The sequence below is a fragment of the Streptomyces sp. R302 genome (assembly GCF_012927245.1).
Lineage (GTDB): Bacteria > Actinomycetota > Actinomycetes > Streptomycetales > Streptomycetaceae > Streptomyces.
This window is the reverse complement of record NZ_JABBGE010000004.1, coordinates 115,344-230,686: the sequence shown is the minus strand read 5'-3', so window position 1 is coordinate 230,686 and position 115,343 is coordinate 115,344. Positions and strand designations below refer to the sequence as shown.

The window sequence follows — 115,343 nt, the reverse complement described above, 5'->3', positions numbered from 1 at the left end:
GGCGCTCCTCGTCGGTGGGCTCGCCGACGTGGACGGTGCGGGTGGTGTCGGAGCCGTAGCCGTGCTGGAGCCCGCCGAAGTCGAGGACGACCATGTCGCCGCGTTCGATGACCCGCTCGCCGGCCTCGTGGTGCGGGTTGGCGCCGTTGGGGCCCGAGCCGACGACGGTGAAGTCGACCTGCGAGTGGCCGAACTCCAGGAGCAGCCGGGCGAGGTCGGCGGCGACCTCGGTCTCGCGGCGGCCCGCGAACCGCACCTTGAGGATCTCCCCGTACGCCCGGTCGGCGGCGGCCCCCGCGGCCGCGATCCGGTCCAGTTCGTGGGCGTCCTTCACGGCCCGCAGCATCGGCAGCGCCTCGGTGAGGGAGACGTACGAGGTGCCCGGGAGGGCCTGCTGGAGGCCGAGGAGGTGCATGGCCCAGGCGTTGTCGCTGACGCCGAAGCGGCCGTCGACATCGAGGAGCGGCGCGGTGACGGCGTACGGGTCCTTGCCGTCGGTCCAGTCGCGGAGGGTCAGCGCGGGCGCGCCGACGGCCTTCTCCGCGTCGGGCGCCTCCAGGGTGGGGACGACGAGCACCGGGTCCTGGCCGGCGGCGAGGACGAGGACGGTGAGCCGCTCGGTGATCGCGGTCGGCTGGTAGCCGGTGAGGTACACCAGGTCGGGCCCGGGGGCGACGAGCACCCCGGTGAGTCCGGCGTCGGCGGCGGAGGCGGCCGCGCGGTCCATCCGGGCCCGGTAGTCGTCGGCGGTGAACGGCGTGGGGGCGTCGGCGGGGGCGGCGCTCGGCATGGGGTCTCTCCTTCTCGGCGGCGGGCGGGCGGTCTCCCCCGGCATCCTCCCCGCCGGTCCCGGCCGCCGCGACCGGGCGGCGGCCCGTCAGCGCGGGCCCGGGCCCTGGGCGATGAGCCGTTCGAGGAGGTCCTGGAAGTCGTCGCCGACGACGATCCGCAGCTCTCCGTGCTCCTCGTCGTGTTCGCTGAGCTGGGTGAGCGTGCCGCCCCGCCACCAGAAGACGTACGGGCTGATGGCGCCGGGGGTGTCCTCGTACTCGGAGGCGGCGAAGGAGGCCATGGCGCCGAGCGCCGGGATGATCGAGGTGTCCCGGATGGGGTGGAAGGCGATCTGGTGCCGGAAGGGCACGGCGACGAGGGCGCCGTGTTCGCCGAGGGGCAGGCCGGTGACCCGCTGGGCGAGGGCGTCGAGGTCGAGGACGCGGCTCGCGGTGTAGAAGGAGTCGCCGACGACGACCTCGAAGGACATCCCGTCGGCGTCCCGGACGGTCTCGTGCTCCTCGACGGGCAGCCCGCGCAGGTTCTTCAGGGCGCGGGCGCGCAGCTGGGCGGGGTCGCCGAGCCGGTCGAGCGCCTCGTCGGTGAGCATCATGACGCTCTCGGGCAGGTCGAGCGCGAGGACCTCGTAGAGGCCGGGGGCGAGCGTCCTGGCGTAGCCGAAGGCGCCGGGGTCGATGCCCTCGCCGTTGACGACCCGGGGGTAGAGCTGGGCGCGGATCTGCTCGGGCGGCAGCGTGTCGAGGGCCGAGGGGCCGTCGAGGGTCCGCACGACGAGGGTGACGTGCCGGCGGATCAGGTCGGGCCAGACGCGGGGTCCCCTGCGGTCGCGGTGGCAGACGGCGGCGAGGTTGCCGAGGCCGAAGCGGCGCTGCTTGTCGTCCTGGACGGAGGAGGCGTAGACCGTGACCTCCAGGCCGAGTTCGGCGAAGGCCTCGCGGACGGTGGCGCGGAAGAGCGCGGCCTCCCGCTCGGAGAAGTAGGCGAACTCCGGGTCCCGGGGCGCGTCCTCGCCGTCCCGCTTCGGTCTCCTGCGCAGCCACCCCACGCCAGCCCGCCTTCCGTCGCCGTTGCGTTCAGCCTAGCGAGTGCGGAGGGGCCGTCACCGGCCGCCCGCCGAACTCACCGGTTCCGGAAGTCGTCGGGAGCCGTCGCGAGCCGTCAGGAGCCGTAGGGGGCCTTGAGGAGGTCGCGGGCGTAGTGGGCGAGGGAGCGGTTGTAGCGGGGCAGCAGGGGCGCGAGGGCGCAGAGGGCCAGCGAGGCGGCCTCCCGGTCGCGGCCGGTGTCGGCGAGGGCGAGCGCGAGGAAGGCGTCGACGGCCGGGCCGAGGGCGAGCTCGTCGGCGTCGAGCCGCTCGGCGGGAAGGGCCCGCTCCTCGGTGAGCAGCTCGACGCTGCGGTCGGGCCGGCCGAGGTTCCGCAGGCTGCTCGCGAGCTGGATGACGGCCCGGCGCCGCCGCAGGCCGGCCAGCCCGAGTTCCAGGGCGCGCGTGTAGTGCCGGACGGCTTCGACGGGCTGCCCGGTGGAGTCGTGGGCGGCGCCGACCTCGAACACGGCGGCGGCGTCCTCGTCGCCCCGCTCGGCGGCGAGCGCGGCGATCCGCTCCCGGAACTCCTCGCCGCCGAGGTCGTCGATCCGCTCCCAGAGGGCGGCGACCCGCCCCTCCCACCCACTGTCGTCGTTCATACGGCCACCCTACTCAGACGTCGTTTCGCTTGGTGAGTCGTCGGTCGTCGACGAGGCCGGCGGCGATGGCCGTGAAGCCGGGAAAGTTCTCCGGCTTGTTCGCCGTGGAGATGGCGACCGTCCATCCGTTCTTGCCGCGATCGGTCGGATTAGGTCCGATGAAAAGCCCTCTTAGACCATCCTCCTTCTCATTGCGTTAGCTTTCGTTAGTGCGACGTTAGCTGTGGGTGCAAAGCTGGTGGAGCCTCCGTCTGGAGGAAATGAACAGAATACGAAGAGGAAAGTCGACCCTGTTGAGAATGAGAAGTCGAAGCGCCAGGAAACCAGCGGCGACGCGGGGGGTGCGGGGGGCCCGGGGAATAGTACACCTGATCTGCGTGCTGATGGTCGCCACGTCGATCGTACTCCTGCAAAAATCGGCCGCGACCGCAGCGGTCCCGGCGCAGACGAGAGCCGTGACTTTCAATGCGGCGGGCGGAAGCCGATGGGGCCACATCAGGGATGACCTGCTCCGAGAGGCTGACGTCGTAGCCCTCCAGGAAGTCCAGACGCCCCCTTCGGATTTCCCCCTGGGCCAGTCCTTCTATAAGAATCTCCAGGACACGAGCACCACCAGGAGCGGGCTCCCCAGCCTGAAGTACCAGGTCTATCGGGGTCCGTGGGGAAAGTCCAGTCGCGAAGCGGGAGAACTCTTCTACCTGCAGATCCTGGACAAGCAGGACTGGGGAGCGACCACTAACGTTCCGGACGACGAAGACCTGGACACTCAGCGGAACAGCCAGAAATCCATGGCGATATGGGTGAGAAATACGACGTCGAATGGAATTCCTCCGGAGTTTCGGGTCATCACTCCTCAGGACGGCGTCGAGAACAAGTGGATCAGATCTCGCCCCGCCATCGGCGTGAAGGTCGAAGGCATCTGGTACTTCAACGTTCACGCGGCCTCGATCCGCAGCGGAGTCACATCCAACCCTCACTCCCAGGCCCTCGTCGAAGCCGTCCGGACGGAGATGGCAGGGCAGCCCTGGCGCATTCTGGGCGATTTCAACAACCTTGCCTCGTCCCCTCTTGGAGCAGGGGTTCACACCTATTACGCCACGACCAACGGCACTCCTGGTGGAATTCCAGCGACGACTCAGCTGAGTGGATACGCCCTCGATTACATGGTCTCAAGCGAAGAGATCACCGGTCTCGCGGTATCCATTTCCTCACTGAACGGCGGCTCCGACCACTGGCCCGTGAAAATCGCCCCTACCGCCGTCCGGAACTGCACCTGGTTCTGGGGCTCAAGGACGATCTACGAGACACCGTCGTTCCAGGCGCAGGCGCAGCCACAGACACAGACACAGACACAGACGCAGGCGCTCGTGGGCGACGACGCGTGCAAACCCGATGCCATCGTGTCCATGGGAGACAGCTACATCTCCGGTGAGGCCGGTCGATGGGCCGGCAATGCCAACAGCTACGCCGAAGGATCATCCTGGGGAACCGACCGGGCGATCGCCCACTGCAACACCGACGAGAGTGTCTGCGAGCACAGGACGGAGATCGTGTACGGCGACACGTCGTACGAGGAGAAGAAGGAGAACGCATGCCACCGCTCTGTCGCGGCCGAGATCAAGCTTGCCAAGCCGGCGCGTTTCCCCGATGCCACCCCTAAGAACATAGCCTGCTCCGGAGCGACGACCGCGGATATCCTGTCGCAGTCCTTCAAGGGGGAGCGTCCCCAGATCGAACAACTGCGGGACATAGCCGGCGACTACGAGGTCAAACTCGTCGTCGTCTCCATCGGCGGCAACGACCTGCGCTTCTCGGAGATTCTCACCGACTGCGCCAAGGCGTACCTGTATCCGGCCCTGAACAACCATGGCTGCCGCGCTTCCCAGGAGGAGGCTTTCTCGGGGCAGCTGGCCTCCACCAAGGAGAACGTCGTCCGGACCCTCGAAGCGGTCCGCACCACGCTGAGAACGGCCGGGCAGGCGGACGGCACCTACCAGATCGTGCTCCAGGGCTACCCCAACCCGCTGCCCCTGGCCAGTCAGTACCGCTACCCGGAAGACTCCTCCAACCCCTTCGAGAAGTACGGACGTTACTCGAAGGGCGGATGCCCCTTCCTCGACGCGGACAGTGAATGGGCGCGCCTTTCGGTCGTTCCCCGCATCACCGGCATGCTCGGAGAGGCTGCCGAACAGGCAGGGGTTTCCTTCCTCGACCTCCAGCACGCCTTCGCCGGACACGAACTGTGCGCGCAGACGGCCCAGCAGGCCGACGCGACCAACTCGCTGAATCGTCCCCTTGACGCGGCCCAGGCGGAGTGGGTGCGCTGGGTGCCCTACCTCACGGAGGAAACCAAGGACATCGGCTGGACCGCCCAGGGGCACAAGCAGGAGGCCATCCACCCGAACTACTACGGCCAGCAGGCCATGGCGGCCTGCCTGAACAAGATCGTCGCCGCGCTCGGACCGGCCCCCGTCACCTCGCGATGCGTGGGCCGGTCCGGTGCGAGCCCCGACGATCTGAACGACACCGGCCAACCGCTCGCCAAGGGCAACCGCCGACCTCCGGTCGAAGGCCTGCCCGACTGGAGCCGCGCCGGCTACCACGGAGGCGAGCCGTTGCCCAGCGACGCCTCGACCCGGTTCTCAGGGAACTCGTACTGCCGAATCAGCAAGTTCGTCATGGAGTCCTCGTTCCATGTGCGAGGCGACGACGAGGCGGACGACACCGCAGGCATCCAACAGGCCATCGACTCCATCCGCACGAAGTGTTCGCCCTACGCCAGCCGGAGCCGACTGTCCCTGATCGAGTTGCCTTCCGGCACCCTCAGGGTGAGCAAGCAGCTGTCCGTCGACGCCTCCTACCTCGTGCTGCGCGGGCAGGGCGACGGCCCTCGCGGTACGCACATCGTCTTCAGCCCGGACGAGGCCACGCGCTACGACACGCTGTACAAGGGCGAGCGCTGGGACCAGCAGGCGATGCGCCACGAATGTGCCGGCCGGATCGGCTCGATCATAGGCACCGGAGGATGGATCTGGCCCGGGCGGGGTCTCTTCCGCGTTCAGACCCGAGAGGTGTCCGCCAAGCACCAGCGTATGTGCGGAAACATCTCCGACCTGCCCGAGAACCGTCGTGACCTGTTCGAGGGCTCTGTCAACCAGCACTGGGAGTCGGGCGTCGCGGTCGCGGGGACGGCGGCCGACACCGCCTACGCGGCACACCAGGGTGACCGCACCATCCAGCTGAACCCGTCCGCCGTCATGTCGGCGTTCACGCCCGGCGGGTACCTCTGGGTAGGCGCCGCCAACAGCCTGAAGTTCTACCAGGAACAGCAGATCGACACGACCGCGAACGCGGGCTATCTGGATGACCTGCACATGCGCCAGCAGGTCTTCCGGATCTCATCGGTCGACGCCGACCAGCGGACCGTGACCATCGACAAGCCACTGGAGTTCGACCTGCCGGTCGACTCGCTTTCCGACGGATCGGCACCGATCGACGGCCAGACCCGCTACCCCAGCAAGGTCACCCCGCTGAAGATGATCACAGACGTGGGCTTCGAGGACTTCTCCTTCACCCAGAAGCTCGACGGGATGCCGAAGCTCGGCGGGGGAACCTACAAGGCCGACCGCGAGTGCGCGACAGCGGAGACGGTCTGCCCCACCCACAACTACGGAAACATCGCCCCCGAATACGCGATGCATGGCATCGTCTTCAAGTGGGCCGCCGACTCCTGGGTCCGGGGCGTCCGGGGCGAGATGGTCGGATCGCACCCCGTCGTCACCGAAGTCGCCAAGAACATTCAGATCCAGGACAACTACTTCGACGGATCGTGGAACAAGGGCAAGGGAGGAAACGGGTACTTCCGGGGCTCCCGGGTATGGGATTCCCTCTATGCCTTCAACACCACCCGGAACCTGCGGCATTTCACCTTCCAGTGGTCGGCCTCGAACAACGTCGTGATCGGCAACGACTTCGACTCCGACCTGAACCTGCACGGCGGCTGGGAGCGCCGCAACCTCTTCGAGAACAACGCGGTTCGCGTTCCAGCCGCACACTCATCGGGCAGTTGCACCATCAACTGCGGCGGTGAGGGCGGAGGCGGCGACGCCGGGACGTGGTGGCCCATCTACTGGAGTGCGGGGAACAAGGCGGTGAAGTGGTCCGGATCAAGCGGCCCGCAGAACGTCTTCTTCCGCAACACTCTCGCCAAACAGGAAAAGGAGTTCGGGTCGTACACGAACTACCAGCCCTACTCGAACCCACAAACCGTCTTCCAGTTCGGATCCGATCAGTCCGGGCCCCCCGGTGCGTTCAAGCATCTGGCCTCCGGAGGAATGCCGATCCTCGACTGGGCGGGCATGGAGAAAGAGACATATACCGGAGGGAACGGAGTCGACGGTAGCCGTCACGACGCCTCGGAATCCCTCTTCCTTCGCTCTTTCCCGGAGGAACTGCGCCCCCAGTGAGCTCTTTACCAACCTCGCGCTGGCGCGTGGTGAAGGACGAGGACGGCCTTCACGATGTCGGTGATGCGGTTGGTGCTGCAGCGGAGTTTCCGGAGTAGTCGTACCGCTCCTCGTCGAAGGCCGGTGGCCGTCCGCCGCGTGAGCCCTTGCGCAGGCGGACGGCCCGGCTGCCGGACCTGATGCGCTATCTGGTGGCGGTGGACCGGCCGAGGCTCTGCCACGGCGTCTCGTCCTGGTGTTCCCCCGGGGCCAGCCCTCTTTGAGGCCAGAGCCGGCGGCGGGTTGGTGCGCGCCGGCCGCGTGCTGGTGGGCGCGCACGATCGTGGAGTCGACCGAGACGTCCCAGTCGATCTCGCCGGCCGCGTCCGCTTCGGCCTGGACCTGCTGGAGCAGGCGTTCCCACGTTCCGTCGGCCGACCACAGCCGGTGTCGCTCGCAGACCGTCTTCCATGGCCCGAACCAGTCGGGAAGATCGCGCCACTGCACACCCGTCCGCACGCGGTGCAGGATGCCGTCGTTCACCTGCCGGTGGTCCCACCACCGGCCACAACGCCTGGTGCTGACCGGCGGGAACGGCCGCAGCCGTTCCCACTCCTCATCCGTGAGATGTCCACGTACTTCCCGCCCCATGCTCGAAACCAACGACCAGAACCGGTTATAGCCACATGACCGGGCGGGCAAGTCCTAGCCGACCGGAAGCGCCATCACGATCTCCTCGTCCTCGAGGCCCCCGGTCGGCTGGAAGCCGAACGAGGTGTAGAGGCTGCCGGCGGAGGTGTTGTCCGGGTGGCAGGAGAGACGGATCTGCCGGCACTCCGGCAGCGCCGACAGGTGCTCGATCACGGCGCCCAGGGTGGCACGGCCCACCCCCTTGCCCTGTTCGGCCGCGCTCACCATCATGCCGCCGATCCAGTGGGTGCCGTCCTTGTCGTCGTACGCCCACATGACGTGGCCCACGATGTCGTGATCGGCGCGGACGCCGAGGGACGTCCACACCCCGCCGCGCTGGGAGAGCAGAAGGTAGCGTGCCGCGAGCGCGGCCACGTACCGGCGCTGCTCGTCGGCGGGTGCCACGTCGGCAACATCGCGCCAGTTGTCGTCCGTGATCTCTTCGAGCACCACGGCCCGGCCCTGGCGGTCGGTGAACTGCTGCGTCATACGTTCCCCACATCCGTGCTGGTCAGAGAGGGGCGAGCGTAGCCATTCACACAGGTGCCCGGGTAATGGTTTTCCGGTGTCTACTGGGGCGCCCGGGTGTCGAGGACCAAGGACCGGACCAGCTGGGTGAGTTCCCCACGGAAGAGCTTGTCGGGCGAGGGAGGCCTCACCTTCGACGACGACAGTCGGTACGACGCCGAGGACATCGCGCTCCTGCTGAAGAAGCCGGCAGAGGAGATCGACCAGTCCTGAACGTGGCGTGAGGCTTTGGCGACGCCCAGGCCGCATCGCGCAAGGCGCTCAGCCCTGTTCACACATGGCCGCGACCAGGACCAGAAGAATGACGATCCCTACCCAGGCAGCGCAGCCCAACCCTCCGCCGCCCGAAGACTCGGGCTCCACCGACGACGAGGCGTATCTGGCGCGCCCAGTGCCGCCGAGCACACAGCCAGGGTGCTCGGCGCGGTAGTGCGCCCCCAGGAGTTCGATCGCTTCGGACTCCCTCTTCCAGCCCGTCAGGTAGTCGCACTCACCGCACGCGTACTCGAACTGCGCCATGTCTCCCCCATCACAAGTGCGGGACTAGAACATTTTTCTAGTATCACATGCGCGGAGTCCCATGTCTTCAACTCCCTTGCCATGAGAGGACTCTGACGCCTTGACTCCTGAAGCCGCAACACCACCCACACCAAGATCCGTTGTGTCGGCGAACAGGCCATGGCCACCCTCAAGGGGCGGCGGCGACTTCGCCATCGTCGACGGCGCCCCGGGCCCCGGCGGGGCTCAGTCGCCACCGCCGCCACCGCCGCCGTCACCACCGCCGGAGTCCCCGCCCCCGCCGTCCCCTCCGCCGGAGTCCCCGGCGTCGCCGCCGTCGGAGCCCCAGCCGTCGCCGCCGCCGGGTTCGTTGTCGGCGCCGGAGGTGCCGAGGTTGCTGAACCAGGGGCGGAGCCAGTCGGCGTCGACGGCGGCGGGCTCGTACCCCTCCCGCATGCGCCACTGGGCGGGGAAGCGGGCGAGCCCGGTGGTGTCGCCGAGGCCGAAGGCGGTGGCGAAGGCGTGGGCCATGACCGCGTCCAGCGGGTCGGAGGTCTCGTGGGCGACCGGGGCGAGGGGCAGCAGGAGCGGCTCGGGGCCGGTGGGCGTCCGGCGGCGCGGCGGGCGGGCGAGGAGGGCGACGCGGGTACCGTCCCGGAGCAGCAAGGAGCTGGTGGAGCCGTGCCGGCGCAGCTCCCAGAGCCGCCCGATCGGTGCCGTGGCCCCGGCGAACTCGGCCTCCACCACGCTCTTCGACTTGCGCAGCTTCTTGTGCGTGAGGCGGAGCTCGGCCGGCGCGTCGCCGACGGTGAGGGTGAGTCCGCGGGACGGGTGGGGCTCGTCCGGGTGGAAGCCGTACGGCGCCCGGACGCGGACGACGGGGGCGTACGGGCCCCACACGTCGACGCGGACGAGCCGCCGGTCGACGGCGACGGTGACGTCGCCGTGCGGTCCGGGCGCGGTGCGGCGGGCCATCCACAGCGGTACGCCCTCCGCCTGCGCCCGCCGGGCCAGCTCGGCGACCCGCTCGGGCCCGCCGCAGAACCGTACGGCGAGCCGCCCCAGCTCGTGGGCGAACGCGGCGGTCCGCCGCACCTTGAGCGGAGTGCTGGTACCGGTGACGCGCACGACAGGGACGACGCCGGGCCCGTCGTCGAGCCGGTCGAGCGAGCGCTCGGACCCGCCCCCGCCGAGCCACTGCCCGCGCAGGTACGCCTCCGCCGTCGCGGCCAGGTTCAGCTCGCCGTGCGGGGTGAGGCGCCCGCCGCGCCGCAGCCCCTCCTCCGTCAGCTCGACCGTGCGGGCCAACGGGTTCCACGACTTCTCGCCGTACAGGACTTCGCTCACGTCTCCCCCTGCTCTGTTCCTCGGGGCCGTCACGGCCCCACCTTCACCACGCGGTCGGCCCGGTTCCGGTTGCGCGCGACCAGCCGCGCGTTCGCCTCGTCGGACCGCCCCACCCAGGCCTCGGCCTCGCCCCGGCTCCGCCCGAAGGCGACGTGCCGGTCGACGAGCCGGGGCACGCGGACGGCGTCGGGGACATCGACGTACCAGACCTCGTCGAGAAGCGGCCCGACACCGGCCCACCCCCCACGGTCATGAAGAAGATAGTTCCCTTCGGTGACGACGAGCGGAACCTCCGGCGGTACGGGGATCGCCCCGGCGACCGGCTCCTCCAGGGCCCGGTCGAAGGCGGGCGCGTAGACGACACCCCCCGGCCCGGGGTCACGCAGCCGACCGAGCAGCGCGACGTACCCGCCGACGTCGAACGTGTCGGGCGCCCCCTTCCGCTCCGCCCGCCCGAGCCGCACCAGCTCGGCCCCGGCGAGATGGAACCCGTCCATGGGCACGAGCACGGCAAGCCCGCCGAGCCGCTCCACGAGCCGCCCGGCGAGCGTCGACTTCCCGGCCCCGGGCGGCCCGGCGATCCCCAGCACCCGCCGCCGCCCCTCCCCGGCAAGCTCCCTCGCCCGCCCGACCAGCCCCTCGAAATCCCGCACGTGCATCTCCACCACTCCGGCTTCCCCACGATGATGGGCGCATGACGACCGAGCATCCGCCGAACACCATCTGGTTCCTGGAAGGATTCAGCAAGGAGGACGACTTCCTGCGCACGCAGCATCCCATCAGCGCGGAACAGATCATCACGCTGCGCGAGGTGATCGTCCCCGACGAGGACGACCCCTGGATGATCTACGGCTACAACGTGCCGCTGTCCGTGTGGCCGACCGTGGACGCGATCCTGCACTGCGGTCCTCCCGACCCGACCCTCGACTATCAGACCTGCGCTTACGCCGATGAGTAGGACGGTCGACTCTGTGGCGCATCACCAGGACGAGACCAAGGCGGCCTACGACGGAGTCGTCGAGCTGTACGCGTCGTTGTTCGCGAACAGGCTGGAGACACAGCCGTTCGCCCGGGCCATGATCGGCACCTTCGCCGAACTCGTCCGAGCGACCGGCAACCTGCGGGCGGCGGACGTCGGGTGCGGACCCGGACACCTGACGGCCATGCTGCACGAACTGGGCCTGGAGGCCGTCGGATACGACCTCTCCCCCGGCATGGTCGAGCACGCCAGGCGGGCCCATCCGGAACTGCGCTTCCAGGAGGCGCGGATGGAATCCCTGCCGATCGAGGACGGCTCGCTCGGCGGCGTACTGGCCCACTACTCGATGATCCACACCCCTCCGGCAGAGCTGCCGGCGCTGATCGCCGAGCAACGACGCGTCCTGGCGCCCGGCGGCCTGCTCCTCGTCTCCTTCTTCGGGACCGACGGACCGGAGCCGGTCCGGTTCGACCACAAGGTGACGCCCGCCTACAGCTGGCCGGTGGACCGCCTCGCCGAACTGCTGACGGACGCCGGACTCGTCCCCTTCGCCCGCCTGCTCCACGATCCGGCCTCCGAGCGCGGCTTCCTCGACGCCCACCTGCTGGCCCGCCGGCCGTAGCCCCTCAGTGGACGGAGAAGCCGCCGTCCACGAAGAGGGAGTGGCCCGTGACGTAGGCGGAGGCGGGGCTCGCCAGGAAGACGGCCGCGCCGGCGAAGTCGTCGGCGAGGCCGTTGCGGCCGGTCATCGTCCGGGCGGCCAGCGCCGCGACCTTCTCCGGGTCGGAGGAGAGACGCGCGTTCAGCGGGGTCATCACGAAGCCCGGGACCAGGGTGTTCGCGGTGACGCCGTACGGGGACCAGGCCTCGGCCTGCGAACGGGCCAGCGACTCCAGCGCGCCCTTGGACACCCCGTACGCCCCGCTCTGCACGAACGCGCGGTGCGCCTGCTGGGACGTGACGTGGATGATCCGCCCGTAGCCGCGCTCCGCCATCCCGGGCCCGAACCGCTGCCCGAGGAGGAACGGCGCGTCCAGGTTCACCGTCATCGTCGCGTCCCACACGTCCTCGCCCAGCTCCCCGAAGGGCGGACGCAGGTTGATCCCGGCCGAGTTGACCAGGATGTCCGGCTCCCCGAACACCTCCGCCGCCGCGTCGGCGCCCGCCTTGATCCCCTCCCGCGTACTCAGGTCCGCGCTCACCCACGCCGCCCGGCACCCGCCGCCCGTCAGCTCCTCGACCGTCGCGGCCAGCTCCGCCTCCTTGCGCGCCAGCACCACCACGCTCGCCCCGGCACGGGCCAGCGCCCCGGCGATCGCCCGCCCGATCCCGGAACTCCCGCCGGTCACGAGCGCGGTGCGGCCTTCGAGCGAGAAGAGGCCGGAGAGGTAGTCGGAAGCGGGTTCGTTGGTCATGCCACGCATCCTGGCACACGGCGAAGCCCGGCGTCGGGGCATCGACACCGGGCCTCGGGAGGGTGCGCGTGCGCGGTCAGGCGAGCTGGGCGACGAACTCCGTCCAGGCACCCGACGCCACCGCGAACTGCGGCCCGTCCGGGACCTTGGAGTCACGGACGTGGACGGTGGAGGGGCAGGTGGCCACCTCGACGCAGTCGTCCCCGCTGCCACCGCTGTAGCTGGACTTGTGCCAGGAGAGGGCGACTTCTACGCAGTCGTCGCCGCTGCCGCTGCTGTAGCTGCTCTTGAACCAGGCCAGTTCAGTCGTGCTCATAGTGCTCCTCGGATCTCCCGCAACAGGCCCACGGATGCCTCTACAGACAGAGCCTGTGCTCGCATCCTGGCATACCGCTGCTGGAGGATGCTGACCACTTTGGCTTCGGAGAACAGCTGGCCGGTCTCCTGTCCCTCGCAGTAGGCGTGCCAGGCGTTCTCGTGGGTTTCCAGGAGCCGAAGAGGGCCGTCGAGGCCCGAGTGATGTCCCCGCGACTGCGACATGACCTGGACGTCGATGTTGCGCCGCTCGCCGAGGGCGAGGATGTGGTCGATCTGCTTGCGCATGATCTCCGCTTCGGCCACCTGGCGGCGCAGGGCGTGCTCCTCGATGATGAAGCTGTAGATCGTCTCCGGGTGCCCCGTGAGGATGCTGGCCCGCTCCATGCGGGTGACCAGGTTCGACTCGATCTTGTCGTCACCCATCGCCGGGATCTGCCTCTCGAAGAGCGTCCGGGCGTAGGCTGGCGTCTGGAGCAGACCCGGCACCAGCCGACTCTCGAAGGTGTACAGGGTCACCGCCAGCGGCTCCAACTCCGCCCACTCCTCGAACCACTTCGCCAAGCCCGCCCGACGGGTCAGGTGCTTCGCCGCCGCCCGGATCACCCCGAACGCGTCCAGCACCTCCTCCGCCTTGTCCACGAACTTCTTCGACGGCACGCGCCGGCCCTGTTCGATCGAGGCGACCATGGGGAGCGAGTACCCCACCCTCGGCGCGAACTGCTCCTGTGTCAGGCCCGCCCGTTTGCGGAAGGCCTTGAGTACTTCCCCGAAGGCCTTCAGACTCTCTGACGTCTCCGGTTCGCTTCCCTTGGGAACGTCGTCGGCCACCCCGCCACCTCCCGCACCGTGTGCTCGCGTTGAACACACCCAGGTTCACGGACTGTCACCGGTACAGTCCAGCGAGTGGACCCGTACAAGCGCAGCGTACGAGTCGGGTAGCTGGTAACTCGCCATGATCGGCGCGAAATTGGCCACATGAAGACCCCATTGGCGTGCAAACGACCCGTCACCGTACGTATGTTCGCGCAACGCTTCAGCTCCACTCCGCGCGGTGCGCGGCTCGCTCGCAGGCTGGCCCTGCATCAACTGCACCAGTGGGGCGTCGCGTACGACTCCGAGCTGTCGGACACGGCCGGGCTGCTGGTCGCCGAGCTCGCGGCGAACGCGGTGACGCACGGGCGGGTGGCGGGGCGCGAGTGCGAGTTGGGGCTCCTGTACGCGCCGGGGCTGCATCTGCGGATCGACGTCACCGACGCCCGGGGTGAGCGGCGGCCGGGCCCCGCCGCGTCGCCGGGGCCGCTGGACGAGGGCGGGCGGGGGCTGCTGCTCGTCGGGGCGCTGGCGACGCGGTGGGAGGTGCTCGACCGCGTACCGGTCGGGAAGACGGTACGGGCCGAGCTGGACCTCTAGGCGGTGGCGGGCTCGTAGCCCGCCGGGCGGGTGGTGAAGGTGCCCCGGCCCTGGGTGCGGCCGCGCAGGCGGGTCGCGTAGCCGAAGAGCTCGGCCAGCGGGACCGTCGCCGTCACCACCGACGTACCGCCCCTGACCTGGGAGTCCGTGACCCGGCCCCGGCGGGACGCGAGGTCGCCGAGGACCGCGCCGACGGACTCGGCGGGGACGGTGACCGTCACTTCGGCCACCGGCTCCAGGACCGTCATCACGCTCGCGCGCAGCGCCTCCCGCAGGGCCGCTCGGCCCGCCGTGCGGAAGGCGAGCTCCGAGGAGTCCTTCGGGTGCGTGGCGCCGTCGGTGAGCGTGACGCGGACGCCGGTGACCTGGTGCCCGCCGAGGGGGCCCTCGACGAGCGCGTCACGGCAGCCGGCCTCGACCGCGCGGACGTACTCCTGCGGTACGCGGCCACCCGTCACTGCGGACGCGAAGGCGAACTCCTCATCCCCCTCCAGGGATTGGACGTCGATGACGACGTGGGCGAACTGGCCCGCGCCGCCGTCCTGTTTGACGTGCCGGTGGAGCAGCCCCGTCACACCCTTCACCACCGTCTCGCGGTACGCGACCTGCGGGCGGCCGACGGTGACCTCCAGGTCCCGGTCGCGCCGCAGCCGCTCCACCGCGACCTCCAGGTGGAGCTCGCCGAGGCCCGAGAGGACGGTCTGGCCCGTCTCCGGGTCGGTCCGCACCACCAGTGACGGGTCCTCCTCGGCGAGCCGGGCGAGCCCGGCGGCCAGGCGGCCGGTGTCGGTGCTCCGGCGGGCCTCCACGGCCATGGAGACCACCGGGGCGGCCGGGACGGGCGGTTCGAGGACGACCGGGACGTCCGGGGCGCACAGGGTGGCTCCGGCGCGGACGGCCTTCGGGCCGACGACGGCGACGATGTCACCGGCGACGGCGAGGGACACCTCGGCCGTGCGGTCGGCCTGCACGCGCAGCACGCGCGAGATCCGCTCCGTGCGTCCGGTGGCGGTGTCGAGCACGGTCGCTCCCTTCGCGAGGGCGCCCGCGTAGACCCTGACGTAGGTCATGCGGCCGGTGGGGGCGGCGTTCACCTTGAAGGCGAGCGCGACCAGCGGTGCGTGCGGGTCGGCCGCCCGCTCGCCGCCGCCGACCGGGGGCCGGTCGGTGGGGGCGGGCAGGTAGGCGACGACCGCGTCGAGGAGGGGTTCGACTCCCCGGTCGCGGTACGCCGAGCCGCACAGCACCACCACGGCCGTGCCGGCCAACGTGAGGGCCCGAAGGGCGCGTTCGAGGGTCGCGTCGGAGAGCGTCCCGTCCCCGCAGAACTCCTCCAGGGCCTCCGGGTGCAGCTCCGCCACGGCCTCCTCCAGGGCGCGTCGGCGGCGTACCGCCTCGTCCCTGAGCCCGGTCGGGACGTCGGTCTCCTCGCGACCGCCGCCGTCCCACACGCACGCCCTCATCCGGACGAGGTCCACGACGCCGCGGAAGCCGTCCTCGCGGCCGATGGGCAGCTGGACGGGGAGCGCGACCGCGCCGAGGCGGGAGCGGATCGAGGCCACGGCCGCGTCGAGGTCGGCGCCCGCCCGGTCCATCTTGTTGACGAACGCGATCCGGGGCACGCCGTGCCGGTCGGCCTGGCGCCACACCGTCTCGCTCTGCGGCTCGACGCCCGCGACGGCGTCGAAGACGGCGACGGCGCCGTCGAGGACGCGGAGCGCGCGCTCGACCTCGTCGGAGAAGTCGACGTGGCCGGGCGTGTCGATGAGGGCGAGCCGGTGGCCGTCCCAGGCGCAGCTGACGGCGGCGGCGGAGATGGTGATGCCGCGCTCCCGCTCCTGCGGGTCGAAGTCGGTGACGGTGGTGCCGTCGTGGACCTCGCCCTGCTTGTGGACGGCGCCGGTCAGGAAGAGGATCCGCTCGGTGACGGTCGTCTTGCCGGCGTCGACGTGGGCCAGGATGCCGAGGTTGCGGACGCGGGGGTTCGGGAAAGCGCGCACGGTGCCGTGCCTTTCGCTGCTGCGGGATCACAGGACAGCGCGATCACCGTCCGTACGGAGACGTCCGTACGGCACGGTCCTGCGGTGACGGGCGCGCAGCCGTCACCGGCAGGCGGAAGAGGCGAGGATCACGTCGAAGCGGCGGGCACGGGGCGCCGACGGGTGGCTGCGCACGGCCGGCTCCCCTCGGTCGACATGATCCGGCACGGCGCGCCGGGCGGCGGGCCGTGCCGCGAGTCTAGGGAGCAACGCCGCCCGGGCGACAGCGAATTAGGCGGCGGGCTGGAGGAGGTCCCAGCGGTTGCCGTACAGGTCCTCGAAGACGGCGACGGTGCCGTACGGCTCGTGGCGGGGCTCCTCCAGGAACTTCACCCCGGCGGCCGCCATCCGCTCGTGGTCGCGGGCGAAGTCGTCGGTGTGGAGGAAGAAGCCGACCCGGCCGCCGGTCTGGTTGCCGACGGAGGCCTCCTCCTCGTCGTTCTTGGCCCGGGCGAGGAGCAGCCCGGCGTTCCCCAGGCCGCCGACACCGCCGGCGCCGGCCGGGCGGACGACGACCCAGCGGGTGCCGTTGCCCCGGTCGGTGTCCTCGACCAGCTCGAAGCCGAGGGCGTCGGTGTAGAAGGCGATGGCCTCGTCGTAATCACGGACGACGAGGGTGACGAGTGCGATGGACGGCATTACCCCAACGTAATACGCGGAAAGCACAGCAACCCACCCGCACGGACCCGCGTCGCGGCCGCCCCGACCCTCGACCCGAGGAGGGTCCGTACGAGGGTCGGGGGAGGGACTCCCCCAGGGGTCCCCGGCTCCGGGGTGAGCGAGTCGCCGTCCGTCGCGCATGTCAGGGTCCGCTGGGCTTGCGGGCGGAAACCGGAGAAAAGGCCGAACCAAATAGTCTGCAACAAAACTATCTGCTACGGTCTTCTTCGTCGGGGTCTCCACCGACGCCACCCGGACCATCGAAAGGCCGACCACCGTGAGCGAGCCGACCACCCCCACCCGGAACGACGGTCCGGCCCCCCGCGCCCTCACCGAGCAGGAGCTCTCCCGGCTGCTGAGCGGGCAGCAGTTCGGCGTGCTCGCGAGCGTCCGGAAGACCGGCCACCCGCACCTGTCGACCGTCCTCTACGACTGGGACGCCGAGGAACGCGTCCTGCGGGTCTCCTCCACCGCCGACCGCCTCAAGGTCCGCCGGCTGCGCCGCGACCCGCACGCCTCGCTGCACGTCAGCGGGCCGGACGTCTGGTCGTTCGCCGTGGCGGAGGGAGAGGCGGAGATCGTGGACCCGGCCGACGGGGCGGCCCCCGGCGAGAAGCCGCTGCCCGACCGGCGCGTGACCATCCTGCTCCGGGTCTCGCGCCTGTACGGGACCGCCCTGGAGGTCCCCGCCCAGGACTGAGGAAGCCCACCCCCGGGCTCCCCCTCCGACTCACGCCGGCCGTGGTCACGACCGAGGCCGCTACGAGGGGACGCCCAGGTCACGGGGGACGGAGGCGCGGCGCAGCGGGCCGGCGTGCAGCATCACGCAGTCGTTGGACCCCGCCGTCACGGCCGCCTCGAAGTGCAGCACCGCATGGTCCGCCCTCCCCTGCGTGAGCTCCGGCATCCCGAGCGCCGCATGCCCCGTGGCGACGAGCCACGCCCCGTCCGGCCCGAGCGCCGCGCCCCCGGAGGGCCCCTCGCTGATCAACGCCACCAGCAGGTGGTGCGCGTGGGCGGCCGGCGAGTCGGCGGTGTCGGCCATGGAGCTCCTCGGAGCTCGATGCGGAAGAACCTCCACGGCATGACGGAACGGACGCGGCGGGCGGTTCCTTCCCGGCTCCCTCACCCGAAGTCGAGGCCGCCCGTGCGCTCGCGCTTCAACTCGAAGAAGTGGGGGTTGCGGGCCAGGACGCGGACCGCGTCGAAGAGTTCGGCCGCCTCCTCGCCGCGCGGGACCGCGTTCAGGACCGGGCCGAAGAAGGGGACGCCGTCGAGGTGGAGGGTGGGGGTGCCGACGTAGGCGCCGGTGGCCGGGTCCGTGCCGGCGTCGTGGCTGCGGCGGAGGGCCTCGTCGTACGCGTCGGAGTGCGCGGCCTCGGCCAGTTCGGCGGGGAGGCCGAGCATGGCGAGGGCCTCGGCGGTCACCTGGTCGAAGTCCTTGTTCCCGTCCTGGTGGATGCGGGTGCCGTACGCGGTGTACAGGTCGCGCAGGATCCCGTCGCCGCGCAGTTCCGAGGCGGCGGCCGCGACCCGCACCGGGCCGAGCGAGCGGTCGACCAGGTCCCGGTACCAGTCGGGCAGTTCGCTGCCCTCGTTGTGGAGGTACAGGCTCATCACGTGGAAGCGGACGTCGAGTCCCCGGAGCCGCTCCACCTCCAGGAGCCAGCGGGAGGTGATCCACGCGAAGGGGCAGGCGGGGTCGAACCAGAAGTCGACCCGGGTGCGGGTGTCCACGGAGGAGGAGGGGGAGGAGGGGGAGGAGGGAGTGACGAGGGGGCGCTGTGCGGCGTCGAGGGTCATGGTGACAGCTTCACCGAGAGGCGGCCCGTCCGCGTGGGCCATTGGCGAAACGTTCCGCTGGGCCAATCGCCCGCACCACGCCGCCCCCCGCACCCTCCGCAGCCACACCCGCACCGTGGGTGATCTGCGCAAAGGGCTGCGCGCGGGCGTATCTTCTGCTGAGATGAAGCCCTTGTGAACCGCACGAGCGCGAGGGACGGGGGATGCGACGGGGGTTCGGTGAAGAGCTGGGTCTGCCCGGCGCCCTTGGTCCCTTACCCCTCGCACCGCTCGCACCCGAATACGGAAAGCTGGCGGAGGGTCAGCGTGCGGCGGGGTTACGGTACGCCGGGGAAGCGCTGACGGATCCTCGGGAGCGGGACGACGGCAGCGTGTTCGTCTCCGTCCTGGACGGCGTCGCCCTGTGCACGCCCCGCCGGCGGAGGCTCGTCGACGACGACGCCCTGCTCGCCCGCGCCGACGCGCGGCCCGCGCACGCGCCCGTGCTGCGGCTGCTCGCCGCGATACGGCGGCAGGATCCGGCGCTGCTCCGCCGCGTCCTCCTCTACCAGCTCCTCCCCCTCGCCCGGCAGGGCGCCACCGGCCTCGGACTCGACCCCGCCGAACTCACCCTCCTCGCCAAGGCGTCCCGCGCCCTCCCCGACCTCGACGACCGGCAGCGGACCGCCGCCGAGGCCCTCGCCCCGCTCTGGTCGCGACGGCGGCTGCGGGCCTGCGCCCACGCCGTCACGGCCCTCGGGCCCGACGTCCTGCGCGCCGACCCGTGGCTCGGCTCCCTCGACGCGCGGCTGCGGCGGCGCCTCGACCGCTGCGACCGGGACCTCGCCGCGGCCGGGACCGCCGCCCCGGCCGATCCCGCCGGAGCCGAGGCCGGCTACCTGCGGGTCCTCGCCGTCGCCGCCGACGACGACGAGGCCGTGCGCGGCCTGATCCGGCTCGGAGCCGTACCCGCCACCGCCGACGCCCCGCTGACCGCCCGGCCCGTCGAGGGCGGCCGGGTGGCGCTCGCCTGGCCCGCCCGGCCCGGCGTCCGCTGGCGGGTGCTGCGCGACGCGCCCGGCCCGGACCGCGCGACGCCCGTACCCGGCGCCGGCGGCACCGCGTCCACGGCCGTCGACGCCGACCCGCCGGTGGGACTCCGCGTGCGGTACGCCGCCTTCCCCGTGGAGGACGGCAGGCCGACCGGCGTCCCGCTCGTCTCGCACCCGCTGCTCGTCGCGCCCGACGCCGAGGGGGCCGTCCTGGAGGACGGGCCCGCCCGGATCGCCGTCCGGTGGCGGCGCCCCCGCACCGCCACCGCCACCGTCCTGACCCTGACCGGACCCGACGCCCCCACCCTCCGGCACACCGTCGACCGCGCCGAGGAACACGTCTTCACCGACCTCGAACCAGGCGTCTACCAGCTCCTCCTGACGGCACGTCACTCCTCCCCCTCCGGCGAACCCGTGGACGCCCCGGGAGTCCGGCGGACCGTCACCGTCCACCCCTGGCCCCGGCCGCTCACCGCGCTCACCGCCGACGCCGGGCCCGAGGAAGGCGTGCGGTTCACCGGGCGGGGCGCGGAGGGCGCCGAGGTACGGCTCGTGGTCTGGCCCGAGGGGGCCGCGCCCGCGCCCGGCACCGAACTGCGCACCGACGCGCTGCCCGCCCCGCTGCCCTGGGCCCGCTACGGCGCGCCCGGCCACACCGTGCCGGACACCGCCTTCACCGGGCTCGTCAGCGCCGTCACCGTCCTCGGGGAGCGGGCGCTCGCCGGGCCCGGCGTACGGCTCGACGTGCCCGGACCGGTCGGCGCGCCCCGGGCCGCGCGGGAGCCCGGCGGGCAGGTGCGGCTCCTCTTCGACTGGCCGTCCGGGGCGGGCGCCGTGACCGCCGCCTGGCCCGGCGGCGACCTCCGGATCAGCCGCAGCGCGTACGTCCGCGAGGGGCTGCGCCTGCCCGTCGGACCCGGACCCTCACGCGTCACGCTCCGACCGCTGGTGCCCGAGGCGGGGGACGGATACGTCGGGGACGGTGACGCCCGGGGCGGGGGCCGCGACGCCGGAGCCCAGACCGGAGTCCAGACCGGGGCCGGGGCTGGTACCGGGGCCGACGGCACCGGGGGCCGCGCCGCCGGCACCGGGGCCCGGGGCCGTACCGACCGGACCGTCGTCGCCGTCCGCCGCGCGCCCGTCGGCGTCGACGTGCCCGGGGAGGCCGTCGTGCGGTACCGGCTGCTGACGCGGCGGCGCGGGCTCAGGGCACGGGTGCCGTACGCCGTCGAGGTGAGCGTCGACGGGTACGACCCGGCCGTGCCGCTGCCCGAGCTCGTCCTCGTCCACCAGGACGCCGTGCGGCCCCGGCACGCCGAGGACGGCACCGTGCTCCTCAGGATCGACGGCGCGGCGCTCGCCCGCGCCCCGCTCCAGACCCTCGAACTCCCGCCGGTCCCGGACCTGTCCCGCCCGCCGTACGCGCTCCGCGCGTTCCTGCTGGGCGACGGGGCCGGAGCCGTACGCCTCGAAGAACCCGCCCTCACGACCCTGGTGGTGCGCTGACATGACGACGGTGATCTGCCCCTACTGCTTTCACCGCACACAGGCCGCACGGCTGCCCTACCGCTGCCTGATGGCGCGGACCGGGCTGCGCGGCGGCACGCCCTGCGACCCCGAACGGGACGACGTGTGGGCGGGCTTCACCGGCTCGACCCGCGCCCCCGCCGCGTACATGCGGGGCCCCGTCTTCAGCCCGTCGCGCGGCCTCGGCGGGCTGCGCGCGCCCGGGCCGCGCGCCGAGTGCCCGCACTGCGGGGTGCCCACCCCCGTCCGGGTCTGCGCCAACTGCCACAGCGACCTGCCCAGCGACTACTGCGAGCAGGACAGCCGGATCATCGCCCTCGTCGGCGCCAAGGCCTCCGGCAAGAGCACCTACGTGTCCGTGCTCGTCAACGAACTGCGGCACCGCGTCGGGCACGCGTACGGCGCGGCGCTCGCCGCCATGGGCGACGAGAGCCAGCGGCGCGACCGCGAGATGGCCGAGGACCTGTACGACCGGATGCGGCTGCCGGACGCCACCATCCCCTCCGCCGCCGGCTTCAACGACCCGCTGCTGTACCGGCTGAGCCTCCCCCGCAAGGGCTTCGGCCGCGACGGCAGCCGGCACACCGCCCTCGTCTTCTTCGACGCGGCCGGCGAGGACCTCAAGTCGGCCGAGGCGATGAACCTCTACACCCAGTACCTGGGCGCCGCCGACGGGATCGTGCTGCTCGTCGACCCGCTCCAGCTCGGTGCCGTCCGCGACACCGTCGGCGACCGCGGCGGGCCGGTGCCCGCCCGGGACACGCCCGCCCTCCAGATCGCCGCCGAACTCGCCACCCAGCTCCGCTCGCACGGCCGGGCCGGCTCCCGGGGCCGGGTCGACACCCCGCTCGCCGTCGCCGTCACCAAGACCGACACCGTGCGCGGCCTGCTCGACCCGCACTCGCCGCTGCTCGGCAACGCCCCGCACACCGGGGGCCGTTACGACCCGGCCGACCGGCTCGCCGTCCACGAGGAGACCCGCTCGCTCCTGGAGGGCTGGGGCTCCGGCTCCCTGTGGCGGCAGCTCGAACGGGACTTCTCCGAGGTGTCGCTCTTCGGGATCTCCGCGCTCGGCGCGCCGCCGCCCGACGACTCCCCCGCCGACGCGCCCGCCACCGGCCCGCAGCCGGTGCGCGTCGAGGACCCGCTGCTCTGGCTGCTCGCCCGGCGCGGCCTCGTGCCCGTCGCCAAGCCGCCGCGGGAGAACGGCAGGGGGGTGCCGGTCGCATGAGCCTCCTCCAGATGCACTACACCTCGGCGCCGCCGGGACCCGACGGCTCCGGCTTCCGCTTCACCGCCGTCAGCCCCGGCGTGCCGCACGCCGTGCTGCGCGAGGCCGAACAGCTCGTCGGCTACGAGCCGCCCCGGGACGCCCCCGCCCGCCCGACCGAGGACGAACTCGGCGCGTTCCCCGAGATGTTCGGCTTCACCCGGCTGTCCGACGGCAGCGGACTGCTGAGCCGTACCGTCTACACCGGCGCCGACTACAGCGGCCGCTGGGGCAACTTCCACGCCCACGCGCTGCTCGTGCCCGCGGGCGAACCGCTCCCCGGCGACCGGCTGCCGATCGCGCTGTGGGGCGCCGCCGAGTGGGCGGACCGCTCGCCCGAGGGCGGCGCGCCGCCGCCCCTGGAGCGGCTCACCCCGGGCCTGCCCCGCAGCCTCGGGGCCACCCTCGCCGCGTTCGCCGCCGACGCCGGGCCGCGGCTCGCCGCCCTCCTCGCCGACCTGCGGCGCCTCGCCGAGGACCCGCAGGCCCCGCAGGTGGTCATCGCCGAGCAGGACACCCGGGACGTCGCCCACTGGCTGATCGTCGCCTGCGCCGCGCTCCCCCGGGACGTGGCCAGGAACCTCACCTTCACCACGTACACGCGGCGGCCCCAGCACGCCCGCCACCAGGTCGTCGGGGTCCGCCCCGAGGACGCGCGGGCCGTCACCGGGCAGCCCCACCGGTACGCCGTCCACGACCGCTCCGACCGGCGCGCCGCGCCGCCCGCCACCGACGACGTGTGGGCGCTGACCGCCGCCGCCGTCTGGGCCGCCGGGGCGAGCGCGCTCTTCGCGTCGGCCCGGGACCTGCCGGACGCCGGGCCCTTCGCCGCCGGGCCGCTCGCCGCGCTCGCCCTCGCCGCCGGCGTGCCCGTCCCGGCCGGCGCGGTCCCGGAGGCCGCCCGGTGGGCCGCCGCCCACCCCCGCGCCCTGGACGAGACCAGCCTGGAGGCCTTCCTGCGGGCCGTCTGCGAGGAGGGCCGGCCCGGCGCGCTCGCCCCCGACGCCCTCGGCGCGCTGCTCGCCGCCTTCCGCGGCACCGTCCCGCTCGCCGTCACCGCCCCGGTCACCGCCCGGCTCGTCGCCGCCGCCGTCCACGACCGGGCCGCCACGCCCCCGCCGCTGCCGCCGGGCGCGCTCCCGGAGCCGTACCGCACCCGGCTCACCGGCGAACTCGGCGAACCCGTCCGGGCCGGGATCGCCACCCCCACCACCCCGCTGCGGCGGGTGAGCGGACTCCTCGCCACCGCGCGGGCGCTCGGCGTCGAGCACGAGGACCTGCTGCCGGGGCTCGCCGAGCGGCTCTGCCGGCGGGTCCTGGACCGGGCCGGCGCCGGCCCCGACTCCGTACGGGACGTACCGGACGTCCTGGCCGGGTCCGAGCCGCTGCGGGTCCGCTTCCTCGACCTCCTCGACACCCGGGCCGCCGACGATCCGACGGCCGTGGCCCGCGCGCTGCGCGCCGTACCGCTGCCTCTCGACGGGCCCGCCCCCGCGCCGGGAGACCGGCCGCATCTGCGGCTGTGCGCGGCGGCCGTGGACCCCGAGCCCGGCACGAAGAACCGGACGGCGGTCCTGCGCGAACTGCTCCGGGCCGCAGGACTGGACGGCGGCCCGCCCACACCGATGGTGCTGCGCACCGCGCTGGCCCTCGTCTGGCCCGACCGCACCCAGACGGCCGCCGAGGCCGCCGCCCTCCTCGACGACGGCGCCGCCCTCCACCAGGCCGCCGGCACCTGGAACGACCTGGTGGCCGCCGCCATCGAGGCACCCGAGAGCGACACCCACGCCCCGCTGCTCGCCAAACGGCTTCTCGCCGAGGGCGTCGAGGCGCTCGGCCGGTCCGTCGTCGCCGACCTGAAGCTGCTCGCCCTCGTCCACGCCCTCCAGCACCCGGACGGCGACCCCAGCGTCCCCCACGGCGGCCTCGTCCACCGGGTCCTCGGCCTCTCCGACAACGCCCGGACCGCCGTCCAGAAACGGGCCGCGCACGCCCTGGCCCTACTGCTCCTCAGGCCCCAGCGGTCCGCCGAGGAACTGCGGGCGTTCGCCCTGAGCAACAACCCGACGCTGATCGACGCCTACGACAAGGCGGCCCGCTCCCCCGTCCTCACCGACTTCCTCGCCGCCCCGCACCGGCTCGCCGACTGCTACGTCGTCTGGTCCTCCCACGCCCACGCAGGGCCGCTGTGGGAACTGACCCGCACGGGCCTCCTCGAAGAGGTGCTGCGGCCCGTCGTGCGCAGGCTGCCCGACGACCAGATCCGGGCGGCGGCCGAACTCGTCGCCCGGCAGGCGCCCTCGCGGCGCGCCGCCTTCGAGGAGTGGTGCCGGCCCGCCGGCGGGATGAAGCAGCTCTTCCGCCGCCTCGGCGGCCGGAAGTCCGACAGGGCCCAGGAGCCCCGCTGGGGCGACGTCCGGCCGCCGCGCGAGGGTGGGAGGTGACGGCATGGACGGCGGACGACTGACCGAGCTGGTCCTCACCGTGCTCGTGGTGCTGTGGGCCCTCACGGCCCTCGTGGTCTGCGTCGGCAACGCGTTCTGGAAGCTGCTCGCCACCGCCACCAGGGCCGCCGTGGTCGAACTCGGCCCCTTCGACGCGGGCCGCTCCGACCAGCGGGTCATCGCCATCGATGCCGAGCCCGCCCACCCCTCGTACTGGGCACGGCAGTTGTGGGTCGACACGGCCGGTGTCCTCGGTGCCGGGCTCCGGGCGCCCTGGCGCCGCTGGCGCAGCCACTGGATGGCGACCGTCGTCGCCCGCCTCCTCCAGCGGCGCAAGCCCTCCACGGGCGCGCGCGGCGGCAACCCGATCAGCCGGCTGTGGCTGCTGCTCATGGCCCCCGGCACCGCGCTCGGCGCCACCCTCGCCGTCCTGCTCGTCGCCGTCCTGCACGGCGCGGCGCTGCTCGTCTTCGCGCTGCTCGTCACCGCCGTGTGGAGCGGCTGGCTGCTCGCCGTCGGAGTGCTGCGCGGGGCCGAGCGGGCCTGGCTGCTGGCCTTCCGCATCAGGGCCGTCTGCCCGCACCCCGGCTGCCACCGGCCGGTGCCGCTGGCCGCCCACCGCTGCCCCCAGTGCACCAACGAGGTCCACCGGGAGCTGCGGCCCGGACGGTACGGCGTCTACCGGCACGCCTGCCGGTGCGGGGCCAGGCTGCCCGCCTCGCTCTTCGCCGGCCGGGCCCTGGTCCCCGCCGAGTGCCCCGCCTGCGACCGGCCGCTGCCGCCGTCGCTCGCCACCACCCGGGTGGTGCACGTCCCCCTGATCGGCGCCTCCTCCTCCGGCAAGACGATGCTGATGGCCGCCGTCGTCGCCGGACTGCGGTCCTGGGCCACGAGCGGGGCGCTCACCCTCGACTACGCCTCCGACGCCGACCGGCACGACAGCGCCCTCCTCGACCAGCGGCTGCGGGACGACGACTGGGCACTGAAGACCCAGGGCGACCAGCGGGCCTGGATGATCCTCGTCGGCAAGGGCCGGCGGCGCCGGCTGCTCTACCTGTACGACCCGATGGGCGAGGCCCTCCAGGGCGCCGACCGGCTGCGCGAACAGCAGTACCTCGCCCACGCCGACGGGGTCCTCTTCGTCGTCGACGTCCTCGCCGACCGGGTCGTCCGGCAGCGGATCGCCGAGGCCGACAGCGGCACCATCGCCGACGCCCGGCCCGCCGCCCAGGGCCCCGTCGACACCTTCGACGGACTCAGCGGCGAACTCACCGCACTCGTCGGACGGAGAGGAAGACTGCCCGTGGCCGTCGTCGTCACCAAACGGGACGTGCTCGACCGCATCCCCTCCCTGCCGCCCGCCGGGGCGCAGGTCGACGGCTGGCTGACCCAGCTCGGCCTCGGCGGACTCGTCCGCAACCTCACCCACCAGTTCGAGACCGCCCGCTACTGGTCCGTCAGCGCCTTCACCGCCACCGGCACCGGCGCCCTCGACCCCGAGGGCCGGCGCGCCGCCGAACCCGTCCTGTGGCTGCTCGCCCGCTCGGGCCTCCGCGTCGACGCGCTGGTCGACGCCCGCCCCGGCGGAACGGGGGTGCGCGGCCGATGACCGTCGTCACCCCGCGGGTCGCCCGCTCCCGGAAGGCCGTACGCGCCCTGCTGACGGCGGCCACCGTCCTCGTCCTCGCGACGGCGGCCCTCGGCGCGGTGTACGGGGCGCCGGGCCTGCTCGACGCGATCCTCCGGCTCGCCGAGGACGTCCCCGCCCGCTGGGAGGAGCTGACGGCCACCGGCCCCTGACCCTCGCACCACTGTCCACCCCCCGTCCCCGAACCACCCGTTCCCCGACTCTCCGACTCCCTGACTTCCCTGGAGGAATCGTGTCCGACCTCCCCGGCGGCGCCATGGCGAACCGCCCGGTGCACTTCATCTGGCTGCTCGACACCTCGTACTCGATGTCCGGCGAGAAGATCGGCCAGCTCAACTACGCGATCCGGGAGGCGATCCCGGAGATGCGCTCGGTCGCCGACGACAACCCGGCCGCCCAGCTCCTGCTGCGCACCATCACCTTCTCCACCACCGCCCGATGGCACCACAAGGACCCGGTGAAGGTGCACGACTTCACCTGGCAGGACGTGGCGCCCGACGGCACCACCAACCTCGGCGAGGCGCTGACCCTGGTCGCCGGAGAGCTGCGCACCCCGCCCATGCCCGAACGGGCCCTCAAGCCGGTGATCGCGCTGGTGTCCGACGGGGCGCCGACCGACGACTGGCGGGCCGGGCTCCGGGCCATCGAGGCGACGCCGTGGGGCCGCAAGGCGGTCCGGGTGGCCATCGCGATCGGTGCGGACGCCGACCGGGGCGTGCTCCAGGAGTTCCTGGCCAACCCGGAGCTCCGGCCGCTGGACGCCAACAGCCCCAAGCAGCTGGCCGCCGCGATCCGCTGGGCGTCGACGGCTGCCGTGAAGGCCGCCTCGCAGCCCGTCGCCGGGGGCAACGGCTCGGGCGACGGCCCGACCAAGCCGGCCGCGCCGTACGCGCCGCCGGTGCTCGCCACCGACGACGACGACGTGTGGTGAGCGCCCTGCCGATCTGGGAAGTCCTCGACACGAGCGTCATGGGGCTCGGGAAGAAGCTCAACCAGGATTCGGTCGAGACCGGCGGCACCGGGACCGCGAACGACCCCGTGATCCTCGCCGTCGCCGACGGGCACGGCTCCGCCTCGTACCCGCGCAGCGACGTCGGGGCGCGGTTCGCCGCCGAGCTCTTCGCCGCGAGGGGGCGGGAGTTCGGCGCGCTCGTCCGCCCCGGCCGGCTGCCCTGGCTGCGCGACTACGCCCGCTACGAGCTGCCCGAGCAGCTCGTACGGGACTGGCAGGACCGGGTGTGGAGCCACTGGGGCCGCCAGCCCGGCCCCGAGGGCGCGGACGCGCCCCGCGAGGAGGTCCTGCGCCAGTACGGCTCCACGCTCATCGGAGCCGTACTGGCCCCCGGTCTCTTCGTCGCCTGGCAGCTCGGCGACGGCGACCTCACCGTCGTGGACGCGGACGGGCGGGTACGCCTCCCGCTCGCCCCCGAACACGCCGAACTCGGCGACGAGACCGCCTCCCTCTGCCTCCGCAAGGCCTGGAACCTCGTCCGCGTCCACTGGGAGCCCCTCCCCGAACCGGCCCGCGCCCCCCGCCTGGTCGCCCTCTCCACCGACGGCCTCTCGAAGAGCTTCGCCTCGGACGCGGGCTTCACCGAGTTCACGGCCGGCCTGTACGAGCGGCTGTCCGCGCGCGGGCTGCCCGGGATCCGGAAGGACGTGCCTCGCTGGCTGGAGGCGGCGTCCCGGCACTCCGGCGACGACACCACGCTGGCGCTGGCCCACCGATCGGATGCTGTCTCCGATCCCCGGGAGGAGTGGGCGCGGGCTCCGGAGCCGGCGCGGCCCTGGGGCCCCGGGACGGGGGTGGATCCAACATCCGATCTTTCGGATCCAACATCCAACATCCCGGATCCAGCACCCACCCTCCCGGATCCAACATCCGATGTCTTGGATCCAACATCCAACCTCCCGGATCCAGCATCCGAAAGATCGGATCCATCCGGCGGCACGAGGAACGACGACGAGGAGACCGAACGACCATGAGCGGCATGCTCGACAACGGGGACACGCTGACGACCGGCACCGGGGAGACGCTCGTCGTCGACCGGCTGCTCGGCCAGGGCGGCCAGGGCGAGGTCTACCGGGTGACGCTTCCCGACGGTTCCGCCAAGGCGCTCAAGTGGTACTACCCCGAGAGCGCGACCCTCCAGCAGCGGCGGGTCGTCGAGGACCTGGTGGAACGGGACTTCGACGACGAGCGGTTCCTGTGGCCGACCGACTTCGTCGACGCGGCGCAGGACCGCTTCGGCTATCTGATGGACGTGCGCCCCGACCGGTTCCGGGGGCTGCCGGAGCTGTTCCGGCGGACGGTCACCACCAGTTTCCGGGAGCTGCTGACCGCCTGCCTGTACACGGTGGAGGCCTACCAGGCGCTGCACTCGCGCGGGATCGCCTACCGGGACATCTCCTGGGGCAACATCTTCTTCGACCCGGCCACCGGCGACGTCCTGGTCTGCGACAACGACAACGCGGTGGTGGAGGGCGACCGGAGCGGCATCTCCGGCACCATGGGCTTCATGGCGCCGGAGCTGGTGCGCGGCGACCCGGGGGCCATGCCCGGCACCCAGAGCGACCTGCACTCGCTGTCGGTGCTGCTCTTCATGTTCCTGGTGAACCACCACCCCTTCAGGGGGGCCAGGGAGATGAAGATCCGCTGTCTCGACGAGCACGCGGAGCGCCGACTGTACGGCGAGCAGCCGCTGTTCGTCTTCGACCCGGACGACACGGACAACCGCCCGGACCAGGTGGAGCACACGACGGCGCGGGTGCTGTGGCCGCTGGTGCCGCCGTCGCTCCAGAAGCTGTTCACGCAGAACTTCACCGTGGGGCTGCGGGACCCCTCGGCCCGGGTGCGCGAGTCCCAGTGGCGCGACGCCCTCCGGGCGGCCCGTGACGCGATCGTGGAGTGCCCGAACTGCGGCCGGCCGAACATGACCGAGCCGGGCACGACGACGCCCGGTGTCTGCTGGAAGGACAGCGCCCCGCTGGTGCTGCCGCCCCGGCTCGTGGTGACCACCCCGCCGCCCCGGTCGGAGCGGCACATCATGCTGGGGCGGGCGGCCCGGATCCACCGCCACCACCTGGCGGCCGAGCCGACCCGGCACGACTACTCGGACGGCAGCCTCGTCGCCGAGCTGATCGAGCACCCGCAGAAGCCGGGCCGGTACGGGCTCGCCAACCGCTCGGCGGAGGCGTGGACCGGCACCCGCTCGGACGGCACCAGCCAGCGGATCGTGCCGGGCCAGACGGTGCCGCTGCGCGCCGGTCTCGCCCTCGAACTGGCCGACGGCGCCCGGGCCGAGGTCCGCGCCCGCTGACCCGGGGCGACCTCGGCCGCCCCGGCCTCGCCGCCCCCTCCGGCCGCGTCAGCCGCCGAAGAACGCCAGGATCCCCTGGAGCAGGGCCATGCCGCCGCTGCCGACCGTGACGTACGGTTCGACGGCGGCGAGCGCGGTCCGGACCCGGCCCTCGTCGGCGGGGCGGTTCTCCTGCTCGGCGGCGGCGAGTTCGTCCCGTACCGTCTCCGCCCGGACGACCGCGGTGGTGGCGGCGGGCTGCTCGCGCAGCAGGGTCACCAGCTGCTCGGCGAGCGCGCGGGCGGTGACCGTCCCGTCGGCCCCGGCCTGGTGGAAGTGGTTGGTGACCTCGTTCCTCTCGCCGAAGGCGTTGCCGCTCACCTGGCTGTTGTTGAAGTTGAAGGTGCTCACGGGGTCCCCTTTCCTTGTGCCCACTGGCCGCCGGGGCCGGGCTGTGCGCCGCCGGCCCCGGGCTGGCCGGGAGTGTTCTGGACGACGTTCTGGTGCCCGAAGGCGTTGCCCTGGACGATCCCGTTGAAGTTGTACGTCGGGTTCGAGTTGATGATCTGCTTCGTCGTGTCGAAGGACGCGCTGTCGATGTGATGGTCCTTCAGGAACCGTTCGGTGGCGATGAGGATGCCGCCCTGGAGGCGCTGGAGGTAGTCCTGGGCGTCGGCGGAGTCGCTGAAGAGCATCTGCTCGGCGTCCGAGACGCGTTCGCGGATGCTGTCGGTCGCGCCGTGGTCGTACAGGGTGTTGCGGCGGGTGATGTCGCGGCGGTCGCGCCGCAGGGCCCGTTCGCGGGTGCGGCGCAGGGAGGAGCGGCGGGCGGCGCGTGACCAGGAGCCGGTGAGGCAGCGCCACCAGATGGAGTTGGTGCCGCTGAAGAGCATCCTGAAGCGGTCGAAGCCCTGGGTGGGGAGGGTGGTGACGGTGTAGAAGCGGGCGGCCGGCGGCGGGATCACGAAGATCATGAACTCCCAGGAGAGGCTGGGGGGATGGAGCCGCGCGCGCATGTGGACGGAGACGACGACCCGGCCGCCGTCGCTGATCCGTTCCAGGCTGAGGTAGGTGCGGGTGCCGGCGCCGGGCTTGATCAGTCCGGTGCGGACGAGGTCGGAGGAGATCTGGGGGCGGGGGCGGCCGACGCGCGAGTCGAGGAGTTCGCCGACGAGGTACGGGACGTGGTCGCCGGAGACGTACAGGCGGTTCCTGGCGCGCAGCCCCTCCAGGCCGGATATGTTCTCCATCTCGCGGGCGACGAAGGTGTGCAGGTCGACCGCGTCGAAGGGGCGGACGGCGAGCTTCCGTCCGGGGTTGGCGGGGTCGTCGGCGGGCTGGGAGACGTCGATGGGGTGCCAGACGACGTCCCCGACCTTCTCGCCGTGGCCGACGAACGGGTCGTGGTGGCCGGCGGAGGCGGTGTACGGCAGGACGTTGGTGCGGGCGAGGGCCCGCAGCCGGTCCTCGGCGTCGCTCTCGACGGCCGGGGCCTGCTCCTCCGGGCGGGCGTCCTCCTGGAAGACCCGCTGGGCCTCCCGCCAGGAGACGGCGAGGTCGTGGTGGGTGGCCCACCAGCCGCCGGCGAGGGCGGCGAACCCGATCGCGGCGCCGGCCCACCCGAGGAGCGGGTCGACGGCGAGTCCTGCGGGGAGGAGCGCGATGCCCACCCAGAGCGCGAGGAAGAGCAGCGACAGGGTTTGGTCCCTGGCCCGGACCCGCCGGGCGGCGACCCTCGCGTGCCGTGCGAGCGCCACCAGGTTGACCCCGAGGGGCAGCCCTATGGCGGTGAGCCGGTCGCCGGTGAGTTCGACGTCCATGTCGTGGGCGAAGGTGTCGTCGAGATAGACGTGCGCGCAGAGCTTCCTCGTCACCGCGTCCTTGCGGTAGGTGGGAAGCGGAGCTAAGTTCCGGCCGGCCATGGCGGTCCCCCTGATCCGTCACCGGACACCTTAGGGGGACCGCGGAGCCGTGTCAGGCTTCCGTCGGGGTCGGCCTCAGGCCTCCGTCGGCTTCAGCGTCAGGGAGATCGAGTTGATGCAGTAGCGCTGGTCCGTGGGGGTCGGGTAGCCCTCGCCCTCGAAGACGTGGCCGAGGTGGGAGCCGCAGCGGGCGCAGCGGACCTCGGTGCGGATCATCCCGTGGGAGGTGTCCGCGATCAGCTCGACGGCCTCGCTGTCCTTCGGGTCGAAGAAGGACGGCCAGCCGCAGTGCGACTCGAACTTCTCGCCCGACGTGAAGAGCTCGGCGCCGCAGGCGCGACAGGAGTAGACGCCCTCCGTCTTGGTGTCCGTGTACTCACCGCGGAAGGCGGGCTCCGTGCCGGCCAGCCGGAGCACCTGGTACTCCGACGGGGTCAGCTGCGCCTGCCACTCCGCGTCCGTCTTCTCGACCTCGTAGGCCATCGTCCGTCCACTCCCTCAGTTCGCCAGGCGGGCCAGGATCGCCGGACCGAGGTCCGTGACGTCGCCCGCGCCCATGGTCAGAACGAAGTCGCCGGGCCGCGCCATTCCCGCGATCACGTCGGGGACGGCCGTCTTGTCGTGGACGGGGGTGACGTCGGCGCCGGCGGCGCGGGCGGCGTCGAGGATCAGCTCGCTGGTGACGCCGGGGATCGGGTCCTCGCGGGCCGGGTAGATGTCGAGGACGACGGAGCCGTCGGCGAGGGCGAGCGCGTCGCCCATCTCCTTGCCGAGTTCCTGGGTGCGGGAGAAGAGGTGCGGCTGGAAGACGACGAGGAGGCGGGAGTCGCCGGCGGCGCCGCGCATGGCCTCCAGGTCGGCGGTCATCTCGGTGGGGTGGTGCGCGTACGAGTCGATGACCTGGACGCCCGCGGCCTCGCCCTTGAGCTGGAGGCGGCGGCCGACGCCGGTGTAGGCGGTGAGCGCCTGGGCGAGGGCGGCCGGGTCGAGGCCCGCGCGGGCGCCGGCGGCGAGGGCGGCGGCGGCGTTGTGGGCGTAGTGGCGGCCGGGGACGGAGACGGTGAAGGTGTGCTCGGCGCCGTCGAGGGCGACGGTGACCTCGCTCTTCATCCCGTTGGGGACGATCTTGAGGATGTGGGCGTCGGAGCCCTCGCCCTCGCCGACGGTGACGATGGCGAGGTCCTCGCGGCCGGCGGCGGCGACCCGGGCGGCGAGCTCGCGGGCGCCGGCGTGCTCGCCGACGACGAGGGTGCCGCCGGGGCGGAGCTTCGCGGCGAACTTCTCGAAGGACTCGTAGATCTCGTCCATGGAGGCGTAGTTCGCGTGGTGGTCGAGCTCGACGTTGAGGACGATCGCGACCTGGGGGTCGTACTTCTGGAAGCTGCGGTCGCTCTCGTCGGCCTCGGCGACGAAGACCTCGCCGACGCCGTGCCGGGCGTTGGTGCCGGGGCCCGCGAGGTCGCCGCCGATGGCGTACGAGGGGTCGAGGCCCAGCTCGGTGAGGGCGACGGCCAGCATGGAGGTGGTGGTGGTCTTGCCGTGGGTGCCGGCGACGGCGATCGCGGTGAGGCCGTCCATGAGGGAGGCGAGCGCGTCGGAGCGGTGCACGACCGGGATGCCGAGCTCGGCGGCGCGGGCCAGCTCGGGGTTGTCGGCGCGGATGGCGCTGGAGACGACGACGGCGGAGGCGTCGTCGGCGAGGTGCTCGGCGGCGTGGCCGAGGTGCACGGTGACGCCGTGGGCGCGCAGGGCCTCGGCGGTCGGGGAGTCCTTGGCGTCGCTGCCGGCGACCTTGGCGCCGCGCTGGGCGAGGATCTTCGCGATGCCCGACATTCCGGCACCGCCGATGCCGATGAAGTGCGGCCGTTCCATGGCGGCAGGGATGGCGGGTGCCATGCGGTTCTCTCCCCGGGTGTGCGTACGACGTGTCGGCTCCAGCCTAGTGGCTGTGGCCGGAGGGCCCGGGAGGCGGCGCTCCCGGGCCCTCCTGGCCGCCGTGACTCCGCCGTCACTCCGCCGTCACTCGCTGTGTGCGAAGAGTTTCAGGACGGGGACGCCGACCTTGTGGCGGGCGCGGGAGGCCCAGTCCCGGTGGAAGAACTCCTCCACGTAGTGGGGGGCGGTCAGGACGATGACCTCGTCCGCCCCGGCTTCCTCGACGACCGCCTTCATCTTGTTCAGGGGGTGGTCCTCGACCACTTGTCCGACCGCTTCGCAGCCTGCCTCTCTCAGGGCCCGGAGCGAGTGCTCCAGGGCCAGCTCGGCCGGTTCGCGGGCCGCTTTGCCCTCCGGTTCGTCCCCCTCCCGGGCCGCCTCCTTGAGTTCGCCCAGCGCGACGTCGTCGATGGCGCGCAGCAGTACGTCGGCCTGATCACCGCGCGGCTGCATCAGCACGATGAAGGACACGCCCTCGTCGCCGTGCAGGGTGGTGACGAATTCCACGTCCACGGACGTCAGGGGCTTCTCGATCATCAGAACGCTTGTGAACACCTCAGGAGCCCTTCTGCGGAAACCATCCTTCCCCGTGACCGCACGGGGATTGCGACTGTGATTGTGCCCAGCAGACGCTAAGCGGAACGGCAAATTCCGCCGATTGTCAGATCCGACGGTAGCGGCTGAAGAGGAAGCCGTCCTGCTCCAGCAGAGAAGCCAGCCCAAAGCGTGTCGGACGCGCGAGCGAAGGCCCGTGAGCGATCCGCTGGGCATCACCCGCTGTCATCGTCGGGGAGACCGTCAGGCACAGCTCGTCGAGCACCTCGGCGGCGGTGAACTGGCCGAGCAGGCGGGGCCCGCCCTCGGTGAGCTGCCGCCGCAGCCCGCGCTCGGCGAGCAGCGCGACCGCGCGGGCCGGGTCGACGGCGGCCCCTTCCCCGGCGAGGAGCACCTCGACCCCGGCGCCCCGCGCCGCGGCGATCCGCTCGGCGGGCGCCCCGGCGCCGGTCAGGATCAGGGTCGGGACCAGCGGGGCGGCGAAAAGCGGAAGGGAGAGATCCAGGTCGAGCGAGGCGGTGACGACCGCGATGACGGGGGCCGGGCCCTGGCCCGCGGCGGCCCGGCGCGCGGCGAAGGCCTCCCGGGCGCGGGCGGGCCGGTACCCCTCCTGGCGTACCGTTTCCGCACCCACGACGACCACGTCCGCGAGCCCGCGGAGGGTGCCGAAGATCCGCATGTCGGTGTCGGAGGAGAGCGGCTGCGAGCGCCCTTCGTGCTGTCCGGCGCCGTCGAGCGAGGAGACCATGTTGGCCCGCAGCCAGGTCTCGGCCTCCGCCGGATAGGCATAGGCGTCGGCCAGCTCGTCGAGGGACCACTCGCGGTCCACCGCGTTGACCTGGGGGTTCGGGGCTGTCATGTCCGTCACAGGAAACAGGCGTCGCATTCTCGCAGTCTGACACGGCGCTTACAGTGGAGAACTGTGTCGACCCGTGCCCTGAACGAAGCCGCCCCCGCAGCGGCGACCCCGCTCTCGCTGTGCTCCCGAGAGCCCCACGTCCCCGCAGACCGGCTGGTCGCGGAGATGGTCCCGCCGCCGCGCTTCGATTCGGTGCGCTTCGACACCTACCTCCCGGACCCGAACCAGCCGAGCCAGTGCGAGGCCGTCAAGGCGCTCTCCGGCTTCGCCGAGACCCTCGGCGGGGCGCACGCGACCGGCGCGGGCCGCCGCCGCTGGTTCGCCCGCAAGCCCGCCGCCCCGGCCGGCCCGCGCGGCGTCTACCTCGACGGCGGCTACGGCGTCGGCAAGACCCACCTGCTCGCCTCCCTCTGGCACGCCACCCCCGCCGAGCCCTCGCTGAAGGCCTTCGGCACCTTCGTGGAGCTGACGAACCTGGTCGGCGCGCTCGGCTTCCAGAAGACGGTGCAGACGCTGAGCGGGCACCGCCTCCTGTGCATCGACGAGTTCGAGCTGGACGACCCGGGCGACACCGTCCTCGTCTCCAGCCTCCTCGGCAAGCTGGTCGAGGCCGGCGTGGCGCTCGCCGCCACCTCCAACACGCTCCCGGGCAAGCTCGGCGAGGGCCGCTTCGCCGCCGCCGACTTCCTCCGCGAGATCCAGGGCCTCTCCGCGCACTTCAGGCCGCTGCGGATCGACGGCGAGGACTACCGCCACCGGGGCCTGCCCGAGGCCCCCGCGCCCCACTCCGACCAGGTCGTCACGGAGACCGCGTACCGGACCCCGGGCGCCTCCCTCGACGACTTCCCGCACCTGCTCGAACACCTGGCCAGGGTTCACCCGAGCCGGTACGGAGCCCTCACCGACGACCTGACGGCGGTCTGCCTCACCGACGTCGGCCCGATCCCCGACCAGTCGACCGCGCTGCGGCTCGTCGTCCTCGCCGACCGCCTCTACGACCGCGAGATACCGGTGCTCGCCTCCGGCCTCCCCTTCGACCGGCTGTTCAGTGACGAGATGCTGAACGGCGGCTACAAGAAGAAGTACTTCCGCGCCATCTCCCGGCTCACCGCACTGGCGAGGGACGCGAAGGGGCTCGTGGCGCAGTAGGTTGGGGCCCTATCCGATAGGAAGGGATCCATCATGGCCTCCGTCCGTCACGCCCACACCGTCTGGCAGGGCAACCTCTTCAAGGGCTCCGGCGTCGTCACCTTCGACTCCTCCGGCCTCGGTTCGTACGACGTCTCCTGGCCGGCCCGCACCGAGGAGCCGAACGGCAAGACCAGTCCCGAGGAGCTGATCGCCGCCGCGCAGTCCTCCTGCTACTCGATGGCCTTCTCGAACGTCCTGGACAAGGCGGGCACCCCGCCCACCCGTCTGGAGACCAGGACGGACGTCACCTTCCAGCCGGGCGAGGGCATCACCAGCGTCCACATCACCGTGCGCGGCGAGGTCCCGGGCCTGGACGCCGAGCAGTTCCAGGCGGCCGCCGAGGAGGGCAAGAAGAACTGCCCGGTCAGCCAGGCTCTCGCCGGCACGACGATCACGCTGAAGGCCGAGCTGGTCTGAGGTCCCGTCACCCCGGGGCCACAGGGTCGTCTTTGCGCCATCCGAGGCGCCGTGGACCCGCGTCATGGCATCACGCACACCGCTGCGTGGTACATGAAGCGGGTCCACACCTGTTTCGGCGGGAAGGCCCCCCTCATGGCAGTGACGCGACGTCAGATCCTGGCCGGCACCGGCGCCTCCGTCGCCGGGATCGCCTTCACCGGCGCCCTGGCCGACCTCTTCACCGGCACCCCCGCCGCCGCGGCACCACGCGGCGGCGGCCACGGCCCGCTCCTCCCCGACCCGGCCGGCCTGCTCGACCTCCCGGCCGGCTTCTCCTACCGGGTCCTCTCCCGCGAGGGCGAGCCGCTCCGCTCCGGCGAGGGGGCGGTTCCCGGCCACTGCGACGGCATGGGCGCCTTCGCGGGGCCGCGCGGCGGCGTCCGGCTCGTCCGCAACCACGAGAACCGCCCCTCCGCCCTCCGTCCCGTCCCACTCGCCCCCGGACTGGTCTACGACCGGGGCGGCAAGGGCGGCTGCACCGTCCTCGACCTCGACGCGCACGGCGGGGTCCGCGGCGAGCGCGTCGGCATCGCCGGCACCGCCGTCAACTGCGCGGGCGGCCCCACCCCCTGGGGCACCTGGCTGACCTGCGAGGAGACCGAGGACAAGGCCGGGACGAGGGGGTACGAGAAGGACCACGGCTTCGTCTTCGAGGTCGACCCGGCCGACCCGCGCCGCAGCGGCGCCGTCCCGCTCACCGCCCTCGGCCGCTTCGCCCACGAGGCCGTCGCCGTCGACCCGCGCACCGGGATCGTCTACGAGACGGAGGACGCCTTCGAGCACCCCTTCGGCCTCTTCTACCGCTTCCTGCCCGACCGCCCGCACGGCGGGCCCGGCTCGCTGCGCGCGGGCGGCACCCTGGAGGCCCTGCGGGTGCCCGGCGTCCCCGACCTGTCCGTGGTGCGGGAGGCGGGGACGGTCTTCGAGGCCGTGGAGTGGGTGCCGGTGCCGGACCCGCAGGCGAGCGCGACGCCCATCCGCTTCCAGGACTTCGGGCGCGGCGGCATCACCCACGCGCAGAAGCTGGAGGGCTGCTACTGGGGCGGCCGCGCCGTCCACTTCGTCTCCTCCTTCGCCCGCGCCTCCGACGGCTCCGGCGCCACCCACTTCGGGCAGGTGTGGAAGTACGAGCCGGCCGCCCGGTGCCTGACCCTGGCCGTCGTCTTCGGCCCCGACACCGACGTCCGTCTCCCCGGCGAGTCCCCCGACAACATCTGCCTGGCGCCCGCCGGCGGCCTGATGGTCTGCGAGGACGGCGGCGGGGCGCAGCACGTCTTCGGCGTGGACCGGCGGGGCAAGGTGTACCCGGTGGCGCGGAACCGGCAGGACGTGGGCGGGCCGGGCGCCCCCGAGTGGGGCGAGTTCGCGGGCGTCACCTTCTCCCCGGACTGCTCGACGATGTACGTGAACTGCTACGACCCCGGCACCACGTTCGCCGTCACCGGCCCGTGGCGCTGACCCCGGGCGCGGCGGGAAGGAAGGGACGCACGGTGGCGGAGGAGCGCGGCGGGACCCGGCACGGACCGGACGGTGACGGGGGCCGGGCCGTACCCCTGAGCGCGGCGCTGCGGCTTCCGCCGGGCGAGCGCGTGGACCTCTCCGCGTACGACACCCGGGCCACCCCCGGCGGCCCGGGCGGCGAGGACGGCCCGGGCGGCAAGACGGCCGGGCGCGCCGCCACCGCGCTCCTCGCGCCGCGGCTCGCCGCGCTCCAGGAGCGGCTGTACGCGGCGAGCACGGCGGGCGACCGAAGGCGGCTGCTGCTGGTCCTCCAGGGCATGGACACCAGCGGCAAGGGCGGCACGGTCAAGCACGTCATCGGCCACTTCAACCCGTCCGGCTGCCGGATCCGGGCCTTCAAGGCGCCCACCGAGGAGGAGCGCGCCCACCCGTTCCTGTGGCGGGTCACCCGGGCGCTGCCGCGGCCCGGCGAGATCGGCATCTTCGACCGCTCCCACTACGAGGACGTGCTCATCGCCCGGGTCAGGGAACTGGTCCCGCGCGCGGAGGTGGAGCGGCGCTACGAGGAGATCGACCGCTTCGAGCGGGCGCTCGCCGAGGACGGGGTGACGCTCGTGAAGGTCTTCCTGCACCTCTCGTACGAGGAGCAGCGCGCGCGGCTCCTGGAGCGCCTGGACAACCCGGAGAAGCACTGGAAGTTCGACCCGGCCGACATCGAGGAGCGGACCCGCTGGCCCGCCTACCAGGAGGCGTACGAGCTGGCCCTGGAGCGCTGCTCGTCGCCGGAGGCTCCCTGGTACGTGGTCCCGGCGGACCGGAAGTGGTACCGGAACTGGGCGGTGAGCACGCTGCTCCTGGAGCACCTGGAGGCGCTGGACCCGCGCTATCCGCGGGCCGGCTTCGACGTGGCGGGGTGCCGGAGGCGCCTGCTCGCGACCTGACGGGTGACGGGAGGGCGCCCTTCCGGGGGTGTGACGACGGACCTCCGAGTCCGATCGGATAGCTTCCGTTCGTGACCATTTCTGTACGTAAAGTGGCGGCGCTCGGTGTGCTGGGCGCCGTTCTGGTCGGCTGCGGCGGGGGCGCCGACACCCCCGCGGCGGGTCCGACGACCGCGGCCGCCTCCCCCACGAAGCCGACCGCCGCGCCGGGCGCGAAGCCCGCACCCGCCGCGAAGCCCTCGCCCGCCGCGCGGCCCGCCGCGCCGCCCACCCTGGCGGCCGGCCCCCAGGGCCGTACCCCCGTGTACGAACGGCGGACCGGCCGGAGCGCCGAGAAGGTCGTCGCGCTCACCTTCGACGCCGACATGACCGCCGACCAGGGCCCACGGGCGGCGCGCGGCGAACGCTTCGACAACCCGGAGCTCATCGCCACGCTGCGCCGCCTGAAGGTGGACGCCACGATCTTCATGACGGGCCGCTGGGCGGAGGAGTACCCCGACCAGGCCCGCTCGATCGGCACCGACCCCCGCTTCGAGATCGCCAACCACTCCTACAGCCACTACGCCTTCGCCGAGCCCTGCTACGGCCTGCCGGCGGTCGCCGAGCCGGACATGGCGGCCGACGTGAAGCGCGCCTTCGACTCCTTCCGGAACGCCGGGGCCGTCAACGTCGTGCCGTACTTCCGCTTCCCCGGCGGCTGCTACGACGACGCCGCGCTGCACGCCCTCGCCCCCGCCCGGGTCACCGCCGTGCAGTGGGACGTGGTCGGCGGCGACGCCTTCGCGAAGGACCCCGACGCGGTGGCCGAGCAGGTCCTCTCCGGCGTCCGCCCGGGCTCCGTGGTCGTCCTGCACTGCACCCGCAGCGCCGCCCCGGCCACCGAGCGGGCCATGCGCCGCGTGGTCCCCGAACTCCGGGCACGCGGCTACCGCTTCGTGAAGGTGTCGGAGCTGATGCGGGAAGGCTGACGGGGCGGTGCCTCAGCCGGAGCAGGCGGTGCGCTGGGCCTCCTGCCACTCGCAGACCGGGCACAGCACGATCCCCTTGACCGATTCCGCGTACTCGGTCGGCTCCAGGCACAGCACGCAGCGCGCGTACGGCCCCTCGGCGGCCTTGGGCGGCCGGGGCGCGGGCTCGGGGGCGCAGTACGCGGCGGATTCCGTGGTCATGACACCGAGGCTACTCCGCCTCACTCCAGGCGCGGCGGCTCTCACGGCCGCGGCCGCCGTCGCGGCGGCGAGGAGGACGGCGGCGGCGCAGGCCCCCCACGGCGCTCCGGCGGACGCGACGAGGGCGGTGACCGCGTGCTTCGCGGGCGAGCCGGTGGTCACCAGGGCGAGCAGCGAGCCGAGCAGCAGCCCGGCCACCGACCAGCCCGGCGCCTTCACGAACGGCCGCGAGGCAAGCGCCCCGACAGCCGCGCCGGTGAGCGCGCAGGCGGTGGTGGCCGGCAGCCCGGCGAGCAGGGCGGCCGCTCCGCCCGTCCCGGCGAGGTCACCCGTGCCCGTCACCACGCCGACCGCGACCGCGCCCACGAGGACGGGCCCCCCGGCGCCGGTGAGCAGGGCGGCCAGGTGCGCGCGGTTCCGCCCGCCGGCCGCGGCGGTCACCGCCCGCGCGGCGGCCTCCTCCTGCGTCAGGCAGATCCGCACCGACCAGGCCGCGACCGGCACGAGCCCGGCCGCCGCGATCCCGAGCGACCCGAGGACGGGATCCCCGGGCCGGACGCCGACCGCGACCAGCGCCGCGTACAGGAGCAGCGGAGCGAGCCACCGCTGGGAGCGCAGGAACAGGGCGGAGTGGTACCGCAGCAGCGCCGTCATGGGCGTTCCCCCTCCGCCCCGGCCCGGTCGGGTTCGACGCGATGGACGTGCCAGGCGGCGGCGAGCAGGGCGCGCAGCAGGTCGTCGGAGTGCGGCGCGGCGACGTGGAACACCACAGACCCGCCGGCCGCACGCGGCGCCCTGGTGGCGCCGCCGGGAAGGGGGTCGGGCAGGGGACGGGCACCGGAGGCGACGACGCGAACGGGGGCGTGGCCGGGAGCGTGGCCGGGCGGGTGCGGGTGGTCGCGACCCTCCACGACGGTCGGGGTCGTGTCGGGTTCGCCCGCGAGGCGGCGCGGGCCCAGGTGGTCGCGGCCCTCCGCGACGGACAGGGGCGCACCGGGGTCGCCCACCAGGCAGCCCGGGTCCAGGTGGTCGCGACCCTCCACGACGGTCGGGGTCGTGTCGGGTTCGCCCACCAAGCGGCGCGGGTCCAGGTGGTCGCGACCCTCCACGACGGTCGGGGTCGTGTCGGGTTCGCCCACCAAGCGGCGCGGGTCCAGGTGGTCGCGGCCCTCCACGACGGACAGGGGCGCACCGGGGTCGCCCACCAAGCAGCCCGGGTCCAGCTGGTCGCGACCCTCCACGACGGTCGGGGTCGTGTCGGGTTCGCCCGCGAGGCGGCGCGGGTCCGGGCAGACGCGGCCCTCCGCGACGGACAGGGGCGCGCCGGGGTCGCCCGCCAGGCGGCCCGGGTCCGGGCGGACGCGGCGCTCCGCGACGGTCAGGGTCGTGTCGGGGTCCCCCGCCAAGCGGCGGGGGTCGTGGTCGACGAAGAGGGCGGTGGCGCCGGCCGCGACGCGCTCGCGGACCGCCGCGTCGAGTTCCGCGCGGGCCTCGGGGTCGAGGCCGGTCCAGGCCTCGTCCAGGACGAGGAGTTCGGGGTCCGCGAGCAGGGCCTGGGCGACGGCCACCTTCTGGGCGGTGCCCTTGGAGAGGGCGGCCAGCGGGGTCCCGGCGTACGCGTCCGCGCCGAAGCGGGCCAGCCACTCCCCCGCGCGGGCCCGGGCCGGGGCCGTCCGCAGGCCCTGGAGGCGGCCCAGGTGGACCAGGTAGTCGAGGGCGGTGAACGGCAGGGCGGGCGGGAAGCGCTCGGGGACGTACGCGGTCCTGGCCGGGCGGCCGGTGATCCGGCCCTCGGCGGGCGCGTCGACACCGGCGACCAGGCGCAGCAGCGTCGACTTGCCGGTGCCGTTCGCGCCGGTGACCCGGACGAGCCGGCCGGCGGGCAGCTCCGCGTCGACGCCCCGCAGCACCCACGGGCCGCGCGGCCCGTACCGGCGCCCCACCCCCGTGAGCCGCACCGGCTCCCGCGCTCCGACGATCGTGCTCATGGAGGGGATCCTCGCCCGGCCCCGGACCGGGCCGCAAGATCCGCCTCCCGGGGGCCGGTGGCAGACTTGCCGGGTGAGCAGCAACGACACCGATCCCCGCGACGAGAAGCCGCAGTTCGTCCTGCCCCTGGTGGTACGGATCGAGCGCGACGCGCCCCCGGCCCGCACCGACGCCCTGCAGACCGCGGCCCGCGCCGTGCTCTCGCTCCTCACCGACGAGCGGTCGCTCGGCGACGGCGAGTGGGCGACGGCCGTCGCCGACTGGGAGGACGCCCGCATCCGCAAGGTCGTACGGCGGGCCCGCGGCGCGGAGTGGCGGCGCGCCGAGGCCCTGCCCGGCATCACGGTGACCGGCGAGACCGCGGAGGTACGCGTCTTCCCGCCGGTCCCCCTGGACGGCTGGCCCAAGGAGCTGGCCAAGCTCCAGGTCTCCGGCACCGACCTCGACGACCCGGCCGCGCCGGGACCCGTGCCGGAAGGCGCGGCGGTGCTGTGGATGAACCCGGGGCTCGGCATGTCGGCCGGCAAGGCGATGGCCCAGGCCGGGCACGGCGCCCAGCTGCTGTGGTGGGCCCTGGACGACGACGCCCGCGCCGCCTGGCGGGAGGCGGGCTTCCCGCTGGCCGTGCGCACGGCGCCGGAGGCGGAGTGGCCCGCGCTCGCCGCGAGCGGCCTGCCGGTGGTCAGGGACGCGGGCTTCACGGAGATCGCGCCGGGCAGCGCGACGGTGGTGTCGGCGTACCCCGGTGTCCTGGCCGTGGCGCCCGGAAACCTCAAATGAAGCTCTGAACCTGCCCCTCCTGGGTTCGACCGGCTCCGGCGGGGTCATCACGTGGATGACTGAGGACCGAAGGAGGGGGACATGACGGAACTCGGCATCGGCATCGGCTGGCGTCCCGAGATCGCGGACGCGGTCGAGGAGCTGCCCGGGGTCGACTGGGTGGAGGTCGTCGCGGAGAACGTGTGCGCCGACCACCTGCCCGACTCGCTGGCCCGGCTGCGGGCCCGGGGCGTCACGGTCGTGCCGCACGGGGTGTCGCTGGGGCTCGGCGGGGCGGACCGGCCGGACCCGGAGCGGCTGGCCGCGCTCGCCGCGAAGGCGGAGGCGCTGGGTGCGCCGCTCGTCACCGAGCACATCGCGTTCGTCCGGGCCGGCGGCCCGCTGACCGCGACCCCGCGGCTGGAGGCCGGGCACCTGCTGCCCGTGCCCCGTACCCGGGAGGCCCTGGACGTGCTCTGCGAGAACGTGCGGATCGCGCAGGAGTCGCTGCCGGTGCCGCTGGCGCTGGAGAACATCGCCGCGCTGTTCTCCTGGCCGGACGAGGAGCTGACGGAGGGCCGGTTCCTGGCGGAGCTGGTGGAGCGTACGGGGGTACGGCTCCTCATCGACGTCGCCAACCTCCACACCAACCACGTCAACCGCGGCGAGGACCCGGCGCGGGCGCTCGCCGAACTGCCCGTCGAGGCCCTCGCGTACGTCCACGTGGCCGGCGGCCTCGAACGGGACGGCGTCTGGCACGACACCCACGCCCACCCGGTCCCGCAGCCGGTCCTGGACATCCTCGCCGACCTCGCCGGCCGGATCGCCCCGCCGGGCGTCCTCCTGGAACGGGACGACCACTTCCCGCCCGCGACGGAACTCGCCGCGGAACTCTCCACGATCCGCACGACCCTGACGACGGCGCCCCGCCGCCGCCCGGCACCCACCACAGAAGACGCGGCGGCCCCCCAGGCCGCCGACGAGACCGCAGCCGACACCCTCACCGCCGGAGGCGCGGGGGACGTCCACGCCGCCCGGGCGGCGGCCGGCCCGCTCGCCGCGCGCCACGGCGTCGGCACCGCCGCCCTGCGCGCGGGCCGCGCCCTCACGGGCGGCGCCCCGCTCCACATCGGCGCCGGCGCCCGCGTCTCGGGCGGCCCGATGCCCTCCACCCACCCAGGCCCGACACCGACACCGACACCGACACCGACACCGATCACCGCAGCCGACCACGCGCCGGCCCCGTCCGGCGGCCCGGTAGCCACCCTGCCCCGCCCGGACGCGGAAACGGGAACCGGGCCGAAGCCCGGGACCGGGACCGGGACCGGGACCGAGGCCGAGGGTGCGGTGCGGCAGCGGGTCGGGGTGGCGCAGGCGGCTGTGTTGTCGGCGTTGGTTGCGGGGACTCCGGTGCCCGAGGGGTTCGATGTGCGGCGGATGCGGGTGCAGGGGCGGGCGCTGGCCGCCAAGCGGGCGTCCGTCGTGGCGCGGATCGCGCCGGAGCTGCCGGAGATCCTCGGCGACGGGTTCCGGCCCGCGTTCCTCGCGTACGCCAGGAGCCGGCCCCTGCCGGGCAACTACCGGCGGGACGCGCTCGACTTCGTCGAGCGGCTGCTCCTGGAGGACCGGCCCGAGCGGCGGGAGCTGACCCGCTGGTGGCGGGAGCGGGCCGAGAGCCGGCCGGTCGGCGGGTTCGTGGGGCGGCTGGCGCGGCGCCTCCTCGGGGGGCGGTGACCGGCATGGACCCGTTCCTCCTGGCGCTCCACCTCGTCGCCTTCGTCCTGCTGGCCCGGCTGTGGGTGCTGGCCCGCCGCACCCGGCTCGGTCCCGGCGGACCGGTCATGGACGTCTACGAGGCCGCGTTCCTCGGCGGCGGCCCCGGCCGGGTCGCCGACACGGCGCTCGCCGCCATGCACCTCGACGGCCGGATCGTCATCGGCGGTCCCGGCGTGGTCGCCGTCGTCCACCGGATCGCCCACGACCCGGTGGAGCGCGCCGTGCTCGACGTCCACGCGGCGGCCCCGAGCGGCGCCCTGCACCAGCTGCGGCTCGGGGTGATGACCCACCCGGCCGTGCAGGAGATCGGCGACGGCCTCGCCGCGCGCGGCCTGGTGACCCTGCCGGGCCCGCGCCGCGCCGTGCGACGGTGGTGCGTCGGCCTGATGCTGGGTGCCTTCCTGCTCTTCCCGCTGGGCATCGTGGGGACGGTCACCGGGTTCGCCCTGGACGGGCCCTCGGTGCCGTTCTTCGTGAAGATCCTGCCGCTGTTCTTCGTCTGCTTCGCCACCGCGCTGGTCTGCGGCTCCGCCTACAGCCGGCAGGTGAGCCCGGCGGGTACCGCCGCGCTCGCCGCCTACCGGCGCGAGCACGGCACCGGGGGCGTCCACGCCGTCGCCCTCGGCGGGATCCGGGCGCTGTCCGACCGCGAGCTGTGGGAGCGGCTGCGGGACGCCTCCCGGGACGGCCGGATGCTGTCCGGCGGCCGGAGCGGTACCTCCTCCCGGTCCTCGTACTCCTCGCACTCCTCGCACTCCTCGCACTCCACCGCCGGCGCGGCCGTGGTGATGTGGTGCGCGGGCGCGGACATGGGCGGCGGGGACGGCTGGGGTTCGGACTCGGGGTCCGGGTCCGGGTCCGGCGGGGGCTCGGGGTGCGGGTCGGGCGGGTCGTCCTGCTCGTCGTCCTCCTCGTCCTGTTCGTCGTCGTCCTCGTCCTGTTCGTCGTCCTCCTCGTCCTGCGGCTCCTCGTCGTCGTCCTCGTGCGGGTCCAGCGGCTGAGCCGTTCGGGTGGCGGGGGCGGGGGTCCTGACGTACAACTCGATCATGGTGTGGATCCCGCTGCTCCTCGTCGCCGGCGTCGTGACGGCCGTCGCCTGCGCCCGGCTCTGCCGGGCCTCGATCGCCGCCGGCGGGTCCGCCGCGGGGGCGGTCGGGGACGGCGGACTGACGCTGGGCGAGGCCGCGTTCCTCGCCGGCGGTCCCGGGCGGGTCGCCGAGCTGACGCTGGTGTCGATGCACCGGGCCCGGCGGCTGCTGCTCGCGCGCACCGGCTGGGCCACGGTCGTGGACGGCTCGGACGGCGGGGACGAGCTGGAGCGGGCGGTGCTCGGCGCGATCGGCCCGGAGGGGCAGGCGCCGGTGCCGGGGCTGCGTCCGGCGGTCGCCGCCGCCGCGTGCGTACGCCGGATCGAGGAGGGTCTGGTGGAGCGGGGGCTCGCGGTGCCGGCGCCGGGGCGGCGGGAGGTCGCGGCCGGGCTGCGGGCGGTGCGGGGTGCGTTCCTGCTGGCGCTCGCGCTGGCGGCGGTGGCGGTGCCGCTGGTGCCGGAGGCGGAGCGGGCGCGGGTGATCGCCGGGTTCCTGCTGCCGCTGACGACCTCGGGGTTCTGTCTGCTGATCGGGCGGGCGGAGTCGTATCCGCGCAGTCCCTGGGCCTCGCACGCCGGTCAGCGGCTGCTCGCGGGCCTCTCGGCGGAGGATCCGCTCACCGCGCTCGCCACCCGGGGGCCGGCGGTCCTGGAGCCGGAGCTGCGGGCCGCGCTGGGCGGGCCCTGAGAGGGAAGGGACGCCGGTGCGGCGCGCTCGCGCGCGCCGCACCCGGTGCCGGACCCGGTGTCGCTGGAGCGGCCGGCCATGGCGTGGCGGCCGTCTGATCTTCCGGGTCGAGGGGCGAACGCCCCGGCTGGGAGCCGGGGCGCCGCCAGGTTCGGGGGGGCCGTCAGGCCAGGCCCGCCACCAGGTCCGCGACGCTCTTGCGGCGGCCGGTGTAGAAGGGGACCTCCTCGCGGACGTGCATCCGGGCCTCGGAGGCGCGCAGGTGGCGCATGAGGTCGACGATGCGGTACAGCTCGTCGGCCTCGAAGGCGAGGAGCCACTCGTAGTCGCCGAGCGAGAAGGAGGCGACCGTGTTGGCCCGGACGTCCGGGTAGCCGCGGGCCATCTTGCCGTGGTCGGCGAGCATCCGGCGGCGGTCCTCGTCCGGCAGCAGGTACCAGTCGTAGGAGCGGACGAAGGGGTAGACCGAGACGTAGTCGCGCGGGGTCTCGTCGGCCAGGAAGGCCGGGATGTGCGACTTGTTGAACTCGGCCGGGCGGTGCAGCGCCATGTTCGACCAGACCGGCTCCAGGGCGCGGCCCAGCTTCGTACGGCGGAAGAGGTTGTACGCCTCCTGGAGCTGGTCGCTCGTCTCGGCGTGCCACCAGATCATGACGTCGGCGTCGGCGCGCAGACCGGACAGGTCGTACGTGCCCCGGATGGTGATGTCCTTCTCCGCGAGCCGGTCGAAGAGCTCCTGGACCTCGTCGGCGTAGCCGCTCCGGTCGGCGGGCAGGACGTCGCGCAGCTTGAAGACAGACCACAGGGTGTAGCGGATGACCTCGTTGAGGTCCTTCGCCTTCTTACCGGCGTTCGGGATCTTTTCGGGCGCACTCATACGCCTATTCTCGCCCGTCATGAGGAGTGCCCCGCACCGGGGTGCCCCGTTTCCGACGTGGCGATGATCTCGTCGGCCAGGGCGTCGGCCGCGCGGTGGGCGGAGGCGACGCAGGCGGGGATGCCGACGCCGTCGTACGCGGCGCCCGCGAGGCGCACTCCGGGCAGGTCCGCGAGGGCGGCGCGGGCCCGGGCGACCCGGTCCAGGTGGCCGACCGGGTACTGCGGCAGGCCGCCGGTCCAGCGGGTCACGGTGGTGGCGACGGGCCGGGTGGCGAGGCCGGTGGCGGCGCCGAGGTCCTTGAGGGAGGCGGCGACCAGGTCCTCGTCGTCGCGGAGGAGCTGGGACTCCTCGCCGTACCGGCCGACGGAGGTGCGGAGCACGAACAGCTCGGGGGCGGCCTCGCCGACCCAGCCCCACTTCCGGCTGGAGAAGGTGGAGGCCTTGATGGTGTGGCCGTCGACCGGCGGCACGAGGAAGCCGGAGCCGGGCAGCTCGGGGACGTCGGCGCGGCGGAAGGCGAGCGTGACCAGGGCCATGGAGGCGTACTCGATCGTGCCGAGGAGCGCGGCGGCCCCGGGGGCGTGGCCGCCGAGGAGCCCGGCGGCGACGGGCGCGGGGGCGGCGAGGACGACGGCGTCCGCGTCGAGGGTCCGCTCCGGGGTCTCCACCCGCCAGCCGGTGGCGCCCGACCGGTGCAGGGCGGTCGCCGGGGTGCCGGTGAGGATGGTGCCGCCGGCGGCGCGGACGGCGTCGGCGACGGCCCCGGGGAGGGTGCCGACGCCGCCGGAGATGCCGGCGAAGACGGACCCGCCGAGGCCGGTGGCGGCGCCCGCGACGTCGGCGGGGAGGGCACTGCCCGCGGCCTGGACGGCGCGGACGGCGGCGGTGAGGCTGGGGTGGCGGCGGGCGGCCTCGAAGAGCGCGGGGACGGCGGCCTTCATCGAGATCCGGTAGGCGTCGCCGGCGTAGACGCCGCCGAGGAGGGGCTCGACGAGCCGGTCGACGACCTCGTGGCCCATGCGCTCGGCGACGTACGCGCCGATGGCGACGTCCTCGCCGAGCTCGGTGGGGGGCAGCTCGGAGTCCCGGCCGATCCGGCGCAGGGCCTCCTCGGAGAGGAGCCCGGCGACGGCCTCGGCATCGCCGGGAACCCCCATGACGTGGCCCTTGGGCATGGGGACGAGCCGGCCTCGGGACCAGACGGAGGCGGTGGTGGTGGCAGGCGCCCGGAGCCGGTCGCCGAGGCCGACGGCCTCGGCGAGGGCGATCGCCTCGGGGCGGCGGGCGAGCAGGGACTCGGCGCCGAGGTCCACGGGGGCGCCGGCGATCTCCCCGGCGAGCAGCTTGCCGCCGAGCCGGCCGCCGGCCTCCAGGAGGGTGACGCGCGCACCGGCGGCGAGCAGCCGGTGGGCGGCGGCGAGGCCGGTGATGCCTCCGCCGACGACGACGGCGTGAGGTCCGTCGGGGTGTCCGGCCCGATGCCCGGTCCGGTGTCCGGAGGAAGGTCCCGTGGTGTCCGCGTTCATGGGACCACTCTCTCAAATCGCCCGCTCGCCCCCGTTCCGAGGCCGGACCGTGACCGCATCGCTACCGGCGGAGGCAAACCGCGCGCCGGTCCCGCACGTCCTAGGAGCATCGATTCCTGCGAGCCCCAGGGGGCACGGTGCACAAGGCGGACGGAACGGGCGGACGGAGCAGGGCGGGGGCGGCGCTGCTGCTGGCCGCGGCGCTGGCGCTGACGGCGGGCTGCGCGGGCGGCGGCACCGACGCGGCCGACGGCAAGGGCGTGGCGGCGGACGCGGCCGCGCCCGCGGGCACGGACCGGAAGGGCGGCACGGGCGCGGGCGGCTCGGAGGCCGCCGCCGCGAAGCCCGGGGCGTCGAAGGCGCCCGCCGTGCAGCACCTCGTCCGGACGGCCTCCCTCACGGTGGAGGTCGAGCGGGTGGCGGCGACCGCCGACCGGGTACGGGCGGTGGTCGCGGCGGCGGGCGGCCGGGTCGAGTCGGAGACGACGGAGCGGACCGACGAGCGGTACGAGGCCTCCCGGATGGTGCTGCGGGTGCCGCAGGACCGGTACGACCGGGTCCTCGGCGACCTGACGGGTACCGGGAAGGTGCTCTCCCGCACGGCGGAGGCGCAGGACGTCACCGATCAGGTCGTCGACGTGGAGAGCCGGATCGCGACCCAGCGGGCGAGCGTCGCGCGGGTGCGGGCGCTGATGGACCGGGCGGACAAGCTGGCCGACGTGGTGGCCCTGGAGTCGGAGCTGAGTCGTCGTCAGGCGGACCTGGAGGCGCTGCTGGCCCAGCAGGCGTCCCTGAAGGACCGGACCTCGCTGGCGACGATCACCCTGGACCTGGTGGAGAAGGAGCGGGCGGCGGCCGAGGACGAGGGGGGTGACCGCCCCGCCGTCTCCGAGGCCCTGTCGGGCGGCTGGCACGCGCTGGTCGCGGCCGTCGCCTGGACCCTGGTGGTCCTGGCGGCGCTCGCGCCCTGGCTGGTGGTGGCGCTGGCGGCGTACGCGGTGTGGCGGTGGGTGGTCCGCCCGCGCCGCCGGGCCCGCGCCGCCGGTACGGCTCCGGTGGCCGCCGCCGTACCGGGGCAGGAGGCGCGGACGAACGCGGCCGGGCTCCCGACACCCGGCGAAGAGCCCGCCGGGGAGCCCGGCGGAGCGCCGGACGGGGAGCGTTCGGCGCCGTAGCGTGGGCGCATGAGCGAACGACTGGTGGTCATCGGCGGGGACGCGGCGGGCATGTCCGCCGCGTCGCAGGCGCGCAGGCTCAAGGGGCCCGGGGAGCTGGAGATCACGGCCTTCGAGCGGGGCCGGTTCTCCTCGTACTCGGCCTGCGGCATCCCGTACTGGGTCGGCGGCGACGTGTCCGGGCGCGAAGAGCTGATCGCCCGCTCGCCCGAGGAGCACCGGGCGCGCGGGATCGATCTGCGGACGCGGACCGAGGTGACGGAGATCGACCTGGCGGGGCAGCGCGTTCTCGCCAGGGACCTGGCGGTCGGTACGGAGGCGTGGACGGGCTTCGACAAGCTGGTGATCGCGACGGGGGCGCGCCCGGCCCGGCCGGCGGTGCCGGGGATCGACGCGGCGGGCGTGCACGGGGTGCAGACCCTGGAGGACGGGCAGGCGCTGCTCGACTCGCTGGCCGGGACGGCGGGGCGGCGGGCGGTGGTCGTCGGCGCCGGGTACATCGGCGTGGAGATGGCCGAGGCGCTGCTGAACCGGGGCTACGAGGTGACGGTCCTCAACCGGGGCGAGCAGCCGATGGCGACGCTCGACCCGGACATGGGGCGGCTCGTGCACGCGGCGATGGACGGGCTCGGGATCCGTACGGTCGGCGCGTCCCCGGTGACGGGGATCCTCACGGGGGACGACGGGCGGGTGCGGGCGGTGGCCACGGAGAAGGACGAGTACCCGGCGGACGTGGTGGTCCTCGGTACGGGTGTGGTGCCGGAGACCTCGCTCGCGGAGGCGGCGGGGCTGCCGCTCGGCGCGCACGGCGGGCTGCTGACGGACCTGGCGATGCGGGTGCGGGGGCAGGAGAACGTGTGGGCGGGCGGGGACTGCGTGGAGGTCCTGGACCTGGTGTCGGGCCGGGAGCGGCACGTGCCGCTGGGGACGCACGCCAACAAGCAGGGGCAGGTCATCGGCTCGAACGTGGGCGGCGACTACGCGACCTTCCCCGGGGTGGTGGGGACGGCGGTGTCGAAGGTCTGCGACCTGGAGATCGCCCGCACCGGGCTGCGGGAGAAGGACGCCCGTGAGGTCGGGCTGCGGTACGTGACGGTGACGGTGGAGTCGACGAGCCGGGCCGGGTACTACCCGGGGGCGGCGCCGATGACGGTGAAGATGCTGGCCGAGCGGCGGACCGGGCGGCTGCTCGGGGTGCAGATCGTGGGCCGGGAGGGCGCGGCGAAGCGGGTGGACATCGCGGCGGTGGCGCTGACGGCCCGGATGACGGTGGAGCAGATGACGGCGCTGGACCTGGGGTACGCGCCGCCGTTCTCGCCGGTGTGGGACCCGGTGCTGGTCGCGGCCCGGAAGGCGGTGGCGGCGGTACGGGCGGCGGGCTGATCCCGCCGCCGTACCGCGGGGACCGTCGGGTCAGACGGCGGTGCGCTCGTGGACGTAGGCGACGAGGCGGGTGAGGGCGTCCGGGTCCATGGACGGCATGACGCCGTGGCCCAGGTTGAAGACGTGCCCCTCCAGGTCCTTCGCGGCGGCCAGGACCTCGTCGGTCTTGGCCTCGACGACCTCGGTGGAGGCGAAGAGGACGGCGGGGTCGAGGTTGCCCTGGAGGGCCTTGCCGGGGCCGACGCGGCGGGCGGCCTCGTCGAGCGGGACGCGCCAGTCGACGCCGACGACGTCCGCGCCGGCCTCGCCCATGAGGCCGAGGAGCTCGCCGGTGCCGACGCCGAAGTGGATGCGCGGGACGCCGTAGCCGGCGACCGCGTCGAAGACCTTGGCGGAGGCCGGGAGGATCGAGCGGCGGTAGTCGGCGGGGGCGAGGGCGCCGACCCAGGAGTCGAAGAGCTGCACGGCGGAGGCGCCGGCCTCGATCTGGACCTTGAGGAAGGCCGAGGTGATCTCGGCGAGGCGGTCGAGCAGGTCGGCCCAGAGCTGCGGGTCGCCGTACATGAGCGCCTTGGTGTGCTCGTGGTTGCGGGACGGGCCGCCCTCGACGAGGTAGCTCGCGAGGGTGAAGGGCGCGCCGGCGAAGCCGATGAGCGGGGTGTCGCCGAGCTCCTCGGTGAGCATGCCGATGGCCTCGGTGACGTAGTGCACGTCGTCGGGGGTGAGGTCGCGCAGCCGGTCGAGGTCGGCGCGGGTGCGGATCGGGTCGGCGACGACGGGGCCCACGCCGGGCTTGATGTCGAGGTCGACGCCGATGGCCTTGAGCGGGACGACGATGTCGCTGAAGTAGATCGCCGCGTCGACCTGGTGGCGGCGGACGGGCTGGAGCGTGATCTCCTTGACCAGCTCGGGCCGCATGCAGGACTCCAGCATGGGGATGCCCTCGCGGACCTTCAGGTACTCGGGGAGGGAGCGCCCGGCCTGCCGCATGAACCAGACGGGGGTGTGCGGCACGGGCTCGCGCCGGCACGCCTTGAGGAACGCGGAGTCGTACGTCCGCGACTGCTGCTTCGTCTGCTGGCCCGTCGGGCTGTTCATGGCGCTCACGCCCAAATCTTCGCATGTGGCCGGAAGCCGCTCGTGCCGGGCGGGTGTCCCTCCCCGCATGGCGGCCCCGTTCCGCCTACTCTTCCCCGCATGGCTGCGGCTCAGGGACATTTTTCCGATCATTCCGACGGCATTCGAGGGACGGGCGACAAGGCGGAGAGTACGGCGGGGACCCCGGTGCCGCCGGCGTTCCGGAGGGCGGTGGAGGCCCTGCGGGCGGCGCGGCTGCGGTCCGAGATGGAGGTCGAGCCGACCCGGCCGCCGCAGCGGCTCGCACCGTACGCGTACGCGGTGGAGGCGGCGGTCGTCGACGGCGAGGACGACCTCGCGGACGGGCGGCTCGTGCTGCTGCACGACCCGGCGGGCCACGAGGCCTGGAAGGGAACCTTCCGCCTGGTGACGCTGGTGCGGGCGGAGCTGGAGCCGGAGATGGCGGCGGACCCGCTGCTGCCGGAGGTGTGCTGGTCGTGGCTGACCGGGGCGCTGGACGCGCGCGGGCTCGCGTACGGGGAGGCGAGCGGGACGGTGACGATGGCCGGCTCGCACTACTTCGGGGGGCTCGCGGAGCGGCGGCCGGCCACCCAGATCGAGATCCGGGCGTCCTGGACGCCCCGGGAGGGTCTGGGCGGGGTGCCGGACACGGCGGCGCACCTGGCGGCCTGGTCGGACCTGCTGTGCCAGATCGCGGGCCTGCCGCCGGCCCCGGCCGATCCGCCGGCCCCGCCGGGCCCCTCGGGGGCGACGGGCGCGGCGGGGACGGTGTCGGGGGCGGGGGTCGTCTCGCTGCCCCAGCGACGGGGGCCGCAGGGAGCCTGAGCGGTTCGGACAGATGTGCGGCGGGACGGATGTCCAGGGGGCCCTTCGGGGCCCCTTCGGCGTTCGTACGGATGGTCCCCCGTGGGGGTGAGGAGCGGGGGCCGCTCGTAGGATGATCGATCGCGCGTCCGAATTGCCCTAATTGTTACTCACTAAATCGTGATCTTTCCCTAAAGGCGGGCGGCCCTGCTGCCGAAGGAGTCAATGACCCCTTCAGAGCACGGGTTCGCCCCCGGCTTCTTCCCCGAGCCGGCTCCGTCCCGCACCTTCCCCCAGGAGGCCGAGTGTCCGTTCTGCTCGAGCAGCCCGCTAGCCTGGTCGCCTACCGCCCGAACAAGCCGACGGCCATGGTCGTCGTGGCCGACCCGCGCGTCCGCTCCACCGTCACCCGCCACCTGTGGGCGCTCGGCGTACGGGACGTGATCGAGGCGTCGTCCATCGCGGAGGCCCGTCCCCGCGTCGGCAACCCGCGCGACATCTGCGTGGCCGACGTCCACCTTCCCGACGGCAGCGGCCTCACGCTGCTGTCCGAGACCCGCGCCGCGGGCTGGCCCAACGGCCTCGCCCTCTCGGCCGCCGACGACATCGGCGCGGTGCGCAACGCCCTCGCCGGCGGCGTGAAGGGCTACGTCGTCACCGGCACGCGGACCAATATCGGCCACCCGACGCGTCCCGGCGCCGCGCCCATCGGCGCCGCGGCCGCCCGGCTCGGCCACCGCCGTCCCCCGGGTGCCCCGAGCCACCCGGGCGGCTACCGCGAGCTCTCCGGCCGTGAGGTCGAGGTGCTCCGGCTGGTCGCGGAGGGCCAGTCCAACAAGGCCATCGGCGTCTCCATGGGGCTCTCGGCACTCACCGTGAAGAGCCACCTCGCCCGGATCGCCCGCAAGCTGGGCACCGGCGACCGGGCCGGCATGGTCGCCGTCGCACTACGGACCGGGATCATCCACTGACCCGGCCCTGAGGGAAACGCTGCGCCTGCCGACGGAACGTTCCGTCGGCAGGTGCTTGCCGTCGGCGGATACCCTTGACGGGTGACCGACGCCCAAGAGACCGCGGCAGACACCGCACCGCGCACCACCGGGGGCGGCCCCCCGGACGAAAACGTCCCTGCGAATGGGCTTCCGATCCCGTTGCTGGAGCCCCGCGAGGGCATCCCGCCGGTCGTCGCGAGCGACGAGGCCCTCGCCCAGGTGATCGCCGCCTTCGCCGCCGGGCGCGGGCCGGTCGCCGTCGACGCCGAGCGGGCCTCCGGCTACCGCTACGGCCAGCGCGCCTACCTCGTCCAGCTCCGCCGCGACGGCGCGGGCACCGCCCTGATCGACCCGGTCGGCTGCCCGGACCTCTCCGGGCTCGGCGAGGCCCTCGGCGGCACCGAGTGGATCCTGCACGCCGCCACCCAGGACCTCCCCTGCCTGCGGGACATAGGCATGCGCCCCTCCTCGCTCTTCGACACCGAGCTGGCCGGCCGGCTCGCGGGCTTCCCGCGCGTCGGCCTCGGCGCCATGGTCGAGTCCGTCCTCGGCTACGCCCTGGAGAAGGGCCACTCGGCGGTCGACTGGTCGAACCGCCCGCTGCCCGAGCCCTGGCTGCGCTACGCGGCCCTGGACGTCGAGCTCCTGGTCGACCTGCGCGACGCGCTGGAGAAGGAGCTGGACCGGCAGGGGAAGCTGGAGTGGGCCCACGAGGAGTTCGAGGCCATCGCCACCGCCCCGCCGGCCCCGCCGCGCAAGGACCCCTGGCGCCGCACCTCCGGCATGCACAAGGTCCGCCGGCGCCGCCAGATGGCGGTCGTACGGGAGCTGTGGACGGCCCGCGACCGGGTGGCGCAGCGGCGTGACGTCTCCCCCGGCAAGGTGCTGAGCGACGCGGCGATCGTCGAGGCGGCGCTCGCCGTGCCGGTGAACGTGGCCGCGCTGACCGCCCTGCCCGGCTTCGGGCACCGCATGGGCCGGCGCCAGCTGGAGCAGTGGCAGGCGGCGATCGACCGGGCCCGGGCCCTCCCCGAGAGCGAGCTCCCGCAGCCGGGCAAGGAGCCGGCCGGCCCTCCCCCGCCGCGCGCCTGGGCGGACAAGGACCCGGCGGCCGCCGCCCGGCTCGCCGCCGCCCGCGCCGGGGTCACGGCCCTCGCCGAGGAGCTGCACCTGCCGCAGGAGAACCTGATCACCCCGGACACCGTCCGCCGCGTCTGCTGGGAGCCCCCGGCCCGCGCGGACCGGGACGCCGTCGAGGCCGCCCTCGCCGCCCACGGCGCCCGCCGCTGGCAGATCGGCCTGGTGACCCCGCTCCTGGTGGAAGCCCTCTCCGCGAAGGGCTGACCCGTGTCCGCCCCCGCACGTCGAAGCCCTCGGCACCCCTCCCGGTGCCGGGGGCTTCGTGCCACGCGCGGGTGTGACCTTCGCCGCTTGGCCCCCAGGGGGTGGGCAGCCTGGTTACCCGCAAGTAGCATGGGGGGAAGCAAGCGCACGCTTAGTGGTGCGCCGCAGCAGTGCCGTCCCGCACCTGGAGGAGAGCCATCGTGCCTCGTACCGTCAGGGACGTCGTCTTCGTCGACGGCGTCCGCACCCCGTTCGGCAAGGCGGGCCCGAAGGGCATCTACCACGAGACCCGCGCCGACGACCTCGTCGTGAAGGCCATCCGGGAGCTGCTGCGCCGCAACCCGGCCCTCGACCCGGCGAAGATCGACGAGGTCGCGATCGCCGCGACGACCCAGATCGGCGACCAGGGCCTCACCCTGGGCCGTACCGCCGGCATCCTCGCGGGCCTCCCGCAGTCGGTGCCCGGCTACTCGATCGACCGCATGTGCGCCGGTGCGCTCACGGCCGTGACCGCGATGGCCGGCGGCGTCGCCTTCGGCGCGTACGACGTCGCCATCGCCGGCGGTGTCGAGCACATGGGCCGTCACCCCATGGGCGAGGGTGTGGACCCGAACCCGCGCTTCGTCAGCGAGAAGCTGGTCGACGAGTCCGCCCTCTTCATGGGCATGACCGCCGAGAACCTGCACGACCGCTACCCGCAGATCACCAAGCTGCGCGCCGACGAGTACGCCGTGCGCTCGCAGGAGAAGGCCGCCAAGGCGTACGCCGACGGCAAGATCCAGCAGGACCTGGTGCCGATCTCGGTGCGCCGCACCTCCCCCGAGGCCGGCGAGACCGGCTGGGGCCTGGTCACCGCCGACGAGCCGATGCGCCCGGGCACCACCCTGGAGTCGCTGGCGGGCCTGAAGACGCCGTTCCGCGTCCACGGCAACGTCACCGCGGGCAACGCGGCCGGCCTGAACGACGGCGCCACCGCCTCGCTCATCGCCTCCGAGGACTTCGCCCGCGAGAACGGCCTCCCGGTCAAGATGCGCCTCGTCTCGTACGCCTTCGCCGGCGTCGAGCCGGAGGTCATGGGCTACGGCCCGATCCCGGCGACCGAGAAGGCCCTGGCCAAGGCCGGCCTGACGATCGACGACATCAACCTGTTCGAGATCAACGAGGCGTTCGCCGTCCAGGTCCTCGCCTTCCTCGACCACTACGGCATCGCCGACGACGACGCGCGCGTGAACCAGTACGGCGGCGCCATCGCCTTCGGTCACCCGCTGGCCTCCTCCGGCGTCCGTCTGATGACGCAGCTGGCCCGCCAGTTCGAGGAGCAGCCCGAGGTCCGCTACGGCCTCACCACCATGTGCGTCGGCTTCGGCATGGGCGCGACGGTCATCTGGGAGAACCCCCACTGGGAGGGCAAGTGAGCACCACCGCCGAGCTTCTGAAGGGCGCCGCGGCGCTCTTCCCGGACGAGGTCGTCACCTCCGCCCACGTGCGTCACTTCGAGCTGCCCTTCGGGGCCGGCCGCTTCGCGCTGATCACGCTGGACAACGGCTTCGACCACACCAAGCCGACCACCTTCGGCCCGCAGTCGCTGGCCAACCTGAACGCCGCGCTCGACCAGGTCGAGGCCGAGGCCGCGGGCGGTGAGATCGTCGCCGCCGGCATCACCGGCAAGCCGTTCATCTTCGCCGTCGGCGCCGACCTCAAGGGCGTCGAGCTGCTGAAGAACCACGACGAGGCGCTCGCCATCGGCAAGGGCGGCCACGACGTCTTCAAGCGGCTCTCCGCGCTCGCCGTGCCGACCTTCGCGTACTACAACGGCGCGGCCATGGGCGGCGGCGTCGAGGTCGGTCTGCACTGCACCTACCGCACCGTGTCGAAGGCCCTCCCGGCCTTCTCGCTCCCCGAGGTCTTCCTCGGCCTGGTGCCCGGCTGGGGCGGCTGCGCGATCCTCCCGAACCTGATCGGCGCCGAGAAGGCCGTCCAGGTCATCATCGAGAACTCGCTGAACCAGAACCGTCAGCTCAAGGGCAAGCAGGTCTTCGAGCTCGGCATCGCCGACGCGCTCTTCGAGGGCGCCGACTTCCTGGAGCAGTCGCTCATCTGGACGGCCGGCGTGCTGAACGGCACCGTCACCGTCGAGCGCCCGGAGATCGACCGGGGCGAGGGCTGGGACGCCGCCGTCGCCAAGGGCCGTGCCGTCGCCGACTCCAAGGTGCACGGCGCCGCCCCCGCCGCCTACCGCGCCCTCGACATCATCGAGGCCGCCAAGGACGGCGACCTGCAGAAGGGCTTCGACGCCGAGGACCAGGCCCTCGCGGACCTGATCATGGGCGGCGAGCTCCGTTCCGGCATCTACGCCTTCAACCTGGTGCAGAAGCGCGGCAAGCGCCCCGCCGGCGCCCCGGACAAGTCGCTGGCGCGCCCGGTCACCAAGGTCGGCGTCGTCGGCGCCGGTCTGATGGCCTCCCAGCTCGCCCTGCTCTTCCTGCGCCGCCTCGAGGTGCCGGTCGTCCTGACCGACATCGACCAGGAGCGCGTCGACAAGGGCGTGGGCTACGTCCACGGCGAGATCGACAAGCTGCTCGGCAAGGGCCGCATCAACCAGGACAAGGCCAACCGTCTCAAGGGCCTGGTCTCCGGTGTCCTCGACAAGGCCGAGGGCTTCGCCGACGCGGACTTCATCATCGAGGCCGTGTTCGAGGAGATGTCCGTCAAGCAGAAGGTGTTCGCGGAGGTCGAGGCGGTCGCCCCGGCGCACGCGATCCTCGCCACCAACACCTCCTCGCTGTCGGTCTCCGAGATGGCGTCCAAGCTCCAGCACCCGGAGCGCGTGGTCGGCTTCCACTTCTTCAACCCGGTCGCCGTCCTGCCGCTCCTGGAGATCGTCAAGGGCGAGCGGACCGACGACGCCTCCCTCGCCACCGCCTTCGGCGTGGCGAAGAAGCTGAAGAAGACCGCGGTCCTGACGAAGGACGCCCCGGCGTTCGTCGTGAACCGCATCCTGACCCGCTTCATGGGCGAGATCCAGAACGTCATCGACGAGGGCACCTCGGTGGAGACGGCGGAGAAGGCGGTCGAGCCGCTGGGCCTGCCGATGTCCCCGCTGGTCCTCCTGGAGCTCGTGGGCCCGGCCATCGGCCTGCACGTCTCCGAGACCCTGAACCGCGCCTTCCCGGAGCGCTTCATCGTCTCCCCCAACCTGAAGGCGGTCGTCGAGGCCGGCAAGCGCGGCTTCTACGTCTACAAGCCGGAGAACGGCTTCAAGCCGGAGCTCGACCCCGAGGTCGCCGCGCTGCTCAAGCAGGGCGACACCGTCCTCACGGAGGAGCAGGTCCGCGACCGCGTCCTCGACGCGGTGGCGCAGGAGATCGGCCTCATGCTGGAGGAGGGTGTCGTCGCCGAGGCGCAGGACATCGACCTCTGCCTGATCACCGGTGCCGGCTGGCCCTTCCACCTGGGCGGCATCACGCCGTACCTGGACCGCGAGGGCGTCTCCGAGCGCGTCAACGGCAAGCGTTTCCTGGCGCAGGGCGTGGCGAGCGTCCCGGCGTAAGCGGTAGCGCGTACGAGTGAAGGGGCCGGTGGCGACAGCCACCGGCCCCTTCGCCGTTCCCGCCTCCGGGACTACCAGTGCCCGTCGAAGGGGTAGTGGTCGCACTTCTCGCCGCAGCGCTCGCGGGCCTCGGTGGAGGTGCGCAGGAAGCTGTCCTGCGGGACTCCGAGGACCCGGATGTCGACCGGAGTGGCCGCCGAGTGCAGAGCGCTGAAGATCGACACGAACTCGACCCGGTAGGTTCCGGGCCGCCAGCTGTGCGGGTGGCGCATGCTCCAGGTGCCGTCCTCGGCGACGACGGCCTCTCCGATCAACCGCTCGCCCTCCAGCGCCATCACCTTGGTGACGCCGGGGGCGGCGGTGCCCCGGAAGCGGGGGCGCGGGTTGACCCAGGCGCCGCTCTTCGGCGAGTCGACCACCGGCGGGACGACGTGGTCGCGGACCTCGAAGCTCAGCGAGGCGATCGGGGTGACTCCGCCCGTGCGGGCGAGGCCGACGGCCTGCACGGTGTGCTCGCCGGCCGGCCAGACCATGGTGCGGCGCCACAGGAAGCGGCCCTGCTCGTTGACCGCGGTGCCGCCGATGTAGCCGCCCTGGGAGAAGAAGAGCAGGTAGCCGGTGTCGGGGTCGGCGGTACCGGCGAACTTCTGGAGGCCGCTGACCGCGCGGCCGGGCGCCGGGGAGGTGAAGACCGGGGCGGTGCCGACCCGGTCGACGGTGAAGAGCGCGCTCTCCGGGCTCACCACGGTGAACTCGGGTGCGAGCGTCGGGTATTCGCCGGGGACGAGGGTCGCCGGGTCGACGGTGCCGACCGGGATGTCCGGGCTGGCCGCCAGGGCGGAGGCGAGGATCCGGGCGACCTCACGGGCGCCGGCGTGGTTGAAGTGGGTGGAGTCGATCATGCCGTCCGGATGGAGCGGGTGCTCGCCGGCGTCCAGCCATCGGTAGTACTGCTTGGCCCGGGTGGGCCCCAGCTCCTGGAGGAGCCGGCCGGTGTACGCGTTCATGTCGATGAAGACGGCACCGGTCTCGACGGCGGCCTCCCGGGTGACCTCGGGGTAGCCGTCGCGGGTGTCGGAGACCTGGCCCCGCACGTCGAAGGCGCAGCGCGAGCACGGGGTGAGGAGGACCGGAATCGCCCCCTGGGCGCGGATGCCCTCCACGTACAGCTTGAGGAACTCCTTGAACTCCCGCTTGCCGTGGTAGCGCAGGGGGACGTTGATGCGCTGCTCGACGCCTCCGAAGTCGAGGGCGACGATGTCGCCGGGTTCGAGCATGTTGAGCAGGGCCGCGAAGCGCTCCGTGTAGTACGTGCGGGCGGTCATCGCGACACGGGCGAAGTTCCGCACCTCCCAGGCGGGTGCGAGGAACTCGCTCATGTACTGGCCCCAGCCCGCGATCGGGCCTTCGGCGGTCTCGCGGGATTTGGCGACGGACGCGCCGAGGATGCAGAACTTGGGCATGGCGGTCTTCCGGTTCAGAAGGGCCAGGCGAGCAGCTGGCCAGCGTGGAAGCGAGCGTTCCGCGGCGAACCGGCCTCGAACTGGCTGGCGATGGGGAAATAGCTCGGAAGGAACGCGGCCAGCGTGGCGTCCTGCTCGTCCTCCGAGACGTCCCCGTCATGGAAGTCGTTGAGGCAGAACACGTCGTTGGGGCGGGATGCGAGCAGTCCGTTGAGCTTCTTGACCTGTTCGCTGAGGCCCACGTTGACGAAGCCCGAGGAGATCCGGCCCGGCACGCTGCGGCCCGTGTGATAGCCGAAGTAGTGATGGAGCGAGGAGGCGACGGAGACGTCCGTGTGGCTGCGCAGCTGGTTGTGGGCGGTGCGGGCGAGCGCCTCGGGGAAGTGGGTCTCCAGGTCCGCCATCACGCTGCGGCGCAGCGGGTGGGGGGCGTGGATGAAGGAGTTCACCAGGGTCTGACCGAACATGCCGGCGATCAGTTCGCGGTTGTTCTTCGCGGCGATGCGGCTGAACTCGTCGCCCTCCAGGGCCGGTCCCATGGGGATGGCGTTGGAGGACATGAAGTGCTTGGAGGCACCGTTGCCGAGGAAGAACAGCGAGGGCTGGATCGGGCGGGCCGCGAACACGTCGTCGTTGAAGTAGAGGAAGTGCTCGGAGAGGCCCTCGATGTGGTGCAGCCGGCTCTCGATGGCGTGCGAGTTGTACGTGGGCAGGGCGCCCTGTCCGGCGAAGATCTCGGTGTGGTCGACCACCCGGACCCGGGGGTGCGAGGTGTCCAGCCACGGTGGCACCTGCTGGTCGGTGACCAGGTAGATGTTCCGGATCCATGGGGCGTACATGTCGAGGGAGCGCAGCGAGTAACGGAGCTCGTCCCGGTTGCGGAACCGGGCGGCGCTGGTGGCGGCGTCCTCGGTGACGATGCCGAGGGAGGCGAGGACCGCGTTCTTGCGCTCCAGCCAGTTCACGTCGGAACCGTCCACCCAGGTGTAGACGGCATCGACGGGGAAGGGCACGTCGTGGTGGAGGACGTGGGTGTAGGGCTCGATGGTGGGGTACTGGCGGCCGCCGAGGACGAGGGGCCGGCGGCGCATCGCGTTCCGGGGCACCCGCTGGCCGATGAGGGTCCGGCGCGGCGAGAGGAAGAATTCCGGCGCCTCCTCGTCGTTGTACCAGAACGAGACGAGGCAGCCGTAGGTGGCGCCGAGCCGGAGGGTACCGGTGGCGGAGACGGCGGGGGTGTAGACGCGGACACCGGAGCACTCGGTGTCCAGGTGCCCGCCGGCCAGCCCGGCCAGGGTGGTCACCATGGTGGTGTCGGCGTCGTTCAGCAGGCCGACGTAGACGGCGCCGTCCTGGTACCGGTCGGCGAGGGCCTTGAGCACCTGACCCCGGTAGTCGGCGTGGACGGCGATGCTGTGCCGGATCTTGGTGTCGCGGACCAGGAAGTACGGGACCGCCGCGGCGTCCAGCGCTTCGGCGACCATCACCAGGTTGCTGTACGCGATGTCGAAGGGCGACTCGGAGTCGATGACCCGGCAGACCTGGCCGCCGTCGCGGACGAGGGTGCGGTCGCGCTTGAGCAGCCGCTCCTCGGCGTCCTTGAAGGCGCGGGTGCGTGCGGTGCCCTGGGGAGCAGGGGCGGCCGCCCGGACGGCTCCGTCGTTCCCGCCGATGAGGGCCTGGGCCGCCGCCCGGGCGGCGCGGTCCCGGGCCCGGCGGCCGGCGGCACGGTCGGCGGCGAGGCCGGCGAGCAGTTCTTCCCAGCCAGCGGTGGCGTCGGCGGAGGCGAAGCGTCCCGCGTGCCCGGCGGCCTCGGCGCCGAGGCCGAGGCGCAGCGGCTCGTCGTCCATGAGGCGCATCAGCCGCTCGGCGAGGAGCTCGGTGTCGTCGGGGGGGACGAGCAGGCCCGTGCGGCCGTCGGCGATCAGCTCGCGCACGACGCCGGGGCAGTCGTGGGCGAGGACCGGGACGCCGGCGGACTGGGCCTCCATGAGGGAGTAGCCGACGGCGTCGGTGGCGGCGGTGTTGAGGGCGATGGACGCCTTGGCCCACTCCTCGGAGGGGTGGGTGGCCTCGCCGACGAGCTGGACGCTGCCGTGCAGGCCGAGCTGGTCGCGGCGGCGGCGCAGGGTGCCGCCGAGCGGGCCGTCGCCGAGGATCCGCAGGGTCCAGGTGGGGTGGAAGGGGGCGACCCGTGCCCAGGCGGAGAGGGCCGTGCCCACGCCGGAGTTCTCCTCCAGGCGGGCGGCGAGGGTGACGATCCGGGTCTGCAGGGTGGAGCGTGGCCGGAAGCCCTCGGGCAGCGAGGGCGGCACGACCTGCAGGCGCGGGGCCGCGGCGCCGAAGGTCTCCTGGTACCACTCCAGCGCGGAGGCGCCGGGCAGTACGACGGCGTCGAAGCCGGCCGTGTGGCGCAGCAGCGGCTCGTTCGCGGTGGCCTCGGCGACCTGGGAGGCGCGCTGCTCCAGATGGACGAGGAGGACGTCGGCGGGGGCGAAGCGGGCGGCGAGGGCCATCAGCCCGGGCGAGGTGGTGACCAGGACGTCGGTGTCGAGCTCGCGTAGGGCGAGCTCGGTCTCGATGTCGGAGAGCCGGTTGAAGGAGTCGTCGAAGCGACGCTCGACGATCTCACTGGGGCGGGCGGCGAGCTCGGCGGAGAAGGCCGCGTCAGGGCCGTCGGGGCGGACGGCTGTCTGCCGCGGTCCGGCGGCCTCGATGAGGAAGGAGACCGGGACGCGACCGTCGTACGGGGTGAAGCGGCGGCGACGGGCCTTGAAGACGCTGAGGACGGCGACCTCGTGCCGGTGGGCGAGTTCGGAGGCCTGGTGGAGCACCGCCCGCTCGGGGTCACCGAGGACATCGACGGCATTCAGGACGAACGTTACTTTCACGGTGTGCGCTTCCTCAGGCCGTCTCATCGACGCGACGGCAGGTGAACCGGAGGTTGCCCGCGGGGGTGTACCGGGGCTCCACCGACATCAGACGGTCCTTCTGCGGCGCCACGACGACCTGGCGCATCGCCAGCACCCGCTGGGGATCACTCAGGTCGTGCAGCAGCCGCGCCACCCGGTGGGGGCGGCGCTCACCGGTGTGCAGCAGTACGTCCCAGTGTTCGCGGCGGTCCGACACCGGGTACATCTCGGCGAGCGGCACCTCCGCCCGCCAGACGCCCGGCTCGGTCTCGGCGAGGCCGGCCGGGATCCGGCGCCCGGAGGCGACGAACTCGCACCACGGCTCCCCGGCCTCCAGGCCGACGAGCCGCACACTGACGTCGATCCGGGCGTGCTGGATGTGCACGTCCACCACCTCGACCCCGGGCACCGCGGGCAGCCTGCGCAGCAGCGCGCTGCCGGTGAGCGAGCGTCCGAACCGGTAGCGGTCGCCGCTGATCGGGGAGGCGGTCATGGGCCGGGTGGTGCCCTGGTAGGTGTGCGGGCTCTCGACCAGCAGCAGCGGATAGCTCCGCCGGGCGCGGCCGGACGAGACCCGCAGCCGCAGGCGGGTCGCGCCGGTCGGCACCGGGACTCCCCCCGCCTCGGCGCCGAGCAGCACGGCGGTGTCGGCGAGGAACCGGCCCGAGCGGTCGCGGTGGACCCGGGCGGGGTACTCGTGAAGCGTCCGGCCGCGGCCGAGGAGGAGCACGGCGTCCTCCACCGGCTGCGCCGAGGCGGGCAGCTCGGCCTGCAGGTTCATGGTCTGCCCGTCGAGCACCGCCGCGTACAGCAGCCGTGCGGAGCGCTTGCCCCGCAGCGGCAGGAAGACCCCGCGCAGCAGCCGCCCGCGCAGCGGCGCCAGTGCGCGGCGCAGCACGGCGCGGCGCACGGCGGCCCGGCGCAGCCGGCCCAGGCGCCTTCGTATCGAGCCCATCAGTCGGCACGTCCTCGTTCGGTCAGTCGGCGGGTGGGGAGCCCCACGGCGTCCGTGCGCTCGTACGGGCTCGGCACCGGGAAGTAGTCGTCGAGGAAGCGCCGCACCATCCGCTCCTGCGCGTCGGGGTCCTCGGGCACGACGGTGTCGTTGATGCAGAAGGTGTCGAAGTCGCGTCGGGCGACCAGCCGGTCGAGGCGCTGCTGGGCCCCCCGGTCGCCGATGTCGATGTAGACGTACCGCAGGTCGCCGACGGTGGCGCGGGCGGAGTGGTACGCGAAGTAGTGGTGCAGCGAGGAGGCGATGGGCACGTCCTGCGGCGAGCGGAAGCGCGCGTGCTGGGTGGTGAAGTGGGCGCGCGGGTAGGTGTGCTCGATCTCGGCGAGGACGGAGCGGCGCAGCGCGTGCGGGGTGTGCTTCATCTTCTGCGAGACGAAGGTGCCGAACTGCTGGGCGATGAGGCCTCGGCTGTTCTTGCCCGCGGCGTTGACCGGGAGGTCGTCGGGGAGGGCGCGGCCGGTCGGGATGAGCGCCTTGGACATGAAGAACTTGCTGAGTCCGTTGGCGTGGAAGAAGTGCCCGAGGTTGATCGGCCGGCCGAAGAACACGTCGTCGTTGAGGTAGAGGAAGTGCTCCGACAGGTCGCGGATGTGGTGGAGCTGGCTCTCGATGGCGTGCGAGTTGAAGGTGGGGAGCGCCGAGGGGTCGGAGAAGATCTCCCGGTGGTCGACGACCCGCAGGCCGGGGTGGTCGAGGTCGAGCCAGCCGGGCACCTGGCCGGCCGTGACCAGGTGGACGGTGCGTACCCAGGGCGCGTACTGGTGGATCGAGCGCAGGGAGTAGCGCAGTTCGTCGCGGCTGGTGAAGCGGGCGTCGTTGGCGGCCTGCTCGTGCAGGGCGGGGCCGCCGGGCGTCGCGAGTCCGAGGAGGCGGCGGGTGCTCTCCTTGGAGTCGCGCCAGACCCGGTCGTCGGCGTCCACCCAGGTGTAGACGACGTCCACCGGGAAGGTGTGGTCCTCGGGCAGCTGGGCGGTGAACTCGGGCAGGGTGCGGGCCCGACCGGTGGTGTACAGGAAGGGGACCGGGCTGAAGAGGGACTGCGGTGCCTCGACGGTGTGCGGGGCGGTGGCGGTCTCGGTGACCACCCTGTTGGGCCGGGGGGCGACGAGTTCGCCGTCCTTCTCGGCCCAGAATTCCAGGTCGCAGCCGTGCTTGGCGCCGAAGACGAGCCGGCCGGTCGGGTCGCAGACGATCCAGGCGATCCGCAGGACCTTCGCGGAGCGCAGCCGGCGCCAGGTGGCGGCGCTCTCGCCGGGGCGCAGGTCGCCGGAGCCGACGCCGACGTAGCCGGGTTCCTGGCCGAAGGCGTACGCGAGGAGGTCCTCGGTCTCCTCGCGGAGCCGGGCGGGGACGGCGACGGCGGGCACGCCCTGGGCGGTGCCCCGGACGCAGAAGTAGTCGATGCCGGCGTCCTCCAGGAGGCCGACGAGGAGGTGGAGGTTGCGGGCGCGGGCGGCCCAGGCGGTGATGCCGGGGACCTCCAGGGCGTGCAGGTGGCGGCCGTCGTCCTGGACCACCCGGACGGTGCCGCGCTCGGTCTCCGTGCCGCTGCGGCGTCCGCCGATGGCACGGGCCACGACGGCGGAGCGGGCGGAGTCGACGCCGGCCAGGGTGCGGGCCACCGACTGGCGCACGGGCTGCGGGATGCCGGAGACGATGCGCCGGCGGGCGCGGGCGGGCACGAGGCTGCGGTACGCGGAGACGAGCGCACTGGACTCGGGGTTGCGAGAGTTCGCCACCGTGTTCAGCCCACCATTTCCACACCCAACGCATGCGGAAGCATGCGCCCGGAACCACACGCGTGTACCGGATCTGATTCAGTCCGGACTCAACGCTGAACTCCGGCCCCCCGAAGTCTCCGGACCTCGGCAGGTCCGGAAGAACGTTTCTCTCGATGCAAGCCACACCAAGTTCGCTCGCACCGGATCTTCACATCCGAGCCACGCCTGAGACAACTTATAGAAGGCTTATTCGACCAGCTGTTATGCAGCTGAGATGTGAACGGGCCTCTTCCGTGCGGCCACCCCTCATCGCACACCCGTCCGATCTTCTGCCTATACTCCACGCTTCCACGCCTGACCAGGATTCGAGGACCCCCAGACGATGAGCCAGGACACCCGCACGCCCGAGGCCGTCGGCGGACGCCGTGGCGCCGCCACTCCCCGCAAGCGCCGCAGGACCGGCCGGATCGTCCTCCTGACGCTCCTGGTCCTGCTCCTCGCCGCGGGCGGCACGCTGTACTGGCTGTACAGCAGCATCGACGGCAACATCAAGGCCGTCGACATCGACAAGGCGCTCGGCGACGACCGTCCGGCGAAGCTGCCCACCAGCGGGCAGAACCTGCTGGTCCTGGGCTCGGACTCGCGCGCCGGCGACAACGGCGACCTGGTCGGCGGCGCGGTCGGCGGAGGCCGCGCCGACACCACGCTCGTGGTGCACATACCCGAGGGCCGCACCGAGGCCGTCGCCGTCAGCATCCCGCGCGACACCCTGGTCACCCGCCCCGAGTGCGTCGGCCGCGACGGGGGCACCGTGCCCTCCAAGAAGCGCGTCATGTTCAACTCCATCTACGCGCAGTACGGCTCCGCCTGCGTCGCCAAGACCGTGGAGTCGATGTCCGGCGTCCGCCTCGACCACTTCATGGAGATCGACTTCTCCGGCTTCAAGGACCTCGTGGACACCATCGGCGGCGTCACCGTCGACGTGAAGCAGCCCATCGACGACAAGCAGTCCGGCCTCCACCTCGAAGCCGGCAAGCAGAAGCTCGACGGCACCCAGTCCCTCGCCTTCGTCCGCACCCGCCACGGCGTCGGCGACGGCTCCGACCTGGGCCGCATCTCCCTCCAGCAGCAGTTCCTCACCTCCCTGCTCGCCGAGGTGAAGAACCAGGACCTGCTGGGCAGCCCCGCCAAGTCCTACAAGATCGCCGACTCGGCGACCAAGGCGCTCACCACCGACTCCGAGCTGGCCTCGCTCACCGCGCTCAGCGACTTCGGCCGCAGCCTCAACGGCGTCGACCCGCAGAACATGGAGACGATCATGCTGCCGGTCGCCTACGACACGATCGACCCCAACCGCGTGGTCGCCTACGAGCCCAACTCCTCCCGGCTGTGGAAGGCGATCCGCGAGGACGCCGAGATCCCGGCCGACGCGAAGAAGTCCCCCGCGACCGGCGGCTGACCCGCACGGTTCTCCCCCGGACACACCCTGTGCCCCGGTCCCCTCCCGAGAGGGGCCGGGGCACCGGTGCGTCCGGCGGGTGCCTTCCGGATCGTGCCGGGCCGATCCGGAAGACCCCGTTCTAGAAGCGAGTCCAGGGGCCCAGGGCGAGGCCCTGCTCGTCCGCCGTCTGCCGGGTGAACACCACTTCCCCGTCCGGCGTCAGGGCGGCGAGGGCCACCCCGCCGTCGAGGCCGGTCGTCAGGGTCGGCGGGGCGAGGACCGGCGGGCCCGAGGGGCTCCAGTACAGGCCCATGTCCTCGCGCTCCGCCATGAAGGCCCCGAGCGAGGTGACCCCGGCCGGGTCGCACTGGGCGACGAGCGTGCACTCGTACCCGTCGATCAGGCACGGGGTGGCCGTCAGCGGACCGGCGCCGACCGCCTGGGCGACCGGCGTGGGCACCAGGCCCCGGCCCGGCGACCAGAGGCAGACCCGGCCGTGGCCGTCCGCGTAGTAGGCCGTCACGTGCCCGGACGGACCGGTCACCGCGGCGAGCGTGCCCCGGACCACCGGGGTCGCCACCGGGACCTCGGCGACCGGCCTGGCCCCCGGCTCGTTCTGGACGTAGCGCAGCAGCCCGCGGTCGGTGGCCGTGTACAGCTCCACCAGGCCCGCGCCGTTCACCGCCGCCACCGGGTCGACGTCGGTGCGGCCGCCCTTCAGGTCCCACCACGGGTGCCAGCCGCCGGCGTCCTTCTGGACCCGGGCGCTCACGCCGCCGCCGCGGTTGCGGACGAAGACGTGGGCGCGGCCCTGGCCGTCCACCGCGAGGGCCGGGTTGCCGAACCACTCGGCCTTGCCGTTGGAGTGGCCGATGGACTTCCACTCCACGTTGGGGCGGCCGGTCTGGAACTGGACGCTGTGCACCAGTTCCACATGGCGCTCCCCCGCCTCCGCGCCGGTGTCGGTGGCCCGGAAGCCCACCAGGTGCACATAGCGGTCGTGGCCCTGCGCGGCCGCCAGGAACGGCAGCAGACCGCCGCCGCCCAGCCCGGCCGGGCCGTCGAACCGGCCGCCGGGGCCCTCGGTCCAGCGAAGGACCTCGCCGTCCCGGGGGACGTACACGCTGAAACGTCCCTCCGCGCCGCGGGCCAGCCAGCCTCCGTGCATTCTCGGGGCGCGCGGGGAGAGGAGGGAGGGGTCGGCGGGGGCCTGGGATGGGTTCACCATGGGAGAATCCAGCGCTCCGGGTCGAGTGGGGACGGTTCGCACCGACTGTATCCGCCCGGCCCGCACGCCCTCCGCTCGCCCGGGGGTTCGGCTCCCGGACCCCCCTGGCCCCGCTCAGGAACGGAGCCGCTCGCCCTCCCGGCCGAGCCGGCTGTGGCTGCGCCCGTAGGCGTAGTACACGACGATGCCGATGACCATCCAGACCGCGAAGCGGAACCAGGTCTCGCCCGGCAGGTTGAGCATCAGCCAGAGGGAGGCGGCGATGGAGACGATCGGCAGGACCGGCACCCACGGGGTGCGGAAGGCGCGGTGCAGGTCGGGGCGGGTGCGGCGGAGGATGATGACGCCGACGGCGACCATCACGAAGGCGAAGAGGGTGCCGATGTTCACCAGCGTCGCCAGCTCGTTGATGCTGGTGAAGCCGGCCACGATCGCAATGATCACGCCGAGCAGGATGGTGGGGCGGTACGGGGTCTTGAAGCGCGGGTGCGTGACCGAGAAGAAGCGGGGCAGCAGCCCGTCGCGGCTCATGGCGAAGAAGACGCGGGTCTGGCCGAGCAGCAGGATGAGGCAGACCGTGGTGAGGCCGACGGCGGCGCCGAAGCTGATCACGCCCGCGTAGAAGGGGTGGCCGGCGGCTTTGAAGGCGTCGGCGAGCGGGGCGCTCACGGACAGCTCGGTGTAGTGCTGCATGCCGGTGACGACCAGGGCGACCGCCACGTACAGCACGGTGCAGATGAGCAGCGAGCCGAGGATGCCGCGGGGCATGTCGCGCTGCGGCACCTTCGTCTCCTCGGCGGCGGTGGCGACCACGTCGAAGCCGATGAAGGCGAAGAAGACGATGGAGGCGGCCGTGAAGATGCCCATGACGCCGAAGTTGGTGGGCTCGTAGCCGAAGAGGAGCTGGACGAGCGGGGAGTCCCAGTTGGAGCCGCCGCCCTCCGGGGTCACGGCCGGCGGGATGAACGGCTTGTAGTTGTCGCCGACGACGAAGAAGAGGCCCGCGACGATCACGATCATGACGACCGTGACCTTGATCGCCACCACGACGGCGGTGATCCGGGCGGAGAGCTTCATGCCGGCGACCAGGATCGCGGTGAGGACCAGGACGAGCAGGAAGGCGAGGATGTCGAAGGTGCCGCCCGCCGCGTCCGGGCCCTCCAGTGAGGCCGGTAGGTGCCAGCCGACGTTGTCCATCAGCGAGCGGACGTAGCCGGACCAGCCGACCGCCACCACCGCCGTGCCGAGCGCGAACTCCAGGACCAGGTCCCAGCCGATGATCCAGGCCGGCAGCTCGCCGATGGAGGCGTACGCGAAGGTGTACGCCGATCCCGCCACCGGCACGGTGGAGGCGAACTCCGCGTAGCAGAGGGCGGCCAGGGCGCAGACGATGCCGGCGGCGACGAAGGCGAGGGCGGTGGCCGGGCCGGCGTTCTCCTTGGCGACCTTGCCGGTCAGCACGAAGATGCCGGTGCCGATGATGACGCCGACGCCGAAGACCGTGAGGTCCCAGGCGGAGAGGGATTTCCGGAGTCCGTGCTCCGGCTCCTCGGTGTCCCTGATGGACTGTTCGACCGACTTCGTCCGGAAAATCCCGGAGTTGGCCCGTGGGGGGCGTTGGTCCGTGCTCACCGTCGTACCTCCGCGTCGTCCGTGACGTCGGGTCTCGTGGCCCCGCGGACGGGGGGCGAGGGGACGCTGCCCGCGGTGGAGCCAGGATGCACGCGAAAGGGCCGGTCGGCACCCGGGAGGGTGAGCCGACCGGCCCAACGGTGACGCGGAGTGATGACCTCCGGAGGCCTACGGAGAGCTACGGAGGGGGAGGTCAGTCGCGGGCGGGCTCCACGGCCTGCCGCGGCGTCTCGTACCGGCCGTCCAGGCGGGAGACCAGGCCGGTGACCTGGCGCGCGATGTCCGGGGCGGTGAGGCCGATCTCGGCCAGGACCTCGCCGCGGGAGGCGTGGTCGAGGAAGACCGGCGGGATGCCGAAGTCACGCAGCGGTACGTCGACGCCGGCGTCGCGCAGCGCCTGGGCGACGGCCGAGCCGACGCCGCCGACCCGGCTGTTGTCCTCGACGGTGACGACGACCCGGTGCTCGGCGGCGAGCGGCGCGAGGGCCTCGTCGACCGGCTTGACCCAGCGGGGGTCGACCACGGTGGTGGAGATGCCCTGCCGGTCGAGGAGGTCGGCGATCTCCAGGCACATGGGCGCCAGGGCGCCCACGGAGACCAGGAGGACGTCCGGCTTGCCGCTGCCGGACTCGCGGAGCACGTCCATGCCGCCGACGCGCCGCAGGGCGGGGACGGCGGGGCCGACCGCGCCCTTGGAGAATCGGACCACGGTGGGCGCGTCGGTGACCTCGACGGCCTCCCGGAGCTGGGCGCGGACCTGGTCCGCGTCGCGCGGGGCGGCGAGCCGCAGACCGGGCACGACCTGCAGGATCGACATGTCCCACATGCCGTTGTGGGAGGCGCCGTCGGTGCCGGTGACGCCGGCCCGGTCGAGGACGAAGGTGACGCCGCACCTGTGCAGGGCCACGTCCATCAGGACCTGGTCGAAGGCGCGGTTGAGGAAGGTCGCGTAGACGGCGAAGACCGGGTGGAGGCCGCCGGTGGCGAGGCCGGCCGCGGAGACCGCGCCGTGCTGCTCGGCGATGCCGACGTCGAAGACCCGCTCGGGGAAGGCCTTGGCGAACTTGTCGAGGCCGACGGGCTGGAGCATGGCCGCGGTGATCGCGACGATGTCCTCGCGCTCCTTGCCGAGCGCGACCATCTCCTCGCCGAAGACGCTGGTCCAGTCGGCCCCGGAGGAGGCGATGGGCAGGCCGGTGTCGGGGTGGATCTTGCCGACGGCGTGGAAGCGGTCGGCCTCGTCCTGGAGCGCGGGCTGGTAGCCGCGGCCCTTCTCGGTCAGGCAGTGGACGATCACCGGGCCGCCGAAGCGCTTGGCGCGGGTGAGCGCGGACTCCAGGGCCTCGATGTCGTGGCCGTCGATGGGGCCGACGTACTTCAGGCCCAGGTCCTCGAACATGCCCTGGGGGGCGATGAAGTCCTTGAGGCCCTTCTTGGCGCCGTGCAGGGTCTCGTAGAGCGGCTTCCCGACGACCGGGGTGCGCTCCAGGATGTCCTTGCCGCGGGCGAGGAAGCGCTCGTAGCCGTCGGTGGTGCGCAGGGTGGCCAGGTGGTTGGCGAGGCCGCCGATGGTGGGGGCGTAGGAGCGCTCGTTGTCGTTGACGACGATGACGAGCGGGCGGTCCTTGGCGGCGGCGATGTTGTTGAGCGCCTCCCAGGCCATGCCGCCGGTGAGCGCGCCGTCGCCGATGACGGCGACGACGTGGTCGTCCTTCTTCAGGATCTGGTTCGCCTTGGCGAGGCCGTCGGCCCAGCCGAGGACGGTCGAGGCGTGCGAGTTCTCGATGACGTCGTGCTCGGACTCCGCCTGCGAGGGGTAGCCGGAGAGGCCGCCCTTCATCTTCAGCTTCGAGAAGTCCTGGCGGCCGGTGAGCAGCTTGTGCACATAGCTCTGGTGGCCGGTGTCGAAGAGGACCTTGTCCTTCGGGGAGTCGAAGACGCGGTGCAGGGCGATGGTCAGTTCGACCACGCCGAGGTTGGGGCCGAGGTGTCCGCCGGTCTTGGAGACGGCGTCGACGAGGAAGGTCCGGACCTCCGCGGCCAGCTGGTCCAGCTGTTCCGGGGAGAGCCGGTCCAGGTCGCGCGGTGTCCTGATACGGGTCAGCAGGGCCACCCGTGCCTCCTTGCGTTCTGAGCTGGTCGAGCTTGCCGATTTTGCCGAGTCTAATGTTCCGTCTTGGATCGTGGGCATCGGGCCAGCCGGAGCGGCATCACCCTCATGGGGGATGTACTGCTCCGGACGCGACGGTGCCCGGCACCGGTTTCCCGGTGCCGGGCGGATGTGGCCCGTGCCTCGGACGCGCCGCGCGGGGCGGCGCGTCGGGCGCGTCGGGCGCGTCAGGCGCGTCCCGCGGACTTCTGGGTCTTGCGGGAGACGGAGTCGATGATCACGGCGATGAGGAGCACCGCGCCGGTGATCATGTACTGGATCGCGTTGGACGACAGGTTGAGCTGGTTGAGGCCCTGGACGATCGACTGGAGCACCAGGATGCCCAGGAGCGCCGACCAGACCTTGCCGCGGCCGCCGAAGAGCGAGGTGCCGCCGATGACCGCCGCGGCGATGCACATCATGAGCTGGTTGCCGCCGCCGAGGGAGCGGTCGGCGCCGCCGGTGGCGGAGGCCAGGAAGAGGCCGCCGACGGCGCCCAGGGTGCCGGAGATCATGAAGACGGAGGTCCGGATCCAGGCGACGTTGATGCCGGCCCGGCGGGCCGCCTCGATGCCGCCGCCGACCGCGAAGACCTGCCGGCCGTAGGTGGTGCGGCGCAGCACGAAGTCGGTGACGAGCAGGATCGCCAGGAAGATCACCAGGGAGAGCGGGAGGCCCTTCTCCTGGTTGAAGCCGTACGCGGCGACCAGGACGAGGGCCGCGAGGACGCCGGTGCGCAGCAGGATCTCGCTGTGCGGGCGGTGCGGCAGCTCGGCGGCCTTGCGGCGGCCGGAGTCGCGCAGCTGGGCGAGGTAGAAGGCGGCGATCACCACGACGGCGAGGCCGTAGGCGGCGGCGACGTCGGAGAAGTAGTACTTGGTGAGGTCGCCGACGAAGCTGCCGATGGGGGTCGGGATGGTGGACCGCTCGCCCATCACCCAGGTCTGGAGTCCGGCCCAGCCGAGGAAGCCGGCGAGGGTGACGACGAAGGCGGGGACGCCGATCTTGGCGAAGACCAGGCCGTGGAAGGCGCCGAGCAGGGTGCCGGAGAGGACGCCGAGGAGGATCGCGAGGGAGTCCGGCAGGTCGGTGGCGAAGACGCCCCAGACGGAGCCCGCGAGGCCGGCGACGGAGCCGACCGCGAGGTCGATCTCGCCGAGCAGCAGCACGAAGACGATGCCGACGGCCATGATGCCGGGGCCGGCCGCGTACAGCATGATCTGGTCGAGGTTGTACGAGGTGATGAAGTTGCCGGTCAGCGCCTGGAAGACGATGCCGATCACGATGAGGCCGACGACGACCGGGAGGGAGCCGATCTCGCCGGAGCGGATCTTGCGCTTGAACTCGTCGGCGTAGCCCTTGAGTCCCTGCTCGCGGACGAGCAGGCGGGGGTCGACGGCGGGGATCGCGGCGGCCTCGGGGGTGCGGGGCTCGGGGACCTCGGCCTTCTCGGTGGCCTGGGGGGTCGTGCTCACTGGGCTGCCTCCGCGGTGCGGGCCTGCCGGCGGGTCACGGCGTTGTCCGTGGCGCCGGTGATCGCGGCGATGATCTCTTCGTGCGTGGTGCCGGCGACCGGGAAGGTGCCGTTGTTGCGGCCGAGGCGCAGCACGGCGACGGTGTCGGCGACCGCCTTCACGTCGGCCATGTTGTGGCTGATGAGGATGACGCCGAGGCCCTGCTCGCGCAGCCGCTCGACGAGGTCGAGGACCTGGGCGGTCTGCTCGACGCCGAGGGCGGCGGTGGGCTCGTCCAGGATCACGATCTTGGGGTCGCCGACCAGGGCGCGGGCGATGGCGACGACCTGCCGCTGGCCGCCGGAGAGGGCGGCGACGGGGATGCGGACGCTGGGGATGCGGATGGAGAGGGTGGACAGGAGGTCCTTGGCGCGCTTCTCCATGGCGACCTCGTCGAGGACGCCGCCCTTCTTGAGCTCGCGGCCGAGGAAGAGGTTGGCGACGACGTCGAGGTTGTCGCAGAGGGCGAGGTCCTGGTAGACGGTGGCCACGCCGAGGGCCTGCGAGTCCTGCGGGCGGGAGATCCCGACCGGGCGGCCCTCCCACTCGATGACGCCCTCGTCGATGGGGTGGACGCCGGCGATCGTCTTGACCAGGGTGGACTTTCCGGCGCCGTTGTCGCCGACCAGGGCGACGACTTCGCCGGCATGGACTTCGAGGTCGACACCGGAGAGGACCTGGACCGCTCCGAATCGCTTGAAGATCCCGCGCAACGCCAGGACAGGCGTCTGGGACACGTGAACCAACTCCTTCGCCGCCCGTGCGGAGGGCGGCGGCATGTCGCGCCGTGCGGCGGCGCCGAGTTCGAGGGGGGCTGTGCTCGTCCGGCCCCGGACCGACAGCGGGGTCTGGGTCGGCCGGGGCCGGACGGGTCTGGGGGCGGAGGGCGCCGCGTCACGGGGACGGGCGCGGTCCGCGTCCTGCCGGGGCTGACGGTCCGGCAGGGAGGGTGCGGGGCCCGGGAGCCGGAGCGTCCCGGACCCCTGCGGGGCCTACTTGATGCCCAGCTCGGCGCACTTGGCGGCGAGGTCCGCGGAGCAGATGTCGGCGGCGGCGTAGATGCCGTCCTTGATCACCGTGGACTGGATGTTGGTCTTGTCGACGACCACCGGGGCGAAGAGGGTGGACTTCACGCCGTCCGTCTCGCCCTGGGCGCCGAGGTCCTTGCCCTGGAGCAGGTTGACCGAGAACTTGGCGGCCTCGGGAGCCAGCTGCAGCGGGCTCTTGTAGATGGTGAAGGTCTGGGTGCCGGCGACGATGCGCTGGATGCCCGCGACCTCGGCGTCCTGGCCGCCGACCGGGATGCCCTTGATGCCGGCGTTCTCCAGGGAGGTGACGATGCCGCCCGCCATGCCGTCGTTGGCGGAGTAGACGGCGCCGATCTTGTCCTTGCCGAGGGAGGAGATGGCGGCGGCCATCTTCTCGCCCGCGATCTTCGGGTCCCACTCGCCGGAGGCCTCGTAGGCGATCTTGCCGACCTTGCCGTCGAGCGCGGCGTGGGCGCCCTTCTTGAAGAGACCGGCGTTCGGGTCCTTCTCGTCGCCGTTGATCATGACGATCTGGGCGGTGGCGGCCTTGGCGCCGAGGGCGGAGATCAGGGCCTGGCCCTGGAGCTCGCCGACCTTGTTGTTGTCGTGGCTGACGTAGGCGTCGGCGCCCTCGATCGCGCGGTCGTACGCGACGACCTTGACGCCCTTGCCCTGCGCCTCCTTGACCCAGGCGGCGGCCTTGGCGGAGTCGACCGGGTCGAGCGCGATGACCTTCACGCCGTCGGCGACGAGCTGGTCGAACTGCTGCTTCTGCTTCACGACGTCGGAGACGGCGTTGTTGTAGACGACCTCGCAGGCGTCGCAGGCGGCCTTGACGGCCTTCTCGAACTGCGGCTTGTCCAGCGACTCGTACCGCGCGGTCTTGTTCTCCGGGAGGAGCAGACCGATCTTGGTCGAGCTGCCCTTCTCCTCGCTGTCACCACCGCCGGCCTGGCCGCAGGCGGAGAGCGCGAGGGCCATCGAGACCGCGGCCGAGCCTATGACGACGCGACGAGTCATTGCGTTCATGTGGGGTTGCCTCCCTGACGAGGCCGCGACGGTGCGGCCGAGGTGTCACGAAGTCAACTCGGCCGCAACACCGTCGTCAAGAAGTGAAAACTTAACGAGATGACAACGGTGGTTAGCGTTCTCTAAGTGAACGCGGGCACGGAGGCCGGAGCGGCCGTCTGAAATGCCCCTTCCGCCCCGTTGAGGAGCGTGGAGTCGCCCATCTCGCTCAGCACCAGGGCCAGCGCCCCCAGGACCTCGGCCCGGCCGCCCAGAGCCCCCTGGACCAGGGAGAGCCTGCGGGCGGCGCTGGGGATCGCGTACCGGCCCACCGAGTCCCGGATGGGGGCGAGCACCAGCTCGCCCGCCTCGGCGAGGTCGCCGCCGAGCACGACCCGGCTCGGGTTCAGGAGATTGCAGAGGTTGGCGACGCCGCTGCCGATGTGGCGGCCCACGTCGGCGATGACCCGCCGGCAGCCCGGGTCGCCCTCGCGGGCCAGCTGCACCACCCGCTCCATGGTGAGGTCGGGGCCGTGGCTCGGCTGGAGCAGCGGCAGCACGTACCGGGCGGCGGTGAAGGTCTCCAGGCAGCCGCGGTTGCCGCAGCGGCAGACCGGGCCCGACTCGTCGAGGGTGATGTGGCCGATCTCGCCGGCCGTGCCGCCCGGGCCCCGGTAGACCCGCCCGTCGATCACAAGTCCGGCGCCGACACCGCTCGCCACCTTGATGTACGCCAGGTCCTTCACGCCCCGGCCGCTCCCCCACACCAGCTCGCCGAGCGCGCCCAGGTTGGCGTCGTTGTCGACGTGGACGGGGACCCCGAGCCGGGCGGACAGCTCCTCGGCGGGGTTGATCCCGCTCCACCCCGGCAGGATCGAGGTCGAGCCGAGCGTCCCGGAGGCGACGTCGATGGGGCCCGGCACGCCGAGACCGACGCCGATCACCTTGTCGCGGCCGATGCCGGTGGCGTCGATCAGCCGGTTGACCAGCTGTTCCGCCCGGTCGAAGCCCTCCGCGGCGGAGGCGTCCACGTCGAGCGGCTCGGCCTCCTCGGCGAGCACCTGGTGGGCGAGGTTGCCCACCGCGACCCTGAGGTGGGTGTGGCCGAAGTCGACGCCGATGACGATGCCGGCGTCGCCGGAGAGCGAGACGCTGCGGGCCCGCCGGCCGCCCGCCGAGGTGGGCGTCACCTCGACCGTGCCACCGTCCTTCAGCTCCCGGACGATGTTGGAGACCGTCGCTGCCGACAGCCCCGTCGCCCGGGCGATCTCCGCCTGGGTCAGCGAACCGGCCATCCGGACCGCCCGGACGACCCGCTCCAGATTGGCCCTGTGCAGAGACGTCTGCGACCCCGGAGTCTCCATCGACTCTCTCACTCCCACCGTTATCTCCAACATGTGAACTCTAAGGGGACGCTTTCCGCTTCGCTTCCGTCAAGACCCGGAACAGCGGCAGGGGGGCATGCGAAGGCCCCCGCACGCGTGCGTGCGGGGGCCTTCGCGCCTTCGGGGAGGGGGTTCGCGCTACTTCACGGCTCCGGCCGTGAGACCGGCCACCACCTGGCGCTGGAAGACGATGTACGCGGCGAGCACCGGCAGCATCGCCATCACCAGGCCGGCGAAGAGACCGGACCAGTCGCCCTTGTAGCCCTGGCTGACCGCGAGCTGCACCAGACCCTGGGAGAGCACCTTGTTGTCGGGGTCGGTGTTGAGCACCGTCGGCAGCAGGTACTGGTTCCACTGGCCGAGGAAGTTGAAGATGCCGACGCTGACCAGGCCCGGCTTGGCCATCGGCAGCATCACCTGGAAGAAGGTGCGGGTGTGCGAGGCCCCGTCGATGAAGGCCGCCTCCGCCACCGAGGTCGGCAGCGTCCGGAAGAAGGCGGTCAGGAAGAAGACGGTGAAGGGCAGCGAGTACGCGATGTAGACCAGGATCAGGCCGTGGATCGTGTTCAGCAGCGCCATGTTCTGCATCACGTAGAACAGCGGCACGAGCGCCAGGATGATCGGGAAGCTCATCCCGCCGATGAAGAGGAAGTAGAGGAAGCGGTTCCCGGGGAACTCGAAGCGGGCCAGCACGTACGCCGCCATCGAGCCGAACAGCAGGGTGCCGACGAGCGAGCCGCCGACCACCAGGACCGTGTTCAGGAAGTACTCGCTCATGTGCGCCTGGGTCCAGGCGCGCGACCAGTTCTCGACGTGCAGCGCGTCCGGCAGCGACCAGGGGGAGGTGAAGATCGCCCGGTCGGTCTTGAAGGAGGTCATGACCGCCCAGAGCAGCGGCAGCACCACCATGATCGCCCAGATGATCAGCACGCCGTGCGAGAAGACGTTGAGGACGCCGCCCTCGCGCTTGGTGTCGACCGGGGCCGCGGTCTTGCGGACGACGGGGATCCGGTCGGTGCGGAGGGCCGGGATCCGCTCGTCGTCGGCGGGCGGGGTGTCGGTGGTCTTCATCAGAACTCCAGCCGCTCGCGCCGGCCCAGCTTCATCACGACCGCCGCGAAGGCGAGCGTGACGAGGAGGAGCGCGACGCCGATGGTCGTGGCGTAGGCGGCCTGACCGTCCCGGAACGCCTTCTGGTACACGTACAGCGGCAGGACGATGGTCGAGTAGTCGGGGCCGCCGCCGCTCGGCCCGACGGTCATGATCTGCACCACCGCGAAGGACTCCGCGCCGAGCGCGAGGATGCCCATGTAGATCCACCCCGACTGCACGGTGTCCCACAGCAGCGGCAGGGTGATCCGGAAGAAGGTGGTGAAGCGGTTGGCGCCGTCGAGGAGCGCGGCCTCGTAGAAGTCGCGCGGAATGGACGCCATGCCCGCCGAGAAGAGCACCACGAAGAAGCCGACCGTCGACCAGACGAGGACGATCATCACGCAGATCAGGGCGAGGTCCGGGTCACCGAGCCAGTCCGGCTGGACGCCGCCGAGGCCGATCGCCCTGAGGAACGAGTTGATGGCCCCGCTGTTCGGGTTGTACGCGAACTGGAAGAGCAGCGCCACGATCACGATCGACAGCACCTGCGGGAAGAAATAGACGATCTTGTAGAAGGACGAGCCGCGGACGCCCGTGACCGCCGCGCCCTTCCGCCGCCGGCCCCCGACATTCAGCATGAACGCCAGGAAGAGCGCGAATCCGACCGTCACCAGGGGAAGGACGACCGCGAAGGTCAGGCTGTGCTGGAGCGATTTCCAGAAGATCTCGTCGTCGAGCAGTCTCGTGTAGTTGTCGAGACCGACGAACCCGAATTCGGGACTCAGACCGCTCCAGTCCGTGAGCGAGTAGTAGATGGACTGGATGAACGGCCAGATGACGAAGAGCGCGTAGAGCGCCAGGGGGACCACCAGGAACCCCACGATGAAACGGTACTTGCCGTGCTGCATTCCGAACCGACCCCGATCTCCGGCGAAGGACGCGCGCCGCGGCGCCGCGCGCCGAGGGGCCGGGGCCCGCTCCCGGTCGGCGGGAAGGGGCCCCGGCACTGCTCACTGGTGCTTGTAGTGCTTGATGCTCGGGTCCTTGGCCGCCTCGTCGGCGAACTTCTGGATCTTCTTGATCGTCTCCGCGGGGGTGGCGCGGCCGGCCATCATCTCGCCGATGCCGGCGACGCCGATCTTCTCCTTCTGGAGCGCCACGTACCAGTCCTGGAGGCGGGGGTTGACCACGTTCGCGCCGGCCTTCTCCAGGGCCGCCACGCCGGACTTGAGGCCCGGGGAGAGCTCGATGCCGGAGGTGCCGCCGTTGAGCGCGCTGAGCGACTTCACGGACTGGGTGAAGCTCTTGGAGGAGGCCTCGCTGAGCATGATGCGCAGCTGCTCCATGGCGGCCTCGGGGTTCTTCGCCTTCGCCGGGACGATGAAGGGCTCGCCGCCGGCCGCCCAGATGGTGCCGAACGGCAGCTTGTCGGAGGAGTCCAGACCGGTCGGGGCGGAGACGGCGAGGCCGAAGTCGGCCGGCATGGTCTTCGCCGCCTCGTTCTCGACCCAGGAGCCGTTCGGGATGAAGAGGGCCTTGCCCTCGGTCCAGGCGGTCTGCGACTGGATGTGGTCGAGGCCGGGGGTGCCCTGGAGGATGTAGCCCTTCTTGAAGAGCTCGTAGTACGCCTCGAAGCAGGCCTTGACGGCCGGGTGCTCCCAGGCCTTCGGCTCCAGGTTGTCGATGGCGTCCAGGACCTCGCGGCCGCCGACCTTCCCGATCATCGGGTAGAGCGAGAAGGGGAGGTAGTACGGGTGCTTGCCCGCGTACGTCCAGGGCGCGATGCCCTTCTTCTTGGCCTTCTCGCAGACGGCCAGCATCTCGTCCCAGGTCTCGGGGTACTTCGCGTCCAGCGAGTCGAGCGCCTTCTGCGAGTACCACACGCCGTAGACGGTGTAGGCGTAGTTGAGCATCCAGCAGGGCTCGCCGTCGAACTGGCCCATCTCGATGATGCCGGGGCGCAGGGTGTCGCGGACCTTCTTCGACGGGTCGTCGACCGAGGGCGCGTCGAGGAGCGGGGTGAGGTCGGTCAGCTGCTTCTGGCCGACGAGGACGCCCATGTCCATCTGCTCGGCGCCCGAGTTGTCGATCAGGTCCGGCGGGGTGCCGCCGTTGAACCGCGGCTGGAGCTCGGTGGTGATCTTCTGCGTCGGGGTGAACTTGACCTTGGCCTTCGGGTAGTTGGCCTCGAAGAGCTTGATCGCGTCCTTGGCGTACTGCTGGCCGAAACCGCCGTCGAAGAGGACGAAGTCGAACTCGGCGGACTCGTTGACCCCGAGCGGGTTCTTCTCGGACTTGACGCCCTTCTCGACCTTCTCGTTGCTCTCGCCGCCACCGCTGGCGCAGGCGGAGAGGAAGCCCATGGCCGGGACGGAGATCAGACCGACAGCGGCGGAGCGCTTGATCAGGTCGCGACGGCCGAGGCCGCCCTCGTTCGACTGGGCGGAGGTGGATCCCATGCTCAAGTCCTCGCCTTCATTCAGGACTCAGGCGGTGTACCGGTCGCCCGTACTTCGTCTCGCCCACGGGCGAAGGGCCCCGCCACCGCGGTCATTTGCAGCTGGGTCGTGCAGGCGTCGGGCCGTCGCCGGAGGATTCCGACGGGCTGGACGCCGACAGGTATAGTCCACTTCCCTCGGCGGGAGCAAGATCGAAAGCAGCATTCGTCAGGCATCTTTCCCGAGTTGAGACCTCGGGGTTTTCGCGTTCACAAGATGAATGGTCCAATCGAAAAGCGGCGAAACGGACCGCCTCGGAAGAAAGTCAGGTCGGCCGGAACCGCACGGACACGGACATCGTCTTCCTGTCATGTACGGAGCCACTGCCGGGCGGCGGAAACGGGGGAAAACCCGCCGAACCAGGCCGAGTTCGGTGGTGCTACGTGCGCTTCCGTTCCCGAATCTGATCTGGAGATCACGTGGCCAAGACTTCTGGCCTGAACCGCACGGGCACGCTCGCCCGTGTCACTGTCGCCGCGGTGACCGCCGCCCTGGTGGGCACCACGACCGCCGCGGTGGCGGCGGAGCCGGCTCCGGCCTTCAAGCCGGCCGCGCAGGCGGACCTCGCGTCCGCCTCCACCGCCACCGCGACCGCGGCATCCGCGACCGCGGCCTCCGGTGCGGCACTCAACAACCTCTACGGCGTGCAGAGCAACGGCGACGTCATCGGCTACACCCCCGTCGGCGGCGGCGCCATCCAGCGCATCGCCGGCAAGGCCGGCACGGGCTGGACCGGGTACAAGAACTTCACCCAGGCGGACGCCGACGGCCAGCGTGAGTCGGACGGCTGGTACCACGCCGACGGCTGGTACGCCATCAACAGCGCGGGCCGGCTGCACTACGCGGGCGGCGGCCCGGTCCGCGACCTCGGTGGCGGCTGGAACATCTACAACAAGGTCTTCTCGGCCGGCAACACCGGTGGCGCCGCCCCGGACGACATCCTCGCCCGCGACAGCGCCGGTGTGCTCTGGCACTACCTGGGCTACGGCAACGCGGCGCTGACCCGGCGCGTCCGGGTCGGCGGGGGCTGGAACACCTACAACCAGATCGCCGGCAAGGGCGACGTGACCGGTGACGGCCGGGCCGACATCGTCGCCCGCGACCGCAGCGGCGTCCTGTGGCTGTACAAGGGCACCGGAAGCCGCACGGCGCCCTTCTCCGGCCGCATCCGCGTGGGCGGGGGCTGGAACACGTACAACTACATCTTCTCCCCCGGCGACCTGACCGGCGACGGCCGCGCGGACCTGGTGGGCCGTGACGGCTCCGGTGCACTGTGGCTGTACAAGGGCCGGGGCAGCTCCTCCGCCCCGTACACGGCCCGGGTGAAGATCGGCACGTCGGGCTGGAACGGCTTCCGCGCGATGTTCTGATCGACTCCTTGAACGCCGGAAGGGCCCCGCTCCTCGTGACGAGGAGCGGGGCCCTTCCCGTGGTCCGCCCGGCGGCGGCGCGCGTCAGGCGGTGCGGGGGCGGCTCACTCGATCAACTCCACCAGGTGAGCCGACAGTTCCGTGATCGTGGGGTGGTCGAAGCTGTAGGTCGGGGTGAGGCGGATGTCCAGGTCCTGACGGAGGCGGCTGCGCAGGCGCAGGCCGAGGAGGGAGTCCAGGCCCAGCTCGATGAAGGGGGCTTCGGTGTCGAGGCCGCCGGGTTGCTCTCCCAGCAGGGTCGCGACGGCGCCGGCCACGTAGTCGGTCATCCGGGCGGCACGCTGCCAGGGCCGGAGCGCGCGCAGCTCCGCGGCCACGGCGCCGGCGGCCGCCGGGACGGCGCCCTCGGCCGGCGGGGTGGTGGTGAGCCGGCGGGCGAAGGCGACGGGGTCGGCGTCGGCGAGCGGTCCGTGCAGGTGGGCGGCGAGCGTGGTGTCGGGTGCGGCGGCGAGCACGTGGTCGAGCACGGACATGCCCTGCTCGGGGCTGAGCTCGCCGAGACCCCGGCTGGTGCTCCTGGGCCGTTCGCCGAGGGCGGTGTGCATGCCGCCCCCGGACCAAGGGCCCCACTGGACCGAGGCCGCCCGCTGCCCGCGCGCCCGGCGGCCCGCCGCGACGGCGTCCATCGCGGCGTTCGCGGCGGCGTAGGCCGCCTGGGCCGGGGCGCCCAGCGTCGCGGTGACGGACGAGAAGCAGACGAAGAAGTCGAGGTCGAGCCGCTCCGTGAGCCGGTCCAGGTGCCGGGTGCCGTCGAGCTTGGGAGCCAGCACCCGGGCCAGCGCCTCGGGGGTGAGGTTGACCAGGGTCGCGTCGTCGAGCACTCCGGCCGCGTGCACGATGCCGCGTACCGGCGGATAGGCGCTCGCCAGATATGTGAACAGGGATTCGAGTTGCGCGGGGTCGGTGACGTCCACCTGGGCCCTCAGCAGATCGAGTCCGTCGGCACGCAGCTCCTCGAGGATCGTCTCGCCGATGCCGGCGCCGCCCGCCGACCGGCCGAGCGCCACCAGGTGACGGGCGCCCCGTTCGTACAGCCGGCGCAGCGCCCGGGCACCGAGCGCACCCGCGCCGCCGGTGACCAGGTACGTCGCGTCGGGGTCCAGGCGCGGCAGGGCGGGCTGCCCGGTGACCGGAGCGATCCGGGCGAGCAGCCGGACGCCGTCACGGTGGGCGACCTCCGGATCGGCACCGCCGACCAGGTCGGCCACCAGACCGGCGTCGACCGGACCGCCGTCCGTGTCCACACAGTGGATCGCCGTCTCGGTGAGTTCGGTGCGCGCGCTACGGGCCAGGCCCCACAGCGCCGCGTGCGCGGGATCGGGGGCGGCGTCGGCGTCGGCGTCGGTGGACTGGGCACGGGTGGTCAGCAGGACCAGGCGGCGCGGCGCGGCGCTGCTGCCGTCCGCGTAGCCGCGCAGCAGGGCGGCCACGGTGGCGACGCAGTCGGGCAGGCCGGCCGGTGCCGGATCCACGGTCGGGTCGGGGACGAGGACGACCCCCGCGGCGAGGGTGCCGGGCGTCCCGCTCGGCGGTGCCTCGCCGGGTGCCCTCAGCTCGCAGGAGCCCGTGTGGGCGCGGATCGCTTGCGCGAGGCGTACGGCGACCGGGGTGTCGGGGGAGCCCAACACCGTCCAGGACAGGTCCGAGGGGGTCTCGGCGAGGGGTCCCGCGGCCGGCTCCCAGACCGTGCGGCCGTGGAAGAGCGTCCCGTCGGTGGTCGGCACGGCCTCGGGTGTCGCCGTCGGCGCGGCCTCGGGTGTCACGGTCCCCGCGGCCGGGACCGGGTCGATCCAGTAGCGCTCGCGGATCCGGTGCGAGGTCGGGAGGAGCACCCGCCGTCCGGAGCCGGGCGCGCCGAACCGGGAGGTGTCGACCGGCGTGCCGAGGGCGTGGAGCCGGGCGGCCGCCTGCGCGAGCGCCTCGGCCGTGTCCCTGCGGCGCTGCACGGAGGGGACGAAGGCCGCGTCGGCTCCGGAGCTCCGCCCGTGGCCGCTGAGCACGGCGGCGGGGCCGATCTCCAGGAACAGGCGGTGGCCGCCGAGCAGCGACTTCAGCGCGTCCCCGAACCGTACGGTCTCGCGCACCTGGCGCACCCAGTACGCCGGGTCGGCGACGGACAGCTCCGCGCCGCCGGCCATCGAGGAGACGAACGGCACCGTGGGCTCGCGGAACCGGACCCCCTCGGCGGCGCGCTCGAACTCCTCGCGCATCGGGTCGAGGGCGCTGGTGTGGAACGCGTGCGTGGTGCCGACGGCGGTGGTGACGGTCTCCGTCCCGAGTTCGGCGGTGATCTTGGCGAGCGCGTCCGGGGACCCGCCGAGCACGACCGCGCGCTCGCCGTTGACCACGGCGATCTCGGCGGGCACGGCGCTGCGGACGAGGACGTCACGCACCCGCTCCTCGGTCTCCATCACGGCCAGCAGCGAGCCGGCCGGGCAGAGCTCGTCCATCAGCCGGCCGCGCGCCGTCACCAGCCGCAGCGCGTCCGGCAGGTCGAGGACCCCGGCCGCGCAGGCGGCGGCGTACTCGCCGAGGCTGTGGCCGAGCACGGCGGCGGGGCGGATCCCGGCCGAGGTCCACACGCCGGTGAGCGCGTACTGGAAGCAGAACAGCCCCAGCTGGGCCCAGCGCGCCTCGGTGTGCAGGGCCGGGGCGTCGGTGCGCAGCAGCTCCAGCAGTGCGGGGCCCGCCTCTCCGAGTTCCCGCAGACACTCGTCCAGCCCGGACCGGAAGGCCGGCACCCGCTGGTAGAGGCTCCAGGCGGTCTCGGCGAGTGCGCCGCCCTGGCCGCTGAAGAGGAAGACGGGCTGCTGGTCCCCCGTCGGCGACGCGGCCCGGTCCGCCGTCACGTCGTGGCGCGCCAGGGTACGCAAGCGCTCCACCAGGGTGTCCGCGTCGGGCGCGGCCACGGCGGTGCGGTGGGCGAACGCGGGCCGGGCCGTCCGGGCGGTGGCACAGACGTCGGCCAGGTCCTGCTCGGTGGCGGCCACGTGGTCGGCATAGGCCTCGGCCTGCTGACGCAGCCCCTCCGGGCTGCGTGCCGACAGGGTGAGCAGGTAGGGGCCGTCGTCCTTCCGCGCGGCGGGCCGCTCGGGCGCGGCGGCGAGCACCACGTGCGCGTTGGTGCCGCCGCCGCCGAACGAGCTGATCCCGGCGAGGCGTTCGGACCGGTCCTGGATCCACGGGGTGTTCTCGGAGACCACGAAGAAGGGTGAACTGTCCAGCCGCAGCGCCGGGTTCGGGGTGGTGAAGTTCAGCGTGGCCGGGATCAGGCCGTGTTCCAGCGCCATGGCCGCCTTCATCAGCCCGGGCAGGCCGGCCGCGGTGTCCAGGTGGCCGATGTTGGACTTCACCGAGCCCAGGCCGATGTGCCCGCCGGTACCGGCGCCGAACACCTGGGTGAGCGCGCTGACTTCGATGGCGTCGCCGAGTGAGGTGCCGGTGCCGTGCGCCTCCAGGTATCCGATGTCGTCCGGTGTGATCCCGGCCATCCGGTGCGCCGTGCGGATCACGTCGGCCTGGCCCTCGGCGCTGGGGGCCAGGTAGCCGGCCCGGAGAGCGCCGTCGTTGTTGACCGCGCTGCCCTTGATGACCGCGCAGATCGGGTCGCCGTCGGCCAGCGCGTCCTGCAGGCGGCGCAGCAGGACGACGCCCGCGCCGCTGCCGCCCACGGTGCCGCGTGCCGCCGCGTCGAACGGGCGGCACACGCCGTCCGGGGACAGGAAGCCGCCTTCCTCGTACACGTAGCCGCGGCGCAGCGGGAAGTGCACCCCGGCCGCACCGGCGAGCGCCATGTCGGTCTCTCCGGTGAGCAGCGACTGGCAGGCCAGATGGAGCGCCACCAGGCCGGTGGAGCAGGCGGTCTGCACACCGACGCTCGGTCCGCGGAGGCCGAGGCGGTGCGAGACGCGGGTGCAGAGGTGGTCGCTCTGGGTGGCGATGAACGCCTGGAGCGGGGCGAGTTCGGTGAGCAGGCCGGAGCTGCGGGCCAGGTTCTCGCTGAAGTAGGAGCTGAGTCCGTTGCCCGCGTACAGGGCCATGCCCGCGCCGCCGAAGCAGCCGATCCTCGCGTCGCCGAGCCGCTGCGGGTCGTACCCGGCCCGTTCGAGGGCGTCCCAGACGCACTCGAGGAAGAGCCGGTGCTGGGGGTCGGTGATCCGCGCCTCGGCGGGCGGGATGCGGAACAGCCCGGGGTCGAAGTCCTCGGCGCCGTCCAGGTAGCCGGCGGACGGCACGTAGTCGGGGTGGCGCACCAGGTCGGGGGCGACGCCGGCGGCGAGGAGTTCGTCGGGGGTGAAGGTGCGGATCGAGGAGACCCCGCCGGTGAGGTTGGTCCAGAACTGCTCGGGCGTGTTCGCGCCCGGGAACCGGCAGGCCATGCCGATGATCGCGACGTCACGTCCGGAATCGGTGGTGCTCATCGGACGGCCTCCGTTTCCGTGCGGACGGTGCCCGGCCGGCCGAACCGGTCGGAGCGGCGGCGCGGCGCGGCCGGTTCGGGTTGTCCGGCCCCGTCTCCCCCGCCGCCGGTTCCGCGCAGGCGTTCCAGGTGTGCGGCGAGGGCGGCCACCGTCGGATGGGCGAAGAAGTCGGAGATCTCCACCCGGGTGTCGAGCTTCTTCTCGATCAGGAGCTGTACCCGGGGCAGTTGCAGGGACCGCGCGCCCAGGTCGAAGAACCCCGCGTCGTAGGGGACTTCGGGTGCGGCGAGGACCTCCTGCCAGATGCCGGCGAGCGTGGCGAGGGTCTCCCGGTCGGCGCCCTCGCGCGAGCCCGTGCCCGTCGGGTCGGCGACGGCCGCCACCGCGACCGGTGCGCCGCGCAGATCGTCGACGAGGAGCTCGCCGGTGTCGGCGAGCAGCGGTAGGCAGCGGACCTCTAGCCGGTCCAGCGGTGCGGTCGGCAGGTCGACGCGGGCCAGGATGAACGGGTTGGTCGGTTCGAGGCCGATCACGGTGTGGCCGACGGGCAGCCGCACGGCGGTGTCGAAGGCGCGCAGCGCGGCCTCAACGGTGAGCACCCGGTAGCCGCGCGAGCGGACCAGTTCGTCGTCCTCGCTGCCCGCGCTCATGCCGGTCGACTGCCAGCGGGACCAGGACAGCAGGTGCACCGGCACGCCCTGGGCGCCCAGTCGGGCGGCCCAGGCGTCGAGGAAGGCGTTGGCCGCGCCGTAGCCGGCCACCTGGGCGCCGCCGAAGATCGCGTTGACCGAGGAGAAGGCGACGACGGAGCCCTTCCGCTCGGCGATCAGCCGGCCCAGCAGCAGGGCGGGTTCGACCTTGGCGGCGAGCACCTCGCGCAGCCGCTCCGGCGTGAGCTCGGCGACCGGGACGCCGTCCATCAGCCCGGCCAGGTGCACGGCACCGGCGACCGGCAGGTTCCAGTCCGCCTCGACCTCCGCGAGCGCGGCGCGCAGCCCGTCCTCGTCGCCGTTGTCGACAGCGAGGTAGCGGACCCGGCCGACCTGTTCGAGCTCGCGCAGCCGGCGCCGGCGGGCGTCGAGCGTGCCCCCGTCGCCCTGCGGGGCGCTCGGCTCCGGCAGCGGGGTGCGGCCGAGCAGGACGAGCGAGCAGCCGGTGGTGGCGAGGAGATGACGGCAGACCTCGAAGCCGACGCCGCCGAGGCCACCGGTGACGAGGTAGGCGGCGTCCCGCCGGAAGAGTGCCGACGGCCCGTCCGTGACGGGCGCGGCCCCGGACGCAGAGGCGGACGCAGAGGCGGACGCGGACCCGGACTCGGACGCGGCCCCGGACGCAGAGGCGGACGCGGACCCGGACTCGGACGCGGGCTCGGAACCGGACGCGGACCCGGACTCGGACGCGGGCTCGGAACCGGACGCGGACCCGGACGCGGGCTCGGAACCGGACTCGGAACCGGGCTCGGGCTGGCCGGTGATCCACAGCTCGCGCCGCACACCGCCCCGGTAGGAGACCACCGCGCCGACCGCCTCGCCGAGCAGTTCGCCGTCCGCGGCCCGCTCGTCACCGGGTTCGGCGTCGATCAACCGCACCCGCAGCCAGGGCAGTTCGGCGTCGAGGCTGGGGGCGAGGCCCGCGAGCGGGCTCAGCGCGAGGTCCGGGACGTCGTCGGCGGTGACCGCGCACAGGCCGGCGCCGAGCAGGGTGAGCCGGATCGGACCGCGCGGCCCCAGCTCGTCCAGTGCGCGGACCACCAGCAGGACCTGCTCGATCGCGGCGGCCTGACGCCCGATCAAGGTGCGCGCGTCCTCCGGCCGCGGCTCGGCCGGGAAGGCGAGCACGACCTCGCCGGGCAGCCGGGTACCGTCCGCGCCGTCGGCCAGGAACGCGCCGACCGCGCCGATCGTGGGCGCGACGGTGACGAGTCGGGGGTCCATGGGGTCCACCTGCCGGTCGTCGTCCCAGACGCCGAAGGCGCAGCGGTGCCCGTGGGCGTTCAGCAGGGCACGCAGTCGTCCGCCGGTCGCGGCGTCCGCGCCCAGCACCACGATCCGCGCGCTGTCGACGTCACGGGTTCGGGGCGCGGTGGGACGGGCCGCCCGGACGCGCCACCGGGGGCGGGCCAGCCACACCCCGGCGGGTTCGGCCGCCGCGCCGCGCGCCAGCCGGTCGTCGAACTCCCCCGCGTGCAGCCGTGCGGCGAGCACCGCACGGCGGATCTTGCCGATGGAGGTCTTGGGGATCTCCTCGGGCCGCACCTGGATGACGTGCCGGGGCGGGAAGCCGTAGTGCTCCAGCACCCGGCGGCGTACGTCGGCGCGCACCGCCTCCGCCTGCTGGCCGGGCCGCGGGCTGTAGAAGACGGCGATCTCGTCGGTGGCGGCGTTGTCGGGGCGGTAGCAGACCGCGGCGGTGAAGCTCTCGAGCACCCGGTCGGAGCGCTCGACCACGGCCTCCACCTCGGTCGAGGGGATGCTGATGCCGTTGACGCGGATGACGTCCTTGGAGCGGCCGACGATGGTCAGCGACCCGGCGGCGATCACGGCGCGGTCGCCGGTGCGGAACCAGCCGTCGGGCGCGAAGGACTCGGCGTTGGCCTTGTCGTTGTTGTGGTAGCCGCGGGTGACCATGGTGCCGGTGACCTCCAGGTCGCCGGTCTCGCCCTCGACGGCGGTCGAGCCGTCGGGCCGGACGATGCGCACCGACAGGCCGGGGAACGGGCCGCCGACCGGCACGGGACCGAGCAGTGAGCCCACCGTGCCGGAGAAGTCCTGGTCCGCGGTGACCACGGAGCAGGTCTCGGACATGCCCCAGGCGGGCTGCACGGTGTGGTCCCGCAGCCCGAACGGGGCGAGCACGGCGAGGAACTGGCGTACCTGCTCGGCGACGACCATCTCGCCCGCGTTGATGATGGACCGCACCCGGGACAGGTCCCAGTCACGGTCGCCCAGGTCCCCGGCGCGGGCCCCGATCAGCGAGAAGGCGAAGTTCGGCGCCCAGGTCAGGGTGGCCCGGTACCGGGTGAGGAGGTCCAGCCAGCGCAGCGGGTCGCCCAGGACGGCGTCGGTGGGGACGTGGACGTCCTCGCAGCGCAGGTAGACGTCGCGGACGTGGCACATCAGCAGGCCGACCACGTGGTCGAGCGGGAACCAGTTGACGGAGACGTCGTCGGCGCCGAGGCCGAGCGTGGCGCGGGCGGCGGCGGTCATCGAGAGGATCGCCGCGTGGGTCTGGGTGACCAGCTTGGGCATGCCGGTGCTGCCGGAGGTCAGCAGCATCACCGCGATGGCGTCCGGCCGGATCGCGGCCGGGGCGGCGGGCTCGGCCTCGGTGAGCGCGTCCAGGCCGTGCAGCCGGGCGCGTTCGCGTACGGCCGGCGGCACGCTCGTCGGGTCGGAGGTGACGATCACCGGTTCCTGGAGCAGTTCCCACACGTACTGGAGCCGCTCCGCCGCCGAGACGCCCGCCTCGGCGGTGACCGGGGCGCACGGGACGGCCACCGCGCCGCTCAGCTGGCAGGCCCAGAAGGCGGTCAGGAACTCCTCGTTGTCGCCGGCCGGCAGCAGCACCGGATCGCCCGGACGCACCCCGGCCCCCCGCAGGCCCTTCGCCACCCGTGCGGCGCGGTCGCGCAGCTCGCCGTAGGTCAGCCGGACCGCGTCGCCCGTGCCCGGGTCGAACACCACGCCCGCGCTGCCGGCCGCGGCCCGGTCCAGGGCCTGTACGAGGGTGAGCGGACCGTCCGGGTCGCCGGTCCGCCGCCCGCCGTCGAGCAGCGCGGGGGGCGCCTCGCCGTCCTGGCGCCCGGTCACCGGGTCGGCGCCGTCGGGCCGGACGACCAGGCCGCCGGGCTGCGGCACCCGGGCGTCCACGATCGCGGCCCGGGCCTCGGTGGCGCCGGCTTCCCGTGCGGCCCGTTCGGCCGCGCGCAGCGTGTCCTCGCCGAGGGCCGGCAGCTCGGCCAGCCGGTCCTGGTCCACGTGTCCCTCGGGGTCACGGGGCAGCGCTGTCAGCCGGACCAGGTGCGGGCCCAGCTCCTGCGGCACGCCGGGGCAGGCGCGCCGCAGGGTGCGCAGGAGGTCGGCGTGGCCGGTCGGCCGTCCCGGGACCACGTAGGCGATGACCCCGGTGTCGGCCGGTCCGGCCGCCACCCACCAGTCGGTGATCCCCGGCAGCTCCCGGAGTGCCCCGCGGACCCGGTCCGCTGCCTGCTGGACGTCAGGGGATCCTGACTCCTGATTCATCGCTCTCCTACGTGCTGTTCGGCGGGACGTGCGGTGGCGGCGGGTGGCCCGCCCGTGGTCAGTGGGGCCGCACCGAGCCGGCCAGGTCACCGACGGTGGGCGCGTCGAAGAAGACGTCCACGGGGAGGTCGACCCCGAACCGGGTGCGGATCTTCGCCAGGATCTGGACCGCCGAGATGGAGTCGCCGCCCTCCTCGAAGAAGTCCGACGCGGCCGTGAGTCCGCTCCGGCCCAGGACCTGGGACCAGATCTCGACCAGCTCCGGGACGATGCCGGCGTCCCCCGTGGTGGGGGCGGCGCCGGCCCGCTCCGACGTGCCGGAGCGCGGGGTCGACTCGTCGGCCGACGGGGCCGGCTCCTCGCTACGCGGGGCCGGCGACGGGTGCGCGGGGGCGCTCTCCCGCTCCGGCGGAACGGCTTCGTCCCAGCGCACGGCGCGGCCGCCGGCCGCCGCGGCGAGCAGGGTCGCCCAGTCCGACACGTCCGCCAGGTCGCGCGGGAGCAGCTGTCCGTCCTCGGCTTCGCCGCCGTGCGAGGCAGTCGCCGCGGCGACCGACGCGGCCACCGCGCCCGCGAGCCGACGGTGCGTCACCGTCGCGTCGGGCCCCGGTCGCAGTGCCACGGCCTGAGCGTCGAGCACGGGCAGCTCGGGCACCGGCCCGGCGTCCCAGGCGTGGACCTCCACCAAGGTGACGCCGTCGGGACCCTGCCTCCGGCCCCAGTCGGTGACGGCCACGGCCGGCCGTCCGGCCGTCGCGTCGCCGTCGGTGCCCAGCGGGGCCCAGCAGCCGCCGGACCACAGGATGCCGAGCACTCCCACGAGCAGCGCGGATCCCGGTTCCACCGCGAGCCCGACCGGATCGCCGGCGCGGACCCCGGCCTCGACGAGGCGTGCCGCCAGCCGCCGGGCGCGCCCGACCGCCATGGCGAGCGTCAGCGGAGCCGCCTCGCCGTACACCGGCACGGCCTCCGGCTGCCGCTCGGCGTGCCGGGCCACCAGGTCCGTGGCGCGCTCGGCCTCGGCAGCGGGCGCGCCCACCGCGGCGCGCAGCAGCACGTCGAACCGTTCGTTCAGTGCCCGGACCTCGTCCTCACTGACCGCCTCGGTGTTGTAGTCCCAGGAGATGCGGTGGCCGGTGTCGAAGTGCGTGATGTTCAGCCCCAGGTCGAACCGGACCGCGGGGGCTCCGCTCTCCAGGTGCCGCACCGTGAGCCCGGGGAGCTCCGGCAGATGCGGCTTGTCCCAGCTGAACACCGCCGAGAGCATCGCCGGCTGGCCCCAGGTCGCGGGCTTCGGCAGCTCGCGCATGATCTCGGCCAGCGTGCAGGCCTCGTGGTCGAAGGCGTCGAGCAGGACGCCGCGGATCCGGCGCAGGTGGGCGGGGAAGTCCTCCGCCGGGTCGCGGAGCGAACGGAGGGGCAGTACGTTGGCGCAGTAGGCGACGAGGTCCTTGCCCGGGCCCTCGGCGGGGCGGCGCGCGGTGGGCACGCCGACCACCACGTCGTCCTGGCCGGCCATCTCGTGCAGCAAGGCCGTGTAGGCGGCCAGCACCACCATGAACGGGCTGGCGCCGTGCCGGGAGCCGAACTTCTGCACCCGGCGCAGCAGGTCCTGGTCGAAGTCGACGTTCAGCCGGGCACCGGCGTGCCCGGTCACCCGCTTGGCGGCGGTGCGGTCCCGGCCGGGCAGGGCGAGCGGCTCGGGCAGCGGATCGAGGACGCCGCGCCAGTACGCCAGGTCGGCCTCGGTGGCGGACCGGCCGTCGGGCCCGAGCAGGTAGTCGGCGAGGCGAGGTGCCGGGGCGAGCGGCTCGCCGACGCCGAGCTCGTGGGCGTAGAGCCGGCCGAGTTCGTCCAGCAGCACGTTCTCCGCGCCGCCGTCGACGGCCACGTGGTGCGCGGTCAGGCAGAGCAGGTGCTCGCGCGGCCCCATGGTGAGGAGCGTGCCGCGCAGCAGCGGTCCACGGGAGAGGTCGAACGGGCGGGCGGCCTCCTCCTCCAGCAGCGCCGTGAGCTCCCGGTCGCGCGCGGCCTCGTCCAGGCCGGACAGGTCGACCAGATCGAGGTCGGCGTCCACGTCCGTCCGTACGGTCTGGGCGGCGCCGTCGTCGCTGAAGGCCACCCGCAGCGCCTCGTGCCGGTCCACCAGCGCCCGAAACGCGGCGCGCACCGCCCGGGTGTCCAGCTCGCCGCTCAGGCTGAGCAGTCGGCGCAGGTTGTACGCGCTGTTGGTCTCGGCGCTGAACTGCGCGGCGGCCCAGACCAGACGCTGGTTGGGGGTGCTGGGCAGCGCGACGGGCTGCGGCGGGACGCTCTGCTGCGGGGCAGCCTGCGGCGGCACGCTCCGCGGTGCGGCGGCCGGGCGCTCGGGCCCGCTGAGGGCGACCGCCGGGGCGGCGGCCGCGGCGTCGCGGGCGGGGGTGTCGGCCAGCGTCCGGCGCAGCCGGTCGAGCGCCTCGAATCCCTCGCGCGCCAGCTCCGGCCGCACGCCGAAGTCCACGAAGCAGGCGATCTCGTCCACCCCGGCGTCGGCGAGCTCGTCCACGGTCGCCCGGCAGCCGTCGATGCCTCCGATCAGCGAGCGGTGACGCAGGTACTTGTCCTGGGCCGAGCGGATCAGGAACTCGCGGTCGGACGCGGCCAGCCGGTCCGGGTCGATCCGCCTTTCGGCGGGCGACATCCGGTTGGTCAGGTCGAGCGCCGCGGCCAGGTAGTGCGCCAGCGGGTCGGCGGCCTCGGCCCGCACCTTCTCCTCGTCGTCACCGACCAGGGTGTGCACGAGGACCGTGATCCGGCCCTCGTCGTGGCCGGCCCGGGCCCGGGCCTCCCGGTAGGCGGCGATCTTGGTCTTGAGCTCGGCGATGTCCTGGGTGAGCAGGTTGGTCAGCACGCCCAGGCCCGCCCCACCGGCCGCGGCGAACGCCTCGGCACTGCCCAGCGTGGTGAGCCACATCGGGAGTTCAGGCTGGACGGGACGCGGATACGTGAGGATCCTGTGGCTTCCCTCGCCCGCGGGGAACTCCAGTTCCTCGCCGCGCCACAGCCGGCGGACCTGGTCGATCCGCTTCATGGTGACGTCGCGGCGATCGGCGAAGGAGCCGGGCGCCAGGACGAAGTCGCGGTCGTTCCAGCCGGAGGCGACGGCGATGCCGACCCGCCCTCGGGAGAGCCGGTCCACGACGGCCCACTCCTCGGCGATCCTCGCCGGGTGGTGCAGCGGACCCACCACGCTGCCCGCGCGCAGCTTGACCCGGCTGGTGCGCTGGGCGAGCGTCGCGGCGAGCACGGCGGGGTTGGGCGACAGGCCGCCGAAGGCGTGGAAGTGCCGCTCGGGCAGCCAGATCGCGTCAAAACCGTGCTGGTCGGCGAAGTCGGCGCCGTCCATCAGCAGCCGGTAGTGCGCGTCGATGTCGATCATGTCGCTGTCGCCGAAGTAGGACAGGCTCAGCTGCGGGACGCGACGCGCGGCCGGGACGGCCGGGGCCTGCGGACGTACGGGTTCGCGCACCGTCAGCACCGGGGCGGCCGGCGTCGACGCCGGCACCGGGCGCCGGGGCGCGGCCGCGGGCTCACGGAGCGCCGGCGCCGGAGCGGACGATCCGTCGGCACGCTGCCACAGGCCGGCCTCCTTCATCTCGGTGGCCGCGTCCAGGGCCGCGCGCACCACCTGGTCGACGTCCTCGTCGGTGTGTGCCGTGGACAGGAAGGAGGCTCCGGTCTCGGCGACGTACACGCCGCGCAGCGCCAGGTTGGCGCGGAACAGGTCCATCTCCACCGGCTGGTGGACGAAGCTGAAGTTGGCGTTCTGCGCGAACCGGAAGAAGGAGCCCGTGTTGGCGGCACCGAGCGGCACGCCCAGCTCGGCGAAGCCCGTGTTCAGCCGCTCGATCATCGCGTCGGAGCGCTCGTTGAGCTCCTTGTACAGCAGCGGTCCGTTCTCCCGCACGTGCCCGAGGACCGCGCGGGAGGCCGCCAGGGCGAGCGGGTGGTTGGCGTACGTGCCGGCGGTGAAGGTGAGCGGGGTGTCGCCCGGGATCCTCCACTCGCCCACCCAGGACCCGCCGTCGACCCGGTCGAGGAACTCGCGGCGACCCGCGACGGCGGCCATCGGCAGGCCGGCCGCGAGCGTCTTGCCGTAGGTCACCAGGTCCGCCTGGATGCCGAACAGCTCCTGGCAGCCGCCGGCACCGACCCGGAAGCCGGTGAGGACCTCGTCGAAGACCAGCGCGATGCCCTCGTCGTGTGTGAGGGCGCGCAGTCGGCGCAGGAAGTCCACCGGGTGCAGGCCCGGGTTGCCGTTCTGCACCGGCTCGACCACGACGGCGGCGAGCTCCCCGGCCAGCTCGGCGATGGTGGTCAGCGAGCTCTCCCGGTCCAGCGGCAGCACGATGACGTCGTCCACCATCGCCTGGGGGATGCCGGTGACCATCGGGTCGGCGCCACGGGCCGGGTCGTCGAGGCGGGGCGAGACCAGGGTCCCGTCGGAGTGACCGTGGTAGGCCTTGGCGAACAACACGACCTTGGACCGGCCGGTGGCGGCGCGGGCCAGGCGGATCGCGGTCATCACGGCCTCGGTGCCGGAGGCGCAGAACAGCATCCGCTCGGCGCCGGTCAACTCGCCGACCAGCCCGGCCACCTCGCCGGCCAGCCGGCTGGCGCTGCCCAGTTGCATGCCGTGGCGCATCTGCTCGGCCAGCGCCGTGACGACCGGCTCGGGGCTGTGACCGAGCAGGTGGGCGCCGAAGCCCATGGAGAGGTCGATGTACGCGTGCCCGTCGGCGTCCCAGAAGCGGGAGCCGGCCGACCGGTCGCCGCACAGCGGGTAGCGGATCGCGCGTACCTCCGGGCGGGTCGCCGGGGCGAAGCGCCGGTTGTTGGCCAGACGGTCCTGGTTGCTCAGCGCGTACGCGCGGGAGGCGGCGGTGCGGGCCTCGTAGCGGGTGATGACGTCGGCGAGGTACGCCTCACGGCGGGCGGCCGGCGAGAGGGCGGGCGCCGCGGCCGCGGGCGCCTCGGCACGCGGTCCGGGAACGGGCGTCGTGGCCGAGGCGGATCGGGCACGCAGCTCGGTGAGCTCGGCGGTCAGCGTCCGGACCTGCGCCTGCAGTGCCTCAAGGGCTTCGTCGACAGGATCGGGCGCCGCCGGGGGCGCGGCGACGGGCGCGGGGGCGGGGACCGGAGACGGGGCGGGGGTGGCGACCGGAGCCGGGGCGGGGGTGGCGACCGAGGAACGAACGGGAGCAGGAGCCGGGGCGGCGGCCGGGGACGCGGCGACCGGCGCGGGGGTGAGGACCGGAGCCGGGGACGGCACGGCAGTCGGGGACGGCACGCTCTCGGATGCCGGCGCGCCCGCCGCCGACCCACCGAGTGCCCCCGCGACATGGCGGGATATCTCTTCGATGGTCAGCAGCTCCTCGAAGAGCTCACGCACCGTCAGCGCGACGTCGAACCGGTCCGCGACCCGCTGGACGATCCGTGCGAAGACCAGTGAGTCCGCGCCGAGCTCCAGCAGCGGCGCCCGCTCGGACACCTCCGCTTCGGCCATGCCCAGCATGTGCGCGAGTTCACCGCGCAGGAACGCTCCAACGTCGGCCATGCCGCCATCCCATTCTTCGTCAGGTTGATCGTCCGCGTGTGCTGTACCGGGTACGAGCTGCGGGTCCGGGACACCGGACAGCCACAGCCGGTTGCGCCGGAACGGGTGTCCGGGGAGCCTGGCCGAGCGCGCCCCGGGCAGCACGCGCCGCCACTCGACGGCCCACCCGTGTACGAAGAGTTCGCCGAGCCCGGCCAGCACACCGGCCCGCGAGCTGTCCTCGACGCCGGTCAGTGCCGTCGCCACCGCCGTTCCCGGAGCGGCCGACGCGAGGACGCGCCCGGCCAGTCCGGCTTCGCCGCCGGCCTGCAGCAGGACGCAAGGGGTCCGTGCCGCGAGTGCCACGGCCTCGCTCAGGACCGGGTGCGGGCCGTCGCCGCTCCGGGCGATCACGATGTCGGCAGCGGTGGGAGCGGACTGCCCCACCGGACCGCGCGCGCCCGCGTCTCCCGTGACCGCGTCTCCCGCCACCGCCGACACGGCTTCGGCCAAGGAGAGTTCGCCTGCCAGACAGCGCGCCACGTGGACCGTGCCGGGCTCGGCGATCAGCACGTCGGGCATCAGGCCCCAGGCCCGCCACATCCGGCCGACCGCGTACCGGCTCGCGAAGGCCGCCAGGTCGCTCGGCTCGCCGCCGAGGACGGCCTCGGGTTCGACGCCCGCCGCCTCGGCCACCGCGTCGACGGCCTGCCGGAACACCTCGACCTCGCGGTAGGTCCGCGTGGGCACGCCCGTGGGGCCGCCGTCGGGCAGGAGCAGCACCACCGGGCCCTGCGGCGGGCGCGCGCCCAGCTCGCCGGCGCGCACGCCGGGGGCCGCTCCGGTTTTCCCGTACCGGAGCAACAGCTCGCGGGCGGCGCCGGCGTCGGGTGCGACGAACGCGAGCCGGGTGCGGAAGGCCGACCGGCCCACGGCCAGGGCGGCGCTCACCTCGTCGAGCGGCGCCTCCGTCTCCTGCCACGCCCGCGCGCACTCCAGCGCCGTCGTGCGCAGCGCCTCTTCGTCCTTCGCCGAGAGCAGCACCAGGCCGGGTCCCGGTGGCACCGGTGCGGCCTCCGGTCGTACCGGGGGTTCGGTGACCACCACGTGGCAGTTGGTGCCGCTCAGCCCGAAGGCGCTCACACCGGCGGCGCGCGGGCCGGGTCCGGCCGCCCAGCGGCCGTGCGTGGTCTGCACCCGCAGACTGCTCCGCTCCCAGTCGATGTGCGGGTTGGGTGTGCGGTGGTGCAGCGTCGCGGGGATCTCCCCGCGCTCCACCACGAGCAGGGCCTTGAGCAGCGAGAGGATGCCGGCGGCGGCCTCCAGGTGGCCGAAGTTGGTCTTCACCGAGCCGATCACCAACGGCCGGTCGGCCGGCCGGCCCTCGCCGTAGACCGCCGTGAGGGCCTCGGCCTCGATCGGGTCTCCCAGCGAGGTCCCGGTGCCGTGCGTCTCCACGTAGCCGACTTCGGCCGGGGCGAGCCCTCCCGTCCGCAGGGCGCTGCGGATGACCGCCTGCTGGGCCCGGCCGTTGGGGGCGGTGAGCCCGCTGCTCGGCCCGTCGTGGTTGACCGCCGAGCCGCGCAGCACGCCGAGGATCGGGTCGCCGTCGCGCTGCGCGTCCTCAAGGCGCTTGAGCACGACGGCGCCGGCGCCCTCGCCGAGCACGAAGCCGTCGGCCTCGGCGTCGAAGGCGCGGCACACCCCGGTGGGTGACAGGGCGTTGGTGAGGCCGCGGGTGACGATGTTCCACGGCGTACGGACCAGGTGGCTGCCTGCCGCGAGGGCCACCTCGCTCTCGCCCGCACGCAGCGACTGCGCGGCCATGTGGACGGCGACCAGCGAGGACGAACAGGTGGTGTCCAGCGTGAGGGCGGGGCCGTGGGAGCGCAGCAGGTAGGCGATCCGGCCGGCCGCCATGGCGCGGTTGACGCCGAGCAGGGAATAGGCGTCGAGCTGGTCGAACCGCCCGGGTGCGGTGGCGAGTTGGGCGTAGTCGTCGCCGCCGCTGCCGATGAAGACGCCGGTCGCGCTGCGGGCGAGCGCGTCGGCCGCGAGGTTGGCGTGCTCCAGAGCCCGCCAGCAGATCTCCAGCAGGATGCGCTGCTGCGGATCCATGCTCGCCGCTTCCTTGGGGGATATTCCGAAGAAGCCGGCGTCGAACCCGTAGACATCACCGAGGAAGGCCCCGCGCACCGGCCGGGACGGCTGTCCGTGATCGTTTCCGAGCAGGGCCGCGGTCTCCCGCTGCCAGGGGGCGTCCGGCAGGTCGGTCACGGCGTCCACACCCTCGCGCAAGGCGCGCCAGAGGGCGTCGAGGCTCTCGATGCCGCCGGGCAGCCGGCAGGAGGCGCCGATCACGGCAATCGGTACCGCCGGACCATCGGGTTTCATCGCGCTCACAGAATTCCAATGGGAAGCAGGGCATTCCTGGACAATGAATGTGTGGCATGGCCGGAAATCACCGGGGGTGCTTTTGTATTCGCAAGGCGACGGCCCGCCGAAGGTGACATAAAAGGCCCTCGCGACCCCCGGCGCTCCAGCTGTATCACCTAGGGAAGGTGCCGGACCAGCAGCAACCTGAGGCTAAGTCACCTTGGTTTCGGCGGTCAAGATCTTCTTGGTCCTCCGCCTTCCCCTTCCGGCCAGGACCCACTCGGGGCCTCCTGACAATCGTTGACCGCTTCCCGGCGACGCTGATAGAACTCGTGCCTGACGAGAAATTGGACCCGCCCGTTGCCGTTTCCCCGAGGACCGGTGGCGCCCATCCCGCTACTGCTGAAGGCAGGTAATGCGAAGCACTGAGCGAGGCGCCCGGACCTCGCCCGTCCTGGCCCTGCTGCGGGCCGCGATCGGTACCGATGCCCGACGCACCGTCATCCTGGCCGCGGCCGTCGCCACGAGCGGGGCCCTGCCGATCCTGATCGCGATAGCCAACGGCCACCTGGTCGGACTGATCCGGCAGGAGGACCGGGGCGTCGGGATCGGGCAGGCCGTTGCCGTTACGGCGGTCGCGCTGGCCGCCATGTTCTTCTGCCTGCAGCTCACCGCCCTTGTGATCAACATCATGGCTGAGGACCTGGGCCGGCGGATCGGCGACTCCCTGCGCCAGAGGATGATGGCAGCGATGCTGCGGCCGGCCACCGTCGCGCCGCTGGAGGACCGGGAGTTGCTGGACCGGGTCGCGGTGGCCCGAGGCATCGGCACCAACCAGGTCGAGGTGCACGTCGCCGTCACCGCTCTGGCGAACCTCTCGGTGACGCGCCTTCAGGCCCTGGCCTGCGGCATCGTCCTGCTCTGGTTCGACCCGCTGCTCGGGGCACTGGTCACGCTGGCGTACTTCGTCCTCACTCTCGCGCTCGCCGCCGAGTACCGCGACCAACAGGGCGCCGTCTACACCGAGTCGGAGCGGCTGCGCCGGTCCGGCTACATCCGCGACCTCGCGCTGACGGGTGAGGCGGCCAAGGAGATCCGCGTCTTCGGCCTGGCCGAATGGCTGGAGCGGCAGTTCGCCTCCGCCTGGCGGCCCGGAGTCGCCGGAGCCCGGCTCAGCCCGGCCGTCCTGCGGATCCTCGCCGCCTGCGCCGCCGTGGTCGCCGCGCACACCGTGCTCTTCTACCGGCTCACCACGGCCGCCGCCGACGGATCCCTCGGGTTCGGCGGGTTCATCGCCTTCACCACCGCCGCGTCCGGCCTGGTCTCGGTGATCGCGCTCACCATGGACCTGGTCTATCTCCGTGAGGGCGCGCTCGCCATCCCGGCCGCCCTGTCGGTGATCGCCGAACTGGACGGGCACGCCCCCGCCGCCGGCGGCGAGCGCGTGGCCGCTCCGCTGCCGCCGATCGTCTTCGAGAACGTCGGCTTCCGCTATCCCGGCAGTTCCCGTTGGGCGCTGCGCGGGCTCGACCTGGAGATCCGCCCGGGTGAGACGCTCGCGGTGGTCGGGTTCAACGGCGCCGGCAAGACCACCCTGGTCAAGCTGCTGTGCGGCCTGCAGCGCCCCACCGAAGGACGGATCACGGTCGGCGGGCGCGACCTCGCCACCCTCGAACCCGCCGCCTGGCAGCGGCACTTCGCCGTGGTGTTCCAGCACTTCAACCGCTACCCGGTCTCCTTCGCGGAGAACATCGCCTTCGGCGCCCCGCAGCAGCCGGCCGACCGCGAGCAGATCGAGGAGTCGGCCCGCGCGGCCGGTGCCGAGACCCTGGCGCGACGGCTGCCGCACGGCTTCGACACCGTGCTCTCCCGCCGCTACCCGGACGGGGACGACCTGTCCGGCGGCCAGTGGCAGCGGGTCGCGGTCGCCCGCGCCCTGCACGCGGTACGCGCCGGTGCGCCCTGTCTGGTGCTCGACGAGCCCACGTCGGCCCTGGACGCCCGCGCCGAGGCCCGGTTCCACGACGAGGTGATGGAGCGCAGCGGCGCCTCCATGACCCTGCTGATCTCGCACCGCTTCGCGACCGTGCGGCACGCGGACCGGATCATCACCCTGGACGGCGGCCGGATCACCGAGGACGGCAGTCACGACGAACTCATGCGTCAGGAAGGGGTCTACGCCCAGATGTTCACCCTGCAGGCGAAGCGGTTCGATGTCGACTGAGCCACTGCCGGGCACCGCCGGGACCCGGGACGAACTGTCCGACATGCGCGGCCTGCGCACCGTGCTCCGGCTCTCCTTCGTCGCCGACCGCCGCCGCTCCGTCGCCACCCTGCTCATGTTCGGCCTGCGCCCGCTCGGCCAGGTCCTGGCCGTGGTCTGGCTGGGCCTGCTGGTGGACGCCGCCGGCCGCGGCGACACCTCCTCCGCCTGGGGATACGCCCTCGCCAGCGCCCTGACCATGGGGCTGACGGTGCTGGTCATGCGGCTGTCACTCAACGTCAGCGCGCTGATGATCGAGAACACCGCCCACCACGCGGACCTGGGCATGCAGGCACTGGCGAACCGGATCCCGGGGCTGGGCCACTACGAGAACCCCGCCTATCTGGACCGGCTGGAGCACCTGCGCCAGGAACGCCAGCACCTGGCTGAGGGCGCGGACGTGGTCGGCCTGGAGATCGGGGTCCTGGTCCGGACCCTCGCCACCGTGGTGCTGCTGGCCCTGATCAGCCCGTGGCTGCTGCTCCTGCCGCTGGCGACGCTGCTCTCGCTCGCCGCCGGACGGCACGCCGAACGGCTGCGCCAGACCGCGCTGACCGAGGCGGCGGCCGACCTGCGCCGCACCCGCGACCTGTTCCAGCTGGCCAGCTCCCCCGACGCCGCGATGGAGCTGCGGGTCTTCGGTCTCGCCGCGACCATCGAGGCACGGCACGCCGACAGCACCGAGCGGGCCCGGGCCACGCTCGCCGCGGCGAACTGGCGCGGACTGTGGCTGACGACGCTCGGCTGGGCGGTGTTCAGCGCGGGCTACCTGACCGCGCTGCTGCTCGTGGTGGCCGCGTACCGGGACGGCACGGCGAGCGTCGGACAGGTGGTGCTGGCCCTGCTCCTGATCACCGGGATGAACCTGCAGATCGACTTGCTGGTGCGGTTCACCAAGGCACTGCTGCGGATGGCCCGGGCGGGCGCGCTGTACGACTGGCTGGAGCGCTTCAGCGAGGCCGAGCGGATCGCCGACACCGGGGTGCGGCCGCCGGAGCGGCTCACCGACGGCATCGCGCTGCGCGGCGTCACCTTCCGCTACCCGGGGACGTCCGGCGCCCCCGTGCTGGACGCGGTGGACCTGCGGCTGCCCGCCGGCAGCGTGGTCGCGCTCGTCGGCGAGAACGGGGCGGGCAAGTCCACGCTGGTCAAGCTGCTCGCCGGGTTCTACCGGCCGACCTCCGGCGAGCTCCTGGCCGATGACGTCGATCTGACGGCCGTGGCTCCGGAGGCCTGGCGGGAGCGTGTCACCGCCGCCTTCCAGGACTTCGCCCGCCTGGAGTTCACCCTGCGCGACGTGGTCGGCGTCGGCGACCTGTCCCGTGCGGAGGATCCCGACGCGCTGATCGGGGCGCTGGACAAGGCCGCCGCCGGTGACCTGGCGGAACGCCTGCCGCTGGGCCTGGACACTCCGCTGGGGTCCTCCTTCCCGGACGGCGCCAAGCTCTCCGGCGGCCAGTGGCAGAAGACCGCGCTGGCCCGCTCGGCGATGCGGGAGACCCCGTTGCTGCTGCTCTTCGACGAGCCCACCTCGGCGATCGACGCCGCCGCCGAGCAGGAGCTGCTCGACCGCTACCTGCTGGCGGCGCGCACGCTCACCCGATCCACCGGCGCCGTCGCGGTGATCGTGACGCACCGGCTGTCCACGTTGAACCACGCCGACCTCGTCGTCTTCCTCAAGCACGGCAAGGTGCACGAGTTCGGCCCCCACCAGGAACTGCTCGCCCATGGTGACGACTACGCCCGCCTCTTCGAACTACAGCGCCGTGCTTACCGGTGACGCGGTCGGTCCCGCTGCCCTCGGAAGCCGTGCGACGAGTACCGGCGCCCTGCTCCTCGCCGGTCTGGACGCCGCGCCGCGGGACGTCGCCGTCATCGACGGCGGGCGGCTGCTGACGGCGGGTCGGTTGAAGCGGGACGCCGAGCGGTGGGCGGCGCTGCTGACCGCGCGGGGGGTCGGTGCCGGCGACCGGGTGGCCGTGCTCATGGAGCGTTCGGCCGCCCACATCGCCGCGGCCCTGGGAATCATCAGCGTCGGCGCCGCCTACCAGCCCAGCGACCCGCGGCTGCCAGCGGCGCGCGTCGGAGAGCTGCTGACGCACAGCCGGCCGGCCCTGCTGATCACCGACTCCGACTCCGCCGGGCCCGGACCGGCCGGGCTGCCCGTCGTCACGCCCGCCGACGCGGACCGCTGGACCGGGCCCGTCCCGGCCCTGCGGCCCGGCCCCGGCGGCGGCGACACCGTCTACGTGATGCACACCTCGGGGACCACCGGGAGGCCCAAGGGCGTGGTCGTCCCGCATCGCGCGCTGGTCACCCGGTTCCGCTGGGGTCAGCGCGTGTACCCGCTCGGCCGCGGCGACCGGGTGCTCTGGCACGCCAACGTGGGCTTCGACTTCTCCGTCTGGGAGATGCTCGCGCCGCTCGCCTTCGGCGCGACCGTCGTCGTCGGCGACCCCAGGGAGGCGGGCGACCCGGACGCGCTGGCGGCCTGCCTGGCGCGCGACGCCATCACCGCGGTGCACTTCGTGCCGCGGATGCTCGGCCTCGTCACCGGGCGCCTGTCCGCCGCCCAGGCCGCCCAGCTGCGGTACGTGTTCTGCGGTGGCGCCGCGATGAGCCCCGCCGTCCGCGACGCGTGGCTGACGGCGTACCCGTGGACCCGGCTCTTCAACCAGTACGGGCCGACCGAGACCTGCATCGACTCGACCACCTTCCTGTGCAACGGCTCCGAGCACACCGGCGAGGTGCCGATCGGCACCCCGGTCGACGGCACGCACGTCCGGGTGGCGGACGACTCCCTGCTGCCCGTGGCCCCGGGCGGGACGGGCGAGCTGCTGATCGGCGGGCTCGGCCTGGCCGACGGCTACCTCCACCAGCCGGAGCGTACGGCGGAACGGTTCGTCACCGACCCGTACGGCGAGCGCCTCTACCGCACCGGCGACCTGGCCCGGCTCGACCCCGACGGACGGCTGTTCCACCTGGGCCGACTCGACCGGCAGATCCAAATCAACGGCGTACGCGCCGAACTGGGCGAGATCGAACACGAGTTGCTCCGGCACCCGGACATCCGCGAGGCGCACGTGACGGCGCTGACACGCGGCCCGGACACCGTCGGCACCCTCGCGTACGTGGTCGCGGACGCTGGGCTCACGGCCGCCGCGGTCCGCCGCCACGCGGCCGACCTGCTGCCCCGCACCCTCGTCCCCACCCAGATCGTGCGGCTGGACTCCCCGCTCCCCCGCACCCACAAGGGCGAGGTGGACGTCCAGGCCCTGCGCGCGGCCCACGCCCCCGGCCACTGAACCACTGGACCTGGAAAGGCACTTCCCGTGACCGAGCAGCAGCCACCCGCCCTCTCCACCGCGCGGGTCTTCGCCGCCAACGCCTCACAGCACCGCCTCGTGATCCACCCGCGCCGGTCGGCCGCGGACGGCATGTTCAACGTGCTGACCCGGCTGCGGCTGACCGGCCCGCTGGACACCGACCGGCTGGAGCGCGCGCTGCGCCGCCTCGCCGTCCGTCACGCGGTGCTGCGCAGCACCTTCGCGCTCCACGGCGGCCGGGCCGTGCAGATCGTGCACGCCGACCCCCACCCCGACCTCTTCCGGACGGTCGACCAGGACAGCCTCCCGGCGGGCGCGGCCGACGAGAGCCCGGTCGACGCCCTGGCCGTACGGCTCCAGGGCACCTCCCTGTCGCTGGACCACGGCCCGGTCTTCCAGTGCACCCTGGTGCGTGTGGCCGAGGACGAGCACGAGCTCTTCCTGGTGTTGGACCACATCGTGATCGACGAGCGGTCCAAGGGGATCCTCATCAGGGACCTGCGGGCGTCCTACGCCGACCCCGACGCGGAGCCGGCCCCGGCGCCGCAGCTCCACGAGGTCCCCCCGCGCGACGAGGTGTCGGCGGAGGATCTCGACTACTGGACCCGGCGCCTCACTCCGCTGTCCCCGCGCCCGCTGCCGGACGTCTCCCTCCGGCAGGACCCCGACGCCTTCACCGCCGGCGTGGTGCACTTCACCCTGCCCGCCGCCACCACGGCCGCGCTGGACCGCACCGCCGCCGCGCACCGGGCCACCCCGTTCGCCGTGATGCTCGCCGTCTACTACGCCGTGCTGTGGGACTGGACGGGCACCGCCGACACCACCATGTTCGTGCCCACTGATACCCGCAGCGAGGAGGAGCACTTCGACGCCGTCGGCTTCTTCCAGACCGCCACCTTCATGCGCTACGAGGTGCGCCCCGAGGAGTCGTTCGCCACCCTGCTGGACGGCGTCAAGCGCATGGCCGCCGCCGCCCACGCCCGCCGCCACGTCCCGATGCTGCAGATCCTGGACGCCCTGGGCCTCGAGTACGGCGACCTGCGCCACCCGGTCTACCAGACCGGGTTCACGTACGCGTCCAGCGACGTCGACAACGGCTGGCAGCTGGACGGCATCCGGGTCGAGAACGTGCTGAGCTACCCCACGGTGGCCCAGATCGAGCTGCTGTTCGAGGTCATGCGCTCCCCCGGCATGTACCGCTGCGAGGTCGTCCACGCCCTCGGCGCGGTCGACCGCGAGGCCGCCGAGGACTTCGCCCGCCGCTTCCAGTCCGTCCTCGCCGCCGCCGCAGAGGACCCGACCCGCACGGTCTCGGCCCTGACGGGACGCACCCTCACTCGCTGAGCACGATCCCCCCCCCCCCCCCCCCCCCCCCCCCCCCCCCCCCCCCCCCCCCCCCCCGGACCTTCAGGCGCTCGTCACGGCCGGGGCCGAGGGCGCGCGACCTGTCGTCCGGCGCCCCGGCCCGTCGGGTGCCTCAGGGCGTCAGCGGGGTGATGTCCGTGATGACCTTCTCCTCGGCGAGATCGAGGATGTGCGTGGTCGCGGCCTCGTCGGCGGCGACCGCCACCAGGGCCGCGAGCCGCGGAATGGGGTTCTTCGGCGGCAGGAGCAGCCGCGTTCCCGGCCCGGCGAGCGCGGTCGTGTACGCGACCCCGGGCAGGCCCTCGACATTGCCGAGGTCGACCTCGCGGACCGTGCAGTCGTACGGCGGGTAGACGAAGCGGATCTCCGCCGTGCCGCCCGGCTCCCGGCCTTCCGCGCCCAGCTCGGGAGAGCGGCCGAGGGCGATCTCGGCGGCGGCCTTCACCAGGTCGATCCCGGTGGCCATGCGGCTGATCAGGGGGATCAGGTCACCTCCGAGCCGGGCGTTCAGCTCGATCAGCCGGGGGCCGTCGGCGGTCAGCCTGACCTCGGCGTGCGTGACGCCGAAGTCCACCTCCAGGGTGCGGTGCGCGCTTTCGACGAGCTCGGCGACCTCCGGGGGCAGGGACCCCGTCACGTCCGCCGTGACCAGGTGTCCCACCTCTTCGAAGTACGGCGGGAACCCCACGCGCTTCCGGGCGACGTGGACGCACCGTACGTTCCCCTCGAAGACCACGCTGTCCACGCTGATCTCGGGACCGTCGAGGAACTCCTCCACCAGGATGCCCTCACCGGCCGGCAGCGTCGCGTACGCGGCCCCCGAGGCCAGCTCGAACGCCGCGCGCACGGCGCTCTCGTCCTCGGCCTTCACCACACCGATGCTGCCGGCCAGCGAGCGCGGCTTCACCACCACCGGAAAGCCGAACTCCGCCGCGGTGGCGGCCGCTTCGTCGGCCGAGGAGGTCAGCCGGTACCTCGGCGACGGCAGCCCGGCCTCCCGCATGAGCGACCTGGTCGCGTACTTGTCGCGGCAACGTGTCACCGCGGCCACCGAGGTGTGCGGCAGCCCCAGCGCCTCGGCGGCCCGGGCGGTCGCCTCCAGCACCAGCTCGTCCCAGGTGAAGACGCCCGTGCTGCCGCCGGCCGGGGTGAGTTCGGTCACCGCGGCGGCTATCGCCTCGGGATCGGTGCAATCGACGACGCGGTAATCGGTCAGGTACGGAGCCTGCCAGGTGGGTTCCGCCGGGAGAACTGCCGTCAACTCGTAGTCCGCGACAAGGGATTGGAAGGAATACTCCCGATAAGCCTGTCCCCCGCTTCCGACGATCGTGAGACGCGGCTTCTCTCGCTGTGCCATTGCGTGTGCTCCTCCGTCGCTCTGCCGTGCTGCCCCCGATATCGGTCGACCGGTTCAGGAAAGGGTGCGGAATGGATGAGTTCCCGGCCGTCCCGAGCCCGTACTCGGGGGTGTTCATGCCACGATCCACCAAGATCGCTGCGGAATCCATACCTTCCTGCGCCGCATACACGAGGGTCGCCTCCACCGGCATCGCGAGGGCCCTTTCGGCATGAGACGGAAAACGCCCCGCCAGGCCGGACCTAGGTTCTCGTGGTCGTCGCAACACCCCAGCTCAAGGGGTGCGATGGAATTCAAGATCCGGGAGAGCCGGAAGCCGCAGGGCTCGAAGAAACTGACGCGTGAGCGGGAGGCATACTTCCTGCTCATGCGTCAGGGCGTGAGCAACACCGAGGCCTGCCGGATCCTCGGCATCAACCGTCGAACCGGCAAGCGATGGCGCCACGGAACCAATCCGACCGGGAACAAGAAGGGGGCACCGCCCGCCGTGCGGCCGGCGGCGCCCCCGTCCGGTCCGTCGCGCTACCTGCGTGAAGCGGACCGCATCCACATCGCCGACCGGTTGCGCGAGAAGGCGTCCGTCCGTCAGATCGCCGCAGAACTCGGCCGCAGCCCCTCCACCATCAGCCGCGAGACACGCCGCAACGGCGCTCTCTGGCGCGGGACCGACTGGACCTACCGCCCCTTCGCGGCCCAGCGCCGAGCAGACCAGCGTCGACCCCGCCCCAAGCCCGGCAAGATCGGCCAGAATCCCGAGCTGCGGGACTTCATCCAGGACCACCTGACCAAGCGGTGGAGCCCCGAGCAGATCTGCCAGGCTCTGCGGACCGCCTTCCCCGACCGGCCGGAGATGCACGTGGTCCACGAGACGATCTACCAGGCCCTCTACGTCCAGGGCCGTGGAGAACTCCGCCGCGAGCTCGCACGCGCGCTTCGCACCGGGCGAGCCATACGCAAGCCCCGACGCCAGGCCCAGCAACGCCGGCCGCGCTACGCACACCCCATGGTCATGAACAGCGAACGTCCGGCCGAAGCCGCCGACCGGGCCGTCCCAGGCCACTGGGAGGGCGACCTGATCATCAGCAAGGACAACGCCTCCGCCATCGGCACCCTCGTCGAGCGGAGCACCCGCTACCTCATGCTGGTCCACCTGCCTGACGGCCGTGCCACCGACCGTGTCCGCGACGCCCTGGTCGAGACCGTCAGCCGCCTGCCCCGTCACCTCAAGCGGTCCTTGACCTGGGATCAAGGCAGCGAGATGGGCCGCCACCACGAGTTCACGGCCGCGGCCGACGTGCCGGTCTACTTCTGCGACCCCGCCAGCCCCTGGCAGCACGCAAAACGCTCGGCTGGGAAACCCCAGCCGAGCGCCTGCACAAACTGCTCGCCACCACACGTCAGTGATCACGTGTTGCGACGATCCCTGGAATCCGCCGGAACCTGACGGGGCGCTTTGCGCGAGACTGTCCGGGCTCTAGCCGCGGATCAGGTTGCGCAGCACGTACTGCATGATGCCGCCGTTGCGGTAGTAGTCCGCCTCGCCGGGGGTGTCGATGCGGACGACCGCGTCGAACTCGACACCGGTGTCGGTGGTGACCTTCACCGTGCTGGGGGTGGTGCCCTCGTTCAGCTCGGTGATGCCGGCGATGGAGAAGGTCTCCTCGCCGGTCAGGCCCAGCGAGTCGGCCGACTGGCCGGCCGGGAACTGGAGCGGGAGGACGCCCATGCCGATGAGGTTCGAGCGGTGGATGCGCTCGTACGACTCGGTGATGACGGCCTTGACGCCGAGGAGCGCGGTGCCCTTGGCGGCCCAGTCGCGGGACGAGCCGGAGCCGTACTCCTTGCCGCCCAGGATGACCAGCGGGACGCCGGCGGCCTGGTAGTTCTGCGAGGCGTCGTAGATGAACGACACCGGGCCGTCCGCCTGGGTGAAGTCGCGGGTGAAGCCGCCCTCGGTGCCCGGCGCGATCTGGTTGCGCAGGCGGATGTTGGCGAAGGTGCCGCGGATCATGACCTCGTGGTTGCCTCGGCGCGAGCCGTAGGAGTTGAAGTCACGACGCTCCACACCGTGCTCGGTGAGGTACTTGCCGGCCGGGGTGTCGGCCTTGATGGCACCGGCCGGGGAGATGTGGTCGGTGGTGACCGAGTCGCCGAGCTTCGCGAGCACGCGGGCGCCCGTGATGTCGGTGACCGGGGTGGTCTCCATCGTCATGCCCTCGAAGTACGGGGGCTTGCGGACGTAGGTCGACTCGGCGTCCCACTCGAAGGTGTTGCCGGTCGGGATCGACAGCGCCTGCCACTGGGCGTCGCCGGCGAAGACGTCCTGGTAGGACTTGGCGAACATGTCCTCGCCGATCGCGTTGGCGACGACGTCGTTGACCTCGGACTCCGACGGCCAGATGTCCTTGAGGAAGACCGGGTTGCCCTCGGTGTCGACACCGAGCGCGTCCTTGGTGATGTCCACCTTCATGGAGCCCGCGATGGCGTACGCGACGACCAGCGGCGGGGAGGCCAGGTAGTTCATCTTGACGTCGGGGTTGATGCGGCCCTCGAAGTTGCGGTTGCCCGAGAGGACCGAGGTCACGGCCAGGTCGTGCTCGTTGACGGCCTTGGAGACCTCCTCCGGCAGCGGGCCGGAGTTGCCGATGCAGGTGGTGCAGCCGTAGCCGACGAGGTTGAAGCCGACCTTGTCGAGGTACGGGGTGAGGCCCGCCTTGTCGAAGTAGTCGGTGACGACCTTCGAGCCCGGGGCGAGGGTGGTCTTGACCCACGGCTTGCGGGTCAGGCCCTTCTCCACGGCCTTCTTCGCGACGAGCGCGGCGGCGACCATGACGTACGGGTTCGACGTGTTGGTGCAGGAGGTGATGGCCGCGACCGTCACCGCACCGTGGTCGATCGTGTAGGTGGTGCCGTCGGGGGCGGTCACCTCGACCGGGTTCGACGGGACGCTGCCCGAGACGGCCGGGGCGTCGGAGGCCGGGAAGGACTCCTCGCCGGCCTCGTCGGCGGTGGCGACGTAGTTGCGCACGTCCTGGGCGAACTGCTCGGCGGCGTTCGCGAGGACGATGCGGTCCTGCGGGCGCTTCGGGCCGGCGATCGACGGGACGACCGTGGAGAGGTCGAGCTCCAGCTTCTCGGAGAAGTCGGGCTCGGCGGCCGGGTCGAGCCAGAGGCCCTGCTCCTTGGCGTACGCCTCGACGAGCGCGACCTGCTGCTCGGAGCGGCCGGTGAGCTTGAGGTAGTTCAGGGTCTCGTCGTCGATCGGGAAGACCGCGGCGGTGGAGCCGAACTCGGGCGACATGTTGCCGATGGTGGCGCGGTTCGCGAGGGAGGTGGCGGCGACGCCCTCACCGTAGAACTCGACGAACTTGCCGACGACGCCGTGCTTGCGCAGCATCTCGGTGATGGTGAGCACCAGGTCGGTGGCGGTGGTGCCGGTGGGCAGCTCGCCGGTCAGCTTGAAGCCGACGACGCGCGGGATGAGCATGGAGACCGGCTGGCCGAGCATGGCGGCCTCGGCCTCGATGCCGCCGACGCCCCAGCCGAGCACACCGAGGCCGTTGACCATGGTGGTGTGGGAGTCGGTGCCGACGAGGGTGTCGGGGTACGCCTGGCCGTTGCGGACCATGACGGTGCGGGCCAGGTGCTCGATGTTCACCTGGTGGACGATGCCGGTGCCCGGGGGGACGACCTTGAAGTCGTCGAAGGCGGTCTGGCCCCAGCGCAGGAACTGGTAGCGCTCCTTGTTGCGGCCGTACTCCAGCTCGACGTTCTGCGCGAAGGCGTCGTTGGTGCCGAACTTGTCGGCGATGACGGAGTGGTCGATGACCATCTCGGCCGGGGAGAGCGGGTTGATCTTCGCCGGGTCGCCGCCGAGCGCGGCGACGGCCTCGCGCATGGTGGCGAGGTCGACGACACAGGGGACACCGGTGAAGTCCTGCATGATCACGCGCGCCGGCGTGAACTGGATCTCCTGGCTCGGCTGGGCCTGCGAGTCCCAGCTGCCGAGGGCCCGGATGTGGTCGGCGGTGATGTTCGCGCCGTCCTCGGTGCGGAGCAGGTTCTCCAGGAGGACCTTCAGGCTGTAAGGGAGGCGCGCGGAGCCCTCGACCTTGTCCAGCTTGAAGATCTCGTACGACTCGTCGCCCACGCGCAGCGTGCTGCGGGCGTCGAAGCTGTTCGCCGACACGACAGTCTCCTTCATCAATGTGCGCGTACTACCGTCATGCTGCCGCCACGGCATCTCGCCGATCCGCTAAGGTAAGGCTAAGTTAGGTAACCCTTACCGGGGAGGCGGCCGCAGTGCGCCGTCAGCAGTTATCTCGATGTCGAGATAACTCTAGTGCATCCCCGGCCATCGGTCATGCCCGGACCACCCCCGATCTCGCGTGGCGCTCGACGCCGGGACGAGGCCGCCCCACCCGTCCGGACGCGCACGCCTTGCCGCGCCCCCCGGCCGCGCCGACGATCGGCACATGTTCAGCGGCGCGCACATCACCCTCTACAGCCGAGACGCGGAGGCCGACCGGGCCTTCATCAGGGACGTCCTCGGCTTCCCGCACGTGGACGCGGGACGGGGGTGGCTGATCTTCCGGCTGCCGCCCGCCGAGATCGCGGTCCACCCCGCCGAGGAGGGCGGGACCGGGCCCGAGGTCTACCTGATGTGCGAGGACCTCGCCGGCACGCTCGCGGAGCTCGACGACAAGGGCGTGGAGATCTCACGCGCCGTCACCGACGAGCAGTGGGGGCGGCTCGCGGCGGTACGGCTCCCCAGCGGCGCCGAGCTGCCGCTCTACGAGCCGCGACACCCCACCGCTCTCGGCCATCCCAGCTGACCCAAATCGGTCATATATCCCCATACGTAACGACACGTCACCCGGATGCCACACCTCAATGATCGCCACATCTCATATCTGAGATAACGTGACGGCATGGCAGACGACTACCTCGTACGCATCGGCAAGCTCATCCGTGACGCACGGCAGCACCGCGGCTGGACCCAGACGCAGCTCGCCGAGGCCCTGGCCACCAGTCAGAGCGCCGTCAACCGGATCGAACGCGGCAACCAGAACATCAGCCTTGAGATGATCGCCCGCATCGGCGAGGCGCTCGACAGCGAGATCGTGTCCCTGGGCTACGCCGGCCCCATGCACCTGCGCGTCGTCGGCCGCCGCCGGCTCTCCGGCTCCATCGACGTCAAGACCAGCAAGAACGCCTGCGTCGCGCTGCTCTGCGCCACCCTCCTCAACAAGGGCCGCACGGTACTGCGCCGGGTGGCGCGGATCGAGGAGGTCTTCCGCCTCCTCGAAGTCCTCAACTCCATCGGCGTCCGCACCCGCTGGATCAACGACGGCGTGGACCTGGAGATCGCGCCGCCGGCCGAGCTGGACATGGAGTCCATCGACGCCGAGGCCGCCATCCGCACCCGCTCCATCATCATGTTCCTCGGCCCGCTGCTGCACCGCCTGGACCGCTTCAAGCTGCCGTACGCCGGCGGCTGCGACCTCGGTACGCGCACGATCGAGCCGCACATGATCGCGCTGCGCCGCTTCGGCCTGGACATCACCGCCACCGAGGGCCTCTACCACGCCCAGGTCGAGCAGGCCGTCTCCCCCGACCGCCCGATCGTCCTGACCGAGCGCGGCGACACCGTCACCGAGAACGCGCTCCTGGCCGCCGCCCGCCACGACGGCGTCACCGTCATCCGCAACGCCTCCTCCAACTACATGGTCCAGGACCTGTGCTTCTTCCTGGAGGCCCTCGGCGTCCGCGTCGACGGCGTCGGCACCACCACCCTCACCGTGCACGGCGTCCCGGAGATCGACGTCGACGTCGACTACTCCCCCTCCGAGGACCCGGTCGAGGCGATGAGCCTCCTCGCCGCGGCCGTCGTCACCGAGTCCGAGCTGACGATCCGCCGGGTCCCGATCGAGTTCCTGGAGATCGAGCTCGCGGTCCTGGAGGAGATGGGCCTCGACCACGACCGCTCCGCCGAGTACCCCGCCGACAACGGCCGCACCCGCCTGGTCGACCTGACGGTCCGCCCCTCCAAGCTGGAGGCGCCGATCGACAAGATCCACCCGATGCCCTTCCCGGGGCTCAACATCGACAACGTCCCCTTCTTCGCGGCGATCGCGGCCACCGCCCAGGGCCAGACCCTCATCCACGACTGGGTCTACGACAACCGCGCCATCTACCTCACCGACCTCAACCGCCTCGGCGGCCGCCTCCAGCTCCTCGACCCCCACCGCGTCCTGGTCGAGGGCCCCACCCGCTGGCGCGCCGCCGAGATGATGTGCCCGCCCGCCCTCCGCCCCGCCGTCGTCGTCCTCCTCGCCATGATGGCCGCCGAAGGCACCTCGGTCCTCCGCAACGTCTACGTCATCAACCGCGGCTACGAGGACCTGGCGGAACGCCTCAACTCGATCGGCGCGCAGATCGAGATCTTCAGGGACATCTAGCGTGCCGGGTGGTTGGCAGGATCGTGCACGGTGCCGAGGCAGGAGCGTGCCAACCGGGGGCCTGTGGGGGAAGGGGGATCGCTGGGATGCTTCCGACGTGGTCGGGGATCTCGTCCCGGGCACTTCCGAGGATTCGGCGCCCGCGCGTCGAGGAGGGGAAGAACCATGATGCGTACCGTCATCGGCAGGGCCGCCCTGGGGATCGCGGCGGCGGTGCTGACCGTGTCGGCGACGGCGGGGGCCGGCGGCGGCGTCGTCCTGGCGGAGGACCGGTGTCTCGGCGCCCCGGCCGTGTGCGGGCCGGTCAACGGCTGGCAGGAGACCCCGGACGACTGAACCCGGGCCGCGAGGGCCTGTCCGGTGGTCCGGGTGCGTGCGCCGCGCCCGGACCACCGCTTCTCCATACTCGTCACCGACCGACTGTGGAGCGCCACCGATGGACCGCATGCAGTTCCTGGGAGTCACGCCGGCGGAGGAGGAGACGTATCGGCATCTGTTGAGACATCCCGGCAGCAGTGTCGAGGACGTCGTGGCCGCGCGCTGGCAGCCGCGCGGGGCCGGTGCCGACGTCGTGCGGCGGCTCAAGGACCTCGGGGCCGTCGTCGAGGACGACGGCGCGCTGTGGCCGGAGAAGCCGGAGCTGGTGGTGGGGCGGTTGGCGGAGCGGCTGTTGACCGAGTTGCACACCATTACGCGGGGGCTCGCTCAGGTGTATCCGATGGTGCGCTCCCTGCAGGACGAGGCCGCCGCGGGGAGGCGGAGCGAAGAGGTCGACGCGCCGGCGGAGGACGGCAGGACGGTGGAGCGGATCACCGATGCCGCCGCGCTGCGCGCCCGGGTGGAGGAGCTCGCCCTGGGCGCCCGCTCCGAGGTCCTCGCGGGCGGGCTCTGCGAGGAGACCGGGCTCGGGCCCCCGTGGGTGACGGTGCGGCTGTGCCTGGGGATGCTGGAGCGCGGTGTCACCGTACGGCTCCTGGTGTGGCGGTCCGCGCTCGACGCCCCCGCGGTCGTCGCGCAGTTGCGCCGGCTGGCCGGTGCGGGCGCGCGGGTGCGGGTGCTGCCCTCCTCCGAGG

General features: G+C 72.9%; 82 protein-coding genes and 4 pseudogenes (2 of these 86 cut by a window edge). 40 read left to right on the top strand and 46 right to left on the bottom strand.

The features are described from left to right. The 3 genes from HHL19_RS14040 to HHL19_RS14030 form a co-directional block, all read right to left on the bottom strand. Positions 1–790, bottom strand: partial view of an aminopeptidase P family protein gene (locus HHL19_RS14040; protein ID WP_169089305.1) — the 5' portion only. Its footprint begins 353 nt before the window's first position; the window shows 790 of its 1,143 coding nt (coding positions 1–790); it begins with the start codon at positions 788–790; the stop codon falls past the left edge of the window. A gap of 87 nt (positions 791–877) precedes the next feature. Next, positions 878–1,837: a hypothetical protein gene (locus HHL19_RS14035; protein ID WP_169089303.1), complete on the bottom strand. Its 960-nt coding sequence runs from the start codon at positions 1,835–1,837 to the stop codon at positions 878–880. Positions 1,838–1,950: 113 nt separating this feature from the next. Further along, complete coding sequence (locus tag HHL19_RS14030) at positions 1,951–2,475, bottom strand: tetratricopeptide repeat protein (protein ID WP_169089301.1); 525 nt, start codon at positions 2,473–2,475, stop codon at positions 1,951–1,953. A 383-nt stretch (positions 2,476–2,858) separates the two neighbouring features. On the opposite strand from HHL19_RS14030, the gene HHL19_RS14025 reads away from it, so the two are divergent. Further along, complete coding sequence (locus HHL19_RS14025) at positions 2,859–6,941, top strand: endonuclease/exonuclease/phosphatase family protein (RefSeq protein ID WP_240981620.1); 4,083 nt, start codon at positions 2,859–2,861, stop codon at positions 6,939–6,941. A 5-nt stretch (positions 6,942–6,946) separates the two neighbouring features. Here the strand turns inward: HHL19_RS14025 and HHL19_RS14020 are convergent. From HHL19_RS14020 to HHL19_RS13990, 6 genes and pseudogenes are all read right to left on the bottom strand, one after another. Then, a pseudogene (locus HHL19_RS14020) lies at positions 6,947–7,042 on the bottom strand (IS5/IS1182 family transposase); the annotation flags it as partial. 181 nt (positions 7,043–7,223) lie between these two features. After that, positions 7,224–7,571, bottom strand: a pseudogene (locus HHL19_RS14015) (IS5 family transposase); the annotation flags it as partial. A gap of 54 nt (positions 7,572–7,625) precedes the next feature. Next, the gene (locus HHL19_RS14010) at positions 7,626–8,099 is read right to left on the bottom strand and encodes a GNAT family N-acetyltransferase (protein ID WP_169089298.1); all 474 of its coding nucleotides are present in this window, start codon (positions 8,097–8,099) and stop codon (positions 7,626–7,628) included. A 300-nt stretch (positions 8,100–8,399) separates the two neighbouring features. After that, positions 8,400–8,657: a hypothetical protein gene (locus HHL19_RS14005; protein WP_169089296.1), complete on the bottom strand. Its 258-nt coding sequence runs from the start codon at positions 8,655–8,657 to the stop codon at positions 8,400–8,402. 225 nt (positions 8,658–8,882) lie between these two features. Further along, positions 8,883–9,983 carry a hypothetical protein gene (locus HHL19_RS13995; RefSeq protein ID WP_169089294.1) on the bottom strand — a complete coding sequence of 367 codons (1,101 nt, stop codon included), beginning with the start codon at positions 9,981–9,983 and terminating at the stop codon, positions 8,883–8,885. Between the two features lie 29 nt (positions 9,984–10,012). Continuing rightward, positions 10,013–10,636 (bottom strand): nucleoside/nucleotide kinase family protein, encoded by a 624-nt coding sequence (locus tag HHL19_RS13990; protein ID WP_346768338.1) that lies wholly within the window; start codon positions 10,634–10,636, stop codon positions 10,013–10,015. 41 nt (positions 10,637–10,677) lie between these two features. Between HHL19_RS13990 and HHL19_RS13985 the strand changes: the two genes are divergently transcribed. Both HHL19_RS13985 and HHL19_RS13980 read left to right on the top strand, forming a co-directional pair. Continuing rightward, the gene (locus HHL19_RS13985) at positions 10,678–10,941 is read left to right on the top strand and encodes a hypothetical protein (protein WP_169089292.1); all 264 of its coding nucleotides are present in this window, start codon (positions 10,678–10,680) and stop codon (positions 10,939–10,941) included. Positions 10,942–10,954: 13 nt separating this feature from the next. Beyond that, on the top strand, positions 10,955–11,584 hold the full coding sequence (locus HHL19_RS13980; protein ID WP_169089290.1) for a class I SAM-dependent methyltransferase: 630 nt from the start codon (positions 10,955–10,957) through the stop codon (positions 11,582–11,584). Positions 11,585–11,588: 4 nt separating this feature from the next. Here HHL19_RS13980 and HHL19_RS13975 read toward each other — a convergent pair whose 3' ends face one another. The 3 genes from HHL19_RS13975 to HHL19_RS13965 form a co-directional block, all read right to left on the bottom strand. Further along, complete coding sequence (locus tag HHL19_RS13975; protein WP_169089288.1) at positions 11,589–12,377, bottom strand: SDR family oxidoreductase; 789 nt, start codon at positions 12,375–12,377, stop codon at positions 11,589–11,591. Between the two features lie 76 nt (positions 12,378–12,453). Further along, on the bottom strand, positions 12,454–12,693 hold the full coding sequence (locus HHL19_RS13970) for a DUF397 domain-containing protein (RefSeq protein ID WP_169089286.1): 240 nt from the start codon (positions 12,691–12,693) through the stop codon (positions 12,454–12,456). After that, positions 12,690–13,523 carry a Scr1 family TA system antitoxin-like transcriptional regulator gene (locus tag HHL19_RS13965; protein WP_169089284.1) on the bottom strand — a complete coding sequence of 278 codons (834 nt, stop codon included), beginning with the start codon at positions 13,521–13,523 and terminating at the stop codon, positions 12,690–12,692. Before HHL19_RS13965 ends, HHL19_RS13970 begins: the two co-directional genes overlap by 4 nt. 147 nt (positions 13,524–13,670) lie before the next feature. Here HHL19_RS13965 and HHL19_RS13960 point away from each other — a divergent pair, with 147 nt between their 5' ends. Beyond that, the gene (locus HHL19_RS13960) at positions 13,671–14,105 is read left to right on the top strand and encodes an ATP-binding protein (RefSeq protein ID WP_169089282.1); all 435 of its coding nucleotides are present in this window, start codon (positions 13,671–13,673) and stop codon (positions 14,103–14,105) included. Here the strand turns inward: HHL19_RS13960 and fusA are convergent. Beyond that, the gene (fusA, locus tag HHL19_RS13955; RefSeq protein WP_169089281.1) at positions 14,102–16,105 is read right to left on the bottom strand and encodes an elongation factor G; all 2,004 of its coding nucleotides are present in this window, start codon (positions 16,103–16,105) and stop codon (positions 14,102–14,104) included. The genes HHL19_RS13960 and fusA overlap by 4 nt on opposite strands. Before the next feature lie 270 nt (positions 16,106–16,375). Next, complete coding sequence (locus tag HHL19_RS13950) at positions 16,376–16,783, bottom strand: VOC family protein (RefSeq protein WP_169089279.1); 408 nt, start codon at positions 16,781–16,783, stop codon at positions 16,376–16,378. Between the two features lie 298 nt (positions 16,784–17,081). Here HHL19_RS13950 and HHL19_RS13945 point away from each other — a divergent pair, with 298 nt between their 5' ends. Further along, the gene (locus HHL19_RS13945; RefSeq protein WP_169089276.1) at positions 17,082–17,504 is read left to right on the top strand and encodes a TIGR03618 family F420-dependent PPOX class oxidoreductase; all 423 of its coding nucleotides are present in this window, start codon (positions 17,082–17,084) and stop codon (positions 17,502–17,504) included. A 60-nt stretch (positions 17,505–17,564) separates the two neighbouring features. Here the strand turns inward: HHL19_RS13945 and HHL19_RS13940 are convergent, their stop codons facing one another. Further along, positions 17,565–17,849: a hypothetical protein gene (locus tag HHL19_RS13940; protein WP_169089274.1), complete on the bottom strand. Its 285-nt coding sequence runs from the start codon at positions 17,847–17,849 to the stop codon at positions 17,565–17,567. Between the two features lie 80 nt (positions 17,850–17,929). Further along, positions 17,930–18,607 (bottom strand): DsbA family protein, encoded by a 678-nt coding sequence (locus HHL19_RS13935; protein ID WP_169089272.1) that lies wholly within the window; start codon positions 18,605–18,607, stop codon positions 17,930–17,932. Positions 18,608–18,978: 371 nt separating this feature from the next. Here HHL19_RS13935 and HHL19_RS13930 point away from each other — a divergent pair, with 371 nt between their 5' ends. The 8 genes from HHL19_RS13930 (at position 18,979) to HHL19_RS13895 (ending at position 29,847) form a co-directional block, all read left to right on the top strand. Further along, complete coding sequence (locus HHL19_RS13930) at positions 18,979–21,144, top strand: hypothetical protein (protein WP_169089270.1); 2,166 nt, start codon at positions 18,979–18,981, stop codon at positions 21,142–21,144. A 1-nt stretch (position 21,145) separates the two neighbouring features. Beyond that, complete coding sequence (locus tag HHL19_RS13925; protein ID WP_169089268.1) at positions 21,146–22,396, top strand: zinc ribbon domain-containing protein; 1,251 nt, start codon at positions 21,146–21,148, stop codon at positions 22,394–22,396. After that, positions 22,393–24,879 carry a GTPase-associated protein 1-related protein gene (locus HHL19_RS13920; protein WP_169089266.1) on the top strand — a complete coding sequence of 829 codons (2,487 nt, stop codon included), beginning with the start codon at positions 22,393–22,395 and terminating at the stop codon, positions 24,877–24,879. Before HHL19_RS13925 ends, HHL19_RS13920 begins: the two co-directional genes overlap by 4 nt. A gap of 4 nt (positions 24,880–24,883) precedes the next feature. After that, positions 24,884–26,488 (top strand): hypothetical protein, encoded by a 1,605-nt coding sequence (locus HHL19_RS13915; protein ID WP_169089264.1) that lies wholly within the window; start codon positions 24,884–24,886, stop codon positions 26,486–26,488. Then, positions 26,485–26,679 carry a hypothetical protein gene (locus tag HHL19_RS13910; protein WP_169089262.1) on the top strand — a complete coding sequence of 65 codons (195 nt, stop codon included), beginning with the start codon at positions 26,485–26,487 and terminating at the stop codon, positions 26,677–26,679. The genes HHL19_RS13915 and HHL19_RS13910 overlap by 4 nt, the downstream gene beginning before the upstream one ends. 104 nt (positions 26,680–26,783) lie before the next feature. Beyond that, entirely contained in the window at positions 26,784–27,458 is a 675-nt protein-coding gene (locus tag HHL19_RS13905) for a VWA domain-containing protein (RefSeq protein WP_169090044.1), read from the top strand. Beyond that, on the top strand, positions 27,455–28,513 hold the full coding sequence (locus HHL19_RS13900) for a PP2C family serine/threonine-protein phosphatase (RefSeq protein WP_346768337.1): 1,059 nt from the start codon (positions 27,455–27,457) through the stop codon (positions 28,511–28,513). Before HHL19_RS13905 ends, HHL19_RS13900 begins: the two co-directional genes overlap by 4 nt. Next, the gene (locus HHL19_RS13895) at positions 28,510–29,847 is read left to right on the top strand and encodes a protein kinase (RefSeq protein WP_169089260.1); all 1,338 of its coding nucleotides are present in this window, start codon (positions 28,510–28,512) and stop codon (positions 29,845–29,847) included. Before HHL19_RS13900 ends, HHL19_RS13895 begins: the two co-directional genes overlap by 4 nt. Positions 29,848–29,895: 48 nt before the next feature. Here the strand turns inward: HHL19_RS13895 and HHL19_RS13890 are convergent, their stop codons facing one another. The 6 genes from HHL19_RS13890 to HHL19_RS13865 form a co-directional block, all read right to left on the bottom strand. Further along, positions 29,896–30,237 carry a hypothetical protein gene (locus HHL19_RS13890; protein WP_169089258.1) on the bottom strand — a complete coding sequence of 114 codons (342 nt, stop codon included), beginning with the start codon at positions 30,235–30,237 and terminating at the stop codon, positions 29,896–29,898. Beyond that, entirely contained in the window at positions 30,234–31,748 is a 1,515-nt protein-coding gene (locus tag HHL19_RS13885; RefSeq protein ID WP_206324984.1) for a hypothetical protein, read from the bottom strand. Before HHL19_RS13885 ends, HHL19_RS13890 begins: the two co-directional genes overlap by 4 nt. 75 nt (positions 31,749–31,823) lie before the next feature. Then, on the bottom strand, positions 31,824–32,231 hold the full coding sequence (gene msrB / locus HHL19_RS13880) for a peptide-methionine (R)-S-oxide reductase MsrB (RefSeq protein ID WP_169089256.1): 408 nt from the start codon (positions 32,229–32,231) through the stop codon (positions 31,824–31,826). A 15-nt stretch (positions 32,232–32,246) separates the two neighbouring features. Then, on the bottom strand, positions 32,247–33,644 hold the full coding sequence (murC, locus tag HHL19_RS13875) for a UDP-N-acetylmuramate--L-alanine ligase (protein ID WP_169089254.1): 1,398 nt from the start codon (positions 33,642–33,644) through the stop codon (positions 32,247–32,249). Positions 33,645–33,767: 123 nt separating this feature from the next. Further along, on the bottom strand, positions 33,768–34,238 hold the full coding sequence (locus HHL19_RS13870) for an indole-3-glycerol phosphate synthase (RefSeq protein ID WP_169089252.1): 471 nt from the start codon (positions 34,236–34,238) through the stop codon (positions 33,768–33,770). Positions 34,239–34,344: 106 nt separating this feature from the next. Then, entirely contained in the window at positions 34,345–35,124 is a 780-nt protein-coding gene (locus tag HHL19_RS13865; RefSeq protein ID WP_169089250.1) for a pyrimidine reductase family protein, read from the bottom strand. Between the two features lie 36 nt (positions 35,125–35,160). Here HHL19_RS13865 and zapE point away from each other — a divergent pair, with 36 nt between their 5' ends. From zapE to HHL19_RS13840, 5 genes are all read left to right on the top strand, one after another. Beyond that, a complete protein-coding gene (zapE, locus tag HHL19_RS13860; protein WP_169089248.1) occupies positions 35,161–36,246 on the top strand; it encodes a cell division protein ZapE in 1,086 nt (361 codons plus the stop codon). 33 nt (positions 36,247–36,279) lie between these two features. Further along, the gene (locus HHL19_RS13855; RefSeq protein WP_169089246.1) at positions 36,280–36,705 is read left to right on the top strand and encodes an OsmC family protein; all 426 of its coding nucleotides are present in this window, start codon (positions 36,280–36,282) and stop codon (positions 36,703–36,705) included. 135 nt (positions 36,706–36,840) lie between these two features. Then, entirely contained in the window at positions 36,841–38,205 is a 1,365-nt protein-coding gene (locus HHL19_RS13850; RefSeq protein WP_169089244.1) for an alkaline phosphatase PhoX, read from the top strand. Between the two features lie 95 nt (positions 38,206–38,300). Beyond that, positions 38,301–39,149, top strand: a complete 849-nt coding sequence (locus HHL19_RS13845; protein WP_206325015.1) for a PPK2 family polyphosphate kinase — start codon at positions 38,301–38,303, stop codon at positions 39,147–39,149. 71 nt (positions 39,150–39,220) lie between these two features. Beyond that, positions 39,221–40,117: a polysaccharide deacetylase family protein gene (locus HHL19_RS13840; protein ID WP_346768336.1), complete on the top strand. Its 897-nt coding sequence runs from the start codon at positions 39,221–39,223 to the stop codon at positions 40,115–40,117. Positions 40,118–40,129: 12 nt separating this feature from the next. Here HHL19_RS13840 and HHL19_RS13830 read toward each other — a convergent pair whose 3' ends face one another. Together HHL19_RS13830 and HHL19_RS13825 are read right to left on the bottom strand one after the other, a co-directional pair. Further along, positions 40,130–40,972, bottom strand: coding sequence for an ABC transporter (locus HHL19_RS13830; protein WP_206324982.1), 843 nt, complete (start codon positions 40,970–40,972; stop codon positions 40,130–40,132). A gap of 737 nt (positions 40,973–41,709) precedes the next feature. Then, positions 41,710–42,306, bottom strand: a pseudogene (locus HHL19_RS13825) (ABC transporter ATP-binding protein); the annotation flags it as partial. Between the two features lie 73 nt (positions 42,307–42,379). Between HHL19_RS13825 and HHL19_RS13820 the strand changes: the two are divergent. From HHL19_RS13820 to HHL19_RS13805, 4 genes are all read left to right on the top strand, one after another. Beyond that, on the top strand, positions 42,380–43,087 hold the full coding sequence (locus HHL19_RS13820) for an aminoacyl-tRNA hydrolase (RefSeq protein WP_346768335.1): 708 nt from the start codon (positions 42,380–42,382) through the stop codon (positions 43,085–43,087). 81 nt (positions 43,088–43,168) lie between these two features. Next, positions 43,169–44,800, top strand: coding sequence for a DUF692 domain-containing protein (locus HHL19_RS13815; protein ID WP_169089238.1), 1,632 nt, complete (start codon positions 43,169–43,171; stop codon positions 44,798–44,800). Positions 44,801–44,805: 5 nt separating this feature from the next. After that, positions 44,806–45,843 carry a TIGR04222 domain-containing membrane protein gene (locus HHL19_RS13810; RefSeq protein ID WP_169089236.1) on the top strand — a complete coding sequence of 346 codons (1,038 nt, stop codon included), beginning with the start codon at positions 44,806–44,808 and terminating at the stop codon, positions 45,841–45,843. 45 nt (positions 45,844–45,888) lie between these two features. Continuing rightward, positions 45,889–46,617, top strand: coding sequence for a TIGR04222 domain-containing membrane protein (locus HHL19_RS13805; protein ID WP_169089234.1), 729 nt, complete (start codon positions 45,889–45,891; stop codon positions 46,615–46,617). Between the two features lie 163 nt (positions 46,618–46,780). Here HHL19_RS13805 and hemQ read toward each other — a convergent pair whose 3' ends face one another. Both hemQ and hemG read right to left on the bottom strand, forming a co-directional pair. Beyond that, a complete protein-coding gene (hemQ, locus tag HHL19_RS13800) occupies positions 46,781–47,494 on the bottom strand; it encodes a hydrogen peroxide-dependent heme synthase (RefSeq protein WP_169089232.1) in 714 nt (237 codons plus the stop codon). A gap of 17 nt (positions 47,495–47,511) precedes the next feature. Continuing rightward, complete coding sequence (hemG, locus tag HHL19_RS13795; protein WP_169089230.1) at positions 47,512–49,023, bottom strand: protoporphyrinogen oxidase; 1,512 nt, start codon at positions 49,021–49,023, stop codon at positions 47,512–47,514. Between the two features lie 137 nt (positions 49,024–49,160). Here hemG and HHL19_RS13790 point away from each other — a divergent pair, with 137 nt between their 5' ends. Then, the gene (locus tag HHL19_RS13790) at positions 49,161–50,198 is read left to right on the top strand and encodes a DUF4349 domain-containing protein (protein WP_346768334.1); all 1,038 of its coding nucleotides are present in this window, start codon (positions 49,161–49,163) and stop codon (positions 50,196–50,198) included. Between the two features lie 9 nt (positions 50,199–50,207). After that, positions 50,208–51,581, top strand: a complete 1,374-nt coding sequence (locus tag HHL19_RS13785) for an FAD-dependent oxidoreductase (protein WP_169089228.1) — start codon at positions 50,208–50,210, stop codon at positions 51,579–51,581. 30 nt (positions 51,582–51,611) lie between these two features. Here HHL19_RS13785 and hemE read toward each other — a convergent pair whose 3' ends face one another. Then, entirely contained in the window at positions 51,612–52,688 is a 1,077-nt protein-coding gene (gene hemE / locus HHL19_RS13780) for a uroporphyrinogen decarboxylase (protein WP_169089226.1), read from the bottom strand. A 90-nt stretch (positions 52,689–52,778) separates the two neighbouring features. Here hemE and HHL19_RS13775 point away from each other — a divergent pair, with 90 nt between their 5' ends. The 5 genes from HHL19_RS13775 (at position 52,779) to HHL19_RS13755 (ending at position 59,369) form a co-directional block, all read left to right on the top strand. Continuing rightward, positions 52,779–53,504: a DUF3000 domain-containing protein gene (locus HHL19_RS13775; protein WP_169089224.1), complete on the top strand. Its 726-nt coding sequence runs from the start codon at positions 52,779–52,781 to the stop codon at positions 53,502–53,504. Between the two features lie 284 nt (positions 53,505–53,788). Then, positions 53,789–54,454 carry a response regulator transcription factor gene (locus tag HHL19_RS13770; protein WP_015037008.1) on the top strand — a complete coding sequence of 222 codons (666 nt, stop codon included), beginning with the start codon at positions 53,789–53,791 and terminating at the stop codon, positions 54,452–54,454. Between the two features lie 81 nt (positions 54,455–54,535). Further along, positions 54,536–55,819 (top strand): ribonuclease D, encoded by a 1,284-nt coding sequence (locus tag HHL19_RS13765; protein ID WP_169089222.1) that lies wholly within the window; start codon positions 54,536–54,538, stop codon positions 55,817–55,819. Positions 55,820–56,019: 200 nt separating this feature from the next. Next, positions 56,020–57,234: an acetyl-CoA C-acyltransferase gene (locus tag HHL19_RS13760; protein WP_169089220.1), complete on the top strand. Its 1,215-nt coding sequence runs from the start codon at positions 56,020–56,022 to the stop codon at positions 57,232–57,234. Then, a complete protein-coding gene (locus HHL19_RS13755) occupies positions 57,231–59,369 on the top strand; it encodes a 3-hydroxyacyl-CoA dehydrogenase NAD-binding domain-containing protein (protein WP_169089218.1) in 2,139 nt (712 codons plus the stop codon). The genes HHL19_RS13760 and HHL19_RS13755 overlap by 4 nt, the downstream gene beginning before the upstream one ends. 71 nt (positions 59,370–59,440) lie before the next feature. On the opposite strand, the gene HHL19_RS13750 is transcribed toward HHL19_RS13755, so the two are convergent. The 4 genes from HHL19_RS13750 to HHL19_RS13735 are packed head-to-tail and all read right to left on the bottom strand — an operon-like array spanning position 59,441 to position 66,498. After that, positions 59,441–60,832, bottom strand: a complete 1,392-nt coding sequence (locus HHL19_RS13750; protein ID WP_169089216.1) for a hypothetical protein — start codon at positions 60,830–60,832, stop codon at positions 59,441–59,443. A 14-nt stretch (positions 60,833–60,846) separates the two neighbouring features. Continuing rightward, positions 60,847–63,723 (bottom strand): stealth conserved region 3 domain-containing protein, encoded by a 2,877-nt coding sequence (locus HHL19_RS13745; protein ID WP_169089214.1) that lies wholly within the window; start codon positions 63,721–63,723, stop codon positions 60,847–60,849. Positions 63,724–63,736: 13 nt separating this feature from the next. Beyond that, positions 63,737–64,699 carry a hypothetical protein gene (locus tag HHL19_RS13740; protein ID WP_240981597.1) on the bottom strand — a complete coding sequence of 321 codons (963 nt, stop codon included), beginning with the start codon at positions 64,697–64,699 and terminating at the stop codon, positions 63,737–63,739. Beyond that, positions 64,699–66,498 (bottom strand): stealth family protein, encoded by a 1,800-nt coding sequence (locus HHL19_RS13735; protein ID WP_169089212.1) that lies wholly within the window; start codon positions 66,496–66,498, stop codon positions 64,699–64,701. The genes HHL19_RS13740 and HHL19_RS13735 overlap by 1 nt, the downstream gene beginning before the upstream one ends. A gap of 364 nt (positions 66,499–66,862) precedes the next feature. On the opposite strand from HHL19_RS13735, the gene HHL19_RS13730 reads away from it, so the two are divergent. Beyond that, the gene (locus HHL19_RS13730; protein ID WP_169089210.1) at positions 66,863–67,939 is read left to right on the top strand and encodes an LCP family protein; all 1,077 of its coding nucleotides are present in this window, start codon (positions 66,863–66,865) and stop codon (positions 67,937–67,939) included. 121 nt (positions 67,940–68,060) lie between these two features. Here the strand turns inward: HHL19_RS13730 and HHL19_RS13725 are convergent, their stop codons facing one another. The 10 genes from HHL19_RS13725 to ngcE form a co-directional block, all read right to left on the bottom strand. Then, positions 68,061–69,149 carry a hypothetical protein gene (locus HHL19_RS13725; protein ID WP_169089208.1) on the bottom strand — a complete coding sequence of 363 codons (1,089 nt, stop codon included), beginning with the start codon at positions 69,147–69,149 and terminating at the stop codon, positions 68,061–68,063. A 114-nt stretch (positions 69,150–69,263) separates the two neighbouring features. Beyond that, positions 69,264–70,781 (bottom strand): amino acid permease, encoded by a 1,518-nt coding sequence (locus HHL19_RS13720; RefSeq protein ID WP_169089206.1) that lies wholly within the window; start codon positions 70,779–70,781, stop codon positions 69,264–69,266. A gap of 193 nt (positions 70,782–70,974) precedes the next feature. Further along, complete coding sequence (gene dxs / locus HHL19_RS13715) at positions 70,975–72,894, bottom strand: 1-deoxy-D-xylulose-5-phosphate synthase (RefSeq protein WP_169089204.1); 1,920 nt, start codon at positions 72,892–72,894, stop codon at positions 70,975–70,977. Between the two features lie 224 nt (positions 72,895–73,118). Further along, positions 73,119–74,405, bottom strand: coding sequence for a sugar ABC transporter permease (locus HHL19_RS13710; RefSeq protein WP_169089202.1), 1,287 nt, complete (start codon positions 74,403–74,405; stop codon positions 73,119–73,121). Next, on the bottom strand, positions 74,402–75,181 hold the full coding sequence (locus tag HHL19_RS13705) for an ATP-binding cassette domain-containing protein (protein WP_169089200.1): 780 nt from the start codon (positions 75,179–75,181) through the stop codon (positions 74,402–74,404). Before HHL19_RS13705 ends, HHL19_RS13710 begins: the two co-directional genes overlap by 4 nt. 255 nt (positions 75,182–75,436) lie before the next feature. Beyond that, positions 75,437–76,501, bottom strand: a complete 1,065-nt coding sequence (locus tag HHL19_RS13700) for a substrate-binding domain-containing protein (protein WP_206324979.1) — start codon at positions 76,499–76,501, stop codon at positions 75,437–75,439. A 122-nt stretch (positions 76,502–76,623) separates the two neighbouring features. Further along, positions 76,624–77,844 carry an ROK family transcriptional regulator gene (locus HHL19_RS13695; protein WP_169089198.1) on the bottom strand — a complete coding sequence of 407 codons (1,221 nt, stop codon included), beginning with the start codon at positions 77,842–77,844 and terminating at the stop codon, positions 76,624–76,626. A gap of 159 nt (positions 77,845–78,003) precedes the next feature. Continuing rightward, complete coding sequence (locus tag HHL19_RS13690; RefSeq protein WP_169089196.1) at positions 78,004–78,936, bottom strand: carbohydrate ABC transporter permease; 933 nt, start codon at positions 78,934–78,936, stop codon at positions 78,004–78,006. Then, on the bottom strand, positions 78,936–79,865 hold the full coding sequence (locus HHL19_RS13685) for a sugar ABC transporter permease (RefSeq protein ID WP_169089194.1): 930 nt from the start codon (positions 79,863–79,865) through the stop codon (positions 78,936–78,938). Before HHL19_RS13685 ends, HHL19_RS13690 begins: the two co-directional genes overlap by 1 nt. 102 nt (positions 79,866–79,967) lie before the next feature. Continuing rightward, a complete protein-coding gene (gene ngcE, locus HHL19_RS13680) occupies positions 79,968–81,416 on the bottom strand; it encodes an N-acetylglucosamine/diacetylchitobiose ABC transporter substrate-binding protein (RefSeq protein ID WP_169089192.1) in 1,449 nt (482 codons plus the stop codon). 458 nt (positions 81,417–81,874) lie between these two features. Here ngcE and HHL19_RS13675 point away from each other — a divergent pair, with 458 nt between their 5' ends. After that, positions 81,875–82,825: a VCBS repeat-containing protein gene (locus tag HHL19_RS13675; RefSeq protein ID WP_169089190.1), complete on the top strand. Its 951-nt coding sequence runs from the start codon at positions 81,875–81,877 to the stop codon at positions 82,823–82,825. A 104-nt stretch (positions 82,826–82,929) separates the two neighbouring features. Here the strand turns inward: HHL19_RS13675 and HHL19_RS13670 are convergent, their stop codons facing one another. From HHL19_RS13670 to HHL19_RS13660, 3 genes are read right to left on the bottom strand one after another with little or no spacing between them, the layout of a single operon-like run. Further along, the gene (locus HHL19_RS13670; RefSeq protein ID WP_169089188.1) at positions 82,930–87,306 is read right to left on the bottom strand and encodes a type I polyketide synthase; all 4,377 of its coding nucleotides are present in this window, start codon (positions 87,304–87,306) and stop codon (positions 82,930–82,932) included. After that, positions 87,303–91,547, bottom strand: a complete 4,245-nt coding sequence (locus HHL19_RS13665) for an SDR family NAD(P)-dependent oxidoreductase (protein WP_169089186.1) — start codon at positions 91,545–91,547, stop codon at positions 87,303–87,305. The genes HHL19_RS13670 and HHL19_RS13665 overlap by 4 nt, the downstream gene beginning before the upstream one ends. Before the next feature lie 58 nt (positions 91,548–91,605). Next, complete coding sequence (locus HHL19_RS13660; protein WP_169089184.1) at positions 91,606–99,516, bottom strand: MupA/Atu3671 family FMN-dependent luciferase-like monooxygenase; 7,911 nt, start codon at positions 99,514–99,516, stop codon at positions 91,606–91,608. A 397-nt stretch (positions 99,517–99,913) separates the two neighbouring features. Between HHL19_RS13660 and HHL19_RS13655 the strand changes: the two genes are divergently transcribed. The 4 genes from HHL19_RS13655 to HHL19_RS13640 are packed head-to-tail and all read left to right on the top strand — an operon-like array spanning position 99,914 to position 106,431. After that, the gene (locus HHL19_RS13655) at positions 99,914–101,722 is read left to right on the top strand and encodes an ABC transporter ATP-binding protein (RefSeq protein WP_169089182.1); all 1,809 of its coding nucleotides are present in this window, start codon (positions 99,914–99,916) and stop codon (positions 101,720–101,722) included. Next, positions 101,712–103,541 (top strand): ABC transporter ATP-binding protein, encoded by a 1,830-nt coding sequence (locus tag HHL19_RS13650; RefSeq protein WP_169089180.1) that lies wholly within the window; start codon positions 101,712–101,714, stop codon positions 103,539–103,541. The genes HHL19_RS13655 and HHL19_RS13650 overlap by 11 nt, the downstream gene beginning before the upstream one ends. Next, positions 103,528–105,066, top strand: a complete 1,539-nt coding sequence (locus HHL19_RS13645) for an amino acid adenylation domain-containing protein (protein ID WP_169089178.1) — start codon at positions 103,528–103,530, stop codon at positions 105,064–105,066. Before HHL19_RS13650 ends, HHL19_RS13645 begins: the two co-directional genes overlap by 14 nt. Before the next feature lie 27 nt (positions 105,067–105,093). Continuing rightward, on the top strand, positions 105,094–106,431 hold the full coding sequence (locus HHL19_RS13640) for a condensation domain-containing protein (RefSeq protein WP_169089176.1): 1,338 nt from the start codon (positions 105,094–105,096) through the stop codon (positions 106,429–106,431). Positions 106,432–106,564: 133 nt separating this feature from the next. Here HHL19_RS13640 and HHL19_RS13635 read toward each other — a convergent pair whose 3' ends face one another. Then, entirely contained in the window at positions 106,565–107,713 is a 1,149-nt protein-coding gene (locus tag HHL19_RS13635) for an ATP-grasp domain-containing protein (RefSeq protein WP_240981595.1), read from the bottom strand. A 382-nt stretch (positions 107,714–108,095) separates the two neighbouring features. Here HHL19_RS13635 and HHL19_RS13630 point away from each other — a divergent pair. Beyond that, a pseudogene (locus HHL19_RS13630) lies at positions 108,096–109,213 on the top strand (IS30 family transposase). Between the two features lie 70 nt (positions 109,214–109,283). Here the strand turns inward: HHL19_RS13630 and acnA are convergent. Then, positions 109,284–111,998, bottom strand: coding sequence for an aconitate hydratase AcnA (gene acnA / locus HHL19_RS13625; RefSeq protein WP_169089172.1), 2,715 nt, complete (start codon positions 111,996–111,998; stop codon positions 109,284–109,286). A 286-nt stretch (positions 111,999–112,284) separates the two neighbouring features. Here acnA and HHL19_RS13620 point away from each other — a divergent pair, with 286 nt between their 5' ends. From HHL19_RS13620 to HHL19_RS13605, 4 genes are all read left to right on the top strand, one after another. Next, the gene (locus HHL19_RS13620) at positions 112,285–112,644 is read left to right on the top strand and encodes a VOC family protein (RefSeq protein WP_169089170.1); all 360 of its coding nucleotides are present in this window, start codon (positions 112,285–112,287) and stop codon (positions 112,642–112,644) included. 96 nt (positions 112,645–112,740) lie between these two features. After that, positions 112,741–114,270: a UDP-N-acetylglucosamine 1-carboxyvinyltransferase gene (locus HHL19_RS13615; protein WP_169089168.1), complete on the top strand. Its 1,530-nt coding sequence runs from the start codon at positions 112,741–112,743 to the stop codon at positions 114,268–114,270. Positions 114,271–114,435: 165 nt separating this feature from the next. After that, positions 114,436–114,606, top strand: coding sequence for a hypothetical protein (locus tag HHL19_RS13610; RefSeq protein ID WP_169089166.1), 171 nt, complete (start codon positions 114,436–114,438; stop codon positions 114,604–114,606). A 100-nt stretch (positions 114,607–114,706) separates the two neighbouring features. Next, positions 114,707–115,343 carry the 5' portion of a helix-turn-helix transcriptional regulator gene (locus HHL19_RS13605; protein ID WP_169089164.1) on the top strand. 161 nt of this gene lie beyond the right edge of the window, so 637 of the gene's 798 nt are visible here — the first part of the coding sequence; the start codon lies at positions 114,707–114,709; its stop codon lies beyond the right edge, outside the window.

Coding starts and splice junctions, on each gene's coding strand:
- HHL19_RS14030 (WP_169089301.1), bottom strand. CDS start 2,475: ATGAACGACGACAGTGGGTGGGAGGGGCGGGTCGCCGCCCTCTGGGAG.
- HHL19_RS14025 (WP_240981620.1), top strand. CDS start 2,859: ATGGTCGCCACGTCGATCGTACTCCTGCAAAAATCGGCCGCGACCGCA.
- HHL19_RS14010 (WP_169089298.1), bottom strand. CDS start 8,099: ATGACGCAGCAGTTCACCGACCGCCAGGGCCGGGCCGTGGTGCTCGAA.
- HHL19_RS14005 (WP_169089296.1), bottom strand. CDS start 8,657: ATGGCGCAGTTCGAGTACGCGTGCGGTGAGTGCGACTACCTGACGGGC.
- HHL19_RS13985 (WP_169089292.1), top strand. CDS start 10,678: ATGACGACCGAGCATCCGCCGAACACCATCTGGTTCCTGGAAGGATTC.
- HHL19_RS13975 (WP_169089288.1), bottom strand. CDS start 12,377: ATGACCAACGAACCCGCTTCCGACTACCTCTCCGGCCTCTTCTCGCTC.
- HHL19_RS13970 (WP_169089286.1), bottom strand. CDS start 12,693: ATGAGCACGACTGAACTGGCCTGGTTCAAGAGCAGCTACAGCAGCGGC.
- HHL19_RS13960 (WP_169089282.1), top strand. CDS start 13,671: ATGAAGACCCCATTGGCGTGCAAACGACCCGTCACCGTACGTATGTTC.
- HHL19_RS13950 (WP_169089279.1), bottom strand. CDS start 16,783: ATGCCGTCCATCGCACTCGTCACCCTCGTCGTCCGTGATTACGACGAG.
- HHL19_RS13940 (WP_169089274.1), bottom strand. CDS start 17,849: ATGGCCGACACCGCCGACTCGCCGGCCGCCCACGCGCACCACCTGCTG.
- HHL19_RS13935 (WP_169089272.1), bottom strand. CDS start 18,607: ATGACCCTCGACGCCGCACAGCGCCCCCTCGTCACTCCCTCCTCCCCC.
- HHL19_RS13925 (WP_169089268.1), top strand. CDS start 21,146: ATGACGACGGTGATCTGCCCCTACTGCTTTCACCGCACACAGGCCGCA.
- HHL19_RS13920 (WP_169089266.1), top strand. CDS start 22,393: ATGAGCCTCCTCCAGATGCACTACACCTCGGCGCCGCCGGGACCCGAC.
- HHL19_RS13915 (WP_169089264.1), top strand. CDS start 24,884: ATGGACGGCGGACGACTGACCGAGCTGGTCCTCACCGTGCTCGTGGTG.
- HHL19_RS13910 (WP_169089262.1), top strand. CDS start 26,485: ATGACCGTCGTCACCCCGCGGGTCGCCCGCTCCCGGAAGGCCGTACGC.
- HHL19_RS13905 (WP_169090044.1), top strand. CDS start 26,784: ATGGCGAACCGCCCGGTGCACTTCATCTGGCTGCTCGACACCTCGTAC.
- HHL19_RS13895 (WP_169089260.1), top strand. CDS start 28,510: ATGAGCGGCATGCTCGACAACGGGGACACGCTGACGACCGGCACCGGG.
- HHL19_RS13885 (WP_206324984.1), bottom strand. CDS start 31,748: ATGGCCGGCCGGAACTTAGCTCCGCTTCCCACCTACCGCAAGGACGCG.
- msrB (WP_169089256.1), bottom strand. CDS start 32,231: ATGGCCTACGAGGTCGAGAAGACGGACGCGGAGTGGCAGGCGCAGCTG.
- murC (WP_169089254.1), bottom strand. CDS start 33,644: ATGGCACCCGCCATCCCTGCCGCCATGGAACGGCCGCACTTCATCGGC.
- HHL19_RS13865 (WP_169089250.1), bottom strand. CDS start 35,124: ATGCGACGCCTGTTTCCTGTGACGGACATGACAGCCCCGAACCCCCAG.
- HHL19_RS13855 (WP_169089246.1), top strand. CDS start 36,280: ATGGCCTCCGTCCGTCACGCCCACACCGTCTGGCAGGGCAACCTCTTC.
- HHL19_RS13850 (WP_169089244.1), top strand. CDS start 36,841: ATGGCAGTGACGCGACGTCAGATCCTGGCCGGCACCGGCGCCTCCGTC.
- HHL19_RS13830 (WP_206324982.1), bottom strand. CDS start 40,972: ATGACGGCGCTGCTGCGGTACCACTCCGCCCTGTTCCTGCGCTCCCAG.
- HHL19_RS13815 (WP_169089238.1), top strand. CDS start 43,169: ATGACGGAACTCGGCATCGGCATCGGCTGGCGTCCCGAGATCGCGGAC.
- HHL19_RS13810 (WP_169089236.1), top strand. CDS start 44,806: ATGGACCCGTTCCTCCTGGCGCTCCACCTCGTCGCCTTCGTCCTGCTG.
- HHL19_RS13805 (WP_169089234.1), top strand. CDS start 45,889: ATGGTGTGGATCCCGCTGCTCCTCGTCGCCGGCGTCGTGACGGCCGTC.
- hemQ (WP_169089232.1), bottom strand. CDS start 47,494: ATGAGTGCGCCCGAAAAGATCCCGAACGCCGGTAAGAAGGCGAAGGAC.
- hemG (WP_169089230.1), bottom strand. CDS start 49,023: ATGAACGCGGACACCACGGGACCTTCCTCCGGACACCGGACCGGGCAT.
- HHL19_RS13785 (WP_169089228.1), top strand. CDS start 50,208: ATGAGCGAACGACTGGTGGTCATCGGCGGGGACGCGGCGGGCATGTCC.
- HHL19_RS13775 (WP_169089224.1), top strand. CDS start 52,779: ATGGCTGCGGCTCAGGGACATTTTTCCGATCATTCCGACGGCATTCGA.
- HHL19_RS13750 (WP_169089216.1), bottom strand. CDS start 60,832: ATGCCCAAGTTCTGCATCCTCGGCGCGTCCGTCGCCAAATCCCGCGAG.
- HHL19_RS13740 (WP_240981597.1), bottom strand. CDS start 64,699: ATGGGCTCGATACGAAGGCGCCTGGGCCGGCTGCGCCGGGCCGCCGTG.
- HHL19_RS13730 (WP_169089210.1), top strand. CDS start 66,863: ATGAGCCAGGACACCCGCACGCCCGAGGCCGTCGGCGGACGCCGTGGC.
- HHL19_RS13725 (WP_169089208.1), bottom strand. CDS start 69,149: ATGGTGAACCCATCCCAGGCCCCCGCCGACCCCTCCCTCCTCTCCCCG.
- HHL19_RS13700 (WP_206324979.1), bottom strand. CDS start 76,501: ATGAACGCAATGACTCGTCGCGTCGTCATAGGCTCGGCCGCGGTCTCG.
- HHL19_RS13695 (WP_169089198.1), bottom strand. CDS start 77,844: ATGGAGACTCCGGGGTCGCAGACGTCTCTGCACAGGGCCAATCTGGAG.
- HHL19_RS13690 (WP_169089196.1), bottom strand. CDS start 78,936: ATGAAGACCACCGACACCCCGCCCGCCGACGACGAGCGGATCCCGGCC.
- HHL19_RS13685 (WP_169089194.1), bottom strand. CDS start 79,865: ATGCAGCACGGCAAGTACCGTTTCATCGTGGGGTTCCTGGTGGTCCCC.
- ngcE (WP_169089192.1), bottom strand. CDS start 81,416: ATGGGATCCACCTCCGCCCAGTCGAACGAGGGCGGCCTCGGCCGTCGC.
- HHL19_RS13670 (WP_169089188.1), bottom strand. CDS start 87,306: ATGAGCACCACCGATTCCGGACGTGACGTCGCGATCATCGGCATGGCC.
- HHL19_RS13665 (WP_169089186.1), bottom strand. CDS start 91,547: ATGAATCAGGAGTCAGGATCCCCTGACGTCCAGCAGGCAGCGGACCGG.
- HHL19_RS13660 (WP_169089184.1), bottom strand. CDS start 99,516: ATGAAACCCGATGGTCCGGCGGTACCGATTGCCGTGATCGGCGCCTCC.
- HHL19_RS13655 (WP_169089182.1), top strand. CDS start 99,914: ATGCGAAGCACTGAGCGAGGCGCCCGGACCTCGCCCGTCCTGGCCCTG.
- HHL19_RS13650 (WP_169089180.1), top strand. CDS start 101,712: ATGTCGACTGAGCCACTGCCGGGCACCGCCGGGACCCGGGACGAACTG.
- HHL19_RS13620 (WP_169089170.1), top strand. CDS start 112,285: ATGTTCAGCGGCGCGCACATCACCCTCTACAGCCGAGACGCGGAGGCC.
- HHL19_RS13615 (WP_169089168.1), top strand. CDS start 112,741: ATGGCAGACGACTACCTCGTACGCATCGGCAAGCTCATCCGTGACGCA.
- HHL19_RS13610 (WP_169089166.1), top strand. CDS start 114,436: ATGATGCGTACCGTCATCGGCAGGGCCGCCCTGGGGATCGCGGCGGCG.